This is a genomic window from Prolixibacter sp. DSM 2831, from assembly GCF_056493735.1.
The window spans coordinates 1,845,485-1,960,827 of sequence record NZ_CM151379.1; the positions used below are offsets into that span (position 1 = coordinate 1,845,485).

A 115,343-nucleotide genomic window follows, 5' to 3' on the forward strand; every position below is an offset into this window, starting at 1 on the left:
CGCGTTTGATTTATCGAAGGGGAGGATGGGGGAGATTGGCTATCGTCGCCCATCTTAGTCAGAGGATTTGAAGCAGTTTTCATTTGTTGGTCTGTTAAGTTGTTCCAATGTAATTAATTTCTTTCGAAATCGTATTTTGGGCTGCTCCAAAACAGCTGGAGATGAGGCTCCCCAATTTCCGTTCGCATACCAGATCCGACCGTTCACGGAACAGATCGGGCCGTTCATCAAAAAGATCGGGCTATTCGTCAAAAAAATTGGGATAGGTTAATTTTCTAATTTATATTGAATACACGGTTTTTAGCAGACAGATAAAATCAGCAGGAATTTAGTGGAGAATGAAGTGCAGAATGGACGAACCGTTACAACGTTCATTGACCGGCCAACCCCGGAACGGATAAGCTGCATGCCGGCACTTTGCCCGGCTACACTGCGGTTTCGCGGCGACCGAATGAAATCAAATGTCAGCTTCCGCATCGAAAAAAAGGGCTGTTGAAAATTTCAACGACATGAAATGGCGCGAAATGGACTCGTTGAAAATTTCAGCGAGGTGAAATGGCCACAAAAGAGCGAATTGAAAATTTCAACGGCGTGAAATCGTCAGAAATTACCCAATTGAAAATTTCAGCGACATGAATCGGACAGAAATGAGCCAATTGAAAATTTCAACAGCATGAAATGGCGACCCGCGGACCTCCTGAAAATTTCAACAGGAAGAAATGAAGACTAAACAAACTATATCACTTTTCTAAAACGCAAAAATTATGGATGAAAAACAGTTTTCGACATTGTACGTTGCCCGTTTGAAGATTAACGACCTGTATTCGCTCAACAACTCGACCATTGAGTATGCTAAGCCCGTAGTAGCGGGTTTTGGTGTCGTGGCAGCGGCTGCTTTTACCAACCTCGAAACCCAAAACGCGGCGATGGGCGCACAGATGAATAAATCGGGGCAGAACGATGAGAGCAAGCAACTGGCTAACCTGGATGCCGACCGCGACGACCGGTTTGCCGAAATCAAGCGGAACATTTCTACCGACCTGAAGGGCCGCGATGAAGCGAAGAAGACGGCGGCTCAGAACCTGAAGAGCTTTTTTAAACCTTACTGGAATGTCGATACAAAGCCGATGAACACCGAAACGGGTGTATTCAAGGAGATGCTGGAGAAATACAACGCCAACGAAAGCCTCAAAGCCGATGCAGCAACCATTGGGGTAGCCAATATGCTCACCGGGCTGGAAACAGCCAATAACGAGTTCGATACGCTATACAAGGCCCGCGACAGTGAGGATGCCCAGGACGGGCCGTCGGCTACCAGCCTGAAAGCTGCTGCCGTTAAGAGCTACGAACAATTTTGTACGGCCATCGAGCAGGCGGTGAACTTCGCCCCTTCGGATGTGCTGACGACGTTGTTTGGACAAATGGACGAGCTCCGGAAAACCTATGCCGCCCTGAACGGCCGTAAGAGCCAGGAGGAAGAGGCTCCTGAAGAAGCGACCGAAACGGAATAAACGAATAAGGCAATCCAATTGGGAATATGGAAAATGGGCCGCAGGCGAACCTGTCGGGGATAATAAACCTGGCAGGTTTTTTTTGTGATTGCGACTCCGGAGGAGTCGCATATTGTTAGCACCATGTTGGTCCAATGAGATAATCGACCCCGGCCGGGGTCGCACGTATACATCGTATGCTTTTATTCTAACAACATGTCATCCCTCCGGGATGAGGCTTGTATGAATTAATTATTCTCTTCCGGCTTCAGACAAAAAATGATATCTTTAATTCACAACCAATCTAACGCACCATGCCTGATACCTTTTCGCAAATTCATATTCAAATCATTTTTGCCGTTAAAAATCGTAATTCCCTGATTCAGCCTTCATGGGAAAACGAGCTATACAAATACATTACCGGAATTGTCCAAAATAAAGGGCAAAAGATGCTGGCGATAAATGGGACTAATAACCATATCCATTTTCTGATTGGCATGAAGCCATCGTGTTGTTTGTCTGAATTGGTCCGGGAAATCAAGAAATCTTCCAATCATTTTATATCAGAAAAGAAATTCTCAAATGCTCGTTTTGAATGGCAGGAGGGATTTGCTGCATTCTCATATAGCTTCTCAGCGTTGGACAATGTTATCAGGTATATTTCGAATCAGAAGGAACATCATCGCCGCAAAACATTCCGAGAAGAATACGAAGCATTTTTGCGTCGATTTAGAATTGAATATAAGGATGAATATTTGTTTAATTGGTTATGATATGCGACTCCGGAGGAGTCATATATTGTTAGAATCATATCGATGCTATGAAGGTATTCGACCCCATCCGGGGTCGCACATTCTAATTTGGTATTCCCTTTCTAACAACATGTCATCCCTCCGGGATGAAAGCTTCTGGTACGGGGACCGTAGAAAATCATTTATATCAGATCCTTTATCGTCCCCGCGACTGATGCGATTGAATGACTTTCCATTCGCCATGGATTTTTTCATACACAAACGACCAGTAGAAGTCTCCCGTGAATTCGCGGCCATCGTACAGGTTAACCTGTGAGGTTCCGGAGGCGGTCAACAGCGCCACTTGCTCGTTAAGCACGGTTATCTTCTTATCCTTCAGCACCAGTTTTTGTTTACTGACACCCTGTGCGCCCTGCTTCACTGCTGCAATCAGGGTCGCATAATCGGTATAGTAATTTCCGTTTACCAGGAAGCCTGCTTTGTGGTAATCATCCACTCCCTGGTTCAACGCATCATAGTCAAGTTTTTCCGCCAAAGCAACCATCTTCTGAAAAGTTGCATCAATCTCATGTTCGATGGAGGTAATTAAATCGGGCGACAAGGGCTGGCTATGGGTTTGGACGTTAAAACCCAGGATGGCCAGGATGAAAATGACCGCTGTTTTTTTCATGGTAGTTGAGTTTGGTTAGGTTAAAGGTAATAAAAACCAATGGTCAAATGCATGTTGCCGGACGGCAGAGTTCTATTAGCTGCCATTCAGACTTCCGTTGGATAATGATATTTTTTATCTGAAAATGCTTAAGTTTATACGTCTCGAATATAGCCTGACAGCTTGACAAACACTACAGTCGATTAACAAGACACATAAAACTACAAATGCTATGAAGAAAATACTATTGATTTTGGCCGTGGCGATGATGGCCGGGTGCACCTCTAATCGTTACTTGCTCACCGATAACAACCAAAACAATAAATACCTGGTGAATCATATCAATAAATTGAAGAAAGAAGGGAAGATAACGGGACAGCCATTGCTTATGGTAGATGATTCAGTGATAACCCCGGAAAGCTTAAAGACCAAGCGACTTTCGTTCAGCAGTACCGACATTGCGCAGATTGATTTTTTGCCAAAGAATAGTGAAAAGGCGATAAATGTTTTTGGAGAAAAAGGCAAGAATGGCGTTGTTACTATATTGACTAAGAAACACCAGGCATATCTTCAGTCAAAAGTGATTCAACCACAACCGAAAGGCAAGGTACTGTACCTGGTCGATGGTCTGAAAATGACACTGGACAATGTGAAGAAGATTGATAAAAACAGCATTGAATCAATCGACGTGCTAAACGATAAAAATAGCATCAGGAAATACGCGTCCGGTGATTACAGCCAGGCGGTATTGATTAAGCTGAAAAAAGGCAGCACTAACTAGAAATGGATATCGCAAGAAAAGAGCATTAGCATCAAAGTGAAGAAAATGCTGATGTTGAATAATATTACGAAGCCCTTCCGTATTTCCGGAGGGGCTTCGTATTTGAAAGCTGTCGCTAATCTTTCAGTAACTTATCGAGTAACCGTTCAAAACCTTCTCCATTGCTCATTTTCATGTCTTCTTTGCCAGAGGTGTATGGGATGGGTCCTTCAATGTTCCGGATAATTCCGTTTTTATCGATGAAGATGTTCTTGGGAAAAGTCTGGATACCCAGATTATCAATGTATGCCTCTGCATCTACAATTTTTGTGAAGTGAAATGGATGGGTGCTGAAGAAATCTTCGGCTGTTTGCTTATTTTCAAACGTGATAGATATGAAGTTCACTTTGCCGGCATATTTCGCTTTTAATTGATTCAAAACGGGCATCTCATCAATGCACGGCTGACATTTGGCAAACCAGAAGTTGACTAACGTCGGTTTATTCTTCAGGGTGCTAAAATCAAAATCTTTTCCTTCGATGCTACGGAGTGCTGCGGTTGGAAGCGGGTGATCCAGGTAGCTGTATATTTTCTCTTTCTCCGTAGTCTGACCAATTTTTACTTTAAACCGGAAGGTTTGTATAATGGAATCATGTGACACAATGCTATCCATCAGCACCTCCTCAACGTGCACGTTGGAGAGCTTTTGAACCTTCGTATAAAGTGCATTTTTCAAAGTGTCGTGCTGAGCCTGGGACAGTATATTGCCTGTTTCAGCATTCCGGTAGTACCTCGTTTTAGGCGTTTCATTTTTACAACTGATGATCAGCACCAGCATAATAAAGGCTAGAAATAATTTTTGCATGTCGGTTAGTTTAAAAAAGAATAAGGTCGAATTTATAAATATTTATTGGATGGCTAGCTACTTTTACTATTAATGATTTTCAACGTTATTCACTGTTTACTACGAACCGGCTCCCGCAGCGGCAGGCGACGCGACTACCGCCCCGATAACAGCTGCCTGCACCTGCCGGATGGTTTGCTGGACCGTGCCGGCAATCGGACTTTCTTTGATTAGTTCTTTTAATGCTTTTCGGAGCTTTTTCAGTTCTGTGCGGTCCGTTGTCAGGGTACGGTGGAGTTTACACGCTTCGATGAGGCCTAGCACGGCCATATCCTCGTTACTGGTAGCCGTGTCACGGTGCCGGGAGAGAATCTGCTTTTTGAGTTCTTTGAGCAGTTGGTCGCGGGTCCGGCTATCGGTCAGGTAACTCTTCCGGTACGGAATAATTCCCAGGAATTTCCGGCGTTCAATGCGCATCAATCGTTTTTCTTTTAGATTTTCCAGAACCTCCCACCGGTACCGGTTCGCTTTTCGCGAAAGCCGTTTGAGCCACAATCTGATGGTCCGGTTTTTCCCGGAGCCTTTAACGAGGAAGTAAATTTCGCGGCTTGTGGGATTTTCCGGTGTAGCCGATTTATCCATAAAGACCCGGTTGTTCTCTATGTGAAGTTGGCTGTTTATTGACATTTCCAGCAGGAAAGCGCCAACCAGTGCAAAGTTCAGTTGCGGCTCCGACGTCAGGAAGCGTCCCTTCCGGGGATGATGTGCGATAAGCAGAAATTTTTCAGCAATCGATAGTTCCATGATTTTCCGTTAGGTGAAGTGAAGTTGATGTTGAATTTACAAAATATCTCAAACACACATCAATAATAAACAATGAAAAAATGGGTGATGAGAAATGAAGAGGTCAAAAGTAAAAAAGCAAAAGTAAGACGTCGGAGGTTGAGCAATGCGGAATCCCGACCGTAGCATCGGTGTCGAATGTTCAAGGTCTATATCCACATCTGGCATCTTCGTTCTTAAAACTTAACACTTAAATCTTAAAACTTTTTTTCAGCCTGAAATCTGCAACTCTTCTAGCGATAGAAACAACAGTAACAAGAGTAACAAGAGTAACAACAGAAACCATTCTAACCGCGAAGCACAACTTGAAACATGGAACCTGTAACCTATCAAAGCCTGTCCAGCCAATTCTCCAACAGGTCGACCGCTTTCATCATCTTGCTGCAGTAAATACGGAGGAAAGCTTCGTCCAGTTCTTTGTCGTGGTATTCTATCATGGCATTGTTGAGCACCAGTTCGCCGTCAAAATCAACGTAAGCCATGCGGCAGGTGAGTTCTTCTGTCTGTCGCCCGAAGTCGATTCCCGGCAGGATAGCGATGCCGGTTTCCTGTAACAGGGCTTCGCATAGTTCGAACGAGGTGAGGATTCCCTTTGCCGCCAGTTTTTCACGATAGTAATTAAAATTAGGAAACAGGTAAAAAGCCCCTTTCGGCGATGGCATGGTAATGTGTTTGGCTTTCAGTCGGTCGGCGATGTGGTTGCCCAGGGTTTTCAGAATCCGGCGTGAGTGATGGAGGTATTCATCAATTTCCGGATGGTCCTGGAAAGCGGTAATCGCGGCGTATTGAATCGGTGCACTGGTGGACGTGAAGGTTTCGCTGGCGACAATAGCCATGGCATCCTGCAACCATCGGAGGTTCTCGGGAAAGGTAAAAGTTCCCAGTCGCCACCCGCCGGCTCCGGCCCATTTACTCAGCCCGCTGCTGACAATGGTTCCTTCCGGATAGAATTGGGCAATGGAAACATGATTGCCGGAGTGGTCGAGCAAGCCGTAAATTTCGTCCGAAACGAGGATGATGTTGTATTTGCGGGCTACTTCGGCCAGTTTTTTTAAACGCGTAACCGGATAGGTTGAACCGGTCGGATTGGAAGGATAATTCAGGATAACGACGCGCGGACGGTCGGGATCGTTCCTACAAATCAGATCGAGCTTTTCGGGACTTAATCGCCATTCGGACTCTTCGTTGGTCGGAACCCAGCTTACGTGACGTCCGACAATCCGTGCTTGCGGCGAATAGGAAACCCAGCTGGGAGTTGGGATAATTAGTTCGCCGTAGTAAACTAATTGCAGGATGAAAATCAATTCTTTTGAGCCCGGCCCGACGATTATATCTTCCGGCGAGCATTGGATGCGCTGGTGTTTGAAATTGAATTCAGCAACGGCCTCGCGCAGTTTCATCAGTCCTCTTACGGGCAGGTAATCCTTCTGATGGGCATTTCGCCGCAAGGCTTCCTGAACTCTTTCGGGAACAGGGAAGGGCGATTGGCCCAATCCCAGCTTGTAAACGGTGGAACCCTGTTTGATGAGTTCGTTACTGCGCTCGTTGATGAGCAGCGTAGCAGACTGATTTAATCCCCGAACATTCAGATTCAGGTTGACGAAATGATTGCTTTTACGGACGCCGGACATAACTGTTGGATTTTAATTCTCTTAGGTTGTGAAACCAAACAGTTAAGTTACAATGCTTCCGGCGAAATTGCACGCGAAGAAGCAATGAATTCGAAAAGCGGGAAAAACAAACGGCTATACTCGTCAGTGCATGATAAACTGCACCAAATCTTTCATCAATTCTGCTTTCAGCGGGAAATCCGGGCTTCGGTAGGTAGCCAGGTTGTGCTGCTGGTCGTTGTCCGATTCTTTCAGCACATGGTTCATGTTGTCGATGATATCCAGTTGGGCATCCGGTTTGGCCTCCTTCAATAACCGGGCATCGCTCACCGGAACCTGCAGGTCGGTTGTTCCCTGGATAATCAGCACTGGAATTTTTAGTTTCGCGATCTCTTTGGCCGGATTGTATTTCATGTGGGAAATCATGTACGGTTGAACTGACGGCCTGTAAAGTGCATTCAGCGCCGGGGGAACATTGGCAACGGTTTTGCCTGCTTTCAGACTGTCGAGGATATTATCCGATTCGCGGAGCAACTGAGGAGGTAACTTGTTGGACAGTTGTTCGCGCAGAATTTCGTCCATTGGGCGGCCCGGTCCCGAAACAGAGATGTACCCGGCGACTTTGTTTTTTTCGGCGGCCAGCATGCCAATCAACGAACCCTCGCTGTGTCCCAGCAAATAAATCTTCGAGAAACGTTTGTCTGCTTTTAGTTTCGTTATCCAATCGACAACATCCTGTACATAGGTGTCGAACCGAATGGAATTCTCATCAGGCATGGCGGCTTTGCTTTCGTCAATTCCCCGTTTGTCGTAACGCAGCGAAGCAATCTTATTTTTTGCCAGTCCTTCAGCCAACATTTTGTAGACATCCGTATGAAGGCCAATTGGCGAGTTGCCATTTCGATCGGTAGGGCCGGAGCCGGGAATGATAATAACGACCGGCATAGGTTTCTCCTGTTGGGGTACGGTCAGCGTTCCGACAATATTCCCGGTAGATGTTTTTAATACCATTTCCAATTCGGAGGCATCAGCTTTGCTTTTCGCAAAAGAACCTGTATATAATAAGGTTAGAATAAGCAGAGGTAGTAGTGTTTTCATGGCGTTCGATTATTTTAGATAGCTTGCTGCCACCATAATCAGGATGACGGCGATAATGATGATATAGGCGTAGGGACTGGCAAAATTGAACGTGTATCCTCGTGCGGGATTGTACTTGGGAACAACAAGTCGCGGGTCTTTTCGATTGACATAAAAGGGACCTCTCCAGTTGGTCGGGTCTTTGCTCATGGTGTTGAGGTATTCTTCTTCTCGTTTTTTCTTTTTCATGATAATGTATGTTTTAAGGGCTATCGGTTTGTATCGTGTGTTACCCGGTGACCAGGCTGAGATAATATCTCGAAAGAAATAAGGTTGCCACCATTGAAATGATGAAAGCAGTTATAAAAAGTGTGATGGCTTTTCCTCCTTTCACATTGGCTGAAACCCTGAAGGCATTGTACATGAGGATAATTGTCCAAATGGAAAGAAAAAGAGATAGTATCATTAGGAATACAACCAAAACGACATCGGTGGAGGTTAAATCTACGGGCTCTCCCTGGTGAAAACGGGTGTATAAGATGTAGCGGCCAAATTTGTGCATGACACTAAAAAAGCCGGTGACAGCAGCAAGAAAGTATGGAATGCGCGCTAATGCTTGGGTTCCAAAGATATCGATTATCCGCACGGAGGATGACGAGAAAATAAGCGCCAGCCCATACAACACAATCGAAATGACCAGCCAGTTGGTGAAAACCTGCACAACGAAATACCAAAGGGGAAATGCAGGGGAGAGTTTAATGGAAATAAGGTCCGGAAAATGCGTATGGCTGAAATATCCTGTGATGGCCGTCAGCAAAAGAACAACTATTCCTGCCAGTAACGACTTGCCACCGGCGATGTATCGAAACGGATTAAAGAATTTGTTCATGATTGTGGCGTGTTTTGAAGTTTCTCAATCTTACCAATCAGGTCATCCAGCATATTGCGGACCGTGGGGTAACTCAGACCCAATTTTCCCGCCATGATTTTCAGGCTTCCGCTGGCTTTCACAAAGTCGAGAATAAAATCCTGTTCTTTCCGGCTTAGTTTCAGCAACAGGGGGAGCTCGAACATCCCGCTGATGGTGGTCGAACAGGATTCGCAGTGCATGCTGTTTACCTTTAACTCCGATTCACAACTCGGACAAACAATGGGTAGCTTTTTCTCCATTTGTAATAAAGTATTTAAACAAATATATGAAAATAATTAATTGAATAATTAATAATATTAATTTCATTTTTAATTTTATTTAAATGTAAGCAAGGGAGTCTGTGCATTAGTTCTTGCGGGAACAACGTCTGAAATGCTACGAAAATAAAAAAACAAGGTCCCGAAAATGATTCGAAACCTTGTTTTCAAGTGGAAAGAAGTTAGTTGTTATTCAGCGGGTAGAGTGGGATCGAATTCCCAAACGTCGTTCTTTGTCTGACTTCCATTGGTTCCTCCAACGATATATGCCTTTCCATCGATAACAAAAACGGAGGCACTACGACGGCCATCTTCCGGATCAATAGGACGTTTGGTTGCGGTTCCACTAATGGGGTTGTACTCCCATATCAATGTAGAATTAGTAGATCCCATTCCAAAATAGAGATTTCCGTTGAGTGAGAATCCAATATTGTCCCAGCTTTGCAGGACCGGAGCATTTAACTTGCCCCACTCCGATTCTGTGTATACAAACAGGCTATCGGTGTCATATATGTAACCGGAATTCCCGTCATTTATTCCTATTGCTGAGTTGGTAGCTCGGGGAAATTTTCCAATTTCGGTCCAGTTGTTATTGACCGGGTCGTAGCGCCACATATCATCTGCTACCTGCCATGCACCATCGGGTTTGTCATTTCCCCAATAGCCCGTTCCTACATATCCCATGTCATTGTACGAAAAGGCGGCAGCTGAATGACGTCCTATTCCGGCAAAATCAGCGATGCGAGTCCAGCTGTCAGTCGTGGCATCGTATCGGTAGAAATCTTTGAAATGATTTGTATCTTCAATTTGACTCGAAAAATACATATGATCAGAACCAGTTCCTACATATCCTTGATTATTTATGACAAAGGAAACGGCTCCGGCCCTTGGATTTCCCGGGACATCTGTTTTCCGTGTCCATGAATCGGTCGTTGGGTCGTATTCCCAAAAGTCACTATAATAAGTGTAGTCGTTTAAGACATTGGAAATGCCGGTACCATAATAGCCTTTCCCATTGCTGGTAAATGCAATTCCTTTATATCTCGCTGCTCCGGGAAAGTCTTTTTTTCGCGTCCAGGTACTGTGCCACGCAATGGGCAGACTATCTGTGGCCGTAATGTTTTGGTCGGCTATCGACAACGATACGGACAAATTGGCAAAGCGCGAAATCTGGTAAAAAGGAATGGCTTCATCTGGTAAAATTACTTTAAGTGTGGTATCTGTTGCATCTGTTATGCTGGCTTGATAACCGTCGATGAAAACCGTATTGTATTGCGTTGCCGGATTGAAATTTTTACCTGTTATGGTAATTTCCTGGTTCGGTTTGGTGGCGGAAGCAGGATTGTAACTCTCAACAACCGGTGCATCCAAACGGAACTGCGTACCATAAACCAGCTGGTGGCCTGTTGATTCCAGTTTAATGGAAGAAAGCGTTTGGTTTAATGCGCCAGGAACGATCACTTTGATTTCTTTGTTACTAAACGAAGTGATGATAGCGGAAACGTCTCCAAAGAATACTTTGTTGTAGCGGATGTCGTTGGTGAAATTGTTTCCGCTGATGGTAATGGTATCTCCAAAGCTGCCATTGAGAGGTTCAATCTTCGTGATTTCTGGAACGAGATAGTTGAACATATTAGGCGCTATTGAAGTATTTCCGAATATGGAAACACTCACGTTGACTTTGTCTTCAATCAGTTTTTCCGGTACCCGAATGGTAAGCAATGTATCGCTGGCTGAAGTTACGAGTGCCTGTATTGTTCCAAGCTTTACTGTATTTTCGTAGCCCACATAGCTGAAGTTTTTACCTCTGATGGTAATTGTATCTCCCCAACTACCGGTTTCCGGTGAAAAGGAAGTTACTACCGGCCCTTTACTTCCCAGACTTTTGAATTGAATAGACTTTCCGAAAACTGCATATTCTCCGGTTTTGGCAAACGCATAAACTGCATAGGTTTCTCCTTCTTTCAGCGTCGATGATATGGTTGCCGAAAATTTTCCGGATTCGATGTTGTCCGATAAAATGACTTTGTCCATGATGGTTGTGTCCAAATGTTCTATAGCCGACCAGACGAAACCGTATCGTTCGATGGGAGATTGTCCACGCATTTTGATTTCTGCATTGAAAGTGGCGCCTTCGGAGGAAACATTGGTAATGTCTAATGTATTGACCTCCGGAAACGGTTGAGAACCTGAATTATCTTTTTCGCAGCTGGCCAACTGAAGAACGATAAGTGCCAGCCACAGGTTTTTCGCAAGTTGTTTCATTTCGAATAAATAATTACGGTGAAGGTTATTTTGTCGCTGTTCATATCAATGCCAGCTGTCTGGCTTAGTTTCAGCATATGGAAATACCGGACATTTATACTGCCATCGAAATGGCTAAAAGCTTTCAGGAATCCGATACCACCCCAAAAACCACCTTGCTTCTTGTTGACATCGAATGCTTTGCTCTCGGTCGTGGTTACGGTATTGTACAGCCACGCTTTTTCGGTTCGCAGGTTGGTTGCTGCTTTGATATGATAGTCAAAATTGAAGCCACCCTGAATATATCCGGAGTATTCCCGTTTTGGGAGTGAGTACTTTAATGAGATAGGAACGGAGATGGTCGTCAGGTCGATTTGGGTGTCATGATAATCAGTAGAAGCTGTCGTGTTTAAAACCACAAAACCGGTATAACTGGATTTAGTGAAATATACTTCTGGTTGCAGCGATAGCTTTTCCATTATCCGTGGCGATGAAAAATCCAATACGACGCCTACCGTTGGATCAATGGACGTGTACCTATCTTTCATATAGGAATACATATCCATATGATACGTGGTTTTAAGGGTGGTGTAAGTTGCTCCAACCGCGGCACCGATAACGAGTTTTGTCCACGGTTTGTCCTCTTTGTAAACGGTGAGGTTAGTTCCCTGGCATTTATTATACTTGACAACCAGTTGCGTTAAGTCACGTTCGGTGACATGCATGTTGGTCAGTAAGTTCGTGGCATTTTTCAAACAATCCGATGTCAGATAGATCATAATCCCCTTCCAGGCATCAGATTCTCTTTGGTACGTTTTGTTATCCTTTATTATTGTTTCAACCTTACGTTCGAGTACTTGTAGCTTTTCGCCTTTTTTCTGAACATAGAATTTTGGTCCTTGTCTGTAGAGACTTATTTTTCCTTCAATTAAAATCTCTACGAATGAGCCGTCTATTATAACGGAGGAGTATGCTTCGTCATTTGAAAAGCCGTATCCTTTTATTTGTTGTGGTGAGTACTCTGTTATTTGGTCTTCTTTTTTAAAACGGCATTGCTGGTATCGCCTACTATCCTGCCGGTAGTCAACTTTTCCCCAAACAGTATCGTTTTGTTGATTGATAATGTAGCCACTGCGGAAATCACTTTGGGCCATTCCCCGAGTCATTGTTAATCCAAATACAAAAAGACTGAGGATAAATATCTTTTTCATATTTATAAAAGGTTTAGATAAGGTAATTGATTGGTTGTTAGTTGTTGTTTTATAGGGTAAAAAGCAACTGGATCAAATTTTAACTAATAATAGTTGTCTGGTTTAGTTGTGTCTAAAGTAATTTATTTTTTGTTTTTTATACAACTTAAATACCTGTTTTACGATATAAGTTGAACTCGGGCTGGCATAATTAGTGTTTGGCGGAGACGATTCTGTCGAGAATAGTAAACATCAGTTCATTATTCTGTGGAATGAGCTGGCGGTTAGTCAGAATTTCTTCTGCACTTTGGATATACTTTCCGTCAATCAATTCCTCTTTTCCGTGTCTTACCATTTCGTTTAGGCTTTCCGGAGTTACTTCGAAGTGAAACTGCAGTCCCAGAACGTTATTGCGGATGAATCCCTGGTTTTCGCACCCTTCGGAATGAAAAAGATGGGATGCACCGATAGGTAGCTCGAAAGTATCGCCGTGCCAGTGAAAAACAGGAAACGTTTCATCAAAACCGTTCAGTAACTTGGATTGACGGCCATCATCGGTTAAAGAGATATCGAACCAACCAATTTCTTTTTCCCGGTTAGGATAGACTTTGGCACCCATTGCGTCGGCAATGAGTTGAGAACCGAGACAGATGCCCAGAACTGTTTTATTCGCATTGATGGCCTGTCGGATGAACTGTCTTTCTTCAGTTAACCAAGGATATTTTTCATCGTCGTAAATCCCCATCGGGCCACCCATGATGATGAGCATATCGAAATCGGAAGCGAAGGGAAGCTCATCGTTTTCGAAGAAACGGGTGACTGTTAATGTATGGTGGTTTTGGATTATCCATTGTTCGATGCAACCCAGGCCTTCGAACGGAACATGTTGCAGGTAGTGAATGCGAACTGGTTTCATGGTATGCTGAAATTAAAGTCATCAATTGGGTTAAATAACGATTTTAAAGATAGCAGATAATGAATACAACGCTTGGAGCTGATTATGAGTATTGACAAAAAAGATTGGGAAGAGTGCTTCTGCCTGTCGGACAACATTGCGTTTGGTCGTTCTTTGGATTAATTTTAAATAACAGTTGTGTAACGTCATTAAAGCAACTGATTTCTTCTTCTGATTTATTGAACAAAGAAGGAGCAAATCTCACCACCTATAGTTGGGTACTAACCGGATTACTGAAAGACAAGACATTGTCAACTGGTATTTAAAAATGGTGAAATGAAAACTAAGGAACTGACAACTGCGGATGTGGCAGTTATTAAGCATGATGTGACCCGTTTGATGGAGAATTTCCATGCAGAGTTGATGGCCAGGAACATAAAGGCCATGATGAAATTGATGGCAGAAGATGGACTTTACTGTGGTACGGACCCTGGCGAGTTTATGGGCAAGAAGGAATTTGGCGATATGGTGAATCAGACCGTTGAAGAAATGAATATTCTTGAATACCCGATTCAGAGGCGGGAAGTAAGAATAGGACACGATGGTCAGTCTGCTCTGGTACTAGAGCAGTTTGTTATTAAACAATTCAGTGCACACATGCAGTTGAGGCTGATTTCACAGTGCACCCACTCTCATCATGGCTGGTTAATTGATTTTATGAGCTGGAACTTCATTCCGGCCAACGAAGATGTGGAAAAAATAAATAAAGCTCTGGAGCAATAGGTTGGCATTGAAGGCACTCATTCTCTGGAATTTTTTTGCTGATGTTCACTGGCAAGTTGAGATGAATCAATGAATAACGTGGGTTAAATGTCATATTTCTGGGCTGATTAGCGTATCTTCGCACATTAAATCATTTGTTGTGATCAGCTTCCGTCAACGGAACTTGCCTTCCGAAAGAGCCGAGTTCTATTACATTCCATCGGAAAAACCTTCATGATTTATCCCTTCAGGAATTTATTTATTTAAACAAGAACATATAATGAGTAAAGATTTTGACATCAATAAGTGGAATAGTATTCAGATGGATCTGAAAAGGAAATATCCTCAATTGACCAATGCAGACTTAATGTGGAGGCATGAGACCAAAGAGGACTTTTTCAAGATTCTGGCGGTGAAGTTGAAACTTACCCGCAAAGAGCTGGAGAAAATGATTGCCTCGCTTTGAAGTTTTTTTGATTGATAATGGGTGTAAATTAATTTGTGACCCAGTTGGTTGTATGATGCTGAGAAAATAAGTTTCGAGATTGATATCCAAATTGGGCGTGGGCTCAACTATTAGCCGTAACTTACACCGAATTAATTTAATTATCATGAACAAAGGAACAGTAAAATTTTTTAATGAAGCCAAAGGTTTTGGGTTCATTAAGGACGAAAATTCGTCAAAAGAATATTTCGTGCATTCAACCGGATTGATTGACCAGATTCACGAGGATGATGAAGTGACGTTTGAATTGCAGGAGGGCAAAAAAGGTTTAAATGCAGTCAATGTGAAACTAGCATAGTCTGTAATATACAGACATTGAAAAAATTTAAAGTCCCGCTTTTGGCGGGACTTTTTTATGCTTTGTTGTCAGAATTTTTGCCTATTCCGGATCGGAAAGGGAAGGAGGTAAATGCTCTTTTCCAAAGTCTGAAGGTTTCGGGCCCATCACAAACCGGATTCTTCCCCCGTTCGCAATTTCGCTGTGGCGGAACCAAGCGCGGTTCAACGGTTTGCCGTTCAGTGTAGCCGATTGGATATATCTATTCTTCTCCGAAAGATTGGACGCAATGACTTCCAGTTGTTTGCCATCGCCTAAATCAAGTACAGCGCGATGAAAATGAGGGGCTGTGATGAGATAGACATCCTGACCAGCATTGGGGTAAAAACCAACGGTATTGAACACTAACCAGGCTGACATAGAGCCGGAATCGTCGTTGCCGGGAATCCCGTCGCGAGCAGATGTATAATGCTTCTGGATGATATCGCGAATGCGGTCGCTGCTTTTGTATTGGTAACCGGCATAGGTATACAGACAAGGCGTAAAGAAACTTGGCTCATTGTCGACCCTGTAGTTTGGGCCGGTAAAGAAGGTATCCAGCCTTTTGACGAACGTCTTCGGGCCACCGCAGCTGTCAATCAGTGCCTGTGCGTCTTGCGGGACGTAAAAAGAATATTCCCATGCATCGGCTTCATAGAAGAAGTTTCCCCAGCTGCCGGCTTTCGTTGTAGAAAAATCGTCGCCCCATGAACCGTCCCTGCGTTTGGGCCAGATGAAACCGCTTACGCCGCTATCGTTCACCTGTTTTCGCCACAAGTTGGCCCAGTTAGATGCTCTTTTCCGGTATTTCTCATAGTCGGCTTTTTTGCCAAGTCCTTTAGCAACTTGGGCAATGGCCCAATCGTTAGCAGAATATTCTACAGTACGCGTTCCGGCCCGATCATAGAGTTTGGGCGTATGCAGTGTCGGAGATTTCCCTTTCGGTTCGTATTCGGCGGGTACATACCCCAACTTGATGTATTCGTTAATGCCACCGCGACCATCGGTTTGCTGGTTGCCGCCCGGTGGTATTTCAGCATCTTTCACCATCGCTTCATATCCGGTTTTATAGTCGATGCCTTTTAGGCCTTTCAGGAACGCGTCGGCAACGACCATGTCACAGTTGCTGCCTCCTTGGGTGCGTCCGGTTTGGTTGCCGCTTCGCGAATCGGGCATGTAGCCTTCGTAGCGGTAAATGTCAATCAGCGAGCGAACGATATCTCTCTCCCGGTTGGGTTGGATGAGTGTCAGCAATGGATTCGTTGCTCTGAAGGTATCCCAGATAGCGTAGAAGTCGTCGTAATACGGTTCATCGGAGTGCCATTTCGGATTCTCTCCGGTCCGGTCAACCGGCATCAACATCGCATGATACATCGCGGTATAGAATACTTTCTTCATGTCATCCGAAGCGCCTTCCACATGAATCGTATTCAAAACCTTATTCCAGGTTTGAACAGCATCCTGATGTACTTTTTCAAAATCCCATCCCGGAACTTCTTGTCGCAGATTGGCCAGTGCTTTTCCGCAACTGATGAAAGAGATGCCTACTTTCACCTGAATGGCTTTTTTACTTCCATTCCCAAAAAAGAACCAGGCCCCCGTTTTTTTTCCGCTATCGTATTCCGACGCTTTTTCGGGTGACGCTACCTCCCCTTTCCATGTCCCGTATGATTTGGCTGGTGTATCGAAAACGGCGGAAAAGAAAACGGTGTATTCACCTCCTTTGTTCCATCCACCTCTTACGCGCGCGTAACCTTGAATCAGTGTGTCGGAAACAATGTTGATTTCTGAGCCAATTAGCTGTTGCGCTTCACCACAACAATGATGCTCACCAAGCATGCTACCGGCATCGATGAGAATGCCCCGCTCTTTATTATCACCGAAAGTGTACCGGTGAAAACCGACGCGCCGGCTGACGGTCATTTCGGCCTTGATGTTATAGTTGGTCAAATCGACGGCAAAATAACCCGGGCTAGCCTTTTCATTGGCTGGTTGTGATTGAATTTCTCCTGGTTGAAAAGGTCCGGTGAACGGCATTACCAGAATGTTTCCGTATTTCGGACCTCCGCCGGTTCCACTTACGTGAACATGGCTGAAACCATGAATCACGCCTCCGGGAACATAACCGGAATTGGAACTTTTGTCGCCGCAATCGGGGCCCAGCTTGACCATTCCGAAAGGCAGCGAAGCGCCCGGGAATACATTACCCGCACCTTCCGTTCCAATAAACGGATCGACAAATGACGTGAGTTGTTCTGTTGGAGGTTGTCCTTTTAAGGTCAATACGATGCCTGCAATCAGCATCGGGAGAAGCAAGATTTTTTTCATTACCTGTGGCTTTCTTGTTTATGATGTTTATTAGTTTTTGTAAAACATGGATTTAAGCTTGACAGGTTTTGGTTTGGATTGGCGTAAAGGTAACGAATGGAATGAAAAGATTGTTTAGATGAATTGGTCCCATAGGCCGCACAGATTCGTTTCGGATATTGGTTGTCTTCCGGATGAATTTTCAATTTTCCATTCTCAACTCTCCATTACAAATTAGAATCCTTTTTTCGGAGTTCGGTCAATCTTTTCCGTTTCCCGTTGAATGGTGTGGACCTTTTTCCCGGAACTAAACTGATAGCGGATGGTAAACCAAACCGGAACCGACGGAAGAATAACACTTCCTACAGAACGTTGATAGAAATTTGGTCCCTGGGTTTTCTCTCCGTGATAGGCGAAGGAGCGTTTGAAGGGCAAACCACTAACGATACCTAACTTAATCTTCTTTTTGATGGTTTTCTCAACCGAAATAAAGTAGAGAGCATCGGACATGTTACGAATTGTCTGGATATCGGTGGTGGGATGGTAATACTGCATCCGGAAAGCTGCAGTCCAGTCGTGTTTGAAGGATGCGATGGCTGATAACCCCACCTCATAGCTAAGTTCCTGTTTGGCTACAGTTTGGTATTGCCTGGCAATTACATTGGGGTGCGTCCAATTACTGAATACCTTCAGGTAAGGATTGAATGCGAAGGTCTTGCCCAGCTTTAGTGCGCTGCTGATTTGTAGCCCGAGTTGTTCGACTTCTCCCGCGTTGTAAATGTTTGTTTCAAACAGATTCGAATCATTCACGAAAGTAAGTGAATTGATGACACGAGTTGATTGGGTGTAAAACAGGCGGGTCGAAAGGAAATTATTTCCCAACCTCATCGAATAATCGAGGAAGAGATCCTGACTGAATTGCGGTTTCAACCCGGGATTTCCACTCTGTAAACTAAACGGATCGTTTTGTGACACATATGGATTCAGCTGATAGATATTGGGGCGATAAATGGAGCGCCGGTAAGAGATTTTGAGACTCTTTGTTTTTGTGAGTTGATAGTTCAATGAAGCTGAAGGCAACCACGCCCAGGAGTGACGCGTGAAGTGGTCGATGAAATCATTGGTCGAGTGTTCGGCACGCAACCCGGCGTTAAGTTGGACGTTATTTTTCGCGAAAGAAAGCGAGCCGTATCCTGCCAGAATGTTTTCGCGGTAGCGGAAAGATTCGGATTGACGGTCTGCCATTGATTTTAATATGCCTTTTACTCCGTACTGCAGCTTGAAATATTCGGTAAGCGGAGTGGTGAAATCTATTTTTATGCTGGCGTTCTGCTGCCGGGGCCTGACGATATTGGTTTGCTTTGAGGCACCACCTTCGGAAGATGAATCATAAGCGTAGGTCGTGGCGTTGTGTGCCGTGAGGTAGTAATAGCTGGCATCAACAGTCAGTTCCTGGTTGGGCTGATGGAACAGGTGTTTGTAATAAAGGGAGCCAAACAGCTTATGATTCCGGTCGTTGTCGGTTTTCTTCGCTTGCCAGTAACGATCCTGTGTTTGGTTTATCTGCGACTGTAAGGTCATTGTGCCGTTGTGCTCACTGGAATACGGGTTGTAAAAGGTGTAGAGGTTGAACTGGTTTTGTTTGTTCATGAAATAGTCGACTCCGAAATTAAACCGGTGCGACCAGTTGTTTTGCATTACGTCCTGCTGCGAGGTAATGGTAGTAGTTTGCTGAGGCTTACTAATTTCACGGTAATTGTTCTCAATAATCGGGAAATCACTGATTTGTCCACTGTATGAAGTCTGAAAACTGAACTTCTTCCCTCCATAATTCAATCCATATCCCGGGAAGATATAGACGACATTTTGGGAAGTCGGTATTTCGCCGTGCACGTAACCATTAATGCCGGTTTCCCTGTGTTTCAAAATGATGTTGATGACGCCGGAGACGCTGGCATCATACTTCGAGCCGGGCATGGTGGTTACTTCAACTTTATCGATCTGACTGGCGTCGAGTTGCCGGATGAAACCGGTGTCTCGTTCTTTCCCGTCTACCAGCAATAGGATATTTTGATTTCCTTCGAGAGAGAGATGTTGACTGAAATCGAGTTGGACACCGGGAACGTACTTCAACACATCGAGACCGGTATTCGATGCATCTTCTATTTTCTGATTGATGAAATAGGTTGTTTTATCAGGTTCGGCTTTGGCTTTGATACGTTCACCGATGGCCACTGCTTCTCCTAATTTGACCGACGCTGCCTGCAATAGAATGGTACCGGTGTGATAATTTTCCTGACTGGTTAGATCAATCTTACGGGTTGCGGTTTGATACCCCATAAAGCTGACGCGAAGATCGTATTCACCAGACGCTATTTTTGTGATTGTAAAATGTCCGTCGGTTCCACTGACTGTTCCGGTTATTAATGAAGAATCGTTCGCGTTGTAAAGCGAAATGGTGGCATACGGGATGGATTGCTCGCTTTTACCATCTTTCACCTGACCGGTGATGGAATGTGCGAAAAGGCTTTGAAAGCTCACCAATCCGGTGAGTAAAAAGAAGAGGAATTTTGAGGTTTTTGAAGAGATGAAAAATCGTGTCATTGTTTCCTGAAATTTTAAGTTTTGCGTGATGTCTTTCATGCAAATTGAGGAAACTCCTTTTCACCTTCCAAAGAGTTGGGGTACACAGCAAGAATTTGTGACAAGTGGTCGGAAAGGCCGGTTAAATCAGTTGAAATGTGTGATGAGTGACAAAATTTTGTGACCAATGGAAACAGTTGAATTAGCTTTTGAACGGGTAAAGTTCATCGAATTTGGCCACATTCTGACGCGATACCGGGATTTCAGTGGAAAGGCCTTCGACAGTTAAGCGGTAGCCCGAAGCGTTTCCATCCTTCCCGGTAACTTTTTCCAGGTTGACAATGAACGAGCGGTGTGTCCGAAAGAAATGAGATTGACCGGTGAGCTGTTGTTCGACCTGGCTGATAGAGTTGCGAATGGTATTCTTCTTTATCTCATTTTCTTGCTGTAGGTAAAACACTACGTAATTACCATCCGATTCGGCATACAAGAATTGGCCGGGATAAAATTCAAGCGTTTCTTTTTTCAGTTTTGATTCGATTTGAATCATCTCTTCCTCCACTTTCATTTGGCGGGCATCTGGGATAGAGGTAGAAATCCTTCTGTCACCATTGTGATGGCGGTTGTGCGAAATGTTAATAATGAAAGAAAACAGAAAGGGAAGACTGCCAATGAGATAGACGTTTTTGACTGAGCTTAGAAAATTACTGAATGTCCACTGCGGAATGTGAGGATCAATAAAAAACTGAATAACGAAAATCCCAATGCTGACGCCCAGTAAGATGAATACGACCGCGGTAAACTCCTTGATGAGTGTCCATTCCTGTTCATTACTAAAATAGGGAAACAATCGAATCAGTCTGACAAACGAGAAATCGGCAAAACCAGCTGTAGCACAGTAGAGTCCCATTAATTGAGGATATGTATAGAGTTGTGTGCCGTGGAATTCAAGTGGATCATACATCAGGGTAAAAAGGAAGGAGAAGCTCGCAAGGATAATGGCTCCACTGAGTGGATATTTTATGAGGTAATTCTTCGGAAATTTTCCAGTGAGCCAATGATAAAAGCGCCTTTCCATTCAAACAGGGATTCGTCGGATTTCTTCTGCTCCCAAAGATATTGAATTTTGTTTTAGACCAAAGATGGCTCACTCATTCGGGCTTTTCCAGACTTCATCAAACCGGGCCGTGTTTTGTCTGGATACAGGGATTTCATCTTTTACGCCATGAAACTTTAGTCGGTAACCCGAAGCATTTCCCTGCTTCTGGAATACTTTATCCAGATGAACAATGAACGAGCGATGTGTACGGAAGAAACGAGGTTGATTGGCCAACTGTTCTTCTATCTGGCCAATAGAATTACGGATGATCTTTTTCCGAATTTCCTTTTCATCCTGAAGATAGAAAACTACATAATTACCATCTGCTTCGGCATACAAAAACTGACTGGGATAAAAAGCCAGTTTTTCCTTTTTCAGTTTCGAATCGATTTTAATTTGCTCCTCAAATGTCTGAGGTTCGGAGGCTTCGGCTGGGGAGCCGTAAAGCGAAGTTTCCTTTCCGGGAAGCTGGTTCAGGTGAATGATCGTGAAAAAGGAGAAGGGTAGAATGCCCACCAGGAACGCATTTTTACAGGAATCCCACAGGGTGGCAAAATTCCATCGGGGAGCGGCCGGTTCGATGATGAAAGCAAAGAGGTAAATGCCTATTCCCATTCCAAGCAAAACAAGAAAGACGGAAAGGAGCTCCTTGGAAAGCGTCCACTCTTCGATACCCGAAAAATATCGGAAAAGTTTTAAGGCCCGGATGATGATGGTGGCCGATAGGGCGGCTACCACACTGTATATGGCCATGGTCTCCCCATAGGTCAAATTTCCTGTGCCGTGGGAGCGAAGTGGCTGATAAATGAGTGCAAAAAGGAACGTAAATAAAACGAGTATCAAAAATCCTCTGAGAGGATATTTCAGAATATAATTTTGCGGAAATCTTCGGTTTAGCCAGATGTAAATACGACGCTCCATGGTCTGTTTTTTCAGTAATACCAAAGGTATTCATTTTTATGTTTTGCTAAAACGAATGTTTTTGGTGTCCTGTTTCTATTGTCATACCCTGAAACACCGAATTAGCTGTAAATAAGTGATAAATTGAACCCGTCATGATGATATTGCTTACATTAATTCAGCTTTTTGCAGACTCTATTTTCAATTTGTATTGAACTGTTCATTATTTCGGATGTTTAGTTCGGTAGAAAATTGCGATGACTATGAAAACTGTATTCACCGAAGTGAGGAACGCGCTGGGAAGGCCGTATGAAGATTTGGATTTTTTGTTGACTTGCTTTCGCGAAGTGCTCGAAGAAAGCGGCAAACAGGACATAGTTCCTTACATTCCCTGGATTAGTTCCGATGAACAACCTCCCGAAGAAGTACTTCTGAGTAACGATTATATTCACATGCTTTCAATGAGCTTTCAACTGGTTAACCTGGTTGAAGTGAATGGAGCTGTTCAAAGCCGGCGAGCCAGGGAAGATCGGGATATGAGTTCGGTTAACGGATTATGGTCGGCGAATTTCAAATTGCTGAAGGAAAAAGGAGTCACGGAAGACCAAATTCTGGAAGTATTGCCCAATGTGCTGGTCGAGCCTGTATTGACAGCACATCCTACTGAGGCAAAACGGACCGTAGTGTTACAGGAATACCGCCGGTTGTACCTGTTGTTGGTTCGTCGTGAAAACAAGATGTACACCCACATCGAACGGGAGGATATCCGCGATGAGATCAAACAAATTCTGCACCGGTTGTGGAACATCGATGAGATTTACATCGAAAAGCCTCGTTTGGAATCGGAGCTCGATAATATTCTGCACTACTTCACCAATGTCTTCCCCGATGTCGTGGTCTTCCTCGACAAGCGGTTGCGGCAGGCCTGGCGAGAATCCGGATTTGATGTAGCTAAGCTGAATGATACTGATTTGTTTCCGGGATTATCGTTTGGAAACTGGGTCGGTGGTGACCGTGACGGCCATCCGCTGGTAACGCCGGAAATTACCCGCATGACGCTGAATAAACTACGCATTCATGCTTTTGTGATTGTCAAGAAAGAGCTGCTCACTCTGGCTCAGAAACTGAGTATTTACATTAGTTTGCATGGAGCCGGCGAAGATTTTGCTACGCGGTTAGGACAACTGGTTTCTGATTTGGGGGCGTCAGGAGAAAAAGTGCTGAAAGAAAATCAAAACGAAATATTCAAAGCCTACGTCATGTTGTTGCTGCACAAGTTGCCCATCGATGTGACGCAGGAATACAACATGGCACTTGAAGATGCTGAAAACCGGTATCGCTCCTCCGAACAACTGGTAGCGGATTTAGACATTCTCTCACAGGAACTGGAAAGTTTCGGTATTCCGGAGATTGCACACGTCGATGTGGGACGCTGCAAGCGACTGCTCAATGTATTCGGTTTTCACCTGGCGCAGCTCGACATTCGTCAGAATAGTCAGTTCCACGAGAAAGCGCTGGAACAGTTAGTTGCTGCGTCTTTAGGGGTAGATGCCGGCGCTGATTCGCTTGCCGAACAAAAAGACAAGCGTCAGTTTTTGGATGCCGAATTGAAGATGAACCGGCCTTTCTTGCTGGAACATTCAGGAACCGGCAACGAAGCCCGCAATGTTGTCGAGACGCTACAGGTCGTGAAGAATCACATTAGTCGTTATAGTTCACGCTCCATTGGTAAGCTCATCATCAGTATGACCCGAAACGCCGAAGATTTGCTCACGGTTTATCTCTTCATGCGCGAGGCAGGACTCACGATTGAATACAACAATGCGTTGGCAGCCAAATTGCCGGTGGTACCGCTTTTCGAGACCATCGGTGACCTGAAGGCGAGCCCGCAGATTCTGGATGACTATCTGAGCCATCCTGTGGTGAAGAACAGTTTGGAATTGCAACGCGAACGTACCAAAGCCAATGCCCTCTACCAGGATGTAATGGTCGGGTACAGCGACAGCAACAAGGATGGTGGTATTTTGGCGAGCTCGTGGTTTTTGAACGAAGCCCAGCGCCACCTCACCGAAGTGGGGAAGAAGCACGGGGTTATCGTTCGTTTTTTCCACGGTAAAGGAGGAAGTATCAGTCGTGGCTCGGGACCGCTGCACTGGTTCATCAAAACGCTGCCTTACGGTTCCATCAATGGACAATTCCGGGTAACCGAGCAGGGGGAAACCATCGAGCGGAAATATGCCAACCTGGTTAACGCGGCTTATAATCTGGAGTTGATGTTGGCGAGTGTCACGGCACAAACAGCGTTGCACAAGTTTCTTCCTTCCGGGAATGGAGATGTGGCAGGTTTGTTCCGCAAGCTGGGAGAGCGGGGACAATATTACTACCATGAATTGATTTCGGATCCTGATTTCATCCAATTCTTCTCGCAGGCTACTCCCATTGATGTGATTGAATCGAGCAAGATTGGTTCCCGTCCGGCCCGTCGTACGGGTAAGCGTTCCATCGAGGATTTGCGGGCCATCCCGTGGGTATTCAGCTGGGCGCAGTCGCGATTCAATATCACCAGCTGGTATGGCGTGGGCTCTACGTTGAAAGAGATGCAGACCAACGACAAGGAGGAATATGCGAAACTTTGTCAATTAGTAAAATACGATCCGTTTGTGCGGTATGTGATGACCAACCTCGACTCGAGCCTGGCGTCTACCGATGAGCGCATCATGGCAAAATATGCTGCCTTGGTGGAGGATGTCGATGTTCGGGAACGGATGATGACTAAAATGGTAACCGAGTTCGAGTTGACCCAAAATATGCTTTCCGATCTGTTGAAGATACCCATTCATGAACGTCGGAAGAATCATTATTATTCCACCATGCTTCGCGCGGAAGCGCTGGCACATCTTCACGATGCACAGATTGAACTGCTCAGTAAATGGCGGACTGCTAAAAAGGACAATCTTCCGGATGAAGACCAGTACCTGTTTGCGCTCTTGCAGTGCGTGAACGCCATTGCTAATGCGCTGGGAACGACTGGATAATGACTCTGAAATAGTGACGTTTTTAAGAAATAAAAAGGCAGCCCAATCAGGCTGCCTTCGTTGTTAGAATGCAATTTATTCTTTTGCTCATTCTTTGATGGCCTGACAAAAGGTAACATTCTCACCGCTCCATGGATCGTTTCTGGGCAGCACATCTTCATGGAAACTAATGGAACTAAAACCATGTTTGCTCAGCATTCCGCTCAAATCACCATGTGAGAACAGGTGTGTCCAGAAACGGTAAACATCGCTTTTATCCTGCTCGTCGACGACGATATGCTGATAGAGAATCACCTTTTCTTCCGGATAGAGAAATGATTCAGAAAGTACCAGGTAGGGATCCGGTTTCCAGAATCCTCCGGCAGATGCTTCCCACGTTCTAGGCGTGGTTTTCTTTTCTGGTTCGTTGTCGTTGAGCACATCGAAGATGAATTTACCACCAGGCTTCAATACCCGATGAACCAGTTTGAGGAGTTTTTCCCTGTCATCCGGTATCAACACACCAAAGTCGGTGTAAATCAGGATAACCAAATCAAATTGATTGGCCTCCAGTTCCAGCGCGGTGTAATCAGCCTGCAGGTAGCTAATATCGAGCTGTTTGCGTTGCGCTTCTTCGCGGGCGTACGCTATGGAATTCTCCGAAAAGTCAACACCGGTGACCTCGTGGCCTTTGTTGGCCAATTGCTCTGCATACAAGCCGGGACCACATCCCAAATCCAGGATGTTCAGTGACTTCTTTTCGGATTGTTTGAGCATCCAGTCAACAGTTTGCAGAATTGTCGACTTTTTTCGGCTTCCCAGGTCAATTTCCTCGTTGAGGTGAATTTGTAACACTTGCTTTGAAATGTACGGATCCGTCCACATCACGGCGGAACCTTTCTCATATAACGATGGCATCTGAGCTTTCGCCAGTATATCTGTGATTGTCATAACTTTTTATTTAATGTGTGATGGTTTATGTGCGAATAGCCACACACAACCTGAATCATAAATTGTAAAATAATGGAGTCTGAAGAGCATGCAAGATAAAGACAGCAACTAAAAGCTGCTATTCGGCTCTTCCTGGTTCTCCCGGAAGGGAGTTGGGTGATATCGTTATTTTGTTTTCAAAGCGTTTCAAAGATAGAGCTTTCTGTTCATTTTCACCAGAAATCGGTGGTTTTTGATTTTCGGTCAACGATGTTTAGTCGGTAGTTCCGGCCAATTTAAGCGCATATTCCATTACTGCATCCCGCCCGTCGATAATGTCCTGCTGAGTTAATTCTACAGGATAATCAGGGATAATTCCCCGCTTCGGGTCCATATTTTTAACCGCGGCGGTATATCGTCTCACACGCGCCGTCCCGACCATGATCCGGGTATGCTTCAATGGAGGGTAAGTCGCATTGCCGGTACAGGTGTAAGTGGCCCCCATCTCGGTACCGATAAACTTGCCCACCTGATGATATTTCAGTAGTCCGCAAAAATGGCCGGTGGTGGAAAAGCCGTTTCCGTCGATAAGGGTAAATAACTTGCCTTGATAGGGAAAGGCTGGTTGAGGGACTGGATTCGCCAGCGTATCATATTTACCGTAGTGGTCCTCGAAATAAGGTACTGGCTCAGGTTCCAGATAAGCCCAGAGGTACGAGGAACAAAAGGGATCGCCGCCGCCGTTTCTCCGTAGGTCAAGTATCAGGTTCCCGATTGCATTTTTCTCGATTACCTGAAAAACACTATCGACAAAACTCCGGAACATACCTACCCGGCTGTAATAGCCAAAAGTATTGATGGTTAAAACGCCCGCGTTGGTTCCTTCGATTTCTTTAAATGATAGTTCCGTATGTTTCGTTTTGCTTTTATCGATGGCCTCTTTGGAAACTGGCTGAAGGAACGCCACTTGCTTTTGTCGCTTTCCCGGAACTAAATATTCTATCTGAAAAGTATCCTGAAAGCCATAGGCATGGGCATATTTAATGGCGAAATTCTGGGTGGCTTTGGTGAGCCGGTATGAGTGGTTGAAACCATCAGCTGAAGTGAGAGCAGCCAACTGGCTGATAATATTGGATATCGGCAATTGGTTGACTGTGAGTAGTTCGCTGCCGACCGGAATTTCTTCCTTGTTATCGTAGCTGCCGGTTACGTAGGTTTTCCCTTCCGCTGCTTGCAACTTCAGAGGAAACAATCTTTCGGGCGCCACATTCCAGTAGGCGTTTGGAATCCAAAGACTGGAATGACCACAGCCCACCTGCGAAATTACTTCGGTCATCAACATCAGGAATGTCCGGAAGTCAAGTGCTGTATCAATCCGGGAGTAGCTTAGGTCAAAGAGTGAATCAAGTACTTCTTTGGTTGTATAGTCATACAGTGCCGGGTGGGTAGTCTCAAGTATTTGGCGGAATTGCCGGAAGTCTTCCTGCAACTTCTGCTTGCTAAAGACGGCTGGGTAGCTGAAATATTCATCGTAACGAAAGTGAGCAATCGGTAGGACTATTTTTTCTTTTTCAAGAATGAACTGCCTGTTCCCACGATCGGGATTAGTTGGATCCGGGTTTCGTTCCCAGAAGAAATGGCCTTGTTTTTTCTCAATCACAAATTTGTAGGAAATGGTGTCTCCTGCTTCCTCCATTATATCAAAAGTACCCTGATAAATGCGCTGCTCTGGTAACCTCTTTAGCTCATAGGCAGTTCCTTTCCACTTGTTAAATGAACCTCTGACAAATACCTTGTTGCCATCGGCAGGAGAAAATAACCCTGCACTTATCAGGTCCTCAAGATCGATCCGGAAGGTTACCAGTACTTGTCCGTAGGCGGGGGCGAGGAGGAAGAAAAGGGTTGAAAGCAGCAGGATGTTTTTCATGGCTTTCCGGTATTTCGTTAATCGTTTGGTTTGATGTAACTCTAATTTAATGAATTTGTGTCTTTTGTTGAGGTTCTTTGGTCTGTTTTGAAAAACAAAAAAACGGATGAAAAGCAGTAGCCTTCCATCCGTAGCATGAATAATCGCCAAGTATTAACCTGTGCGGTTGATTTTATGTTGCGAGATAATCTGTTTAGTTCAGCTCAATGAAAAACTTGTCTTTTGGCGTACGTACCTTTTTCATATTCACCAGCCAGTCGTTGTTTCCGTCGCGGTAGCCCAGCGGCAGAATTGTTACACTGCGCAATCCTTTTTCCTTCAGGTTGAGCAACTCATCCATGGCAGCAGCGTCGAAACCTTCCATCGGGGTGGCATCTACTTTTTGTTCAGCGGCAGCAGCAATGGCCAATCCAAAGGCGATATATGCCTGCTTGGCAGCGTGGTGGAAGTGCCACTCTTCCGGCATTTGTGAGTACATGCCCCACAGTCTTTCCCGGTAGGCATCCATCGCTGTTTCGGGCAAACCACGTTCTTTAATCGTACGGCTGAATACCTCTTTGATTTTCTCTTCGGTATAATTTTCCCATGCGGCAAAAACCAAAACATGCGATGCATCGGTGAGTTGACTTTGGTCCCAGGCAATCGGTTTCATCTTCTCTTTCAGTTCTTTATTGCTAATCACCAAAACCGAGTAGGGTTGCAGCCCTGAGGAAGACGGCGCCAACTGGGCGGCTTCCAGGATATATTGTAGTTTTTCTTCAGGAACGGCTTTGCCATTCATTTTCTTGGTGGCATAACGCCATTTCAGGTTATCATTTAAATTCATGGTAATTTTTTTTAGACCAATTAAAAACAATGGCAAAAATACACTATGTTTGCTATTGAAAAGTAACTACTATACTAAAGTATACCGGTATACCGAAGTATAGTATCAATAAATTCAATGGTTATGGCGTGTGATGCAACGGTACTGGCCGAAGTGAAGATGTGTTCCAGTAACTACGTGATGGCGGTGAATGACACGATGAACGTCATCAGTGGCAAATGGAAACTGCCGATTATTGGCTCATTGCTTTATGGAAAAAAACGATTCAAAGAGTTGGAGCGTGATATCGCGAAAATAACGCCTCGCATGCTTTCGAAAGAGTTAAAGGATCTGGAGATGAACAGCATCGTGAAACGCACAGTCCACAACACGATCCCGGTAACGGTGGAATATGAATTGACTGATTCAGGCCGCCGCTTTAAAAATGTGCTGGACGTGATGGTAGAGTGGGGACTGGAACACCGCCAGGATGTGATGAGTGAAATTACTGGCGGGAAATGAGTTTCAAACTGAACTAACACTTGATAGCGTACTCAAGAAACTCCTGTCCATCCGAAGCAAATCCGTTTTTAACCCTCTTCATTCCACATTTCTCGGAAACGAGAACCGAAGCGTGATTCGCTGCATACATCCGGGCGATGAGTTGTTCTGTTTTTAGGGTACTGAAAGCATAATCGATTAAGGCCTGACAAATCTCCGTCCCGTAACCTTGTTGCCAAAAAGCGGAGTCGATGATGTAACCGAGCTCCAGCACCGATAAATCGTCGAAGGAATTGAAAAGGCCAGCTTCACCAATGATTTGGTTGGTATCTTTCAATTCTACCGCGAATATCCCGTAACCATCTTTTATGTGCTGGTTGAATTTCCGGTATTTTGCGACAAGTTCTTTTTTTGCCCAGCGATAGTTTCCATCGGACACATACTGCATGTTTTTCTTTCGGTTGTAGATACGAAGAAGCTCATCGAAGTCACTTTCTTCCACATTGCGAATGTTTAATCGGGCCGTTTTAAATCGAAGCATCAGTCAACTTTTAGTAGGATATAAAAGTATAAAGGATAAGTGAATATCGCTCGTTTCTTTTGTATTGCATTGGCATCGTGGACGATAAATTGTATATTTACTATTAATCCCACATTTTTCCCATTCTCTCAACCTTTTACCAGAGGACTGCCTGAGTTTTTTCAGGCTGTTTATATCCACCCTATTTTTAACCAGATAAGAGGAGGAAGGAAAAATGTATGCAACCTATAAACAAGTGAAGTTAATTGAATGCAATCAGTTGGTTGGGACCGGATGGCTGCCGCCATTGCCCGATCTGCGGGACTATACCGAAAAGAAACCGGAAATTGCCACGATAGCTAAAAAGCTGAAACTGCCGAAAGGAAAGGAGTTGAAAGCGCTTCCGGCTAAAATGGACCTGCGGGAATGGTGCTCTCCGGTAGAAAACCAGAAAAATCTGGGTGCCTGTACGGCGCATGCGGCAGCTGGAATTATTGAATATTTCGAGAAAAAAGCGAACAACAAATATATTGACGCATCGCGCTTGTTTATTTATAAAACCACGCGAAACCTGATGCAAGTTACGGGCGATACCGGAGCCTGGTTGCGAAACACAATGGGGGCACTGGTTCTTTGCGGTGTCCCGGACGAGAAATTCTGGCCTTACACGGATGCTAAACCGGAGTTCGACAAAGAGCCGGGTAGTTTTGTGTACGCCATTGCCGATGATTACAAAGCGATGAAATATTTCTGCCATGATCCGCAGGGGGCCAATGTTCCGGGTGATGATGTCTTGCTTGGTGTGAAGAAATTCCTGGCAGCAGGAATTCCTTCGATGTTTGGCTTCTGGGGATTTGCCTCGTTTGATTCGTGTGATGTCGTTGGTGGAATTCCATACCCGTGTCCGGGAGAACAGGCACAATGGGGACATGCCATTGTAGCGGTTGGTTACGACGACAGCAAGAAACTGAAGAATACGAAATGCAATAAAACCACGACGGGTGCGCTACTCATCCGGAACTCGTGGGGAGCAAACTGGGGTGAGCAGGGCTACGGCTGGATGCCCTATGATTATGTGACGAATAAACTGGCCACCGATTTCTGGTCGTTACTGAATATGGCCTGGGTCGAAACCGGTCAGTTTGGGATTTGAATGGATTAACTGAGCATGTCCTTACTCCGGAACCATTGGACCGCTTCTTCAATTGCCTGCTTAACCGGATGAAAGGTCATGCCCAGTTGTTTGCTCGCTTTCTCGTTGCTGTAGTAGTTGTGTACGCACAAGCTCCGCATGTTGACCGACGAGAAACTGACCGGGTAGTTGATAAAACGAAGCAGATCGCCAAGATATCCAACGGCAATTAAAATGAATTTGGGAATCGGTATCAGCACGGGTCTGCGTTCGGTAACTTCTGCCAGTCGGCGGAAGAATTCCCGGTAGGAGAGGTTTTCATTGGCCATGAGATACGCTTCGCCTGCGATTCCATTTTCCAGGGCCAGCACCGTTCCTTTGGCGACGTCGGCTACATGTACAAAGTTCTTTCCTCCCGGCGGATAAAAAATAACCGGTTTGTGGTAGCCCATGAAGATGATTTGTCCGGAGCTGGGTTTTCCGTCGTAGGCTCCCAGCATAAACGTGGGATTGACGACCACGACTTCCATTTGCTCCCGGTGGGCCAAGACCCGATTTTGTGCTTGCTGTTTGCTTCGGGCATAGAAAGAGGAGGTGAATGGCGCTTTCATGGCGGTCGTTTCGTTTCCGGGATTTTCCTTGCTTCCGTAACCAAATGCATTGGCTGAACTGACGTAAACGAACCGTTTGATTTTGGCATCGATTGCCAGCTTGATGAGCTCTTCGGAAGCCTGGACATTCACCTTTTCATAAGCATCATAACGGAGGAGGTTTTGAGCCGTTAGCGCTGCCACATGAATGACGGATTCGCATCCTGCTAAAGCATTTTTTACGGAAGGAAAGTCGGTGATATCGCTCTCGATGAGCTCGAGATTCGGGTGTGCGGGGTATTGAAACTTCCGGCGGTCACGCAACAAGCCTTTTACGTGATACCCGTTATCAAGTAATTCGATGATAATATGGGTGGCCAACAGACCATTGGCACCGGTGACTAATATGGTTGGCATACACCTTCTTATTCAATTTGAAATTTAGATTCGCGCCGGAAAGCCCGGTTCAGCATAGGAAACTTGATCCACGTCGGGACAAATCGCATGAAAAGCCAGCTCAGACGATTGCTCCAGCCCAACAGAATAAACGATTTCTTCTTCAGCAACTGATGAATGCTTCTTCTGGCAACTTCTTCCGGCGAAAGCAAACCGATCTTTCCCAACATTCCCTGCTGTTTGATGCGCTGCGTGACGTCGTCGTTGGTTTTCATCGGGCCGGGGTGAACCACGCTGACAAATACATGACTGTGTTTTAGTTCCTGGTGCAAACTGCGGGAAAAGTGCTGAATGAAACGTTTGGATGCTGAATAAACCGCTTTGTAAGCCATCGGACAAAACGAAGCCATACTGGAGACATTGAGGATGTAAGCTTGCTTTTGCTGCATCATATTGGGCAACAACTGGTGGGTAATCATCGCGGTAGCCCGAATGTTTAACTGAATGATGCGGTCGACAAAATCGACGTTGGTTTCATGGAAACTTTCCGTTCCGCCCAAGCCCGCATTGTTAATGAGAATGCTGATGTTGAAATTTTCATTGAGCCAGTGCGTAAGCGCCAAAAGATTCTCCTTCTTCGTCAGGTCTGTTTCATAGTAATAAGCTTTCACCCCAAGAGCTCTGCACTGTTTGGCAATGCTTTGGATATCTTCGTTGGGCAATGCTACCAGAATGGTATTGAATTGTCTTCTGGCCAGCTCTAAAGCCATGTGTTTCCCCAATCCTTGACTGGCACCGGTCAAAAGGGCAAATGATTCACCCGTTTCTGTTGTCATATGTGGAAGTTAAATTTGTTCATTATCAGATGGTCGATACAAAACAGTAAATGGAGCGGCATGCCCTTTCCATTTATACATGTTTCACATAAACTTTGAAGTTACCAATTATTGATGCGGGGAACAAATTGAGCTGACATCTTCGTTGTTTCTCCGGGAGGGATAAAAATAATGTTCTTTGCTTAGGGCAGGTTGAATCTTAAATCAATGTTTAATTAATCTTATCTTACTCATTTAAGTGTTAAATTCGGCGGTTGGATGACTTTGAATAGGAAGGAAATATTCTATTTTTGCGCCGTTAAAATGAAAAGCAGGCTCATTCGACATAGTATTGTTTTCATCATGTTTACCTGTGTCTTGCAGGTGACAGTTAAAATGTATGTTCAATTTTCAGGACAATCTGACGGAAAAAAAGAGTCTGCGAAATCTGCTATGGTTTGGGCGCTGTTGGGTGATACCGCAGACAATCCAACTCAAGTGACTCCGGAAGTGGAGCAGCAGGCCCTTACTTTTGCACTTCCCGTCGGGGCAGAGCGAAGGTTGGCGTCCGATAGCGCATTTTGTTTCGCCTCTTCTCACGCCCTGAAAGATCATCATATCCCTTTGCATTTATCCGATTCGTCGCCTCCTGCTTGTTAAAAACAGGTGAGGTAAGCTTTTTTGACTCAATTTTGTTTTAACCTGAGTAGAAGTCGCTCTTAATAGTGTGTGCAACTACCGCAAGCATTTGAATGAAGGATATAAATTTTAAACTGGTTACCAATACACTGGGCATTGCTTTGATTTTTGAAAGCTTGTTCATGCTCGTCGATATTCCCATCTCGCTTTTGTATGGAGGTACCGATGTGTATGCTATTGCCTGGTCATTTGTGATTACGATGGCAGCCGGCGGTACAATGGTGCTGTCGACCTATCGTAACCTGGTGAAAGAGCCCGGTTTGCGGGACAGCTTCCTGGTGGTGGTGCTGGTTTGGATTTTCATTGCATTGTTTGGGACATTGCCCTACCTGTTGAGTCAATCCATTCCGCGTTTTGTGGATGCTTTCTTCGAAACGGTTTCAGGATTTACCACGACCGGGTCCTCTATTCTGGTCGACATCGAAGGATTGTCGAAAGGCATTCTGTTCTGGCGTGCCGAAACGCACTGGATTGGTGGTATGGGAATTATTGTGCTGGTAATTGCCATCATGCCGTATTTCAGGGTGGGAGGACAGCATTTGATGATTGCCGAAGGTTCCTTTTTCGGTGTCGACAAAATCAAGCCCCGCTTCATCGATGTGGCCAAGCGTTTGTGGTTTATCTACCTCGTGCTGACGGTGGCCGAAACCATTTTACTAATGGCCGGCGGCATGGATTGGTTCGATTCGGTGTGCCACTCTTTTGCGACGGTGGCTACCGGTGGTTTTTCTACGAAGAACACCAGTGCCATGCAGTTTTCGCCGTACATTCAGTATGTGCTGATTGTTTTTATGGCCCTTTCGGGAATGAATTTCTCACTGCACTATTTCTTCTTCCATAAAAAGTGGAAAGCCGTGTTTAAAAACGAAGAGTTCCGCTTGTACTGGGGAATTCTCATCCTGGTTTCTCTTTTTCTGGCGAATGAAGTACGTCATTTTTACCATGGCGACCTGGAAGAAGCTTTCCGGCAATCGCTCTTCCAGGTGGTTTCCATCATTACCGCAACCGGATTTTCGTCGGCTGATTACAGTCAGTGGCCGCCAATGGCCATTCTGGTGATCTTCTTTATCATGTTTATCGGGGCCAGTGTGGGGTCGACCGGTGGAGGAATTAAGGTTGCGCGACATTTGATCATGTTCAAAAATGCCCGGCGGATTTTTCATAAGATGATTAGTCGTCATTCGGTCGTGCAGGTTCGGTACAACAAACAGGTGGTTAGCGAGCGCGTGATCCTGAGTATCTATTCCTTTGTCTTTATTTATTTCCTGACTTTCCTGATTGGTTCCATCATCATGATGAGCACCGGTCTCGATTATAAATCGGCGTTCAGTAGTGTGATTACCACGCTGGGCGGAATTGGTCCGGGACTAGGCAAAGTGGGACCTGCCAACAACTTTTCCGGAATAACCGATTTTGGGAAATACTACCTATCGTTTAATATGATTCTGGGCCGTCTGGAGATCCTTTCGGTACTGGCCATTTTTACACCGTCTTTTTACAAAACCTGATTCTTCCCGTTAGGAGATTATTCCATATCCTGAATCTCGTTCGATTCCAGAATGTGTAATCCCGGACTGGCTGTTAGTGCCATGTGATACATGCTTCCGGCTACTTTTCCGGCCGATACGGCACGGTATTTCTTCGGAATGAGAGGACGAAGGATTTTCATCATTACAGCACTGAACTCTTCGCCAAATCGTTTCTCTTTGCGGTCGCCCAACAAAAGCGATGGACGCACGATAATCGTGGTTTCCATTCCGATTTTCCGAATGGCCTTCTCCATTTTCCCTTTAATGCGATTGTAGAAAAACATCGATTTGGGATCGGCTCCCATCGAACTGACGACCAGGAAGCGATGGGCACCCAGTTCTTTGGCGCGTTTGGCCAGCGTGACGACGTATTCGAGGTCCACTCTCCGAAAAGCGTCTTTGCTGCCGGCTTTTTTCATGGTCGTGCCCAATGCACAATACACGTCGTCGATGCGCTCTTCCAGCGAAAAATCCACCAGCTGGTCAAAATCAATCAGGTGTTCGATGATTTTATCGCCCGGATTTTCCATTTGGCGACGAACCAATAAATGGATGCGGCTATATTCCGGCGAACCGGAAAGATAATAAACAAGTTCTTTACCTACCAGGCCGGATGCTCCGGCAATAACTGCTGTTCTCATGATGGTTTGAACGTTAACTTTTTGTGATAAAGAATTCGATAACGGAAAATATTTTTGGTGCTTCCCATTAACAGGGAACGTCTCCGGAGGTTCATTGCCAACTCCCCGATGACTTATTGAAATAGGCGAAGTGCGGATATTATCCTATTTTTACGGCCACTTTGCTGTACATAAACTTAAGCTTATGTTGCTCCTGAAACAAATTCTGTTGGTTATCTTTTATTTATTTTCTCCGTTGCTGGTTCTGCACCTGAATCACCGATACAAGTTTGTCAATAAGCTTGGTGCGGTGGTCGTAGCTTACCTCGTCGGATTGTTACTGGGTAACCTGCCGATTTTGCCGGAAGGAAGCCATGCGATTCAGGATACCATCACAGCTATCGTTATTCCGCTGGCCATTCCGCTGATGCTTTTCTCCTCTAATCTACGCGATGCAATGCATTTGGCCCGGCGTACCATGCTTGCCATGATAATCGGCATTTTCAGCGTGACGGTGGTTGTGGTCATAGGTTACCTGACGTTACGGGGACAAGAGGACGATTTGTGGAAGATTGCCGGCATGTTGATTGGCGTTTATACCGGGGGCACGCCGAACCTCGCTTCCCTGAAGTTTATGTTGGGAGTAGACGATACGCATTATCTTATCACGCACACCAGCGACTTAATTATTTCGGGAGCCTATTTCTTTTTCCTGATTTCGGTTGGGCAGCGGGTTTTCAACTGGGTGTTGCCGGTTACCCCGAAAGGAACGCATCAGGCGGATGATTTCACTGATTTGGATGGAAGTGATCCGTATTGGGGCATGCTGAAACGAGACAAATACATTCCGTTGCTGAAGGCGTTTGCTTTGGCTGTCGCTATTTTCGCGGTAGCAGGGGGTGCATCTTTCCTGTTTCCCGAGAGTTACCAGGTGCCGGTGGTGATGTTGCTGATCACGACGCTGGGACTGGCCGCTTCGTTTGTGCCGGCGTTTAACCACATCGAAAAGTCGTTTGAACTAGGCATGTACCTGGTGCTCGTGTTCAGTGTGGTGGTCGCTTCCATGGTAAATATTCCGGACCTGATTAACGGCGCGCCAACCCTTTTCTATTACGTCTCGATGGTGATTTTCGGTTCGCTTGTGTTGCAGGTCATCTTGTCTCGCATTTTCAAAATTGACACCGATACGGTTATCATTACCAGCACGGCATTGATTTGCAGTCCGCCCTTTGTGCCGGTCGTCGCCGGAGCGCTTCACAACCGCCGCATTGTGGTTCCCGGCCTGACCGTTGGTATTATCGGCTATGCCATTGGCAACTACCTCGGCTTTGTAATTGCCGAGCTGCTGAAGAACTGGTAAGCTATTTTTCAGTTTACCTTATTTGTTGGTCTTCAGCGGATGTTCCCGCTTAATGGCACAACGGGTCAGGTAAATGGTTCCATTGATAATTAGTACCACAGAAATTCCCTCTAAAAATCCCAGCAGAAAATCATTCAGGTTGTCACTAAATATTCTGCTAAAAATCAGAAGCAGGTTGCCAATACCAAATGATAGGAAGCTCAGGAAACGTAACGGTTTTTTCATCAATTTTCTTTTAAAATTATGTTTTCTGATCGATTAGACTTACAATTGGCGAATCGTTACATTTTTCTGAAAAAAAAGAGGAAATAAATTACATTTTGTTGATAATCAGTAGCTGAAAAATCTCTACCTTTACCCCGTCTAAAACCATTGGATGTTTAAATTGAATTCGGATTTGGTGAAGTAAATAACCTTAGGCGTTCTGCCGGGGTTATCCCTTAAGCAACTCAGGCACATTCCTGCCGGAGTTATTTTCATGTCTGTATAATAAATCACTTTCTGATGCCCTGCAGATGAGCACTGTGCCATTGTGCGGAGGTTTCAGGTATCTTAAATTTAAACGTCATGAGTAACGAAAATAAATCCATTCACGAATTCGATGTGAATTTAATCTGCGAGTATTTTGCCACCGTTGAACGACAAGGTCCCGGCAGTCCTGAAATAACAATGAAGGCATTGAGCTTTGTCGACAATCTGACGGACAAGTCCCGCATTGTGGACCTTGGTTGTGGAACAGGCGGCCAAACGATGGTGTTGGCACAGCATGCTCCCGGACAAATTACCGGTATCGACCTGTTTCCAGGGTTTGTGGACTTGTTCAATGCCAATGCACGTAAGCTGAATCTTCAGAATCGGGTGAAAGGTATCGTTGGTTCCATGGATGATCTTCCTTTTCAGGAAGAAGAACTGGATCTGATTTGGTCGGAAGGCGCGATCTACAACATAGGCTTTGAGCGTGGACTGAACGAATGGCGGCAATTTCTGAAACGAGGAGGTTACCTCGCCGTTTCCGAGGCGTCGTGGTTTACCGACGAACGTCCGGCTGAGATTGATGAATTTTGGCAGGATGCTTACCCGGAGATTGACACGATTCCCCGCAAGGTAGCCCAAATGCAACAAGCCGGGTACGTTCCGGTAGCAACCTTCATCCTTCCGGAAAGCTGTTGGACCGAAGATTTTTATTCACCGCAGGAGGCAGCACATGAAGCTTTTCTGAAGAAAAATGCCGGAAATAAAATGGCTGAAGAGTTCATTGCGAACCAACGGCATGAGGTTCAGCTGTACCACAAATACAAGGATTATTACGGTTACGTTTTCTATATCGGAAGAAAGCTTTAATTTATTGATTGAGAGGGATTATTTCTGCTTCGTCAGGATAATTCCTCTTATTAAATAATCTCTTGGTATACAAATTCCCTGTGTAAAGATGGCTGCACTGCAATATTGGACAGGGAAAACCGTTTAATTCAACACGTTTAATTTTTAACTTTAGCGCAAATTTTGAGCATCGTATGAACAGGAAACTGTCGTATTTCACTATATACATTCTGGTATTTGCATTCAGTTCGCAACTTTACGGGCAAACCATCTCGTCCGGTGAATTGAAAAAACTTGATTCGCTGCCCAAGCTGGATCAGGTGAAAATGCTTTCGGCATGGTGTTGGAAAAACCGGGAAAAGAACACTGATGAGGCTATTCAGTATGGACTGAAAGCGATAAAGATTGCCAAAGCGGAAGGCTACGATAAAGAGCTGGCCACGCTCTACAATTACGTCGGTGTCCTGTATCAGCATTACAAGTACGAGATTCAGAAAGGGATATCGTATTACGACCTGGGATTGCCTCTTAGTTTGCAGGTAAAGGATTCGGTGGAAATTGCTTATGTGTACAATAACCTGGGGGACGCTTTCTATAAGATTGGGAATATTCCGCTGGCGTTCGAGTATGCTAAAAAATCGATGGCTATATTCGAGCGTTTGCATAATGCACCCGGTATTGCGTACAGTTACATCAACATGGGGGAGTTGAGCCGTATTAACGAGAAATACAATACGGCGCTTGATTACTTCCGGAAGGCAATCGCCCTTCGCCAAACCTTTAACGATTCCACCGGGATTGCTTCAGCCAACCTGGAGATTGCGCGGACATTGTTCCTGAAAGGGCAGACCGATTCGGCCATGTATTATTTCCGCCGGTCGCTGGAAAAGCACGAGCAAATTAAGAACAAGAACTACATGGCTTATTCCATGCAGGGAATGGGCGATGTTTTTCTGCGCAAAGCTCAGTACGATTCGGCCTATGTTTACTTCAAGGGCGCATTGAGGTTATGCCGGGAAAGGAAAAATCCAACGGGTGAGATTGATAGCCAATTGGGAATGGCGAAGGTGTTGGCGAAAACCGGAAAAGAGAAAGAAGGGGAACAAATCCTGGATGAGGCCCTGGTCAATGCCCGGAAATCGAAACTTACCCCGAATATCCTGAAGGTTTACAAAGCCAAGGGCGAATTCTATCATCAGTTAAAAGAGTTCCGCAAGTCATCCGGGAACTATCAAAACTATGTTGCCACGTACGATTCGTTGTTTTCGGCTTTGCAATATCAAACTTTGTCCGAAATTAAGGACCGCTTTCAGATGACAGAGCAGCTAAATCGTGTTCATCAGGACTTAAAGGCAAAACAGAAGGACCAGATTTATGCCATAATAATCATCGTATTGCTGTTGGTACTTTCGCTTGTTCTGGTTCTGCGGCACCGGACTGTTTCCCGGTTAAGCGCCGAACTGTTGCAGTCGAATCGATCGAAAGATAAAATCCTCTCCATCGTTTCGCACGATTTGGTCAGTTCGTTCAATGCGCTGTTGGGAACAAGTGAACTGTTGATGGAGGACCTGGACGAAGGTGATATGGCTGGGGCCAAAAGTAACGGCCGTTTGATTCAGCAAACCTCGGAAGAGACCTATCGTTTCATCTCCAATTTGCTGACCTGGGCCCGCTCGCAGCAGCATACCATTCGATTGTACAAGGAAGAGTTCGATTTGAGCGGATTGCTGACCGATGTGAAATCGATGTTCGACAACCAGGCCCGGATGAAGGAAATTCAATTCCGCGTTAACGCCGGTGCAGAGGTGATGGTGAATGCCGATAAGAATCTGCTCCAGATCGTGCTGGTCAATTTGCTGAACAATGCATTGAAGTTTACCAACCCCAACGGAACCATCGATCTGTCAATCGAAATGAAGGAGAATCAGGTGAAAGTTTCGGTGAAAGACAACGGCGTTGGCATTTCTCCGGAACGAATGGCCGAGCTCTTCAAAAGCCGGACCATCGATAGCCTTCCTGGTACTGGTAACGAAAAAGGAACCGGCCTGGGACTGTTCCTGTGCAAAGAGTTCGTGGAAATGCATGGTGGCAAAATTCATGTGCACAGCGTGGAAGGAGAGGGCTCGGAGTTCTGGTTTACGCTGCCACTTGCCTGATAATATTGGGAACCATTTTTTTAGGGAAACACTTTTTTTGTTTAGAGTAAGGTTCACTATTCCATTCTGAAGCCTAAAATTTTATGTATTTCGGTTAACAAACCTGTAAGTTGGGGAGTATGTGCTGTGCTTAAAAACATTTTTGCTTAAAATCGGCATCTTATTTAGAAACAATCTACGAGCTTTTTTATATTTGTACCCTGATTTTTTGAGTTGACAATTGTTATAACAAATACCGGAATCGGATGATTCTATAATTGTAAAATAACCAGATTAAAGAACCATAAAATGTCGCATACAGATCTTATTGACTTAACCATTATCTCCGTCATGACGCTCGGATTTTTTGCGTTTTTGCTGAGTGAAAAAGTGCATATTTCCTCTATTCCGATACTGATTGTTCTGGGCTTCTTATTTGGACCTGTTTTCGGATTGATTCCGAACGATCAGGGACACACCATTTTTAACTATGCCCGTGTGCTGGGACTGGTCCTCATCCTATATACAGAGGGGCATAATCTGAAATGGTCCATGATTAAAAAGCACATTGCAACCATCGGGATAATGGCTACCGTCGGGATGATTTTAACAGCCGCTGTCAGTGGCTTCCTGTTCTCTTATCTGTTCGACCTTCCTTTTGGAGCCGGAATGCTTTTCGGAACCGTTGTGGCGGCCACCGACCCGGCTACGTTGATTCCCCTGTTCAAGCAGAACAAGGTGGATGAGAACATCAAAACCGTCATTGTCACCGAATCTATTTTCAACGATCCGCTGGCGATTGTGTTGAGTACCCTGGCCATTGCCATGGTGGCTCCGCATGCCGACCAGGCGCATCTCATCGAAAATATCGCTCAATACACATCCATTTACCCGGCCGGAGTGATTTACTTCCTCTATGTGATTGTTTCATCCCTGGCGCTGGGACTGGGAATGGGAGTGCTCGGTTACTGGACCATCCGTTGGCTGAAACCGGGACTGTTTCCTCAGATTTTTGGTATTTCCATCGCATTCGGAGGTTTCCTGGTCGGTGAAGCTGCTCAGTCATCGGGATACCTGGTGGCGACCATCATCGGGATTGTCTTCGGAAACCACGCCATCCTGTTTAAGAAATGGAACGAACACGAAGGGTTCAATAAATTCGTTGATGAGGAGATGCACTTTAACGAAATCATCTCTGATTTGGCCAGTGTGTTCATCTTTATTTTGTTCGGTGCCACTGTTAATATTTCTGTTCTCAACGAAACCTTGTTAAAAGGTGCTATCATTGCTTTAGGGGTTGTTTTTATTGCCCGTCCCATTGCTGCGTTAGCCATCGTGCCGTTGAAAAAATGGAACTGGAAAGAATACTTGTTTATTTCACTGGAAGGGCCAAGAGGAGTGGTTCCGGCAGCTTTGGCGGCTATTCCTCTCAATATCGGATTTATGAGTCATGACCAAACCCTGATTTATTGGGGTGAGATTATTCTCTCGGCCACGATTATGACCGTGTTGATTTCCGTATTACTCGAAACACTCTGGGTAAAACCTCTTTCGAAGAAATTGCTGACGCCCAAAAAATAATAGGCAACGTCAGTTGCGGGAAAAGCACCAAAAGGGTTTTCAAAGAGCCTCTTTGGTGCTTTTTTAATTACTCAGTAAAAGTTCTTACTTCAATATCCTCTTCAGCACCCAAAAGTATTTAAACGGTACATATTTGAAGGGCAAATCAATCCACGTGGGGGAAGTGACGATGGAGCGCTGGTTGCTGAACGCCAGAAAGCTCTCCCGGCCGTGGTAGTTGCCGGTACCGCTGTTGCCAACGCCGCCAAAGGGCATATGATGATTGGCAATGTGCAGTAGGGTGTCGTTGATGCAGCCTCCGCCGGAAGTAGTTTTGGCTAAGACTTCTTTTGCCTGTTTATTCTTGCCGAAATAGTAGAAGGCGAGGGGCTTTTCGTTTTTGTTCACGTATCCAATGGCTTCGTCGATGTGTTCGAAGGTCATCACCGGAAGGATGGGGCCGAAGATTTCATCCTGCATGACCATGAAATCAGGTGACACATTGTCGATGATGGTGGGAGCGATGTACTTTTCGCCGGCATCCACTTCGCCGCCGGAATGGATGGTTCCCTGGTTTAACAATCCGGTCAGTCGTTCCATGGCCCGTTCACTGACGATGCGGGGATAGAACCGGCTTTGTTGGATGTCGGGGCCGTACATCGACCGGATGTTTTCAGCGATTTTATCCAGCAGCTGGTCTTTCACCGATTGGTGGGCCAGCAGGTAATCGGGAGCGATACAGGTTTGCCCGGCATTGATCAACTTTCCCCAGGCGATACGTTTGGCAGCGATATCGAGGTTGGCATCTGCATCGACGATGCAGGGACTTTTGCCACCCAGTTCCAGCACCACCGGTGTCAAATGTTTGGCCGCTGCTTCCATCACTACTTTCCCGACTTTCGGACTGCCGGTGAAAAAGATGATGTCGAAACGCTGGGCAAACAGGCGGGTGTTGGTTTCTCTTCCTCCCTGAACAACACTCACATATTCCGGGGCAAAGTGTTCGTGAATCATCTCTTCCATTACCCGGGCAATGGTTGGCGCATCGGGTGAAGGCTTCAAGATGCTGCAGCAGCCGGCTGAAATGGCGCCCACCAGCGAATTGATCAACAACTGAAACGGGTAGTTCCACGGGGCCACGATTAAGGCGACTCCCAGCGGCTCGTAGATGATTTTACTCGATGACGGTAACAGCTGAATGGGCGTGGAAACACGTTTCGGTTTGGCCCACTTCTTCAGGTGCTTGATGTGGTTATCGATTTCGCCGGTCACAATGCTGATTTCGGTCAGAAAGGCTTCCTCGGGCGACTTGTGCAAATCGACCCACAATGCCTGTTCTATTTTCTCACGGTATTGGTCGATGGCTTGCCTGAGCTTGCGCAACTGCGTTAACCGGAAGCCGACATCCCGGGTTTGATGGGTGGAGAAATAAGCCCGCTGGCTCTCCAGTTTCTCAACAATGATCTGTTCAGCTGTATCGTTCATCGTGGTGTGTTCCAAACGTTATGATTTGCGTCCCTTAAAATGTTCCATTGTTTTATAAATTCCAAATATATTGCTGGCCAGCCAGTCAAAGCCGTTGGTCGAAAACAGCCCCTGACTGATGCGGGTGAGCGGGTAAATGTACCGCGGGAAGGTAACCATCTTTTTTCCTTTTCTCATGGCTTTGATAATCCGGCGGGCCGTTGGTTCGGGCTTCAGAATCGGGATGCGTGATTGTACTCCGTCGAACATGCCGGTGTTGATGTAGTAGGGCATAATGGTAGTCACACCGACATCTTTCTTGAGCTGTTTCATTTCCAGGCGCAGGCTGTCCGACCAGCCGGTAACGGCCCATTTACTGGCGGCATACACGGCCATTTTCGGGTTGGAGACAATCCCGGCCGATGAGGCAATGTTGCAGATGTGCCCCGAGTTTTGCTCCATCATGTCGCCCAGGAATTCACGGGTAACCAGCATCGGCGCATGAGTGTTGACCTCCATGGTTTTCAGAATGTCGTTCGTGGTATGTTCATGAAAATACTTCCCAACCACGATACCGGCATTGTTGATGAGCACATCTACCACACCGTGTTCTGTCTTCACTTTCTGAGCAGTCTCCTTTACCTGCTCCACATTGGCTACATCCACTCGGTAGCCGGCAATGGAACCGCGGGCCGACAACTCCCCAATGGTTTCATCAATTCCTTGCTGGTTGAGGTCCCAGATGATGACCTTGGCTTTTTGTTCCAACAGGATGCCGGCCATCAGTTTCCCGATGCCGGAAGCCCCGCCGGTGATTAGGGCTGTTTTTCCTTCGAAGTTTTTCATATGTGTAAAGATTCAGTTGTCGAACGTAAATGGCAGCTTGCCATATTACAATATGTTGTGAGGCGTATTTTAATTGTAATTTACCTTTTTACTATCAATTTTATTAGTGTGCTTTTTTGATTTATCTTCGATATTATACTTCAATAATCCAGTGTTTATAGTGTCCTTGGTAGATATACTTGGCAATATGTCGTCTGCTGTTTTAGGCTTGCCGTCTGGTCCAATTCCAAGTAGGTAATATTTATTTGAATCAGTCTTTTCATAATAGAAGTGTGCAAATATCACGTTTTTATTTTTACTTTCAACCACATATGACAAGTCATAAAAGTCCATGTAACCATTTTGAATATCAGTTAATTTGTCAGGTAAAAATCCATGTTTCTTTTTAAACTCGATAATCTTTTTGTTGTAATAATTAAGTTTATTAATAGTTATCTCTTTCCAATTAGGACTATATCCAGTATTATAGAATTGCTTTTCTTGTTTGTCAAATGATGGTTTTAAAAAAACCAAGAATACGATGTTGACAAGTATGGCAATATTAAAAAAGACCCAGGTTGCGCGAATATGTTTTTTAAAGAATAAAAAATTTAAAATAAAAAAGCCAATTGATAAGTACGATAAATTTGGGAAAAATGAAATTAGAGAGAATATTGCTAATAACATTTCAATAACCATTCCCTTCAGTTTCTTAAATAAAATCATCAACCTGTTCTTATTTTTAACCTAATGACTTATTTGAATTGAGTCGATGTGACGCACAACGGACAAGTATATGCAAATATGGGCGATTACGGGCTTCAAACTTATCAATTCGAGACAATTTAAAGCGGGCTACTGCCCTTTAATTTACTACAATCTCACCCATTTTGAATATACAGTGTTACCAGTTGGCATTGATTAATTTCCTTTTATTTCTCCAGTCATAATTCCATACATTGACTGAATTTTCTTTTCAAGCTCATCAAAAGTTACAATAGTCACATCTTTACTACTATTTCTAACTAATTCGAATGATTTGCTTTGTTCTTTATTTAAATCTGCATATTTTCCAACAAGCAGCAAACAATGAGGATTGAATGCCTCAAAGTCATCCTTGCTTTTATATCTAAGTCCATGAAACTCTTTCAAAAGGTTATCACGTTGATTTAAAACTTGACTTAATCCTCCGTTTACATCTTTTGACATAGCAAATACATCGGTTCCTCTATATGCAGAAGTCTCCATCAGTGGTGTCAAATGAGTTTTTATCTCAATCAAAGCAACATTATCAAATTCATTCTTGTATAAAAAGTCAGCTAGTTTTCCATTCTTATTTGTTACTTCTTTACCACCAACGTAAGCCTCATCTTCAAATAAAGTCACTGGCGAATAAAACAATTGAGCCAACAGCCAAGAATTCTGTTTAAAGAACTTTTGCCACTGTTTTTCAAGCCTATCAATAGCATCTTTTGTTGTTACATTTTTTCCCATTAACTCAGAAAACTTTTCAATTATATTTTCTAAGTAAATCTTATCAACTGTTTCTCGTGTAGTAACAATCGTTTTTGAGGAAATTTTTACAGGAACATGCTTTATGATTTTCTCTATTGTTTTAAAATCATTTTCTGTCAAATTATCAAACGAATCATATGGAAGATATCTATTATAAATATCGTCGCCAACATATCCAGGTTCTTTGTAATCAAAAAGGTCAGTGAAGTAACCGAAAAACTCAGCTCCAATATTTTCTTCTACTTCTTTTTTGTGAAAGTCTTTTGTCCCATAGAGTGTACTTATGATATTATTAAAGGCTACCAACGTAAAATATATTGTATCGTCTTTAACATCACTTTCTTTTAAATTACTTGAGATTACAAGATGTTTGACTTTCGGAAATTTTTTTTGAATATATGTTGGAATTTCTCTAGCCTTTGATGTAAAACCTAAACCGTATTTTATGTTTTGATATAGTCCCTTCTCAATTTTTGTTTTCTTCTCAATTTTTATGGAAACAATATTTTCATATCGAGCCGAAATTGTCCCTTTATCCTCATCGTATCTAAAAGGATACACAATCCAACTTCCATCGGCGAGAACTTCTTTCACCGTCATAAAGTCATCATTTTCAGGATAGACTCTAATAGCTGTCTTATTTTTAAATTTTATCTCCTTAGTTTCCATGATGCTCTATTTTGCTTGCTGGTAACGTGCCGGCCATGCGCATTGTGCTTGTGTTGCGCCCGCGGCAAGCATATTGCGTATTAGCCATTGTTGTGTGTTGGGGTTTCTCAATTTATCAATATTTTTTCACGATAATACTTTCTAAAACAGTAGCTTGTCCATTCTCGAACATTACCAGTATACACACCAACACAATTACCATTAATATTCAATGTGTGAAATCCATAATCTTTTACTCCTGATGCAGTTGATTTGTCAATTGTAGGTTTAATATTGGTATTTAAATTAGAACTGGAATTTTCTCCCATATGCAAATACTTAGACCTATTATTATAAAGCTTCTTAATTACTTTACTTAAATCTTCAGTAAGATTCTCTCTTACGAAATCAGCTACTCTTTGACCTATTTTATATTGAATTTGATGACATGATTCACAAGTTTCTTGTTTAGAACCATAATAAGACAGTACTTCAAGTGATGATAGATAAAATGTCGTTGCATTATTAATTATTGCCTGCTGATTAAATATGCCTATGGGTGCAATAGATAAAGTTTGAGTTTCAAACATAAGAGCAGTAGGTCTAATAATTGGTGTTTCGACAGCTAACCCTTTTTGAAAATGAATACAAGCTTGAAAAAAGTTTCGAACAATTTTTGGGTTCAAATATTCTCTCTCAACAAATACATAATTATTTAGAAAGCTAATACCTTTTGCAGAAATAAGAAGCTTAGATTCATGTATTGGATAATCATCTATAAAATTGATTCCTTTTTCATTTGTATGAGTCAATAAAACTTCTTCTTGAAACGTTACAATCTTCTCCTTTTGTTTTTCTATATTAACATCGGTATTGATTGTTACATTGTCATAATCAAAATGAATATTGGTTTCTATTGCAAGAAAGGCAGTCAAGGTTCTAAGCCGTTTTTCAGTTAATTGAGTAGCCTCAAATTCATCAATTGAGCTTAACTGGAATTTGATTTTAGTCTTTTTCTTTTCAATATAAAATTCAAAATTTTTTCCTGAATAATTCTCAAAATATAAATTTTCAAACATACTGTTTAATTCAGCAGTAACATTGTATATTTTTGTATTACCGACATTATTAATTGCTTTCTTTATGAGACCTTTTATTATTGGCTTATAATCTTCTTTAGCATTAAGGGAATAAAAATGAATAGAGTCAACATCCCCTTTTCTTTTATAAGTAATGCCTACATAAAAATGACCTATAGAAGTATCAACAATACCAAATATTGTTAATAAATTTTTCTTCAATTTGTGTCTTTTAGGAAAATATGCCCAAGGACATCTACCATTTTCATTTCCTAATTCATTATCAAGTTGATGCCATAAACTTAACAAAAATTGATTTGAATCTATTTCACCTTTTGTATGTACACTAAAAGATTCAAATAGAGAAAAATCAATTTCAGTAGTTGTATTTAATACTTCATAATGAGGTACAATAATTTTCATTTCAATTTACAAATATTTAATTTCTTGGAGCTCGTTATTCCCTTACACACAACGTGCCCGGCTATGAGCAGTGCGGGTTTTGAAAACTTTCACTGCGTAACTACCGGCATGCTTTATTATTGATTTCATTTTGTATTTAACTGTTTCAGCCCGCATTGCTTATGAGCTTGTGTGTGTGCCCAGCATGAGCATGTGCACACTTACTTGTAAGTTCCGGATAAAATTGAAAAATACAAATTTTCCGGATTAAACAATAAGTGTAGCGTGAGATTATTCCAGAGGGTGTAAGTCCCGTACGGGCGGGGGTAACGCCCCGAACCGTTAGCAAGTGGCAAGCTGGTTTACCGTGAGGTATGCAGTGAAGGAAGCCAACCGGCAAAACCCGGTACTGACGAACAGGAACCTGATATGAGGCTATGAGGACGGATGAGCAGGCACATCACTGTGACGTCCAAAAGCTCCTGCAAAGGAGGAGTTCCAAAGTAGTAGATCAGGCAGCGATTGGGTGAAGGAAGATGCTCTTACCTGGGGAGATCTCACCGTCCACGGGTTGGGCAGGGTGAGAAGTCAGCAGAAGCCATAGTAGCTGCAGGAAACGAGCCACGAACAGAGACCGTGGAGGCCTCACAAAGTAGCGAAGGGCTGAACATTAAGATGTTCCCAATTCGTTTAGGAACGGCCGTATAAGCTGTAGCCTCTACTTAGCCGGAACAGGGTAACCGAAAAATGAACAGGATGATTGAAGAGGTTTTAAACCGTCGGAACATGATGCGCGCCTACCGACAGGTGGTATCCAATAAAGGAGCCGCCGGAGTCGATGGTATGGATGTGAAGGAGCTCTACGGACATCTTGAAAAAAACAGGGTCCGTCTGGAAGCGAATATCCGGCAGGGGGAATATCTTCCGCAAGCCATCCTGGGAGCAAAAATCCCGAAGAGTAATGGGAAGAAACGGGTGTTAGGCATACCTACGGTAACTGACCGCCTGCTGCAACAGGCTGTAGGACAAGTGTTGGCTGTTAAGTTTGAAACGGAGTTCGCCGATCAGAGCTATGGCTTCCGGCCTAACCGGAATGCACAACAAGCGGTACTGAAAGCACAGGAGCATATCAACTCCGGTTTTCAATACATTGTTGATATTGATCTGAGAAGCTTCTTCGACGAAGTCGATCATTGCATCTTGTTGCAGTTACTCTATCGCAAGGTGAGATGTCCGCTTACGCTAAGGCTCATCCGCAAATGGCTCCGGGCACCGATATTAGTTGACGGAAAACTAAAGAAACGGCGCAAAGGTGTACCCCAGGGAAGCCCGCTCAGTCCGTTATTGTCCAACATCATGCTGCATGAACTGGACAAGGAACTGAAAAGGCAGAACCTGCGTTTCGTTCGCTACGCCGATGACTTTAGCATCTACCTGAAGACGAAGACGACTGCCCGAAAAGTTGGCAACGATACCTTCCGTTTTTTACGGGACAGGCTCAGGCTCCCGATTAACCGGGAAAAGAGCGGCATCCGACGGCCGGTACAGTTCAATGTTCTGGGCTATGGTTTTGTGCCGACTTACCGAAAAGGCGAGAAAGGCCAATACCAACTGGTTGCATCGTATAAAAGCTGGAAGTGTCTGAAGCTAAAACTGAAAACAATCACCCGGAAAACCACCCCGATGAGCTTCGACGAGCGGATACAAAAGCTTGGCGAAGTAATGCGGGGCTGGTTGGGTTACTTTCGGTTGGCCAGTTTGCAGGTTAAACTGCAAGAGCTCGATGGGTGGATCAGAAACCGGCTTCGGTATTGTATCTGGCACCACTGGAAAAAGCCGGAACGGAAAAGGAAAAACCTGATTCGATTGGGTGTTCCACCGGAGCAGGCATACCAGTGGAGTCGTTCGAGGATGGGAGGTTGGGCAATTGCCCAGAGCCCGATTCTGGGAACTACAATAACGGTTGACCGGTTGCGAAAGCGAGGCTATGACTCCATGCTATCCTATTACGCAAAGGTTGCCCCGCATCTTAATGAACCGCTGTATACGAGGCCCGTACGTACAGTGGTGTGAGAGGTTCTCCGATAGGCATTTAGCCTATCGGCAGCCTACTCGATTAGCGGTTGTATTTTTTTATAATTGACTCATTATTAACAAGTAAATTGGTGAAAAAATTAATGAAGCGATTAAATAGTTTAAAATCACCTTTCCTAATGTTTGTTTTTGCACTCGTTTTAGATTATAGAATAATAGGATTACTGATAAAATTCCAAATATTGCAATAGTCAATTTTATGAGCAACATCAAGAAAAATAATCCTATCATGTTATTTTGGATTAATTCAGAACTGAAAAAATTTGCAATTGTAATGTGTAAAAAAATTAACGGTACCGTTACTAAATGAGGTTTAAATGAAATCATGAATGCCTTCAATATCTCTTTGAAATTCGATTCTGAATTAAAAAGTTTGCTTGTTAATTTGATTAAATAGCCAATAGATATTTTTGAAATGTTACCCCAAAAAAGCCCAATAATTATAATGGAAATTAATTTTATAATCAGATATATAAACTCATGGGCTTGTTGATTCCCTTGAGGTATTGTTAAGAATTCGTTCTGTTTCAGATAAAAAATTTCAAAAATCCCATTTAAAGTTGAGTAGAAAATGAACTGTTTCCATTTGAAAGCTTTCTCAAAATTTCTATCAGTAAAGTTTTTTATTAGTGTTTTCATGTGTTTTTTATATAACCGCCAACTAGTGTGTATCAATATTGTTGTTATTTCTATTATGTCAGTTGATGAGTTGTTGTTATACACCCATATTGGGATGTATCGTGTACCTGTTATGTTGAGTAATTGATTTTCGTATCCATTTTGTTGGTTCTTAAGTCTCACCCAAGTTAACAAAAAAATTATTCGCCATTACATGTTCTTGGTGCAACCGGGCAAGTGGTTGGGACAACTTCCGAAGCCTTCAGGAGCAGTTGGGAACTCGTCAGGACAACTGGAGAAGTCTTCAGGATAACATACGAAGGTTTAAGGACAACTAAAGAAGTGTTTGGGAGAGGAGCCGAAACCGTCAGGACAGCTTCGGAAGTTGTCAGGAAAGGTCGAGAAGTCGTCAGGAGAGGTGCCGAAGTGTTCAGGACAACATCGGAAGGCTGCTCAAGCTGTCCTTAAGGCTTCCTGAGCAGTCCTGAAGACTTCTCAGGTACTCCTGAGCGTTTCCGAAGTAGCGTTGAGCACTTCCGGAGCAGCCTTGAGGATTTCAGGAGTAGTCCTGACGGCTTCCAGAGCAGCCTTGAGCATTTCTGAAGTAGCGTTGAGCGTTTCCAGAGCAATCTTGAGGACTTCCGGAGTAGTGTTGAGCATTTCCTGACCTGTGTTGAGCGTTTCCGGGTTTGTGTTGACGACTTATCCGGTAGGCTTGAGCATTTCTGAAGTAGCGTTGATGACTTCTCCGGTAGGCTTGAGCGCTTCTGAAGTAGCGTTTTAACCCGACAAAATTACTCCCTCAGTTTATCCATATCCGAAAGGATTTCGTCCAGTTTTTTCAATACCCGGCCATACACAATCTGCAGGTCCCATTTGTAAAGCCGTCCGCCAACAGCGTAGAGTATCCCCATGATGATGAACACGCCCAATAACCAAAATACCGGGATGCCGTTCACGAAATAAATGGAAGGAAGATGTCTCGTTACCAACGGAAGGTAGTCGGAGAACCAAAAGCCCAAAACCATCGACAGGAAGAAGAACGGATAATAAAACCGGGCCATCCTGGCGTTGACGTCAATCTGCTCTTTCAACCAATGGTCAAACGATTTAACGTACTCGTAGCTGCTCACATTTGGCTCAATTTCCATAAGCCTTTTCTGTAAGGTACGGTTGACCAACACAATGGCGCCGGCAATCAAAAACACCATGATGCCCATGACGGGTATCCCGACAACAAAAGAAGCGCCCAAAATGACAACGCCCCCAATCACAATGGCCCGTAAGTTGGTTTGAAACATACGTTTGAACTTCTCGACGATGTGTATCGATTTCTGCGTGTACAGGTTATTTAATTTGGGGGCCACCAACGCATTGGCTTCTAAAAAGCCTTCTTTCCAAATGGTTTCAATTGACTTTTCCATCTAACAGTTTCTTTAATCGTTCTTTAATCCGGTTAATGCGTACGCCAATGTTGTTGGCATTCGTACCCGTGATATCTGCGATCTCCTGGTACGATTTTTCCTCCAGGTAGAGTAAAATAACACCCCGGTCCACTTCCGACAACCGCCTGATGGCATCGTACAGCACATTCAGATTTTCGTCGGCAAAAGCATGGCTGTCTTCTGTTTCTTCTTCGGGCAGATAGTCGGAGGCAAAATGCTGCGTGTTGTTTTTCTTCTTCTTCAGCAAAGTCAAACAAACATTCAGCGATATCCGGTAGACCCATGTGCTCCATTCCGACTCCCGGCGGAACTTTTCCCGCGTCCTCCAGATTTGCAGGCATACCTCCTGGTAATAATCTTCAAAATCTTCCTGCGTGTTGGTATACGCCCGGCAAATCTTGATGATCAAAGCCGAATAGGGAAGAATGTAGGCTGTATAAAAATCGCTGCTCAAATTTTCTCTTTTCTTTGTTTAGTGGCTTACATCGCGGATTATTACACCCGGTTGCATGTTTTTTCGGAATTGAATAGGGAAGGTACGAAAAAGCCGGAAGTTCGGCCGTAGAGACTTTGCATGACGTCTCTGCCCTGCACAAAAAATGCTGCTGCTACTACAATGAGGGATCATGACAGAAACATCATGCATCGCTTTTTTGGGGATGGTAAAATTGTAGCAGTTGTATTGGTCAGACTATGTTATAGGTTACCCTCCGAATCGTTATCAACCCTGTGAGCAATGGCGTAGGATAACATTTGTGATTAAAGCATGAATATATACAGGAAAGCGCCTGATAAATATCCAATAAGGGCAATCCAACTTATTTTTTTGAGATACCAGAAGAAGTCAATTTTCTCTATTCCCATGGCAGCAACACCAGCTGCTGAGCCAATAACAAGAATACTACCTCCGGTACCGGCACAGTAGGCAATCAGTTTCCAAAAATAATGGTCGGTTGGAAATGAATGTAAATCGTACATCCCCATCGATGCTGCTACCAGGGGGACGTTGTCTATCAGAGATGAAAGCATGCCAATGGAAATGGCGATGGTTTTAAGATTTCCAATTGATTTACTAAGTGCTGCAGCTAAATTGGAGAGCAAACCAGTCGATTCAAGTGCTGCAACAGCCAGCAGAATTCCCAAAAAGAATAAAACACTCGGGATGTCTATTTTGCGTAATGCATTTGTTACGGTTATTTTATGTTCATACGATCTGTCTTTGTTTAAGAGTTCTGTTACAATCCATAACACAGAAAGCCCTGTCAGCATTCCCATGAATGGTGGTAAATTGGTGATGAATTTAAAAACGGGGACAAAAATTAGAGCTGCAATTCCGGTAAAAAAGACGATTCGTTTCTCAAAGTTCAGAATACTTGATTGTTGATTTGTATTATCCATTCTTTTAAACTGCCCCTTAACCATAAGCGAGATTAAGAATAACGGGACGAGCATACTGACCAGGCTGGGGACAAATAATTCGCGCATGATATTAACGGTTGTAATCTGACCACCAATCCAAAGCATGGTTGTCGTTACATCACCGATAGGAGTCCAGGCTCCTCCGGAATTTGCCGCGACGATAATCATGACAACAAACAACAATCTGTCCTTCTGGTCGCTTAGTAGTCTTCGGATAAGGGTAACCATGACAATCGTAGTGGTCAGGTTATCAAGAACGGAAGAAAGAAAAAAGGTAAGAACGCTTAAGGTCAGAAGAAGTTGCCTCTCGTTACTTGTTTTAATTTGCTTTGTGATGACATCAAACCCGTTATAAGAGTCAATTAATTCAACGATGGTCATGGCACCAATCAGGTAAAAAATAATTTGTGATATATTCCCAATGTGTTCAACCAACTGTTGAACAATACTTTCTGAATTAGAATTAAATAGAATATACGCTGTCCAAACGAAGCCTCCTGTTAACAGGGCGATAGCTGCTTTGTTGATTTTCACCTTGTTTTCAAGGGCAATTAATGCATAACCAAAGCAAAAAGCGATTAGAATGATGGTGTCCATTGCTATTTGTTTTCTATCCGGTTAGAGTATTAAAATGCATTTATCGTTATTTAGACTTTCTGACCTTCTCACCTTTCCGGACTTTGCTCATAGGTTGGTGTTTTTATTTTCCGTTCAGTTCCATGAGCCGGCGTTCTTCCAATTCCAATAGGTTGACGAAAGAGCATCTGTTCGGTTGATTCGTCAAAAAATAATGTCGATGACTCGGCCGAATTATTTACTTGCGGCTGTTCTCTTACGTGGGTAATCGGATGATGAAGGACTGTTTTTTCTGCTTTCATTTTGTAGGCTGTTAGCAACCATTAAGTTAGCGAAAAAATTGTCAGGGATGGCGTTTCATTTGGGGCGGTTTTGCAGTTTTTAAGATGAGTATCAGATTTAGATGAATACTGCCCGGACGGCCCCGATTGCTGCGTTGGCGACAGTGGTATGTGGTAAAGATGCAATGCTTTGCGTCTTCGGCATGTTTTTGCAATGCATCGTATAAGAACCGGTTAATCTTTTTCTCCAGCCGGTTTCAGTTCATGAATAACCCGGTTCAGCAGGCTGTCGATATGCGGTTGCGGATTCTTATGCAAATACGGGTTGGTGCGATTGTCTGAGCTTAAAATGTATCGGATGGATTGACCGCCTATTTCGATTCGGCCTTCATGTTGGCTAAAGGCATTCCACTGGGCCGGTTCGTTGATGCGCAGGTTGTTGATGGAAGCCAATGAGCTGTCGAGGTGAACAATGTGGGTGTCGTGCACATTCAGCTCTTTGCTGAAAATTCCGCTGCGTTGGAAATCCGAAAGGGACTTTTCTTTCGAATCGAACAGGACCACAATGAAATCTTTGTCCGTGTGAAAGTTGATATCGACGGTTCTGTCCTGGAATGAGTAGAAGAAGAAAATGATGACTGCGAGTATGACTTCGCCAAATACAAGGCTCTTGTAGGGAAGAATCCTGGTTAATAGTCGGTCGGCCACATATAATGTCACAACCAAAAACGTTATGGCAGTGGTGACGGCAACCACGATGGCTTCGGATGGTTTGTCGATAAAATAGAGAACCCACGCCCAGGCTGTAATCACTAAGGCAGCAATGGTTATTAGCGTCATCGGGGTGACAGGCCAAACTAACCTTTTCAGGAAATTCCTGAACTTTCCCCGGGCGCCGTTTCTTTTATTGGGTTTGCCCATTGTTGTTCGTTTTTTTCGCTCCGGCTTACACTGGTTCCGTCGTTAATCCGAGGCTCAGACGTAACCGTTCCAGTTCCTTTTCCGGGTCCTCGTTTTTACCGATGCTTTTCAGTGGTAGGAGGGAATGCCCTTTGGCGTCGTACAGCTCGACAAAAGTCTGTTTTACTTCGGTATCCAGCGAGCGGTTTCCCCGGCTGTATGAGGTAAACACTTCCCGTGATGTCACAAGGTGGAGTTGCATGTCCCAGTAAATGTCGTGCCATTTTCCCAGGCGTATCAGTCCAAACAGGTTGTTGCTGAATTTTACTCTCCGATTGTAATAATCGATGGTGGTGCTGGTGTTGGTGAAGCCCAGGAAGGCGCCGATAAATACCAGTGCCAGTCCGGTGAGGGAGTAATAACTGGCCACAATTCCGGCCAGAAACACGATGATGCCGGAAGTGGAGGCTACCGGACCAAACGCTTTCTTGAATCGATACGTTTTTTTCATAAGAACAGGTTGGTGAGTAGAGTCAGTCTTTATTTGTCTGCGAGGAAAGATACAAAAAAACCCAATGTCCTGTTGTAGAGACGCAATGCTTTGCGTCTTTATGGTTGCATAAAATGTTGCTGGTATTCAGTAAACGATTCGCTACTTGCGATTATTTGTAATTTTCCCTGATTCGCTGAAACTCCTCCATGATTTGCCGGGTGATGGCTCCGGGCTGCCCGTTGCCGATGGTTTGTTCGTCAATCTGCACAATGGGCATGATTCGTTTGGTGGTGCTGGCCAGAAACACTTCGTCTGCCGTCATCAGATCTTCTATACTGATTTCAGCTTCCTGGTAACTGAGTTTGCGTTCCCGGAGAATGTCCAAAACAATGCTTCGGGTGACTCCTTTTAAAATGTTCTCTTTAGGTGTGATAACCTTTCCGTTTTTTACCGTAAAGATATTTCCACGCGAGGTTTCCTGAACCGTTGTACCATTGTGATACAGAATGTCAGCTGTTCTGGAGTCGGTCGATTCATCAGCCCAGAATTGTCCGGCCAGGTAGTTGGTTGATTTGGCTTCCGGCAGAAAACGGATGAACTCTTTCATTGTCAGGTGTGCTCCCTGCTCATAGAACGCTGGAGGGTACTGTGGCATTTCTGTTGGGAAGATGTATAAGGCAGCCTGATAAAAGTCTCCGGTACGTGGTGTGTGGGGCAGCGCAAACATTTTGATGTAACCATGTTCCATGCGGTTGTGCCGGATAATCTCCTCTATCGTCTTCGGCAGCCGGGGCAGGAAATTGATTGTCAGCTTCAACAACCGGAGAGAACGTTCGAAGCGCTCGACGTGCCGCTCTCCGTAAAACGGTTTTCCGTTAATGACTTCAAAAAAATCAAAAGCCCCATATCCCCGGTTAATGGAGATGCTGGTAACCGGAACCGAGATGACCCGTAGTTCCCTGAACAATCCGTTGTCGAAACCAATCATGGTATGTCGTAGTAGAAATGCGTTTGTCTAAAACAGGTAGTTCAAACCGATGTAAATACCCGAATCACCATCCTGTTTGTCGAGGGCAATACCATAGTCCAGCGCTGCAATGAAGTTTTGGTTCATGGCCAAACGTAGTCCGCCACCGACGCTGTAATGCATCTTCTCGGCACCAAAATTGAAATACTGGTTCATCGGCTCGTTCATGTTGGAAATCTTGTTCTGGATATCCATCTTCTTCACCACGCGGCCAAAGTCGAGGAATCCGTTCAGTCCCCAGTAGAAATGTTGTTTAAACTTCTCCATGCGGGCAAATTTCCAGCGCAGTTCGGTGTTCCCCATCACAAAGCCGTCACCCACAATGCGGTTGCGCATGATACCTCTCAGTGTTTTGGCGCCTCCTAATCCCGATGAAGAGGAACCGCGCAGTGCTGAGGCAATGATTTGTGGCTGGTAGTAAAAGGGCGCATGTCCGCCAATAGTTTGCTGCCACTGGATGCGGTAAGCAAACGACAGGTCGTTCTTCACGATAGTGAAGTATTGACGTTGGGTAATCGACAGCTTGGTAAAACTGCTTTCGGCACCCATAAACTTTTGTGCGGTGGCCAGTTCGGCTTCCGCCCAGATACCGTGCATGGGGTTCGGTTTATTGTCGCGGGTATCGTACACCACGCCGGCTTTCACAATCGGGACAAATCCTCCATTGGCTTCTTTTGCCGAAATGATGCCCCATTGCTGGTATTTTTCGTACAGTCCGGGCTGCTCGCTCACCGGCGGTAGTTTGTCGGCTTCCTTTTTCCCTTTGTTTAGTTTATCGACATCCACCGAGCTGATGTTGAAGTTCAGCAGGTTGAAGCCGACCAGCCAGCGGAAATTCGAATCGCCCCAGTCGCCCTGGATATCGGTTTTGAACCGGAAGAGTTTCTGATGGAATTTGTAAAACATCCGGGTACGGTAATCCGGCGAAGTGTCATCAATCCAGTTTTTATTGTACACCGCCTCGTAGCCGTTGAAGCCGTAAAAATCGTACGCCTGGTCGGGAAGGTAACTCAGGTCGGTGGTCAGCTCGATACCCGGAATTAACGCTTCGGAATCGTAGTAGAAACGATAGGTTCCGCTGCCTTTGGTGTAATGCGATACCTCGAAATAGAGCGAGTGGTTGTAGTCGGGGTAATTACTGCCGTCGCCGTAATTGAAGAAGTTGACGACCGCTCCGTACTGGAAGCCCAGGTCGCTGTCGAACGAAATGGCCGGCAGTGCGCCCATATTCCATCCGGTTTTTATCTCTTTTTTCTGGTTGTCTTGTTGATTGTTTTGCTGTGCGCTGCTCCAAAACGGAATAGCAGTCAGCAGGATAAGCAGGAATAGATTCTTTTTCATCTTGGTTTGCTCAAATAATCATTTGATGACGCCAAGATGGTGTTTTCCTTTTTATTTACAAAATGGAAAGTATCTCCGACCTTTACAAAGCAGACAGCGGGCGAAGACCTTAGGAGTGTTGTTGATTATTTTGTTTAACAGAAACGAACTTTTTATTTTGTTAATCCTTTACAGGATGAAAGAAAAACAAGAGTATGAAACGAGTCCCGAAACGTCGGGACGAGTTTCATCAGGCAATTGAAAGTAAATGATAAACTGATGAAATACATTGGAGCACACGTGAGTGCAGCAGGAGGCGTGGAGAATACACCGGCGAATGCGCACGCCATCGGAGCGAAAGCCTTTGCTTTGTTTACCAAAAATCAACGGCAGTGGGTGGCCAAACCGTTAACGCAGGAAAACATCGACGGTTTCAAAGCCAACTGTAAGAAGTATGGCTACGATCCGAAGCACATCCTGCCGCACGATAGTTACCTGATTAACCTGGGACACCCCGAAAAGGAAGGTTTGAAAAAGTCGCAGGATGCCTTCCTGGACGAGATGCAACGTTGTGAGCAGTTGGGCTTGTCGTTGTTGAATTTTCATCCGGGAAGCCACCTGAAAAAGATTTCGGAGAAAGAATGTTTGTCGAAGATTGCGGGTTCGGTTAACCTGGCGTTGGAAAAAACGAAAGGTGTGACGGCGGTAATCGAGAATACTGCGGGACAGGGAACCAACCTCGGATTTTCGTTCGAGCAACTGGCGGAAATCATCGACCAGGTAGAAGACAAAAGCCGTGTGGGCGTCTGCATCGATACCTGCCACGCCTTTACTGCCGGCTACGATTTGATTACCGATGAAGGATACGAAGAGACTTTCCGAAAGCTGGACGAGGCTGTCGGATTGAAATATCTGAAAGGCATTCACCTGAATGATTCGAAGAAAGAGCTGGGGAGCCGTGTTGACCGGCATGATGCTATCGGCAAAGGTTTTATCGGGAAAGAGGCTTTTCGCCGAATGATGCAAGACGACCGTTTCGACGATATTCCCATCATTCTGGAAACGCCTAACACGGAAGCCTGGGCTGAAGATATCGCGATGTTATACGAGTTTGTTAACGAGTAAACCTTTTCCGGTTACGGAAAAAGGAAGTGGCAGGGTAGTGCTCGCCCCGCCGAATTTATTAATTTTGTGTAGCCCGGTTCAGACCTGCTGTGAATCTGTAAAATGATGTTTTCTGATGTCATTTTTTCCCGGAGATTGATGGCCGGCATGTAAAGGGGTATTTGTCTCACAAACAAATCCTGCAGCTTATGATTACATTCCTGTACAAGGAAAATGGAAGAGTTCATATGGAGAAAGTCCGGGATTCGATTTCGGATTTTGGCGACAAAGAGATCATCGGAATTGACCTGGAAAGCCCGACTCCTGAGGAACGAAAACAAGTCGAAAACCAGTATAATATCAAGCTGCTGAGTTGGCAAAAAGCCGAAGAGATTGAAAGTAGTTCCCGCTACTTCGAAACGGATGATACCATTATTGCCAACTCCAATTACATGAAAATGGAAAACGGGCGATACGATTACATGCCGGTTTCTTTCATCATCAAGCACCAGATCCTCTTTTCCTATCATTACGACAAGGTCGACTCGTTCAAGAATGTGTACAGTCGTCTTCAGGCACAATCGGTCACCGATATGGACGGATACGACTTGTTTCTGCTCGTGTTGGATGTACGCATCGACTATGATGCCGACCTGCTGGAGGCCGTAGGAAGGAGCATTAATCAAATCAGTAAAAAGATTCGTATCGACCGGGATTTGGACGAAGAGAGCATCCTCCAGATTACCCAGTTGCAGGAAGCGACCATGTTGCTGCGTGAGAATATCATGGACAAGCAGCGGGTGATGTCGGCTATCCTGAAGAGCGAGCGTTTTGTGAACAAGAAGGAGGGACGTTTGCGTATTATGCTGAAGGATACGGGGTCGCTGTTGGAACACACGGCATTCAGCTTCGAACGTCTCGAGTTTTTGCAGGACACTTTGATGGGATTGATTGACATCGAGCAGAACAAAATCATCAAGATGTTCTCGGTGGTGGCTGTTGTATTTATGCCGCCAACTTTAATTGCCAGTATGTATGGTATGAACTTCCGGATTATGCCGGAACTGAGCTGGAGTTTTGGTTATCCATTTGCCATTGTGTTGATGCTGGCATCCTCTGTTTTAACCCTTTGGTATTTCCATCGTAAGGGCTGGCTGTAGTCTTACTCAAAAAAAAAATACCCCTGCCGTTTGTTGCGAACAAACAACAGGGGAATGAATGGGTATGGTTACGATTATTATCTGTTATACTCTTCCCGTTGCATAATAGTTTCCTTTAACAGGCCCTGAAATTTTTCGGGCTCTTTAACTGCGTAGTCGAAAGCCTCTTTGGTCAGGTTGTCATAGCCTTCGCGGCCGGCAATAACGATGGACGTATTCGTAATGTGATAATAACGGGCCAGTTTCCGGTTGGGCCTGCGGTTAATATTCACATCGATGAAATGTACGTTTACTGAATCGGCAAAGTATTTCATCACCGTTTCTTTCGTCGCGTTACCTACGGTCTGACAAGTTGTGCAGGGCTTGTCGCCGTGAAAGTAGTATACATTCACCGTGTGGGCCGGAATCGAAATAACGGTGTCGGTCTCCATGGCAGCTTTTCGCTGTGCTTCCTTTTTATGACCAGGCTTGCAGGCAGCAAAAACGACCAGGGTCATGATGGATATGAGAAGATAGTTTTTCATGTTATGTCAGGTTAAGTGTTTATACAATGCAATTCTGTTGCAGCTCGGTATTGTTTTACATGCTATTGTGAATCCCGCTATGAGGCCTGTTTGAAGAGAGGCCTTTTCTCTTCAAGTTACACAGAATTATATAAACTTAGAAGTGTGTAATGTCACATAATGTTCATTGTTTTATACGTTTTATAGCATGTTTTGTTTGCATAAAGAAAGATTTCAATCTGAAGTTGAAGGGGATATCTGCTTAACTTGAGGCACTTAAGGTGTGAAGGGGTATTTTATAACATAATCAATCTAAATGATGTTTTTTCCGTTGTATCAGGAGCTCAGTGTGGGACGCAGGTATGGTGATGCTGCCTGATTCTGCTAATTTTTATACTTTTATTGTTCCCCTTGCGGGGATGAAAACGTGTGTATTCGAATTTGAAACTGAAAAAATCTTTACTTGTGAAAAAATTACTTCTTTCTCTGTTTCTCGCGTGGTTTGCTGCCGGCGTATATGCTCAGCAAGAGAAGAAACCATTGACCACTGATAACTTTAATACCTGGAAGCACATTCGTGAGCCGCAAATATCGGAGAATGGGCAGTACCTGGTTTACGAACTGAACCCGGGCCACGGGGATGGCAATCTTGTTGTGAAGGATATGACAAGCGGCCGCATTGATACCATTGCCCGGGGATACGATGCTAAGCTGGCCGGAAACAGTTCCATTGTAACGTTCAAAATTAAACCTCAGCTGGCGCTCCGTCGCGAGGCGGAAGTGGAGAAGTTCAAGAAGGATAAGCAGCCGCAGGATTCCATCGGGATTTATTCGTTTAAAACCCATCAGGTGGTAAAGTATCCCAAGGCTGAATCGTTTAAAATTCCCGAAGAAGGCACCGGTTGGGTGGCATTTCTGTCGGATGGAAAGATTGAGAGTCCCGCTGATTCAACGAAAGCTGATCAACCCGACGGGGACAAAAAGAAGAAGAAGGACAAAAAGGAATCGGGCAATCTGGTGGTTGTCAAGCCGGGTCTGACTGATACGTTGGTCTTTCGCGATGTAAAAGAGTATGCCTGGTCGAAAAACGGAAATACGCTGATGTTTACGACGGGCAAAAAAGACTCGACAGCGAACATGGCGTCCGTTAATTATTTCGATACAAAAAGCGGAGAACGGCGCATTGCCTTTTCAGGGGAAGGCTTCCCGGGCAAGATTGCGGTCAGTGAAGCCGGCGACCGTGGAGCTTTCCTGTTCTCGAAAGATACGGTTGAAAATAAAACTTATAGTTTGTACCTGTCGGAAGTTGATGCGGAGCAATCGGTAATAGCCGATACGTTGACGGCTACCTTGCCGAAAGGCTGGGCTCCTTCGGAAAATGGGAAGCTCGATTTCTCGAAAGACGGAAAGCGTTTGTATTTCGGTTCGGCACCCAAACCGAAACCGGAGCCAAAGGACACGTTGATGAAAAGCGAAAAGGCCCGTCTGGATATCTGGTCATGGACTGATAAGCAATTGCAGCCCCGTCAGAAGATTAAGCTGAAGAGCGAAAAAAAACGGACCTATCTGGCCGTGTATGATGTCGAGAAAAAGACAATTACTCAGTTGGCTGACGAAAAGCTGAAAACGGTTCGGACAAAAAGAACCGGAGAAGGAGCGTATGCGGTCGGTATCGACCCGGTACCTTACGAAAGAGCGATGTCGTGGACTGGCCTGGAGCGCGCAGATTTTTACCTGGTCAATATCGCGAACGGAGAGAGGAAGTTAATGGTAAAAGGCGTTAGGCGGGGACGCCTGGGACCGGCTCAGCATTACTTTGTTTACTACAATTACCAGGATAGTACCTATTATTCAGTGAATACGAAAACGTTGGAAACACTGGCACTGACAAAGTCGATAAAGGCGCCGATGTACGATGAACTGAACGACATGCCAACACCGGCTTATCCTTATGGGATTGCCGGATGGGCCAAAGATGATAAATATGTTTTTGTGTACGATCGGTACGATATCTGGCGATTGGATCCATCGGGGAAAGAACAGCCGGTTAATCTCACCGATGGATACGGACGGAAGCATCAAATGAAATTCCGGTATGTGAAACTGAATCCGGAGGAAGAATATATTTCGACGAAGACTCCGGCATTGCTTTCGGTTTTCCAGGAAGAAACAAAGCAGGCTGGTTACGCTTCCTTACGGATGAATAAGGCGGCTGTGCCTGATATGCTGGTTTTGGATGATTATATGTTCCGGAAAACCGCTAAAGCAAAAAATGCCCCGCAAATCATATTCACGCGGGAATCGTTCACCGATTACCCGGATGTTTGGAAAACAGATGACCGGTTTGCCAATTACCAGAAAGAAACGGATGCGGAGCCACAGCAGAAGAATTATCTGTGGGGCTCCGCGGAACTGGTGAGTTGGACCAATCTGAATGGAGTGAAGTTGCAGGGAATATTGTATAAGCCCGAAAATTTCGATCCGTCGAAAAAGTATCCGATGATGATTTATTTCTATGAACGGAGTTCCGACTCGTTCCATCGTTACTGGACTCCCGGGCCGAGCCGTTCCATCATTAATAAGCCGTTTTACACCAGCAACGATTACCTTGTTTTTGTTCCCGATATCGTTTACACCGTCGGTTATCCGGGACAAAGCGCTTACAACTGCATTATGAGTGGGGTAGAAGCATTGATGGATAGATACTCGTTTGTGGATGAGAAGCATATGGCTTTGCAGGGACAAAGCTGGGGCGGTTATCAGACAGCCTACCTGGTGACGCAGACCAACCTGTTTGCTGCTGCCATGGCGGGTGCTCCGGTGGCCAACATGACCAGTGCCTACGGTGGTATTCGCTGGGGAAGCGGTTTAAGCCGAATGTTCCAGTACGAGCATACGCAGAGTCGCTTGGGAGGAACCTTGTGGGATAAACCTTGGCGCTACATCGAGAATTCGCCGTTGTTCTATGCCGACAGGGTTCAAACGCCGCTGTTAATGATGCACAATGATCACGATACAGCAGTTCCGTGGTACCAGGGAATCGAATATTTTGTGGCATTGCGTAGATTGAATAAGCCGGTTTGGATGCTGAGCTACAATGACGAGCCGCATAACCTGAAAGCCGGCAGCTGGGGCGACAGAATGGATTTGTCTATCCGGATGAAACAATTCTTCGACCATTACCTGAAAGGAGCCGCAGAACCGAAATGGATGAAAACAGGTCGTCCGGCCATTGACAAGGACACGGACGGTGCGTTGGAAATAAAATAGTTGTTTGAAGATATCAAGGAAATGGCCGCATAGATAAAAATTATGTGACCATTTTTTTCATCATTTCCTTATGTTTAATTTTATGTTAGTTATGTTTTGAAAATTCTTTGTTTAAACGAATTGTTTCACTAATTTCATAAATCCAAAAATGCGCCTGTCAAAAGCATTTCAGACACAGAAACGATTTTTCCCGCGAGAATTGAATTAGCGGAAGCGGAGAGAATCTGTACCACTGAGGATTTATATTGTGTGTATTGTAACTAACTGATTTAAATATTCTAAATGTTGTTCTATTCCTTAAGGAGAGCACTGCCTCTCTTACTGCTTTGTCTGCCGTTTACTTTAAGGGCCCAGAAGGCTTCGGTTGACACTCTGAAAAAGCAGTACGAGCATTACAACCAGATGTATGGCTTAAATGATCTGCTGGTCAACGGAGTGCTGTATGTCAATCTGCATTACAATGCTACGGGATACCCGTTCATGGGCGAAAATACCTTCCGCCGTGGTTCTGTTATGGTAAAAAACGAGAATTTCTCTCCGGTGGAATTGAAGTACGATATTGTTGATCAGCAACTCGTTTTGAGGGTAACTAATTCATTTGGCGGTGTGAGTCAGATTGTTTTACGGCGTGAGTTTATTCATAGTTTTACTCTTGAAGGTGGTTATTCTTTTGAGTGGATTGACAACGATCGGTTGCCTGCATCATTTTATCAGGTGGTCGGGAATAAAGGATTTCGCTGGTTAATCAAGTATACTAAATACCTGAAGATACCCCAGGGAACACAGACCAATCACTATGCCTATACAAAAGCTTATCGCAAATATTATTTTGAACGCGATGGAAAGGTGTTTGATATTCGGAACCGGAGAGCGATTTGGAAATATTTTCCTGCTAAGAAAAAAGAGCTGAAAAAGTATTTCCGTGCACACAGGAAATCATTCTCAGCTATTTCTAACGAAGACTTTAATAACCTGCTTAATATCCTGAAAGACGCATGAGAATTACCAGCATTATCTGGGGAATCGTAATGATGTGTATGCTGGTGCCTGAACTCAGGGCGCAAAACCAGGATAACGACATCGTATTTTCCGGAGATTACAACGGCTTAACGTTTGAACAATTTGTTTCCAAAGTGGAATCACAACAAGAGGTTCACTTCTATTACCGCAAAGATTGGGTGCAGAAAATCCAACTGGATCATGCTTCGGGGGCGGATTTGTCGATGAGGGAAGTTTTGCACCGTGCTTTTCTGGGAACGGATCTTCGTTTTTATATCGATGCCTACCGTGACATCTATGTGATGAAAGGTAGAGATATGGTTACCGCTTTACCTGAAAAGTTAGTAGAAGCTTCTGGCGGTAAAAGCCGGAAAGGAGGCATTACGGATGTTGAAAAGCGCTACCTGGAAGGCCGCAAGGAGAAAAAGAATAAGACAATTGTTTTCGGCCGGGAACACATTAAAAAGCCAAACGAGCGGGTGTATCTTACCGGACGTGTAACCAACGCTGAAAGTGGAGAACCATTGGTTGGGGCAACTTTTTACGTGGAACAATTGAAAGACGGCGTCGTCAGTGATGCACAGGGGTATTATCGTCTGGTGGTGCCACCCGGGAAATATACACTTCAGCTGGGTAGCATGGGAATGCAGAAGCAGGTTTATAACCTGCAGATTTGGCAAAATGCACATTATAATTTCCAGTTCGAGAAGGACATTATTCCTTTAAAAGAGGTGGTAATTGAAGCCAATAAATTTCACAACGTACGCGGGACCCAAATGGGATTTCAACGTTTGGATGTGAAAGCAATCAAGGAAATTCCGGTGGTGATGGGCGAAAGCGATTTGCTGGAGGTTGCTCGTATGTTGCCGGGGGTTCAATCGGTTGGTGAAGGTAGTTCCGGATTGAATGTGCGCGGAAGTCCTGCAGATCAAAACCTGTTCTACATTAACCGGGTTCCGGTGTTCAATACATCGCACCTGTTCGGTTTTTTCTCTGCGTTTAACCCGGATATTGTGCGCGATTTCTCTTTCTACAAAAGTAATATCCCTGCCCGTTTCGGCGGTCGCCTGGCTTCCATATTCGATATCTCGACCCGCGAAGGAAACAGTAAGAAATTTACGGCACGTGGCGGAATTAGCCCAATTACCGGAAGGCTTTCGGTAGAAGGACCGCTGGTTAAAAACAAAGGTTCATTTGTTATCGGTGGTCGTTCGACTTATTCGGACTGGATTCTGAGGAGGTTGAAAGATCCGGATTTGAAGAACAGCAATGCCGGTTTTTACGATATTGCTACCAACTTCAGCCTTGAGGCAAATCGGAATAATCATATCCAACTCTTCGGTTATTATAGTCACGATAGGTTTACGCTTTCTACCAACAGTCACTTCAAGTACAGTAACAAGGGAGGCTCACTACTTTGGAGACACCTTTTCAACGAACGTTTTACGGGCACATTCAGTGGTGCTTTCGGAGAATATTCCTACGCGAATACCGAGGAGCAAGACCCGTTGAATGCTTATACGAAGAACTATTCGATAGGGCACTATGAGCTGAAGAGCGATTTTGATTACAATGTGGCTCCGAACCATTTGCTTCGTTTTGGTCTTTCTGCTATTTATTACGATCTCGACAGGGGGGCATTGAATCCTTATGGAAATGAATCGCTGCGTTATTATACCAACCTTGGAAGGGAATACGGAACAGAGGATGCTCTTTACCTAAGTGACGAATGGAAAATTGGAGCAAACCTGACTGTGGATGCCGGAATCCGTTACAGCTATTACGCTTATCTGGGACCCAATAAAGTTCGTGACTATTATCCCGATGCTCCTTTGGATGAGAACACGGTTGTCGACACAGTAAGTTACAAATCAGGTGATATTATTCAATCGTATCACGGCCCGGAATGGCGACTGGCGTTGAATTATTTGGTGGGACAAAACAGCTCAGTGAAGCTGTCCTATAACCGGATGCGTCAGTATCTTTTCATGCTGAGTAATACGGTTGCATTATCTCCGAACGATCAGTGGAAACTGACTGATTCGCACATTAGTCCTCAGATTGGAGATCAGTTTAGTGCCGGTTTTTACCGGAACTTTCCCGACAAGCATCTGGAAACTTCTATCGAGGCCTATTACAAGAAGGCGAATCATTTGGTGGAATATAAAAACGGTGCCGATTTAATTGGAAACCGCTGGGTTGAAACCGACGTGGTTCAGGGAAAACAGGATGCTTACGGATTGGAGTTGATGCTGCGTAAAACAGCCGGAAAACTGAATGGCTGGATCAGCTATACCTATTCACATGCCCGTGTAAAAGTAGATAGCAAGTTTCCTGAAGATCAGATTAATTCAGGAAAAGAATATCCGGCTAATTACGACATTCCTCACTCGGTGAATGTGGTTACCAATTACCGTTTGAGTCGTCGCGTAAGTTTCTCTGGAAACATGGTGTATTACACCGGTCGGCCGATAACTTACCCAAGTGCTATTTATTACATCGACGGAAAAAAAGTGTTGAACTACTCTCTCAGGAACGAATATAGGTTGCCGGATTATTTCCGTGTTGACCTTTCGGTGAATATTGAAGGAAATCTGGTTGCTAAAAAGTTGGCTCACAGTTCCTGGATGGTCGGTGTATATAATCTTACGGGAAGAAAAAATGCCTATTCAGTGTACTTTAAGAATGTGGATGGCAATATCCAGGGGTACAAACAATCTATTTTCGGTGTGCCGATTCTGACACTTACCTGGAACTTTAAATTGGGTAACTATGCGAGTGAATAAGGTATACGTATTGTTACTGGCAGTATTGGCCGGAGGGGCTTTGTTTCAGCGGTGTGTGGAGCCGTTTACCCCTGAAATAAAAAAATACTCCGATTTGTTAGTCGTCGATGGTACATTGACTGATGAGTTGGGAACACAGGTGATTACGGTTTCCCGTACTTCCAGCTATGATGTGGGTAATTTTATTCCAGAAAATGGATGTACTGTCACGGTTCTTGATGATCAGGGGAATATTTATCCCTATGTGGGAAAAAGTAGCGGTAAGTATGAAGCTGAATTTTACCAGGGGGATTTACAATATGGAAGAGCTTACATGTTACGGGTAATTTCCAACGATGGTAGAGTCTTTGAATCGGACTATCAAACGTTGAAGCCTGCTCCGCAGATCGACAGTGTAACAGCAGTATCGGAGAATAAGGTTACAGTTGAAAACCCGGTGGGCCTGCATGGCTACCAGTTTTTTGTGAATACCAGTGACCCTAGTGGTAGTACACGTTATTATCGCTGGAGCATGGAGGAAACCTGGGAATATCACGCGCCGTTTCAGGTAGCTTATATGTGGGATGGTGCTTTACATGATTTCACTTTCCCGGATGATCGGAGCAGGTGTTGGAAAACAATGGATGTTCCCGGGATATATACCGCAACAACCCGGGATATTTCAGAGGATGTTCTGAAAAATGTAAAACTGAACTATGTTTCGACAGAAACCAACCGACTAAAAGTTAGGTATAGCTTGTTGGTTAAAGAATATAGTTTGTCAGCTGAAGCCTATGAATTTTGGAGTGGCTTGGAAAAACAAACGCAGGAAACCGGTGGTTTGTATGAGTCGCAACCCTATATGATTCAGGGAAATATTACCTGCATTTCCAATCCCGGTGAGATCGCGCTTGGATTTTTCTCTGCTTCGGGCGTAACCGAAAAGCGGGTTTTTGTATCTCCTCCGAGACATTATGTATATGATTTGCCTTGTCTGGGGGATACTATTACTCGTCGCAATCCGATTGAGGATTATCCTGCATCATCGTATCCAGTATACTTGTTCAAAATACCCCTGCCTTTTGGCAGACACCTGATGGCTGCAGCGGAAAGACGTTGTTTCGATTGTCTGGAAAGAGGAGGTACCAATATCAGACCTGATTTTTGGGTGTATTAGAAGAAATTGAACGATGAATAACAATTAGTGAATAGATAAAGCCGTGAAGCAGCCCCAAAGGAAATATGTCGTAGGAGTAATTGCCATTTTCATGGGGATAGGAGGCTTGCCTTGTTGTGTTGAACCATTTACTCCGCAGGTTAAGAAGTATTCCGATTTATTGGTGGTTGACGGCACCCTTACAGATGAGCCGGGAAGTCAGGTTGTTACTGTATCCCGAACCTCCGACTATAGCGAAGCTGAATTTTTACCAGAGAATGGATGTGTGGTTACCGTTTTGGATGACCAGGGAAACATTTATCCTTTTAACGGAAAGGGAGATGGTAAATATGTGGCCGAATTTTACCAGAGTGACCTGCAGTATGGAAGAGCCTATATGTTGCGTGTAATAGCTGGCAGCGGAGATGTTTATGAGTCGGACTATCAGGTGCTGAAGCCTGCGCCCCCAATTGACAGTGTGACCGCCCGGTATGAGACCAAAGTTACCGCAGAAAATACGAGAGGGCTGAAGGGGTACCAATTCTTTGTAAATACCAGCGATCCGACCAATAATACGCGCTATTATCGCTGGAGTGCGGAAGAAACCTGGGAATATCATGCGCCCTACGAGGTTATGTTTATGTGGGATGGTACGCTGCATTTCTTTTCTTTTCCTGATGACAGGAGCACCTGTTGGAAGACTTCAGATATCCCTGCCATTTATACCGCGACGACACGAGATATGTCTGAGGATAGGTTGAGAAATGTAAAACTCAGTTTTGTTTCCACCGGGAGTGAGCGATTGAAGTGGAGATACAGTTTATTGGTCACCCAGTATGCGTTATCTGCCGAATCATATGAGTTTTGGAATGGACTGGAAAAGCAAACTCAGAAAACCGGAGGTTTGTATGAAGCGCAACCTTATATGATCGAGGGAAATATTTCCTGTGTTTCCACGCCTGATGAAGTGGTCCTGGGATTTTTCTGCGTAAGTGGAGTGAGTAAAAAAAGAATTTTTGTTGGCCCAGCTCCCGATCCAGTTTATGAAATGGTTTGCAATCTGGATAAAATCGGCCCGAGAAATCCAATAGAGGATTATCCAGAGTCTGCTTACCCGGTGTATCTCACCGGAACGTTATTGCCTGGAGGAGGATATGCGATGGCGGCTTCCGAAAGGCGCTGTTTCGATTGTCTTGAAAGAGGAGGAGCGAATGTTAAACCTGATTTCTGGGAGGATTAGATTAAACACAAGAATGAATAATAATTAGATATAGTAAGTGAAGCAATCCCAAAGAAAATATGTCGTAGGAGCGATTGCCATTTTCATGGTAATAGGAGGATTGCATCGTTGTGTCGAACCGTTTAATCCTTCTGTGGAGAAGTACAGCGATATAATCGTCATTGATGGAACGCTGACAAATGAACCCGGAGTTCAAAAAGTGACGGTTTCCCGAACGTCGAGCCTTAATGATTCGTCGGCCTTTATACCTGAAATTGGTTGTGCGGTAACCATTTTGGATGATGCAGGAAATGTTTATGAGTTGAGTGATGCCGGTAAAGGAAGATATACAACCGACTTTAACAGTGAACAACTTCAAACCGGCACTTCCTATATGCTGAGAGTCATCGATAATAGCGGAGACGTATTCGAATCAGATTATCAAAAGTTGTTGCCTCCACCCAAAATTGACAGTGTGACCTATCGTTATGGACCCAAGTATACGCCTGAATTTCCTGAAGGACTACTCGGCTGTCAGTTTTATGTGAATGCGAGTGCCCCTGGTGGTGAAATGAAGTTCTATCGGTGGAGTATGCAGGAGACCTGGGAGTATCACTCAATTTATCAAGTCGGAGCGATGTGGGATGGTGCCTTGCATGATAATTATTATTTCAAGGAAAACAGGACGATTTGTTGGATGACCAAGGAAGTTCCCGGCATTTATACTGCAACGACCCGCGACATGGCGGGAAATGTTTTGAAAAATATCAAACTGAATTATGTTTCTGTCGGAAGCGATCGGTTAAAATTCAGGTATAGTCTTTTAGTCCGGGAATATTCACTTTCGCCCGAAGCCTATGAGTTTTGGAGTGGGTTGGAAAAACAAACGCAACAAACAGGAGGATTGTACGAAACGCAGCCTTATATGCTAACCGGAAACATTTCCTGCGTTTCAAATCCCGGAAAAATTGCGTTAGGTTTTTTTTCAGCGAGTGGTGTTAGTAAAAAACGAATTTTTGTTAAACGTTCACCTTATCCTGTCAGAGATATTGTTTGTTCTTCCGATACAATAAGAGGAACCGGAGATTTGATGCTGTATCCGCCATCAGCTTATCCGGTTTACATGTACTATTTCATCTTGCCTTCGGGCGCATTAATGAGAGTGGCTTCGAATCAGCGTTGCTTCGATTGTTTAATACGCGGAGGTACGAATGTGAAACCTGATTTCTGGGAGGATTAAAATGATAAACAATACAGATATACGATTGTGAGTGTGACATTGTTTGTGAATAGTTGTGATTGCACGTTTCAAATGAAGAGATAATGATTGTGAAGAAAAGATATTTGATGTTGATGGTTATTACGATTGTTGGTTTTGGAATTCAACGTTGTGTGGAGCCATTTAATCCACCGGTAACCAATTACACTGTTTTATTGGTTATCAGTGGGACGTTGACGGATGAGCCGGGAACACAAACAATTACTGTTTCCAGGACGACTCCCTACACCGACTCTACCTACGTTCCCGAGAATGGATGCTCAGTGACTGTTGTCGATGATAAGGGTAACATAATTAGTTACACAGGAAAAGGAGAAGGCAAATATGTCGCCAATATAACCAGTGGTGATTTGGAATATGGAACCAGTTATATGTTGCGGGTGATCGATAACAACGGCGATGTATATGAGTCAGATTACCAGACGCTGCAACCGGCTCCTCCTATTGATAGTTTGACAGCCAGTTATCAGCCGAAGAGTACGGCGGAAAATCCGGACGGCTTAAAAGGGTATCAATTTTATGTGAATACCAGCGATCCCAGTGGCAAAACTCAGTACTATCGATGGAGTATGCAGGAAACCTGGGAATATCACTCTCCCTACACCGTCGCAGCCATGTGGGATGGTACATTACATTTGAATTATCATTTTGAGAACAACCGGACCATTTGTTGGATGACAAAGGAAGTACCGGGAATATACACTGCTACGACACGCGATTTGGCTGAAGATGTATTGAAAAATTATAAGTTGAACTATGTCTCGACGCAATCGGATCGGTTGATGTGGAGATATAGTCTGCTGGTCAGAGAATACTCTCTATCCGCAGAGGCTTATGAGTTTTGGAATGGTTTGGAAAAACAAACGCAGCAAACAGGTGGTCTCTTTGAAAGTCAACCATATATGATTCGGGGAAATCTAACCTGCGTGTCGAAGCCGGGTAAGGTGGTACTAGGATATTTTTCAGCCAGTGGAGTCAGCAAGAAACGAATTTTCGTAGGGCCAGCACCTGATCCGGTAAGAGAAATATTTTGTAGTTCCGATACCATTAAATCAATCAGGGATGACTTAATGCCCTATCCACCTTCTTCTTATCCGGTATATATGTACAATTTTATTCTTCCTTCGGGAGCAATCGTTAAAGTGGCCTCGAATCAGCAATGTTTTGATTGTTTAAAACGCGGGGGCACCAATGTCAGACCTTCTTATTGGCAATAAAATACAGGGAATATGAATACAAAAACAAAGACTTTTATAAAACAGTTGGTAATATCCGTTGCACTTTTGGTTATTGCTCTTCCCGGGTATCTTCGCGCAGCTGACGAACCTGTCCTGAATGAAAAGGTTGCTTTCGTCACGGATCGCGATTTCTACGTGGCCGGTGAGGACCTGTATTTCAAAGCGTGCAATTTGTCGAATCCGGAGATGGCGGCATTGGAATGGAGTAAGGTTTTGTACGTTGAATTAATAGATGGTAACGCCAATCCCGTTGTTCGTGAGAAATTCACGTTAGGAGAGAATGGAGCAGATGGTCGGATAACCATTCCCGAGGTAATTCCTTCAGGGTACTATTACGTAATGGCTTATACTCGCTGGATGCGTAATTTTCCTGCTTCCGGATTTGCCTGGAAGATGGTGAAAATTCTGAATCCCTATTCAGAAGAAGTGGTTTCGGGAAACGATTCCCTGAAGATCGATGCCAGTGGAAATTGGGAGGTGGAAAGAGATTCGACCGCCCATCAAACATTTAAAAGGAGGCAAAATGTTTCGCTTGATTTGTCGCTTCCTGATGTTAATGATCCAACTTGTACAACAACCGTTTCAGTCGTGCGTAAGGGCAGTCATGTGGCTTACCATCAGCAGATGGACGTTCGCGATCCGGATTATGATAAAGTAACCGGGGATACGATTGTTTTCATTCCGGAAACACGAGGTGTGAGTGTTAACGGCAGGGTTGTAAATCGAAATACCGGAAAACCTGTGGCGTATGCCCGGATTAACCTCTCAGTTTTGGGTGGCGAAGGCAATTTTCATGGAACCTATAGCCGTTCAGATGGAACCTTCCACTTCGCTATTTTGGATGAGTATGGTAACCGGGAATTATTTATGTCGGTCGAAAAAGATAGTGTTCCCTGCAAATTATTGGTTGATAATGATTTTATTCAGAGGGGGTTGGCAGTTCCTAACATAAAATTTCGGTTGACGCCGGCTGAGAGAAAGATGGCGGAGCGGATGATGATCAGTCAGCAGTTGGCCAGTAATTTTAGGTTAAGAACAAAGCCTGATTCAATGAAAACCGACCGGAATCAAGAATATTTCTTTGGAAAGCCGGTTTTCCATACTGATCTGGATAAATACATCAGGCTGCCAACGCTTGAAGAGGTTTTTTACGAGTTGGTTCCCAGCGTTGTAGTGGTTCGTCATCACGGGGTGCCCCGGTTCTTTGTTGCGGGCGACCATTCCGATTTGCGCCTCTATCCGCCATTGGTACTGCTCGATAGAGTGCCGTTGTCGGATATGAATAATATTCTCTCCATTCCTCCCGAGCGAATCAAATCCATTGATGTGGTTAATGCTACCTACCAGCGTGGCGATTTGATTTACGGCGGAATTATCAGCATGAAATCGCGACAAGATGATTTGGCGGGGATTGATTTGCCCGAAAGTTCTTTCTTCCTTGAGTTTCAAACGCTCGATAAAGCTGATAGTTCACATGTGCTAACGGATGTGAAAGGGGCCGGTTCGCCGAATATCCCGATGATGGGAAATACGTTGTACTGGAATTCGGATGCAGTGCCTGATAAAAATAACAAGGTTCACGTTTCGTTCGATACAGGGGATGAAACCGGCGATTTTGAAGTATGGCTGACTTCCGTGACGACGGAAGGGAAAGTGTCTGAGCGATGTGTGCCGATTACGATTACCCGATAGAGAAAGCATATAGCAAATAAAAAAAAGCGGAGCCATTTTGTGGTTCCGCTTTTTGCATCATATAGTGGTTGCAATATTTACAAGTCCAGCAGTAATTCTTCGGGCGAGCTTCCGCCGAAGAGCAATTTCTCCGGATTCTCGATGAATTCCTTCAGATGGACAAGAAAGCCCACAGAGTCTTTCCCATCGATAACACGGTGGTCATACGAAAGGGCGGTGTACATCATTGGGCGGATTTCCACTTTGCCATTCACAGCGACAGGCCGCTCTTTGATGGCATGCATTCCCAGAATTCCGCTTTGCGGCGGATTGATAATGGGAGTTGACATCAGTGAGCCAAATACACCTCCATTGGTAATGGTAAACGTTCCACCGGTCATTTCTTCGATGGTCAATTTCCGGTTACGAGCCTTGGCAGCCAACTCTTTAATCTCCAGTTCAATTTCCGGAATCGACTTGGTTTCCACATTGCGGACAATTGGAACCATGAGTCCCTTCGGAGTCATCACAGCAATACCGACATCGTGGTAACGCGGCGTGACAATTTCGTCGCCTTCGATCATGGAATTGACGCCTGGATGCTGCTTCAGTGCTTCGCTGACCGCTTTGGTGAAGAAGGACATGAATCCCAGCTTGAAACCGTGCTTCTCAACAAATCTTTCCTGGTAAGTCTTACGCAATTGCATCACGTTGGTCATGTCCAACTCGTTGAACGTGGTCAACATGGCTGTTTCGTTTTTCACGGAAACGAGACGCTGACTGAGCTTTTTACGCAGTGAACTCATTGTTTGCCGGTCCTCGTCACGACTTACTTCTTGCTTCTGCAAAGCCGGATGGTTTTTCAGTGCATCGGCGGCGGTTTCCACGTCTTTACGGGAAAGACGACGCAAACCTTCGAGAACTTCTTCGACAGATAAGCTTTCGGCCTCCATCACAGCTTTGGCTGCCGGAGTTGTTTTTACATGAGATACATCCTCCCCTGAAGACTTTGGCGTTTCAGGCTTTTTCTCAGCTTTGGGTGGTTCCGGTTTCTTCGTTTTTACTTCGGGTTTCTTCTCCTCCACAGGAGCTTCTTTCTTCTCTTCAGCCTTAGGTTCTTCTTTTGGCTTAGCCGGAGCTTCTCCCGCTTTGTCCGTATCGATGGTACAAGCAACGGCGCCGACTTCGATGGAATCGCCCTCTTCTGCTTTAATATTCACTGCTCCCGCTTCGCTTGCAATGAGAGACAGGGTGGCTTTATCTGATTCAATCTCTGCTATTTCCTGGTCCTTCTCAACTATATCACCGTCAGAAACAAGCCAACTTCCTATTTCCACTTCGGTGATGGATTCACCCGGACTCGGTACTTTTATTTCGATGATCATCTTTTTGGTACTTTTTTGATGAATTGTGATTGTTTTGGGGTTTTATTTAAAAACGGCTTCCAGGATTCGTTCGAGGCGTCGTTTATGTTGTTCCATCAATCCGCCGGCCGGACTGGCACTCTCGGGTCGGGAAATCACGTCAAGATTCAGGCCCGGATATTTGCGGGCAATGTATGGCCAGGCTCCCATGTTTTCAGGTTCATCCTGAACCCAAAGTTTGCCTTTGGCATTTTTATTTTCATAGATGATACTCCTGACGGCTTCGGCCGGAAACGGGTACAGTTGTTCGATGCGGATAATCGCCACATCATTTTTCTTCAGTTCTTCCCGTCGTTCCAGCAACTCGTAATAAATCTTTCCGGAAGTAAATACCAGCTTGGAAGCTTTTCCGGGCTTAACCGTATCATCCGGGATAAGCGGCTGGAATCTTCCGTTTGCCAAATCTTCGAAAGAAGATATGACTTTGGGATGACGTAACAGGCTTTTCGGCGTGAAAATTACCATTGGTATACGGAAATCCCACTTGACATGGCGTCGTAACATATGGAATAAACTGGCAGGAGTGGTTGGGACCATCACCTGCATGTTATTACCGGCAGCCTGCGCTAGCATACGCTCAATACGACCGCTGGAGTGTTCCGGGCCCTGACCTTCGTAACCGTGTGGTAACATGAGTACCAAACCATTCATCATTCCCCATTTTTCACCGGCAGAGCTGATGTATTGGTCGATGATTACTTGTGCTACGTTGCTGAAATCACCAAATTGCGCTTCCCAAATGGTTAATCCTTTTGGACAGGCGAGAGCATAGCCATATTCGAATCCCATGGCTGCATATTCGTTTAGCGGGGAATTATAAATATGGAATGGAGCCTGATTTTCACCAATGTGTTTAAGTGGGAAGTATTTTTCGTCTGTCGCTTCCATCACCAAAGCTGCGTGCCGGTGTGCAAATGTACCGCGTTCGCTGTCTTGTCCGCCCATGCGAACTGGATGTCCTTCCAGCAACAACGATGCGTAGGCGAGCAATTCACCCATGGCCCAGTCGAGCCGGTTCTCGGATGCTGCTTTCTTCCGGTCATTGAGTAGCTTGATAATTTTCCTGAAAAAGCTCTTGTCGTCTGGAAGGGTATTCATCTTTTCGGCAACCGCCTTCAGTTGGTCAATATCGTAACCGGTGTCGGTATCGTGATCCGATTCGGACGGTTCCGGTAAACGGTAATTCTTGTATTCATCGAGCAGGAATCGCTCGATACGAAGTTTTTGTATGTGCTGACTCTCTTCGTACTTTACCTCCAGCGCCTGGTTGAAATCATCAATTTCCTTCTTGATCTCTTCTTTGGTCATGATACCTTTCTGTACCAGTTTTTCAGCGTAGAGATCACGTGGATTGGGATGACTGGCAATGGCTTTGTACAGTGTAGGCTGTGTAAAACGTGGTTCGTCACCTTCGTTGTGTCCGTATTTCCGGTAGGAAAGTATATCGATGAAAATATCGGATTCGAATTGTTGCCGGAACTCCATGGCCAGTTTAATGGTAAAGATGAGGGCTTCCACATCGTCGCCATTGACGTGGAATACCGGAGAACGGGTAACCTTGGCTACGTCGGTGCTGTATGTGCTTGAACGGGCATCGAGGTAGTTGGTAGTAAAACCAACCTGGTTGTTGAGTACCATATGAATCGTACCTCCGGTTTTGTAGCCTTTGAGCTGTGACATCTGCACCGTTTCGTAAACAACTCCCTGACCGGCAATAGCAGCATCACCATGAATGACGATAGGGGCCAGTTTCTTGAAGTCTTTACCATATTCATGGTCCAGTTTGGCACGTGCTACTCCCTCGACCAGCGGCGCTACCGCTTCCAGGTGCGACGGATTGGGAAGAAGATTCAGTTTTACTTTATGCCCCTGGTCAGTGGTAACCTCGTTTTCGTAACCCAGGTGATATTTTACATCGCCAAGGGCAATTCCTTCTTCGAATTCGGTCCCGTAGAATTCCTTGAAGATATTCTTGTAAGGTTTTTCAACGATATTGGCCAGCACGTTTAACCGGCCGCGGTGCGACATTCCAATCACAAACTCCTCGATTCCCAGCTCTGCGCCGCGCTCGATGATGGCGTCCATGGCCGGAATCAGAGTTTCGGTTCCCTCAAGAGAGAAGCGCTTCTGACCGACAAACTTTTTGTGAATGAAGTTCTCGAAACCAACTGCCAATTTTAGGTGGTAGAAAATGTGTTTCCGGTTCTCGTCGGTAAACTCCTGCTGATTTTTGGTCCCTTCCATGCGTTCGCGAAGCCACTTAACCACTTCTGGTTTTCGCATAAAAAGGTACTCCACGCCGATTGATTCACAGTACGTTGTTTCGAGATGTGCTACAATATCACGCAATGATGCCGGCCCAATACCGATCTCATTTCCCGCCTGGAAAACAATGTCCAGATCAGCTTCACTTAACCCAAAATTTTCAATATCTAATGTTGGTGAGTAAGTCCGGCGTGTCCGTACGGGGTTGGTTCGTGTAAACAGGTGTCCTCGTTGTCGGTAATTGTGAATAAGGTTCAGAATCTTAAACTCTTTGTCCAGGTGTTTGCAATCCTCAGGTGTTTCGGCTTCTGCCCAAGATTGCCGGGCGAACTCGAAACCTTTGAAAAATGCTTTCCAGCTTGCATCCACATTCCCCGGATCTTCAAGGTACGCTTTGTATAGGTCCTCTATCGCTCCAATCTCTTGGTTGCCAACCTGTGAGAATTTGTCCATGTTAGTGTTATTCATAAGTTGATGATAAAAATAATACAAAGATGTACCGACATATGTTCAGTAAAATTTTAAACTTTCGTTGATGATTTTTCAAAGATATGTGAGGATTGATAAAAAAGTATCAACTTTACACTTTCACATCTTTTTTCCCAGTGAAAACCAATAAAGATTTAAATAGTTCTGAATTAATTGATAAAAATTTTATGCAGGGATTTTTAGCGCGTTTGGCTGCCCATTTATATGAGGTTTACGGAGACAAAATTTCGGAGCAAACAATCATTTTTCCGAACCGAAGAGCCGGAATTTTTTTCAATAGTTACCTGAATCGGTTGGTCTCCGAGCCGATTTTTAGTCCGGAGATTATTACCATCAGCGATTTTTTCGCCAGTCAGACCGATTGGCACGTGGCCGATCCGCTTACACTCGTGTTTCATCTGTATGAAATTTACCGCGAAGTTACAGGTTCCAGTGAATCATTCGATGACTTTTATTTCTGGGGCGATATGCTCGTGAACGATTTCGACGATATCGACAAGTACAATGTCGATGCGGCCGGTCTTTTTCAGAACATTTCCGATTTGAAGGAGATTGACCTGCTTTTTCAGGACTTTGATGACGAGAGCCGGGAACACATCACAGGATTTTGGCAGAGCTTGAGCAACCGCGACAAGACGCCGAATCAAGAGGAGTTTTTGCAAATCTGGCAATCGCTTTTCCCGATTTATGAGAAATTCAGAGAGCGGCTTTTGAACGAGGGAATTGCTTACGAAGGCATGGTTTACCGTGAAACGGCCAGGCAGATTCAGGAGAAAGAGTTGCAGATTAAGCAAGATGGAGACATTATTCTAGCCGGTTTCAACGCGCTGAACCGATGCGAGGAGATCTTGTTTTCCTTCTTCCGGGAAACCGGGAAAGCAAAATTTTTTTGGGACTACGACCGCTATTATCTTGATGATCCGCAGCAGGAGGCAGGTTTGTTTATGCGGAAAAACCTGAAGAAGTTCCCGCAGGCGGCCTCGTTAGGCGGCGAGTCTGATTTCATGCAACATCCGCCAAAAATAGAAATCATCAATGTTCCTTCTCAGGTGGGGCAGGCACAGGTAGCATCGAACCAGTTAATGAAAATGCCGACACCTGACCGGCAGTTCGATGATGCAGCAGTTGTGTTGTGTGACGAAGGTTTGCTTCTGCCGGTTCTGGGAGCACTGCCGGAACAAATAGGTAAAGTGAACGTGACGATGGGGTTTCCTGTGAATGCCAGTCCGGCCTATAGTTTGGTAAATCAGTTGATCGAACTGCAGCGAAATATCCGGCGTCACGAAGAGTCGGTTTTCTATTATAAAAATGTATTGGCGCTTTTGGGCCACCAGTTGGTTTCGGGGATTGAGCCGGAATTAAGCCGAAAGTTGACAGAGGAGATTATTTCGCAAAACATGGTTTACCTTACGGCGAAGAGGTTACAGCAATCCCCGTTCTTGCGATTGATATTTCAAATTCCGCGAACGATTGATGACTATTCAGATTATTTTCTGGAAATTCTTCGTTCTGTCTTTACGAAGATGCCGTCCGATGAAAGTGAAAACCGGCATCAGTTACATAAAGAATATTTGTTCCAGCTCTATTTGGCTGTCAACCGCCTGAAGGATGTGCTGGAAACCAGTGGTAAGAAAATTCTCGGGGATGAGAACTTTTTAACAAGAGAAACCTATTTCCGTTTTCTGGGACAATACCTGGGAGGCATTACGGTGCCTTTCGAGGGGGAACCGCTTCAGGGACTTCAGGTTATGGGAATCCTGGAAACGCGAACGCTGGACTTTCGCAACCTGGTCATTCTGTCGATGAATGACGGCGTTATGCCCAAAACTTCAGCGAAAGCTTCTTTTATTCCCTACAATTTGAGGCGTGGTTTTGGTTTGCCTTCCGTTGAAGAAATGAATGCCATGTATGCTTATTACTTTTATCGATTGCTTCAGCGGGCCGAGAGTGTAACGTTTGTTTATCATTCAGGTACCGAAGGACTTTTTGTAGGCGAAAAAAGTCGTTACTTGTACCAGTTGCAAATGGAAACGCCGCTAAACATTAAAGAAACAAGCGTTTCGATGGAGGTGTCCTCGCTTTCGCCTGTGCCGATTAGTGTTCAGAAAACAGAAGACGTGATGGCTCCGTTAATACCTTATCTTAAAGGTGAACGGGCGCTTTCGCCCAGTGCTATCGATAAGTATCTGACGTGTTCATTGCAGTTCTATTTTCGCTACAGTGCAGGTTTGGAAGAACCGGATGAAGTAACCGAAGAGGTTGATGCCCGGATTTTCGGAAATCTGTTTCATGATACGATGGAGGCCTTGTATACTCTATTTCTCGGAAAGGAATTGAGTGCCGATGATATTCAGGGCTTGATAGACGATGAACTGAGAATTCAGGATTTACTGCTTCAGTCGTTTCGGAAAAACTATTTCAAAGGAGGGGACAATACCGAGGCCGTTGTTCTTCGCGGACGCAACTGGCTGGTAGGAGAAATTGTAAAGAAATATGTGAGGCAGGTGCTTGCGTTGGATAAAGAGAGAGCACCATTTACCATTGAAGGTCTGGAGAACAAGGTCAAAGCTGATTTCCCTTTAACTGATGGAGAGAGAACGGTTCTCGTCGGTGGAAAAGTCGACCGGATGGATAAACGGGATGGTGTTCTGGAAATACTGGATTACAAAACAGGAAAGGCCGAACTCAGTTTCACGATGCTGGATGATTTATTCGATAGGGAGAAGTCGAACCGGAACAAAGCTGCCCTGCAGACTTTGATTTATGCGTCTGTTGTTCATGCCAATCGTAAATCGGAGGGGATTATTCAAGCCGGTATTTATGCTTTGCGCAGAATATTCGAAAAAGATTTCCAGCCAACGGTGACGAGCAAAGAGTTGGGGAATTTGCCGGTTAACTATGTCGAGCACCAGGATGTATTTAAAGAAAAGTTAGTTGCTCTTCTGGAAGAAATCTTCGATACAAATGTCCCGTTTGTCCAGACAGAGAAGGAAGAAACCTGCCGTTATTGTCCGTATAAAAATATTTGCCGGCGTGGATAAAAAATCCCGGTTCAATTTTTCTAAACCGGGATGCTGTAGAGAATATCTTTATTCGTCGTCGTGTTTCCCGAGTAGATCGGGCCGGAGCTTTTTCGTTCTCTCGTAAGCCTGCTCCATTTTCCAATCTTCAATCAACTGGTCGTTTCCTGACAAGAGCACATCCGGAACTTTCCAACCTTTGTAATCGGCTGGTCGGGTATAAACCGGCGGGCTGAGTAATCCGTCCTGGAAAGAATCCGTTAAGGCAGAAGTTTCGTCGGAAAGTACGCCGGGAATCAGTCGAACAACGGCATCGGCAATAATCGCGGCGGCCAGTTCGCCTCCCGTAAGGACAAAATCACCAACCGATATTTCACGGGTAATCAAGTTGTCTCGCACTCGTTGATCGACACCTTTGTAGTGCCCGCAAAGAATGATGATATTCTTTTTCAGCGAAAGCTGGTTGGCATCGTTTTGCTCAAAGCGTTTGCCATCCGGCGAAGTGAAGATGACCTCATCGTACTCGCGCTGGCTCTTTAATTCGTTAATCGCCTTTTCGATGGGCTCTACCATCATGACCATGCCGGCTTCTTTGCTAAAGGCGTAATCGTCAACCCGTCGGTGTTTATCGGTCGACCAATCTCTCAGGTTGTGAATATGAATTTCAGCTAAGCCTTTGTCCTGAGCCCGCTTGAGAATAGAGTGGCCGAACGGGCTTTCCAGCAATTCGGGCAAAACGGTGATGATATCTATGCGCATTGTCTCAAAAATTTCTACAAATGTAGAATTTCCCCTTTGAGTATCTCAATACTCCTTTTCAATTACCCTTTTTGTCTGCTTGATTTTGTGTGGTTATGCCATAATGGCGCAATGAATTCGACAGAGATGTCAATGTGGCATTGTTTGTTTTGAAATTGATAAGATTTATGGAATGGTATATCGTTTGAATAAAGTAGGTCAGAAATTGAAAAAACATTCAAGAAATTAACGTAATAAGGAGGAAAATATCATGTTAAACTTAATGACTTACCCGAACGCACATCCGAAAATGAAATCAAACAATGATTTGTTGGACAGATTGTTTAACGATTCAGTTTGGAACGACAGCTTTGCTTCAAGTCGTCCGAAAGCAAATGTGAAAGAAGAAAAAGATCAGTTTGTCATCGAATTGGTGGCTCCTGGTTTTACCAAAGAACAAATCAATATAAATCTTGAGAAAGAAATTCTCACCATTAAAGGCGAATCTGCAAAAAAAGAACAGGAAGCGGCACGTTATACCACCCGCGAGTTTGTAGCCGGAGACTTCGTCCGTCGTTTCTCGATGCCTGATTCGGTTGATACTGAAAACATCACTGCAGGCTTTAGCAACGGTATTCTCGAAATCAGGTTGCCGAAACGCGAAGAGAATATTGATAAGGGACCTCGGACAATTAAGATTGGTTAACAGTAATATAGCAAGTTAGGTTTTGAATTATGGGGGCTGCGAAATAATCACGCAGCCCCCTTCTTTTTGCTAAATTCAAAATATATGTTTATTTTCTTTGAGGATTAACCCTCAATTCTATATTTTCGTAAGAATAACAAAGGCTTAAGTGCTTTTGTGTTTTGGGTCAAATTCGATTATTGATGGAGTCCAACGAACTAAAAAACTCGGCTATGCCAGAGCACAACGACGAATCTCGTAATTTGAACGAGAGGGTAGAAAATGAAGAAGTCTCGAAAGAGGGACAAACGCCGGTTGACAATGAGCAACACGCAAATGAACAGCAACCCGAAAAGAAGAAGCAGGTAGACGATCCGGAAGAACAACTTGCACAGGAGGAAGCTGTGTCTTCATCGGAGACTGCAGATGAAAAATCTGCTGATAAGGAGTCTGTTGCAGATGCTTCGAAAGTAGAAGCTTCCAATGAGGAAGAAGCTCCCGAAAAGTCGGCGGATAGTTCAGAGGATGAATCCATTATTGATTCGGAGAAGGAGCCGAAAGAAGTTGACGAAAATAAAGAGGAGAGCGAGGCGATCAAAAAAGGTGAAGAGCCTGTTGTAGAAACCTCGGAAGAAAATACTTCAAAAGAAGAAGAGAGTACTGAAAAACCGGAAGGTAGTTCAGAGGATGAGTCCATGGATCTGGAGAAAGACCCTGACGACGTTGATGAAGACGAAGAGGAGACTGAAAGTGACGAAGAGGCTGTCGATAAGGCCTCGGTCGATTATTCGGGATATAACAAGGTTCAGTTGATCAATACTTTCCGAAAAATTCTTCCCAATGGCATCAGCGAAGATATTCGCCCACAGATAGAAGCCATCAAAGCCAATTTTTACAAGCTACATAATACAGAGCTGGAAGAGCAGAAGAAAGCTTTTATTGATGAAGGAGGAAATGAGGCGGATTTTCATCCCGAGCCCGACCCGTATGAGAATGACCTGAAAGATCTTCTGAAAGAATTTAAAAATCTTAGGACCGAATATCATCGCAGACAAGAGGTTCAGAAAGAGGAAAATTATCAGAAGAAGCTGGAGGTTATAGAAGAGCTGAAAGCGTTGATTAATAAGGAAGAGTCGATAAATGCGACTTTTCAGGAATTTAATGCACTGCAGGCCCGCTGGCGTGATCTGGGACAGGTTCCACAGGGAAGAGTGAAAGACCTGTGGGAGAATTACCACCATCATGTAGAGAATTTTTACGACTACATTAAGATAAACCGCGAACTCCGTGATCTTGACCTGAAAAAGAACATGGATAAGAAGATTGGGTTGTGTGAAAAGGCTGAAGTGTTGGCTGAGGACGAATCCAATGCGGTGAAAACGTTCCGTCAGCTTCAGAAGCTGCACGAGATGTGGCGTGAGATTGGACCTGTGCCAAGGGAAAATAAGCAAGAGTTGTGGGAGCGTTTCAAAGCAGCAACGACTATTATCAATAAACGATACCAGCAATATTTTGAAGAGGAGCGAAGTAAGCAAAAAGAGAATCTTGAGAAAAAGGTTGAGCTCTGCGAAAGAGCAGAGGAGTTTGCAATTTTCGATTCAACCAATCCACGTGAGTGGAATGAGATGACTGAGAAAATTATCGCTCTGCAGAAAGAATGGAAAACCATTGGATTTGCGCCAAGAAAAGATAACACCCTCGTTTGGGAACGTTTCCGTGCTGCCAACGATACTTTTTTCAGAAAAAAACGTGAATTCTGGGCCAAGAGCAAGGAAAAGCTTCACGAGAACCTGGCGAAGAAAATAGAGATATGTGAGCAGGCTGAGGAAATAAAGGACAGTACCGATTGGAAAGGTACAACCGATAAGCTGATTGCTTTGCAGAAAAAGTGGAAGGCAATCGGGCCGGTACCAAGAAAACAGAGTGACATTGTTTGGAAACGGTTTCGTGCTGCCTGTGATGAATTTTTCAACAAAAAAGGTTCGCATTTCTCCGGTATGACGGATGAACAGGAAGAGCACCTCAAAGCCAAAAAAGCGTTGATTGAGGAGGTCGGCAATTTCAAACCTTCCGGAGATGTTGAGGCAGATGTTGCTACGTTGGCTGAATTCCAGGAACGCTGGAAGGAAACCGGCCGCGTACCTTTCCGGAGAAAAGACGATGTGGAATCGAAATTCCGGGATGGCATCAACGAGCAATTCGATAAAATTGAAATGGACGAACAGGAACGTAACCTGTACAAGTTCCGGAACAAGATGGTACACTGGATGACCATTCCGCGCGGATGGAGTCGCATCAATAACGAACGCGACCGTAACGTTTCGCGCATCAAGCAGTTGGAAAGTGATCTGGGAACACTGCAGAATAACATTGGTTTCTTTGGCGATTCGGAAGGCGCTCAGTCGTTAGCTGACAATGTTCAGTCGAAGATTGATCGGATAACCTCTCAAATCAACTACCTGAAATCAAAAATTGAAATCATTGATGGACTGGAAGAAGAGTCCCGGTAGATTTACATAAAGTATAAGAGAGCCCGTTACTGAATGGCAACGGGCTTTTTCATGCTCAGATTTACCCTAAATTTAATTTTAGACTTCACCTCTTCAGATTTTATTCGTTACTTTGCATACTTTCAAAAAGCTCAAAAAATCATAGGAACGTGGCAGCAACGAAGTATATTTTTGTGACCGGCGGTGTAACCTCTTCGCTGGGGAAAGGGATCATAGCTTCTTCTTTGGCTAAGTTATTGCAATCCAGAGGATACAAGGTGACCATTCAAAAGCTTGATCCATACATTAACGTCGATCCCGGAACATTGAATCCGTACGAGCATGGAGAGTGTTTTGTAACAGAAGACGGTGCAGAAACCGACTTGGATCTGGGACATTATGAACGTTTTCTGAATACACCCACTTCGCAAGCCAATAACGTTACTACCGGCCGTATTTACCAATCGGTTATCAACAAAGAGCGCCGGGGCGATTATTTGGGTAAGACTGTTCAGATTATTCCTCATATTACAGACGAAATTAAGCGCTACATCAAATATCTCGGCTCGAAGCGGAAATTTGATGTTGTAATTTCAGAGATTGGTGGAACGGTTGGTGACATCGAATCATTGCCCTATATCGAAGCAGTTCGGCAGTTGAAGTGGGAGTTGGGTGAGAATGCGCTTTTTGTTCATCTTACGTTGGTTCCCTATTTGTCTGCTTCCGGAGAGCTAAAAACAAAGCCTACACAACATTCCGTGAAGACATTGCTTGAAAATGGAGTACAGCCCGATGTGTTGGTATTGCGTACCGAGCATCAGTTAACTCCGGATATCAAGCGTAAAGTGGCACTGTTCTGTAACGTCGAAAAAGAGGCTGTTATTGAATCGATTGATGTACCCACTATTTATGAGGTGCCGATAAAGATGAAGGAAGAGCAGCTCGATGAAATCGTGTTGAAAAAACTCGGACTGCCTCTTGGCGTCTCTCCTCAGCTGGAAGCCTGGAATGATTTTCTGTATCGGTGCAAGAATCCGAAGCAAAAAATAAAGATTGGCCTCGTCGGAAAATACGTGGAGTTGCATGACGCGTATAAATCCATTTCCGAAGCATTAATACACGCAGGCGCGGCCAATGAAGCTGAAGTTGATATAGCCTGGATTCACTCTGAGCGTGTTACGCAGGAGAACCTGGAGCGTAAACTAAAAGGATGCGACGGAATTTTGGTGGCACCGGGATTCGGACATCGTGGTATTGAAGGAAAAATACTGGCCACACAGTATGCACGGGAAAACAAAATTCCATTCTTCGGTATTTGTTTAGGAATGCAAATCGCGGTCATTGAGTTTGCACAGAATGTACTCAATATGTGTGGTGCCGATTCAAGTGAAATGAACCCTTCCACAAAGTATCCGGTTATAGACTTGATGGAAGAGCAGAAAGGCATTATCGAGAAAGGCGGAACCATGCGACTCGGTGCTTACTCCTGTCAACTGAAAAAAGATTCGAAAGCTTTTGCTGCGTATAATAAAGGAAAAGTTCATGAACGTCATCGTCACCGCTATGAGTTCAATGATAAATATTTGAAAGATTTTGAAAGTGCCGGTATGAAGGCTGTTGGAACCAATCCGGAAACCCGTTTGGTTGAGGTTATGGAAATCCCGGAACATCCATGGTTTGTTGGTGTACAGTTCCATCCTGAATACAGCAGTACGGTTCTGAAACCGCACCCGTTGTTTGTAGCGTTTGTTTCAGCTGTATTGAAAAGTAAGAAGTAAATAATTAAATAGTTGTAAAAGACTCCTATGGATAGAAATACCATTAGCGGACTTGTTCTCATTTTTGTCATACTGATTACATTCAGTTATTTTAATAAACCTTCGAAGGAAGAAGTCGAGGCTGCCAAGCGCAAGCGCGACTCAATTGAGCAGGTTCAGGCCGAACAACAACGTATTGCTGAGAAAAAAGCTCAGGAAGCTACGACTACTCAACAGCCACAGGAAAAAGCTGATTCGACAACAGCAGCAAAGACTGCACCGGCAAGTGAAAACCGGAAAGACGAGTATGGCGCCTTTGGCGATGCAGCTGTCGGAACTGAGAAGTTCGTTACGCTGGAAAATAACCTGATGAAAGTAAAGGTCTCCACGAAAGGGGGACGGATTTATTCGGTAGAATTAAAAAATTATAAAAGATACGACGGCAAACCATTGGTATTGTTTAGTGGTGATGCCAACCGTTTCGGTTTGAATTTCTTCTCACAAAACAGAAGCATTGAAACGGACAAACTGTATTTTACTCCTTCAGTAAGCTCTGATAGCCTTGTTGCAACCGGACCGAAAGTTCCGAAAGGAAAAGAAGGGCGTATCAATTTTAACGAAGACCATCCGGGAGGTTCGAAAACATTGACGATGCGAGTAAATGCCGGAAATGGCAAATTCATCGAATATGTTTATACCATCAAGTACAACTCGTACATGATGGATTTCAATATTCGCTCGCAGGGACTTAGTCAATTGATTGGCGGTAATGCTTATATGAGCTTTAACTGGGCCATCGATGTTCCTCGTCAGGAGAAGAAATCGAAATACGGCGAGGATCGTTACACGACTATCTATTACAAGTATCATCAGGATGAGGTGAACAGCCTGAGCTCTTCAAAATCCGATAGCAAGGATTTGACAACCAGCGTGAAGTGGATCGGATTTAAGCAGCTGTTTTTCTCTTCCATTCTGATTGCCGATAACAGCTTCACCAGTGCAAAAATTAAAAGCAACAAAACTGAAGATAATCCGAACTACCTGGCAGATTTCTCGGCCGATGTAACCATTCCGGTTGACAATGCCAAGACGCAGAACGTTCCGATGAAGATGTTCTTTGGTCCGAACCAGTATAATGTCCTTAAACAATACAAGCTTCAGCTTGATCAGGAGATGAATCTGGGATGGACAATTATTGGTTGGGTAAACAAGTTTATTGTGATTCCGGCGTTTGATTTCCTTCGCAGGTACATCAACAATTTTGGAATTATCATTCTGTTGCTGACTATTTACATCAAGCTCATTATTTCACCGTTTACTTACAAGTCGTATTTGTCGCAGGCGAAAATGCGTGCGTTGAAACCGGAAATTGACGAGATCAAGGCCAAGTATGGCAAAGATAAGGCGATGGAATCTCAGCAGGCTACGATGGCACTTTACAAGAAAGCCGGGGTGAATCCCATGGGAGGTTGTTTGCCCATGCTATTTCAGTTCCCGATTCTGATTGCGATGTTCCGGTTCTTCCCGGTATCCATCGAGTTGCGTCAACAGAGTTTCTTGTGGGCACACGACTTGTCGTCGTATGACTCGATTCTGCATTTGCCGTTTACCATTCCGTTTTATGGTGATCACGTTAGTTTGTTCTGTTTGTTGATGACCGTTACCAATGTCTTCTACATTAAGATGAATAACGAAATGAATGCGGCCGGAACACAACAGATGCCGGGAATGAAGACGATGATGTATTTGATGCCGGTGATGTTCCTGTTCATCTTCAATAACTATGCAGCAGGTTTGAGTTTGTATTACTTCCTGTCGCTGTTGCTGACCTTCCTGCAGATGTTCATCTTCAAGAAAGCTATCGATGAAGATAAGATTCGCAAGCAGATTACAGCTAAGCAGAAGAAGCCAGCGAAGAAGTCGAAATTCCAGAAACGTTTGGAAGATATGGCTCGCCAGCGTGGCATGGAAGCCCCAAAGAAATAATCGAAAAAGATATTCTCAATAAAATAAAAAGAGCAGTCCCATAATCGGGCTGCTCTTTTTTTATGCTTAAGCAGAATTTATGTCACAAAAAAAGCTGCTCAATCTGAACAGCTTGAATGCAATATCTTGTGTAGTTCTGTTATTCGCCATTTTCGAAATCACGCTGCAGGGCAACCATTTTGATGGCGGTAATGGCTGCTTCGTCGCCTTTGTTGCCATGTTTGCCGCCGGCACGGTCGAGTGCCTGTTGCTGATTATCGGTCGTTAAAACGCCGAAAATTATAGGCAAATTGAATTTCATGTTCAAATGAGTTGCTCCTTGCGAAACACCTTCACAAATAAAATCGAAGTGCCGGGTTTCTCCCTGTATCACACAACCGAGTAACAGAACAGCATCTACGTCGGTATTTTCAGCAAAAAGCTGACCGCCCAGGGTTAGTTCAAAACTTCCGGGTACGTGTTTTACCCGAATGTTATCGTCTTTTGCTCCATGCTTTTTCAATGTTTCAACAGCACCACGAGCCAATGCCCCAGTTACTTCATAGTTCCATTCCGATACCACAATACCGAATTTCATGTTTTCGGCCGATGGAACTTTTTCCATGTCGTATGCAGATAAATCTTTTGTAGCCATTTTTTCAGGATTTTTGCAAAGATAAAAAATCCCCTCCGTTCCGAAACGAAGGGGATTGCTTTATCGAAAACTAATTCGTTTTATTTTTTTGCCAGGATTTCAACGCGGGCAATGTATTTGTCAATTTGACGTCCCTCGTTGCTTTCCGGGTACTTTTCTTTTACTGTTTTGTAAACTTTCAATGCATCATCATATTTACCCATCGTTTCGTACAGGTTGCCTGCCTTCATCAGGTAAATAGGCGTGGTGAATTGATTGTCGTTCATATTGGCAGCGTCCATGTAGCGGCTAACTGCTTTGTCGTTATTACCCAGTTCGGCATATGCATCACCGGTAGCTCCTTTGGCAATCGGGCCAATCAGCGGATCGTCGGTGCTGAAATCATCAAGATATTCAATGGCCTGCTCGTATTTACCAAGATGTAGGTAAGAGATTCCGGTATAATAACGTGCCAGATGACCTGAAGAGGTACTTCCATATTCATCTAAAATGTCGAGAAATCCGGGATAGTTACCATCGCCGTTAAGAGCCAGGTTGAACGAATCTTTCTGGAAATATTGTTCGGCAACAAACATCTGAGACTGTGCCTTTTTCTCACGCGGAATTTTATAATACCGGTGGAAAGCCAGAAAGAGAATGGCTACAACTACGCCCGCACCAAAAATGTAAGTGATGATTTTCTGATTCTTTTCAAAAAATTGTTCAGTTGAGGTCAACGCGTGTTCAACTTCCTGCAGGTTTTCGCCGGTGTGTTTGTTTTTTCCTTTACTCATCTTATTTATTATGTCTTTATTATCAGGTCGTGTAAACGTGAAGGCAAAAATAAATTTTTTTCAGGAACCATTGGTATTTTTGATCATAAAAATATAATGTCGGTGCCAAAAGAAATTTATTGGGACATTTCTGATTAAGTAATTGAAAAACAGATTGAATATTAAATCGGAATCGGCAAACAACTGTTCCGGACGATTATTTATTAGTTTTGTAGCCGGATTATTTCCCTCAATCACACTCATTCATGTACATAAAGGAATTATCTGTCATCAATTTTAAGAACCTCGAGCAGGTCGAGTTAGAGTTTTCGCACAAACTGAATTGTTTCATCGGGAATAACGGTGTTGGGAAAACCAACCTGTTGGACGGGATCTATTATCTTTCTTTCTGCAAAAGCTATTTCAACTCGGTTGATTCGCAGAATATCCGTCACGAGGAAGAGTTTTTTGTGTTGCAGGGACAGTATAGCCGGCTGGATGAGGATGAAAACATTTATTGTGGATTTCAGAAGGGGCAGAAGAAGAAATTCCGCCGTAATAAGAAAGAGTATAAGCGACTGTCAGAGCACATTGGCTTGTTGCCGTTGGTAATGATTTCTCCATCGGACACGAGTTTGATTATGGGCGGAAGCGACGAACGTCGTAAGTTCATGGACAGTGTGATTTCGCAAAACGATCGCCAATATCTCGATCAGTTGATTAGGTACAACCGGGCATTGTTGCAGCGTAATAACTTGCTAAAATACTTTGCTGCCAATCGCGTATTCGAGCCTGATAACCTCGAAGTGTGGGATGCACAACTGGTGATGTTAGGGGAGAAAATTAACAAGCGCAGACAAGAATTTCTGGGAGAGTTGCAACCTATTTTCCAGAAATATTATGACTTCATATCGGACGGGCATGAGCAGGTGACTTTAGAATATCAATCGCAGTTGAATGACGGCGATTTTGAAGGGCAACTGAAGGAAGCGCTTCAGCGCGATAGAGTGTTGCAATTCACTTCCGTGGGAATTCATAAAGACGATTTGGAGCTAAAGTTGGGCGATTTTCCTATGAAGAAAATGGGATCACAAGGCCAGAAAAAAACGTATCTGGTCGCTTTGAAGCTCGCACAATTCGACTTTATTCGTTCAGTGAATCAAGCGATGCCGATTCTTCTTCTCGATGATATTTTTGACAAACTCGATGGCGAACGAGTGGAGAAGATCGTCAAACTGGTTTCGGGAAACACATTTGGACAGATTTTCATTACCGATACCAACCGCGAACATCTCGACCAGATTATTCCCCGGGTAGGGGCTGATTACCGCATATTCCGGGTAACCGATGGTGCCGTTACCGAGAATGGAAATAATGGCGGTGAACCAAAAGTTGTTGAAAACAATTAGCGACCGACGGCGCTATTGTGGTTTTCCCTTTATACTTTTGAAATAAAGAATACCTTCAAAAAAAAAGCAATAGAGATGCGCAGAAGTGAGACACAGTCGTTAGGTAGTGTGATTAAGGAATACCTGAAGGAATCGCGGATGGACGGAAAACTTGCCGAAGTGGAAGCGATCAATTCATGGGAGGCCATTATCGGGAAAACGATTGCGCGTGCTACCACCAACATTTATATCAAAAATGGCGTGTTGTATGTGCATCTCCGTTCCTCTATCGTGCGTAACGAGTTGTTTATGATGCGGCACCAGATTGTGGATGCGATGAACAACCACGTAGGTCGTAAGGTTATCCGCGAAATTATTCTTCGCTAAATACTTACCATTTTATATTTTCTATAGGAATTGTGGGCGATTCTTCCAACGAAATCATTGCGTTGATAATGCGTGTTTCGTCGAATTCTGATAACATTTCCGGCTGAATAGGAATCGCTTCAATTTTACTTTCTTTTAGGTAACAGGCCCTACGAGTGCCTGGAAGCAGCGGCGTATCAGGAGTGAACCATTTGTCTCCTTTCCGGAAAACGATATTGGCATATGATGTGTCGGTAATGAAGCCATTTTTGACCAACAGCACGCCGTCGGCATCACCGCGCTGAGAAAACAAATCCTGCAGGTTTTCTCGATTGGCATATTTGTATCGGTAGTCAACATCATCGGCATTCACCAAGCGAAGAGAATGAACCGCTCGCATTGAATAAGGCTCGCACTCTACTTTATCGATAGTTTCCCGGTAGGTAACGCGGCATTTGAACAGGCCATTTTTTGCTTCCGCAGGAATATTCAGATTGTTGGTTAAATCGATTTCCGCGTCCAGGTTGAATACCTCCTTGCGAGTTCGGTTCAACCGGGTGTTGTGCCACGAAAGTCTTTCGGGCTCGCCGTTTCGGATACATATGGTTTCAATGAATCGGCACATATACTTTGTCAATCATTTCCTGGTATTCTTTCTCAGGCTCACTGAATACAGTGATGCCTCCGCCACTGCGGAATATCGTTTGACTGTTTTTTTGTTCAATATAACGAATCATGACGGCAGAGTCGATATTTTGACCATCGAAAAAACCGAATACACCGGTGTAATATCCACGCTCATCGATTTCCGATTCCTTAATGATTTCGATTGTTTTTTGTTTCGGTGCCCCGGAAATAGAACCGGCTGGTAGCAATGTGGCTATAATGGTTCCAATGTTGGAATGATAATATGAAGGGAGTTTACCTGAAATTTCCGAACTAACCTGGAGCAGCGTTTTTTCGTGGGTCTTTACCTCTTCAATGTACCGAAAACGGGAAACGTGGACATCTTTTGCCACCATTGATAAATCGTTCCGTATCAAATCGACGATGGTGTTGTGCTCGGCAGTTTCTTTCCGATCATTTAATATTCTGTTAGCAGCATCTGGAATAGCTGCATCGATGGTTCCTTTCATTGGGTAAGAGGAAATCTTTCCGTCGGTGACTTTGACAAAAATCTCTGGTGAAAACACCACACATTTTCCGGGAAGTAGCAATTTGTAAGGCGCTTTACTCTGGTGAAAGATTTCTTCAAATGTTAAGTTGGTTTCCACTGTTGTGGGAAAGGTCAGGTTGGTGAGAAACGAATTACCATGCCGGATATGACGCATTACATTATCAAAGCCTTTTCGATAATTCGAAAACGGAATTGGCTGTTTTTCGAACTGTACTGCTTTTTTCACGGGAAAAACTGGCTGAAAATTGCGTTGTCCATTAATTTCGAACAAAATACCCTGCCTTTCAGCTTCAGTAAGTGTGAGTATCAGTGGAGCTTCGAGGTCGAAGTCGAGGACAAACAAAAACGGCTTATGTTGTACAGCCAGCCGGTTCATTTTTTCTGTGAAGTGTTCACTCATGCCAAAGAATGGTGTAGTTTTGCGCATCAAAACTAATACTTTTCCCGATGCGGGTGCTGATTTTAGACAACTACGATTCGTTTACCTACAATCTGGTGCAGCTGGTTGAGCAGTGGCAAGGGGCCGATGTGGTTATCCGAAAAAATGATGAAATTTCCCTTAGCGAGGTCGCTGACTTCGATGGTATTATCTTTTCGCCCGGTCCTGGATTGCCTGGGGATGCGCCGTTGATGGGCAAAATTATTTGTGAGCTGGGACCGCAAATTCCGATATTAGGTGTGTGTTTGGGCCATCAGGCTATTGCCGAAGCCCTTGGCGGAAAGCTAAAACACCTTGATGCTATTTATCATGGAACGGTTATCCGAACAGAAACTTTGGTTCCGGATGTCCTTTTCGAAAATATACCAGTAGTCTTTGAAGCAGGTCTTTATCATTCTTGGGCGGTAGATGATGCCAGTTTTCCGGAAGAGCTGGAAATAACAGCCCGGGGCGAAACCGGAAATATTATGGCTTTGCGGCACCGAAGCTGGCCTATCAGGGGAATACAATTCCATCCTGAATCAATTATGACGCCGAATGGCCAGCAGATGATTGAGAATTGGTTAAACGAGTTGGTGTGAAGTGCTAAAAGTAGCCGACCATTACCCCCATTAAAATAGCGATTCCAAAACTCAATAAGGTTCCGACTAATACATACTCTGTCTTTTGAGCATCGCTAAAACGCAGAATAGATTTAGCGGCAATGATGAAACCAACCACCGAATATTGCTGCAATAAGACTAGTGTGAGTACAAGAAGACGTTCGGTGATACCGATTAGTTTGCCAGCATTGGGTAAGCCGCCTCCGTTTTCTTCTTCTGTTTCAACAGGTGCTTTCACCGAGAAATACCGAAAAATGTATCGGATGATGATGTTGGATGGTTTAACACAGAGAGTGTAAGCAAATATAATGGCAGCTATCCGAGGAGTGATGAAAACTGGTAGTTGATTCATACCCGAATCAACATATAACCAAACGATTGCTGTAATGATTATAATGTGAGCAAACTGGTCGATAAAGAACCAATCTTTGTTCCATTTCACTCTGATTAGACTCTTAATAACATCTGTCAGAAAGTGCAAAATAGTCAGGCCGAGTGCAACTGACCAAAACGCTAATTGCAGTGAAAAGAGCCATGATGAGGCAAAGACAATGATAATGTGGAAAATATGAATTTTGCTGATTATTTTCTTTTCCTTTTGCAAGCTCCAGTGTTCGCTCTGAAGAAGGAAATCGGCTACCAGGTGTGCCGTTAGCTGAAGGAATAGGAGGGTAATCATCATGTCAGTGTATGTTTTCTTCGAAGTACGAAACAGCTCTGTATATAGCATTCCAGCCGGCGGCCGTCGAATGCTGATTGATAGTTGATTGATTTTTTTTGAGAATTTTGGCGATCTCGACTTCTGATTTATTCAATAATTTATGAAATACTACTTCACACTGTTTGGCCGAACAACGCGCGAGAATTACGTCCAGCATTTCGAGTATTGTTTCGTATAAATCTTCAAGTGCCTGGTCGGACGAGAGGAAGTATAGTGTTTTTTTGATAATGACTTTTTGCTTGTCGTAGGTGTCTTTGCGGTTTAGCGCTCTTCCCGAAAGGTAAATGGCTTCTCCATCCATTACGCCTTTTACGGGCTGGTAATTCTCTAACGGAGCTACTGCAATGGCTATTCGTACGCCGTGTTCTTTAAAGTATTTAAGCCGTTTGTTTTCGTATTTGGGTTTTGGAAGTTCAAGTGAGCGGACAAAGGTTTTGATAAGAAGGGCTACACGCAATGCAACATCCGGTTCTTCCAGAGCGCATTCGATGTAATCTCCTTTCAGGATACGACCATAAAAGCCTTCTTTTTCAAAATGTTTCGTAAGTTTCTTTACCAAGCCTCTTAGCTTAGTTGTTAGAATATCCCGGCTTTCTGCCGATAGAGCTGTTGAGGAAACGATATCGCACGAAATGGTTGCCCTGTTTTTCATTGCAGAAATGAATTCATCTGTTTAGGAAAATAATTTATTAGTAAAAATACTAATAAATAATAAATATCGGTAAATATGCTAATGTGTTTTTATCGGTAAAAATACTTATAAATGGTGTTTATCGGTAAATTTACTAATAATTAGTAGGGGTTTCATTGCAATAGATTTTTTAGTGCATCAGCATTTTTTACCTCTACCTCGCCACGCCGCCACTCCAGTATTCCTTCTCGTTGCAATTCGCTTATTGTTCGTGCCAACGAGGGGCGGGCTACTCCAAACATCTCGGCGAGGCTTTGCTGATTTTGTTTTAATAAAATATTTCGAAATCCTGGTTTATAATGTTGTAACAGGAAGAAGGCGATTTTCTCACGAATGGTCTTAAAATTAAGGAAACTGATTTTCCTCGAAAGAAACTGTGCTTTATCGCTGATAATATTCAGGAAGTTATTCAATACTCGATTGTCGAGACTTAACAGTCGCGTGAAATTAGGTTTCAGTATGATGAGCATTTTGCCATCAGCCATGGCTGACAGGTTAACCGGGAAGCGGCTGTTTTTCCCGAAAAGGAAACCGGCTGCAACCATTTGTGGAGGGAGTAGTTCTTCTATTTTCAAACTGTTTCCACTAAAGTCAACCATTTCACCCTGAAGTTTTCCTTCCAAAAGAATCATTGCTGCTCTTACTTCTTCTCCGGCTACGGCCAGTAAATCATCTTTGTGGAAGTGTCGTATCTGATGTGGAACCTCGCCCAGCAGATTTTCTACTTCTGTTGGTTGAAGTCCTTTAAATATGGGCGATAGCGTTAGAATAGTATTCATCTCAGAGAATTTTTATACAAATATACCATTTTGTAACAGCTGTTACACTTTTCCGGTAGGTGGCACTCTACATTTGTAGTGTAAAATTTAAACAACAGCAATAAAGAAAACGAAATTATGAAACGTGACATCATCCATATAGACGAAGAGAAATGCACTGGTTGTGGTCTTTGTGTTCCTAATTGCCACGAAGGTGCATTGCAGATTATTGACGGGAAGGCAGTTCTAATCAGCGATTTGATGTGCGATGGTTTGGGAGCTTGTATCGGACACTGTCCGGAAGGAGCTATTACGATTGAAAAACGCGAAGCGCAACCGTATGATGAGGTGAAGGTGATAGAGATTATGGTGAGCAAAGGTTTCAATACGGTGGTGGCTCATCTGAAGCATTTGCGTGAACATAACGAGACAGGATTTCTGAAGCAGGGAATGGGGTATTTGGTGGAAAACGAGGAGAATTTACCTTTTTCTGTTCAGGCGGTGAAGGATGCTGTTCACGCTGAGCCGAAGCCGGTAAACGGAAACAGTTGTGGAGGAGGATGTCCGAGCTCTCAGACCGTTGTTTTTAATCCGGAAGAGTTGAAATTGGCACCTAAAGGCGAGAATGGTTCATTGGCTTCTCAACTTCGTCAATGGCCAGTGCAGATGCATCTTATCAACCCGGTAGCTCCTTATTTCCGCGGTGCCGATTTGCTGGTGGCAGCCGATTGTACAGCTTTTACATTGGGGGATTTCCATCAAAATTATTTGAAAGATAAATCGCTGGTTATTGCTTGTCCTAAACTTGATTCCGGCAAAGAAATTTATCTCGAAAAGTTAATTACACTCATCAACGAAGCAAAGGTGAACACGATAACGGTTCTAATGATGGAGGTTCCTTGCTGCGGTGGCTTACAGCAGCTGGTTCAAATGGCTACGCTTCGAGCCAGCCGGAAGGTTCCGGTAAAAGCCATTACGGTAAGTATTCGGGGCGAAGTTCTCGAAGAAGAGTGGGTATAGAAAAGTGCAAAAGTGATTTTAAATCAACAGTTAATCATAAAACTTAATCTTTAAAACGAATTATCATGAGTATGTTTTGTTTTCAATGTCAGGAAGCCGCTAGAGGCGAAGGTTGTACCATCAAGGGAGTTTGCGGAAAAACCGATGATGTAGCCAACTTGCAGGACTTACTGGTCTTTGTTACCAAAGGATTATCGATATACGCTCAGGAAGCACGCCAGATGGGAATTGAATGGGAACCGGTGAATCGATTTGTATTTGATGCCCTATTCATGACGATTACCAACGCTAATTTCGACAAGAAGAAGATTGAAGAGAAAATTCGGGAAGGGTTGAAATTGCGTGCCGAATTGAAAAACCGCTTTGAAGCGGAAGGTGGAAAGCTTTCTTCAAATCATGAATCATTAACATGGGAAGCTGACACACTGGAGGCTTTCGAGGAAAAAGCTGTTTCAATTGGTGTTCTATCGACTGCCAACCCTGATGTTCGTTCGTTGCGTGAGTTGATTGTTTATGGTGTGAAAGGAATGGCTGCTTATGCTGAGCACGCTTTTAATCTTGGCTACGAAAAGAAAGAGTTGTATGCTTTCATGCAAAAGGCTTTGGCAGCAACTACCGACGATACTCTTTCGGCTGACGATTTGGTTGCCCTGACGCTGGAGACCGGAAAGTATGGCGTGGACGTGATGGCATTGCTCGATCAAGCGAATACTGAAAGCTATGGTAACCCCGAAATTACAGAGGTAAATCTTGGCGTAAAAAAGAATCCCGGCATTTTGGTCAGCGGTCATGATTTGAAAGATTTTGAAGAATTGTTGAAGCAAACTGAAGGAACCGGCGTGGATATTTATACGCACAGCGAAATGTTGCCTGCTAACTATTATCCGGCTTTCAAGAAGTATGAACACTTTGTCGGTAACTACGGTAACGCATGGTGGAAGCAAAAAGAGGAATTTGAAGCGTTCAACGGACCGGTGTTGCTGACAACTAACTGTTTGGTTCCTCCTGCTGATTCGTACAAAGACCGGGTTTATACTACCGGAGCTGCTGGTTTCGACGGAGTAAAACATATTGCACCCCGGAAAGATGGTGAACCGAAAGATTTTTCTGAAATTATCGAACATGCGAAAAAATGTGCTGCACCGACAGAGTTGGAAACCGGAACGATTGTAGGCGGATTTGCGCATAACCAGGTGATGCAACTGGCTGATAAAGTAGTTGATGCAGTTAAGACCGGTGCTATTAAGAAATTCTTTGTAATGGCTGGTTGCGACGGTCGCATGAAAAGCCGCGATTACTATACCGAATTTGCTGATAAACTTCCGGAAGGAACCGTCATTCTGACTGCTGGTTGTGCCAAATATCGTTATAACAAGCTGCCTCTGGGTGATATCGGTGGTATTCCTCGTGTATTGGATGCAGGACAGTGTAACGACTCTTATTCATTGGCAGTAATCGCGTTGAAACTGAAAGAAGTTTTTGAACTGAATGACATCAATGAGTTGCCGATTGCATACAACATTGCGTGGTACGAACAGAAGGCTGTGATTGTGTTGCTGGCGCTGCTCTATCTCGGTGTAAAAAATATTCATCTCGGACCGACACTTCCGGCATTCCTCTCACCAAACGTGGCAAATGTATTGGTAGAAAACTTTGGAATTGCAGGAATTAAAACAGTCGACGAAGATATTGAGGTTTTCATGGGTTAAGTTTAGGTTGATTGGCTAATAAAAGCCGGTCGGAGTATTTTTTCTCCGGCCGGCCAATAAAAAGCAAGGCCCTATAAAGAATTATTCAATTTTTGATTGGTTTAGCATAACAAAGCAGGTTGGACTGCAGTTTTTGGATTGAAAAGTGAAGATGATGACTCAATCGGTTTCCCGGAATGGATAGTGAGTTGGATAGAGGAGAAATCGGGGCCGGTCGGGCTCATCAAAAAAAGAGCAAGCAAGTTATGGAGAAAGGAAAACAGTTTAGCGTTGCTTCCGGCATTGAGTATGCTGAAGGAGCGGTGGTCAGTAAAACCATCATCAAAGAACCGACCGGTACCATTACGCTATTTGCTTTTGACAAGGGGCAGGGCCTGAGTCCTCATACTGCACCTTTCGATGCACTGGTACAGGTTGTGGAAGGGAAAGCTACAATTACTGTTGGTGATAAGCGTGCGGAGCTAGGAACGGGGGAAGCCATCATTCTTCCTTCCAATATTACTCATGCCGTTGAAGCGACTGAATCATTTAAAATGCTGTTGACCATGATCAAAGCCAATTTATAAGCACACGAAGTAGTTAATAGGTTAATTCGTTTTTTATTCCCGCCGGACATGGTTCAGTGGGAATTTACTTTTCAGCTAATAGTGTTGTCAATGATCGGAAAATGCGTTAAAGAAAAGCAGGTTGTGACCCTCATGGTTGAGTTGTATTGCCGACAAAATCATTGAGTGGGAGGAATTTGTTCTGATTGTCAAGAGCTGCTTGATTATGCAGCGAAACGATTGGACAATTGTGTGTTTGGTGACGAAAAGCCCGCTTGCAAACAATGTCCGGTTCATTGCTACAAACCTGCAATGCGCGAAAGAATTCGTGAAGTAATGCGTTGGTCGGGACCCAGGATGATGTTTTATCGTCCCGGAGTGGCGATACGTCACCTTTTATCGAAACCGTTTAAGAGCATTGGACAAAGGAAGTAGTTGGCTGCTAACGTGCTGTTTATTGAGAAGGCAGTGAATGGGCGCATATTACCCCGTAACTGAAACGTATTCAGTAGATGTAAGCACAAAAAAAGCCGGAAAATTCCGGCCTATGATAAGAAGATCTCTTTGAAAATCATTTCAATCTCAGCGTCGACTGACGGTGGAATCTTATAATGATCCGTGTAGTCGAAAGTTATTCCCTCATCCAGTTCATGGACAATCAGAATTTCGGTTAATGCCTTCGGGCTCTTTCCCCAGAAATCTCTGATTTCCGTCAATCTTTCATCTTTACTGATGATCTCTTTCACAATCCTGTTCTTAAATCTTCTCTTTTGTTCCTGAAAAGATTTAACTGTCTGTAATTCTGTAGTTCTATTCATTCTAGTTGGGTTTGAATTTGTTGTTTGGTGGTTTACTTTATTTGTAATATCATCATGTTATTTTGTATTCTGTAATGCCAATTTACATGTTACACCGAACAGAAAAAAGCAAACAGGTTATACAGCATACGGCTCCAGTTATCAATATATGTTGATGTAACGGGTGTTGTTTCCGATTTAGTGCCTTCAAATGACAGTTTTTCAAAACGATATGTGTTTAACTGGTTATAAGTGAATAGTATAGATGTTTTTTAACATTTCTGTTTTACGGCAGTATAAAAGTCTGATTTTAATCATGCATTAGGCTGTGTATTATTCTCTTACTGTTATTTTGACTATATCCTTCCTGTATTTTCTTCTACAAACCCTTTGTAACTCCACAAGCTGTGTACTCAAACTGTGGAATTGATTCTACATGTTGATTTGATTCTGTTTTATCATAATTGTTTATTTGGAAAAAATATTTGTCGTAAACGGCAAGTATAATGTGTTTTACAGGAAATGTGGTTCCTGTCTCCCCGGTTTTGGCACAACCTTTTCTATAAGTAGTACCGAAGACAAGCAGATACTTTGAATTAATAAATGAATTAACATGAAAAATTACTCTTCCATAGAGTTTCTTTTGCTCCCGGTTTCCTCAGCAGGTATTACCGGACAAATAGAAAATGAGCATTCGATGAATGACTCTTCTGTGGAACAAGTGGTTTTTGAGGTTATCCAGTTGAGTGATTTGCCAATGGCTGTGAAGGAATCGGTTGCTGAAGAGTTGACAGGATGTCGCTTATCAAATCAAGTAATTGCAGGGACGATAAGTGGTATGTTGGTTTACCGATTGACTTTCAGGTCGACGTCAGGCATAAGCAATGTAGTGTACAAAGCCGATGGCGAAAGGTATGTTGCTCAATTGCAGAATTAGATTAAAAATGAGGAATATGCGATTGTTGTCCGCCATAGGATTGATTGCTGTTTTTTCACTGATGCCTGGTAAGCCGGTTTTTGCGCAGGATGATTCTGCGGGAAGGCAAATGGCGATGGAGTTCAAAATTGATTTTGACCGTATTGAATTATCAGATGTTCCGGCGTTTGTCAGTCTGGCTGTTAAGAGTGAATATCGCCAGGTGTCGATATCACAGGCATACAAAAGTCGTCTTCCCTGCGGAATGGTTCTTTACAAGCTGTTCCTGAATGTAGAAGGAAGCGTTAGGATTGCTTATTATGAAGCGGATGGAAGTAAATATATTCCAGGTAGGGACGATTGATTTTTGATGAGGCTAATAGAAAATAATTTTTGAGGAGGAGATTGATTTTAAAAAGGGGATATGAAGAAGTTATTTTTTACGGTAGCCATACTTTTTTCGATGGCCACCATATATGCAGTAAATGCCAGCCCGGTTTTTTCGGGTCGTTTGGAGATAATGAATGTCTGGGCAAAGCCCGACTTCAGACAAGTTAGCGTCAACGAACTGCCTCAGGCAATTAGAGAATCGGTAAGTGACCAGTTTAAAGATGCAACGATTACCGGGGCTTATGTGGCTAATTTGAGTGATGGAACAAAATTGTACAAAGTGATTTTGAACGTGGAAGGCCGGGAAGAATCGATCATGTTTAAAGCAGATGGCTCACGTTATCAAATCAATTAAATAAAAAGACTCAAATCACCAGCAAATTTCTAAATATTAACAATTGTATTAAAACGAGTTAGTTATGAAGAAAGTATTAATCCCATTGGTTTTAGTTTTTGCTCTTGGCACAGGCTATGTCGCTAATGCTGCCAATTCAGTTTCTAAAACAACGAATTCATCTGTTGTGATGGAATCGGAACTGAAATTCATTTCGGTTGATGTGGCTGATTTGCCGGAAGCGGTAACCAAATCTGTTGCCAACGACTACAAAGATGCCATAATCAGCCAGGCTTCAGTTGCGACCACAGAAGATGGATCAAAAGTATATAAAGTAGTTCTCCAGTTAAATGGACAGAACATGACTGCCACCTACAATGAAGATGGTAGTAAATACGAGCCGGAATCATAATCCGGTAAGCTTTGGAGCAGTAAATTCCAGTAATAAATAAAAAACCAATTGTGAAGACACTACGGACATTTACTGTTCACGAACAAACTTTAAATCGTAGATTTCTAAATACCGTTCATACTTGTATTGTTTAGTCAAAGCTGTTCCCGGGTGGTTTTCCTGGCACGGTTGGCCGCTATGGGGCAGCTTCAATTGACGACACATTCAGAATTTAGGTTTAGGTTTATTATCGCAAGATGTGTCGGAAATAACAGGAATATAAAAACTTCCGGTGTAATGGTGGGATATTACCCGGTTGTTCATCCTGGTACAAACGGCACAAAATTTTTATTGACTGCTCATGAAAGACCGGGAAAAGATGAAGGCAGCCATAAAAAAGGGGGATGGCTGCCGATTCTGCTCCCATTGTTTAAACAGAGTAACGTCAAGCGTTCTTATAAATTAGGTTTTGAGAGAATTCACTAAGGTAGGTCAGAAATCCTACCGATTTAAAGTTTTTCACATAAAAGCGGGTTGTTTGAACAATCCGCTTTTTTATTTTTTAATTGTATAATATCATTTACCTTTTGCGCGTTGAATAAAAGGGTTTCGACCTAAAAATTTTATCTTTATTCGCGAACCGATTTTTTTACCGATAATCTTTGCCTGATATTAATGGACATGCCCCGATTACTGATTGTTGATGACGATACCTCCTTCTGCATGTTATTGCAGGGGTTTTTAAAACGAAAAGGCTTTGATGCCGATACGGCACATGATTATGAGAAAGCCAGTCAATCATTGGCAAAGAATTCCTATGACTTAATTTTAACCGATTACCGCTTGCCTGATGGAACCGGTATTGATGTGTTAAAAGAGAGTAAGAAAATTACGCCTGCGACAGTTGTCATCCTTATTACCGCCTATTCTGATATTAGGGTAGCTGTTGAAGCTGTTAAGTTGGGGGCATTTGAATATGTGACCAAGCCTGTTAATTCCGATGAACTTTTTCACGTTATTAAAGAGGGACTGAAAAAGCGTGAAACACAGGAAAAGAAGACAAAAGAACCAGTGCAAAATGGTCGAAAATTTCTGGTAGGGAGCAGTGAGGAATCCAAAAGAACAGAAGAGCATATCCGCGTAGTTGCGCCGACTGACATTTCGGTTTTGATTATAGGTGACAGCGGTACAGGAAAAGAATATGTTGCCCGCCGGATTCACGAGTTGAGTAAACGGAAAAAGGCACCGTTTGTAGCGGTCGATTGTGGCGCGTTGCACCCCGATATTGCTGCCAGTGAGTTGTTTGGTCATGTAAAAGGTTCGTTTACAGGAGCAGTGAACGATAAGACGGGTCACTTCGAAGCAGTGGGGGAGGGAACTATTTTTCTCGATGAGATTGGCAATCTATCTTACGATGTACAGATGAAACTTTTGCGGGCTATTCAGGAGCGAATGGGGCGCAAAGTGGGCGGAAATAGTGAATTCCCGATTAAAGCGAGGATAATTGCAGCAACGAATGAGAATCTGAAACAAGCCGTCGACGAAGGTCGCTTTCGCGAAGATTTATACCATCGTTTGAATGAGTTTACGTTGACTTTAGCTCCCTTGCATGAGAGAGACGGTGACCTGATGATGTTTGCAGAGTTTTTCCTCGAAGATGCCGTGGCTGAATTCGGGAAGTCAATAATTGGATTTGACGATGAAGTTAAACGCATTTTTACTCAATACGATTGGCCGGGCAACTTGCGAGAAATGAGGAATGTTATTCGGCGAGCTGTTCTGCTTTGCAAACATGAGAAAATCAACCGCGAAGTACTTCCTGAAGAAATCTACCGCAACAACTCTGTGAAAAGCCAGCCGGAAAATGCTCAACCGGTCAACGACCTGAAAGAGATTAAGAATATTTCCGAGAAAGAGGCGATTTTGCAGGCGTTAGAGAAAACACGTTACAACAAAACCAAGACGGCCAAATTGCTGGGTATCGACAGAAAAACGCTGTACAATAAACTTCATTTGTACGACATCGAGCTCTAAGACAATACTTCTTCGTTGATAAGTGCCCTGACATCATTCCATAACTGACTCAGTGCAATAATGGATGCGCGTATGGTATCCCGCTTGGAGGGATCATCTTCTACTGTTTCCAAATGCTTCAGAATAACGACTCCATCCGAAATGGCAAATTGCCGGAAGCCGGTCAACATCTTATGAGCGGTTTTTCTTATTCCCGGCACATCATTTTCTTTCTCCATTTTTTTCAGCGATGCAATACTTTCGTCTGCGTTGAGGATGAATGTTTCTGTTACAGTGCGTAGCAGGCCATCGTCATCGCCTGAAAAGGTTTTGATCTCATCGAGGCTGAAACTTGCCTGTGTCCTCTCTTTTCGCTCGAGGTCTTCGATATCTTTTCCGTTGAGAATGGCATGGAACTTTTGGGCCAAAGAAATACGGGTAAATGGTTTCGGCATGGCCCACACATTTTCGATCTGAGAAATCTCTTCCATGCGGCTTTCACTCAGATTGGCAGTGAGAATCAATACCGGTGTGTACGAACTGAATTCTTTGCGGATGGTTCTGGCTAACGAAATCCCGTCGGTATCCGGCATTTGTACGTCGGAAACAATCAAATCGAAAGTTTCTTTTTTAAGATAATTCAGGGCTTCAACAGGTGTGTAGGCCGAAGTTTTTTCACCGTTCATATCACGAATGAGCGCTTCCAGCAACTGGTGTACCAATGGGTCATCATCAATACAAAGTACCTTTTTTCCAGCAAGGAAATCGGGCGTTATGACTTCATCCTTCAGTTGATTGCCGGTAGCTTCTTTCAGCGGAATGGTAAAGTGGAAGGTACTTCCTTTGCCTTCTTCGCCTTCCAGCCAAATAGCGCCTCCCATTAATTTAATTAGTCTGCGGCTAATCGAGAGTCCTAAACCTGTTCCGCCGGTCTGTTTCGTTTTCGAGTTATCGACTTGGGAGAATTCTTCAAAAATTTCCTCTTTTTGGTCTTCCGGAATACCAATACCTGTATCGGTAACGGCAAAGGCCAGTTTATGATCCTCCCGTTTGACGGTGAATTTAACGTATCCTTCCTGTGTAAACTTAATCGCGTTTCCAACCAGGTTGATGAGCACTTGTTTCAATCGCATCCGGTCGGTGCTGAAATCGGGCAGTCCTTCTTCGACTTCGAAACTGAAACCAATTTTTTTGTTCTGGGCAGCCAGCTTCATCTCTTCGAAGACTTCTTTCATCAACTCGTTCGCTTCAATCTCATCTTCGCTCAGGTTGACCATGTTTGCTTCTATTCTCGAAAAGTCGAGAATCTCATTCACCATCCGGTGAAGGTGACGGGCTGAGCTAAGTAGCGTTTTAGCCATGTTTGCCTGGGGTTTGTCGGCCAATCCTTCAGAAAGCAATTCCGCGAAGCCAATGACAGAGGTAAGCGGTGTCCGAATCTCGTGGCTCATATTGGCAAGGAATTGCTCTTTTACTTTCAGCAATTCATCTACCTTGTCCTTCGACGAGCGTAACTGATCGTTCAATCGGCGGCTGCGCAAAATGTCACGGTTAACCCAAAGAATGAATAAGGCAAAGATGATTAACGCTGAAATTCCCAGATAAATCAGTTGGTTGAAGGTTTTTCCCCGCATTTGCTCCATCTCCTGACTCTTTACGGCGGACATGTGGAAAGCTTCGTCTTCGAGCGATTGTACAACTTCCCGAATTTTGTTCATAATCTGGTTGTCGAGCTTAACCAACTGTTGCTCTTGAGTACTCAGCGCTCTGTTAAATCTGGCTTGCTGCGCCTGGAATTGTGATAGTTCCCGCTTGATTTGAATTAACGTGGAATCTTTCCGGACGTGACTCGTTTTTGATGAATCGACCCGTTGTTCGATGACCGGAACTTTGTATTTTGTTGGTTCCGGTTTTTTTCCTGTAAGGAAATCAGAAAGTTTTTGAAGCGTATTGCGTTTTATCGGAGCTCCTTTTTTCTCCATGGAGTCGACAAACGTGGAGGTGTATTTGGTGGTGGTGATTTCGTATTCCAGCGTGTCGGGAATAACACTGATTAGCTCTCCGTATTGTTTCCGGTATTTATTGATGATGTTGATTTGAATCAGACTTTCCATCAATTGTTCTTTCTCTGCGAACAATCCCTGGATGGTATCAATCTGACTTAGCGCCAGCGAATCGTTAAAATACTGGTGCAAATCGTTTACCAATATTTCGATAGAGTCGCGCTTATTATGATAGAGTTCCTTGAATTTCGGATCTTCGGTGATACCGTAAATCCGGCCATATCCTTCCGCTTCAATCATTTGCGAAAGCACCCTGTTGAGAAGTACCATTTTCTGGGGGAAGCTGTCGTTATATGACTGGTTTTTGATTACCCGAACAACGCTTACATAGCTGATACCGAAAAACAAAAGAGCAATCACAAACACAATCAGGAATCCTGCCGTCAGTTTGGCCTTTATCCACTTTTCCGGGGCATTCTTCTTCATCACAAATCGTTGTATTACAATATGCAATATGCCAAATATCTTCAGTAACTGAAAGAAAGTAGATTAAAAAATAAGCATCGTGATGCTTTTAGTCATTACAACCATCGACTTTTAACGGAATGGTTGTTATTAACTTATTGCATTGTTAACGAAAAGAGAGCGTTTGGACAGGCGCAAATTCGTACTTTGCAGCTGTTAAAACTGTAAAAGCCGGAAGCAATGAAAAAGCTGGTCACCTATTTTCTACAGGGCCTTTTGATGGTCGCACCGCTGGCCTTGACCATTTACTTTGTTTTTGAGATTTTCGATATCACCGACGGCCTGTTGAGCACTTATCTCGATGACTGGATTGGTTTCCGTGTGCCCGGACTAGGAATCCTCATCATATTTGTTTTGCTGGTTATTCTCGGTTTCGTTGGTGAAAGCATTGTTGCAACACCTTTCCGTAATTTTTTCAATGGAATTTTAGAGAGAACACCTTTTCTGAACCTGATTTACTCGTCGCTGAAAGATCTGTTTTCGGCATTTGTTGGCAAAGAAAAGAAGTTCAATTCGCCGGTGATGGTTTTAATGAGCGAGTCTGAAGATATCTGGAAAGTTGGGTTTATTACACAGGAATCATTGGAAGAAATTGGCCTGGAGGAAAAAGTCGCTGTGTATTTTCCGCTAGCCTATAGCTTTGCCGGCGAGTTATTTTTCGTTCCGGTAAAACGGGTGAAAAGATTGGAAATTCCTCCGGCCGAAGCCATGAAGTTCATTGTCTCAGGCGGTGTTACACGAATTGATTCCAATGCCCGGAATAATCATGAATAAAGGAGTTTCGCTTTAATCTTCTTGCATTTCGTCAACAATCCAGCCACCTCCTAAAACTTTATCATTCAGGTAAAACGTAGCTGTTTGTCCGGCTGCTTCCCTGACAATGGATTCGGAAAGTCTTACTTCAAGGTAGTTCTGGTTCAGAATATGAAGAGTTGCGGGAGTGGCTTGTTTTCGGTATCGAATCCTGGTTATTAATTCATTATTGAGCGCTACTTCTGAATCTACCAGATGGTAGTCCTTCAGCAAAATCCGATTGGTCATTAAATCCTTTCGGCTTCCGATGACAACCTCATTTGTTTCCGGCCGAATCGCAGTCACATACAACGGCTTGTTCAGATGAATGCCCAAACCCCGCCGTTGCCCGATGGTGTAATAAACGTATCCTTTGTGACGACCGATTATTTCTCCTGCCGTTGAAACAAAATTTCCGGGCCCGGGAAGAAGTTGTTTGTTCGTTAATCTTTGTGTTAGAAAAGGCCGGTAGTCGCCCGGAACAAAACAGATACCCATGCTGTCCTTTTTTCCAGCCACCTTTTTAAAACCTCTGCCGGCTGCTATATCGCGTACTTCTGTTTTATTCAATTCTCCTAACGGGAAAACAATGCGCTGAAGGTATTTTTGAGGCAAATCCCAAAGAAAGAAGGATTGTTCCTTATCAGGATCTTTCCCGCGAGAAATAAAGAATTTATTTCCGGTCTGAATGATGCAGGCATAGTGACCGGTTGCTAAATGGTTGATGCCAAGTTCATCTGCTTTTTGCGCAAGGTATTCCCATTTAATGTGATTATTGCAAAATACACAAGGGTGCGGTGTTCTTCCCGCCAGGTATTCATTTTCGAAATAATGAATAACGGTTTGCTCAAACGCTTCCCGGATGTCCATCACATAGTGGGAAATCTGAAGGTTTTCGGCTAATGCTTTTGCTTCCGCGATGAATTCAGGTTCCTGCTCATCATTGTCAAACATACGGAAGGTTACTCCCGTCACTTCATATCCTTGCTCTTTCAATAGCATGGCTGCTACCGAACTGTCCGTTCCGCCGCTCATCCCCAGAAGTACGCTCTTGCTATTCATCTTTGCAAAAGTAGGAATTGACGGGAGAAATCAGGAAGAAGTGGTTGCCGGTTTTCTTTTCGGCATATTTACTTTCGGTGCCCGCTTAAATTCCTTTGTCCGGTCGAAAAGGTAGCGGTAGGTCACGTGTGTTTTGTATATTTTGCCACCGATGAATTCAGCGACCTTCATCATCACCGGGTTGAAATCGCCAATCCAGTTTAATTCCAGTGTTTTGTATGGAAATGATGGTTTCATGGCTTCCTTCTCGAAGGCAATCACCATCGCACCTTCTACACCTTTCCCCTGAAATTCGGGAACGACACCAAAGATGCGTCCAATGACGCGGTCAATTGATTTGGCCATTCTCAGATGGTAGAAGAATCTCAGCTTATTCCACCAATTCCATTTGCCTTTGAAGCGGCGAATAATCTGCCCAATATCCGGCATCATGATGAAAAAACCGATGGGCTGCTCGTTGTGATAGGCGAAATACACCAATCGTTCGTCCATTATCGGTGCCATGGATTTCAACAACTCCATGGCTTCCTTGTCCGTCAGTCCTTTGATTCCGTTGAATTCTGCCCAGGCTTTATTATAAATTTCCCTGAAATCGTAGGCAAATTGCTTGTTGCCTTTTTCTATCATTTTTACCTGATATTCAGGTTGACTGAGTAGGTAATCGGCGCGCCTTCGGATGGCCGGGTGCAACCCTCCCGGCTCAAATTTCCTCCAATAGGTATGTTGCTGGAAATAGTCCTGAAAGCCGTACGCTTCAAATAATTCACGGTAGTAGGGGAGATTATAAGGCATGTTATACACAGGCTCATGAAATCCATCAACCAGACAACCCCAGAAGGAATCGCGCATGCCCAAACTAACCGGGCCGTCCATTGCTTCCATTCCCCGTTCTTTTAGCCACTCTTTTCCGGCGTTGAACAAAATAAAAGCAGCGTCTTTATTATCGATGCACTCGAAAAAACCTACGCCTCCGGTCGGTTGCTCATTCTGGTCGGACGATTCTTTTTCATAAAAGGCAGCAATGCGACCAACCGTTTCTCCGGTGTCATCCTTCAAAATCCAGCATTGACTTTCGCCGTGAGCTAACAACCTGTTCCGGTTCGGGTCCAATATTTCCCTGATGTCGTTATCAAGCGGGTGCGACCAGTTTTTGTCTTGAGCATAAAGCTTCACCGGAAGTGTCAGAAATTCTTTACGGGTTGGTGCGTCGGTAACTTCAGTTAAATGGAAGGTTTGTGCCTTTTTCATGTAATCTTTGGTTTGCCTGGCAATTTGAAATTCAAAATTAAAAAAAAATCGATAGTAAGAATATTGGGATGCATTTGTTGTGTGATGACTCATTAAGCGGTCACGGATTTATCATTATCTTTGGTTTGAAACATAAAATTTTGACATATGAAGTTGAAACGGATTGTTCCTGTTGTGATTGTTCTTGCCTTGGTAGCATTGGTTGCCTGGCAGTATCCACGATTTTATATCGCGACGGGATACGGAGCTAAATGTTTGGCCTCCGGAGTTTTTGTCGCTCACAGAAATGCAGATCAGGTGATTGCACAGGATTTGGACTATTCGATAGTGAAATACACACATAGCAAGATTGATTACAAGAAGAAGACCGTAACGACTTCCTTCCTGGGAATGGCCCATCAAACTGCCGTTTATCGTGAGGGGCTGGGGTGTACGCTGGTTGGCGATATGCCGGAAAGTAAAGTGAGAGCAGAATCGCATCAGCAATTAGCTCCGCAACCAGCCGATCCGTTTGAAGTAGCCTGGCCGAACGGAGACCAGCTGAAGGATACCATATTTCCGGAGATTAATTACACCAAACTGAAGAAAGCAATGGATGATGCTTTCGATCACGGTGATGAAGATTTGAAACGGACCGCCGCTGTGGTTGTGGTTTATAAGAATCAATTGGTTGGGGAGGAATACTGGACCAAAGAAGGCATTACCCCGGAAACCCGGATGTGGGGCTGGTCGATGGACAAAAGTATTATTAATACGATGTTGGGAGTGTTAAGTCGCGAAGATAAACTGGATGTGAATGAACCGGCACCCATCCCTGAGTGGCAAAATGACGAGCGGAAAAATATCACCGTCAGCAACCTGATGCACATGAGCAGCGGCTTGAAGTGGGACGAAGACTACGGGAATGTATCGGACGTAACCGTGATGCTTTACCGAAAAGGAGATGTATACAAAGCCGCAGTAAAAGCACCTTACGGTGTGAAACCGGGAACGCAGTGGTATTATTCTTCCGGTACGACTAATATCCTTTCGGGAATGATTCGTCACATTATTGGCAACGACGACAAATATTTGGATTTTCCCCGCAAGGAAATATTTAACAAAATTGGGATGCGCAGTATGCTCATGGAAACCGATGCGACCGGGAACTTTGTTGGTTCATCGTACGGTTACGCTACGGCTCGCGACTGGGCCCGTTTTGGTCTGTTGTACCTGAATAACGGCGTTTGGCAGGGCGATACCATTGTTTCGCCGGAGTGGGTAAAATACACCCGGACACCGGCTCCTGCTTCCACAGGGAACTACGGCGCTCAGTTCTGGCTTAATCGTGATAAGTCAATCCCGGATGCCCCGGAAGACATGTTTTACTGCGATGGTCACCGGGGACAACGTATTTTCATCATGCCATCGAAAAAGCTAGTGGTGGTTCGGCTGGGATTCTCATTGGAGCATTTCAGTGATGATACGTTCCTGAAAGAGGTATTATCCGCTTTTCAGAGCGATAAGCAATAACCGAAAAATTCTACATTTGCGCCATGATGAAAGCAAGTGCAAATACCTTCTTACCGGCCGAGTGGTATCCACAGAGTGGTGTGATGCTAACGTGGCCTCACGCCGGAACAGATTGGTCGGAAATGCTGGACGAAGTAGAGGAGAGCTTTATAACTATAGCAGAAGAAATTGCAGCACGTGAAAAACTGTTGATTGTTTGTCCGGATGCCAGTGAATTAAAAGAAAAGCTGGCAGCCATTAATCTTGCCAACGTGCATTTCTATGAAGTGCCGTCGAATGATACGTGGGCACGAGATCATGGTCCCATTACGGTTTTTCGTGATGGTGCCCCAATATTATATGATTTCCGTTTTAACGGCTGGGGCCAGAAATTTCCGTCGAATCATGATAATCAAATTACCCGTCGTTTGTTTAGCAAAGAAGCTTTTTCGGCAAATGCCGGATACGCAAACTTTCTGGAATTTGTGCTGGAAGGTGGTGCCATCGAATCGGATGGAGAAGGAACCGTATTGACAACGGCTGAATGTTTGTTGTCGCCCAACCGGAACGAACACATGAACAAAAAGGAAATTGAGCACTTGCTGAAAGAGATTTTCGGTTTGAAACGGGTTTTGTGGCTGAACAATGGTTATCTGGCCGGCGACGACACCGACAGTCATGTGGACACGCTGGCCCGTTTTTGTGATGCAGAAACCATTGCTTATGTAAAATGTACCGATCCGGAAGATGAGCATTTTGGTGCTTTGCAGCGAATGGAGGATGAATTGAAATCATTCACGAAGTTAGATGGAAAACCATATCGTTTGCTGGCACTGCCAATGGCTGATGCTGTTTACGATGACGAAGGCAGGTTACCCGCGACGTACGCCAATTTTCTGATCATGAACAATGCGGTTCTCCTTCCGTTTTACGGATCAAAGAAGGATGAGGAAGCCCAAAAAATACTGCAGGACGCTTTCCCCGACAGGGAGATTATCGGCATCAATTGTTTACCGCTAATCAAACAACATGGTTCGCTGCACTGTGTCACCATGCAGTTCCCGGAAGGTGTGCTTTAAGAATTAGAAAATACTGAGAGTTATGAGCAAGACGATAAAAGCCGGACTGATTCAGCAGAAGAATTCTGAAAACATTCAAAGCAACATCGATAAATTGACGGAAAATATTGCCATTTGCGCGAAAGAAGGCGCTGAATTGGTCGTATTACAGGAGTTACACAACAGTCTTTATTTCTGTCAAACGGAAGAAACCTGTCAGTTTGATTTGGCGGAGCCGATTCCGGGTCCGTCGACGGAACATTACAGTAAATTGGCGAAAAAGCATGGCATTGTGCTCGTCACTTCGCTGTTTGAAAAGCGGGCGCCCGGTTTGTATCATAACACGGCGGTAGTTTTCGAGAAAGATGGTTCCGTTGCCGGGAAATACCGGAAAATGCATATTCCCGATGACCCGGCTTACTACGAAAAGTTTTATTTCACGCCGGGCGATATGGGTTTTGAGCCGATTGATACATCGGTTGGACGTTTAGGTGTGTTGGTTTGCTGGGACCAATGGTATCCTGAAGCGGCCCGTTTGATGGCTTTGGCTGGTGCCGAAGTGCTGATTTATCCTACGGCCATTGGATGGGAATCATCCGATCCGAAAGATGAACAACAACGTCAACTTGATGCGTGGATGATTTCACAGCGCGGGCATGCCGTGGCAAACGGACTTCCGGTAATTTCGGTGAACAGGGTAGGGCATGAGCCTGATCATTCCGGTCAAACCAAGGGAATTCAGTTCTGGGGAAACAGCTTTGTGGCCGGTCCACAGGGCGAACTGTTGACAACCGCTCCAAACGACTCGGAAGCCAATTTGTTGGTGGATATTGACCTGGAACGTTCAGAAAATGTGCGTCGTTGGTGGCCGTTCCTGCGCGATCGCCGCATTGACGCTTATGACGATTTGCTGAAACGTTTTCGTGATTGAAAAAAATAGCTTCCGCGCTTTCGCAGGAAATAGCTGTTTAGCTACTCAAAAAAAGGATTACGGAGTCCATTGATTTTCCTCCGCGATCCTTTTTTATTTTGATCGGGATGCAGAAATATTTTCATCCCGATCAAAATATTTCTGCATCCCGGTCGATTAATTGTTTACCGGCTGGCTCATTTGTTTCTCTGCTTTGTTAAGCTGCAGCTGAAGCGGGGCGATTTCCTCTCCCCAATAGATAGTGGTATGGGGGAACGGGATTTCGATGTTGACCTTATCGAAAGCTATTTTCAGCCTGCGACGGTATTCGCGGCCAACGGCCCACTGCTGAATCGGTTGTGTTTTCAGCCGGGCTTTAATTACCAGCGCGCTGTCGCCAAATTGGTCGAGCCCGACAACCTCAATCGGTTCCAGAATTTTATCCTTGAATTCATTGTCCTGTTGCATATCGGCACCTACTTCCTTCATAATATCCATCACCTGGTCGATATCTTCTTTATAAGCAACGCCGATGTCGAAAACCATGGCCGACCACTCTTTGGTCATGTTCGAAAGCGAGTTGATTTTTCCGTTTTGGAAGATGTGCACCACACCCGAAAAGTCGCGCAGGGTAATGGTACGCAGCTCTATCTTTTCGACGACACCGCCGGTTCCGTTGATAATGGCTACGTCGCCGATGCGAATTTGATCTTCGAGCAAGATGAAAAAACCGGAAATGAAGTCGCGAACCAATTCCTGGGCACCAAAACCCACAGCCAGTCCGACAATTCCGGCACTAGCCAGAATGGGACCGATATCGACTCCGAATTTGCCCAGTAAGATCATCAGGAAGATGATCCAGATAATAATCTTCCCGGCGCCGCGAACAATCCCCATCAGGGTGTTGGTCCTTTTTTCGGCTTCTAAATTACTTTGGTTATCACCTTTCATGGCTCTTCTTAGGATAAGCCCGTGTAGCTTGTTAACCAAAAAATGCAGCAATCGCATGCTTATCAAAAAGAGTAGGATAATGATGATAATGGACGGAACATTATTAATCGCCCAGTCGACAAGAGTGGTGGCGGCTTTGGTCCAAAAGTCACTGCTGAATATTTCCTGCATAAGCTAATGTTTTTAATGTTTAGGAATGAAAATGGTTGGTCTGGAAGTATTTCATCCTATTAAAGAACAGGATGAAGAGATTTAGTGTTCAATTTGAAGCATAAAAATCCATTGAGTTGGGAGTTATCGGCTAAGAGTAGCAAGATGATGTTCATGTGTTTCACCCGAGCTAACTTTGGGGATTCATCGCTGATTTTTTAATTTTATGCAAAACAAAATTAGCTATGAAGAAAACCTGGAAATGGGGAATTCTTGCTCCCGGACGGATTGCCCGAAAATTTGCTACGGAATTACAAACC

General features: G+C 44.1%; 103 protein-coding genes (1 of these 103 cut by a window edge). 49 read left to right on the forward strand and 54 right to left on the reverse strand.

The window, feature by feature from the left end; translation table 11 throughout:
* Positions 1–764 precede the first annotated feature (764 nt).
* On the forward strand, positions 765–1,511 hold the full coding sequence (locus AC060N_RS07355) for a DUF6261 family protein (protein WP_479526519.1): 747 nt from the start codon (positions 765–767) through the stop codon (positions 1,509–1,511).
* Between the two features lie 293 nt (positions 1,512–1,804).
* On the forward strand, positions 1,805–2,263 hold the full coding sequence (gene tnpA / locus AC060N_RS07360) for an IS200/IS605 family transposase (protein WP_479526520.1): 459 nt from the start codon (positions 1,805–1,807) through the stop codon (positions 2,261–2,263).
* 175 nt (positions 2,264–2,438) lie between these two features.
* Here tnpA and AC060N_RS07365 read toward each other — a convergent pair whose 3' ends face one another.
* Entirely contained in the window at positions 2,439–2,912 is a 474-nt protein-coding gene (locus tag AC060N_RS07365) for a nuclear transport factor 2 family protein (protein WP_479526521.1), read from the reverse strand.
* Between the two features lie 211 nt (positions 2,913–3,123).
* Here AC060N_RS07365 and AC060N_RS07370 point away from each other — a divergent pair, with 211 nt between their 5' ends.
* The gene (locus AC060N_RS07370) at positions 3,124–3,672 is read left to right on the forward strand and encodes a hypothetical protein (RefSeq protein WP_479526522.1); all 549 of its coding nucleotides are present in this window, start codon (positions 3,124–3,126) and stop codon (positions 3,670–3,672) included.
* A 115-nt stretch (positions 3,673–3,787) separates the two neighbouring features.
* Here AC060N_RS07370 and AC060N_RS07375 read toward each other — a convergent pair whose 3' ends face one another.
* From AC060N_RS07375 to AC060N_RS07420, 10 genes are all read right to left on the reverse strand, one after another.
* Entirely contained in the window at positions 3,788–4,516 is a 729-nt protein-coding gene (locus AC060N_RS07375) for a TlpA family protein disulfide reductase (RefSeq protein ID WP_479526523.1), read from the reverse strand.
* Positions 4,517–4,615: 99 nt separating this feature from the next.
* Positions 4,616–5,299 (reverse strand): GOLPH3/VPS74 family protein, encoded by a 684-nt coding sequence (locus AC060N_RS07380; RefSeq protein ID WP_479526524.1) that lies wholly within the window; start codon positions 5,297–5,299, stop codon positions 4,616–4,618.
* 368 nt (positions 5,300–5,667) lie between these two features.
* Positions 5,668–6,969: a pyridoxal phosphate-dependent aminotransferase gene (locus AC060N_RS07385; RefSeq protein WP_479526525.1), complete on the reverse strand. Its 1,302-nt coding sequence runs from the start codon at positions 6,967–6,969 to the stop codon at positions 5,668–5,670.
* 123 nt (positions 6,970–7,092) lie between these two features.
* The gene (locus AC060N_RS07390) at positions 7,093–8,046 is read right to left on the reverse strand and encodes an alpha/beta hydrolase (RefSeq protein WP_479526526.1); all 954 of its coding nucleotides are present in this window, start codon (positions 8,044–8,046) and stop codon (positions 7,093–7,095) included.
* A 9-nt stretch (positions 8,047–8,055) separates the two neighbouring features.
* Positions 8,056–8,274, reverse strand: coding sequence for a hypothetical protein (locus tag AC060N_RS07395; protein WP_479526527.1), 219 nt, complete (start codon positions 8,272–8,274; stop codon positions 8,056–8,058).
* 40 nt (positions 8,275–8,314) lie between these two features.
* Positions 8,315–8,914, reverse strand: a complete 600-nt coding sequence (locus tag AC060N_RS07400; RefSeq protein WP_479526528.1) for a YIP1 family protein — start codon at positions 8,912–8,914, stop codon at positions 8,315–8,317.
* On the reverse strand, positions 8,911–9,195 hold the full coding sequence (locus tag AC060N_RS07405; protein WP_153638647.1) for a DUF2089 family protein: 285 nt from the start codon (positions 9,193–9,195) through the stop codon (positions 8,911–8,913). Before AC060N_RS07405 ends, AC060N_RS07400 begins: the two co-directional genes overlap by 4 nt.
* Before the next feature lie 207 nt (positions 9,196–9,402).
* Positions 9,403–11,478, reverse strand: coding sequence for an IPT/TIG domain-containing protein (locus AC060N_RS07410; protein WP_479526529.1), 2,076 nt, complete (start codon positions 11,476–11,478; stop codon positions 9,403–9,405).
* Entirely contained in the window at positions 11,475–12,668 is a 1,194-nt protein-coding gene (locus AC060N_RS07415; protein ID WP_479526530.1) for an outer membrane beta-barrel protein, read from the reverse strand. Before AC060N_RS07415 ends, AC060N_RS07410 begins: the two co-directional genes overlap by 4 nt.
* 190 nt (positions 12,669–12,858) lie before the next feature.
* On the reverse strand, positions 12,859–13,563 hold the full coding sequence (locus tag AC060N_RS07420) for a type 1 glutamine amidotransferase (RefSeq protein WP_479526531.1): 705 nt from the start codon (positions 13,561–13,563) through the stop codon (positions 12,859–12,861).
* A gap of 315 nt (positions 13,564–13,878) precedes the next feature.
* Between AC060N_RS07420 and AC060N_RS07425 the strand changes: the two genes are divergently transcribed.
* The 3 genes from AC060N_RS07425 to AC060N_RS07435 all read left to right on the forward strand — a co-directional run bounded on the left by AC060N_RS07425 (position 13,879) and on the right by AC060N_RS07435 (position 15,107).
* A complete protein-coding gene (locus AC060N_RS07425; RefSeq protein ID WP_479526532.1) occupies positions 13,879–14,325 on the forward strand; it encodes a nuclear transport factor 2 family protein in 447 nt (148 codons plus the stop codon).
* A gap of 259 nt (positions 14,326–14,584) precedes the next feature.
* Complete coding sequence (locus tag AC060N_RS07430; protein ID WP_463230187.1) at positions 14,585–14,770, forward strand: hypothetical protein; 186 nt, start codon at positions 14,585–14,587, stop codon at positions 14,768–14,770.
* A 145-nt stretch (positions 14,771–14,915) separates the two neighbouring features.
* On the forward strand, positions 14,916–15,107 hold the full coding sequence (locus AC060N_RS07435) for a cold-shock protein (RefSeq protein ID WP_463230189.1): 192 nt from the start codon (positions 14,916–14,918) through the stop codon (positions 15,105–15,107).
* An 81-nt stretch (positions 15,108–15,188) separates the two neighbouring features.
* Here the strand turns inward: AC060N_RS07435 and AC060N_RS07440 are convergent, their stop codons facing one another.
* The 4 genes from AC060N_RS07440 to AC060N_RS07455 all read right to left on the reverse strand — a co-directional run bounded on the left by AC060N_RS07440 (position 15,189) and on the right by AC060N_RS07455 (position 22,059).
* On the reverse strand, positions 15,189–17,453 hold the full coding sequence (locus AC060N_RS07440; RefSeq protein WP_479526533.1) for a GH92 family glycosyl hydrolase: 2,265 nt from the start codon (positions 17,451–17,453) through the stop codon (positions 15,189–15,191).
* 213 nt (positions 17,454–17,666) lie between these two features.
* Positions 17,667–20,036, reverse strand: coding sequence for a TonB-dependent receptor domain-containing protein (locus tag AC060N_RS07445; protein ID WP_479526534.1), 2,370 nt, complete (start codon positions 20,034–20,036; stop codon positions 17,667–17,669).
* Between the two features lie 181 nt (positions 20,037–20,217).
* Positions 20,218–21,093: a LytR/AlgR family response regulator transcription factor gene (locus tag AC060N_RS07450; RefSeq protein WP_479526535.1), complete on the reverse strand. Its 876-nt coding sequence runs from the start codon at positions 21,091–21,093 to the stop codon at positions 20,218–20,220.
* Between the two features lie 69 nt (positions 21,094–21,162).
* Positions 21,163–22,059 carry a LytR/AlgR family response regulator transcription factor gene (locus AC060N_RS07455; RefSeq protein ID WP_479526536.1) on the reverse strand — a complete coding sequence of 299 codons (897 nt, stop codon included), beginning with the start codon at positions 22,057–22,059 and terminating at the stop codon, positions 21,163–21,165.
* A gap of 218 nt (positions 22,060–22,277) precedes the next feature.
* Between AC060N_RS07455 and AC060N_RS07460 the strand changes: the two genes are divergently transcribed.
* Positions 22,278–25,049: a phosphoenolpyruvate carboxylase gene (locus AC060N_RS07460; RefSeq protein WP_479526537.1), complete on the forward strand. Its 2,772-nt coding sequence runs from the start codon at positions 22,278–22,280 to the stop codon at positions 25,047–25,049.
* An 87-nt stretch (positions 25,050–25,136) separates the two neighbouring features.
* Here AC060N_RS07460 and AC060N_RS07465 read toward each other — a convergent pair whose 3' ends face one another.
* The 3 genes from AC060N_RS07465 to AC060N_RS07475 form a co-directional block, all read right to left on the reverse strand.
* Positions 25,137–25,979, reverse strand: coding sequence for a class I SAM-dependent methyltransferase (locus AC060N_RS07465; RefSeq protein WP_479526538.1), 843 nt, complete (start codon positions 25,977–25,979; stop codon positions 25,137–25,139).
* 253 nt (positions 25,980–26,232) lie between these two features.
* Positions 26,233–27,885 carry a S41 family peptidase gene (locus AC060N_RS07470; protein WP_479526539.1) on the reverse strand — a complete coding sequence of 551 codons (1,653 nt, stop codon included), beginning with the start codon at positions 27,883–27,885 and terminating at the stop codon, positions 26,233–26,235.
* A 193-nt stretch (positions 27,886–28,078) separates the two neighbouring features.
* The gene (locus tag AC060N_RS07475) at positions 28,079–28,711 is read right to left on the reverse strand and encodes an NAD(P)H-dependent oxidoreductase (RefSeq protein WP_479526540.1); all 633 of its coding nucleotides are present in this window, start codon (positions 28,709–28,711) and stop codon (positions 28,079–28,081) included.
* Between the two features lie 123 nt (positions 28,712–28,834).
* On the opposite strand from AC060N_RS07475, the gene AC060N_RS07480 reads away from it, so the two are divergent.
* Positions 28,835–29,212 (forward strand): winged helix-turn-helix transcriptional regulator, encoded by a 378-nt coding sequence (locus tag AC060N_RS07480; protein ID WP_211297908.1) that lies wholly within the window; start codon positions 28,835–28,837, stop codon positions 29,210–29,212.
* A 13-nt stretch (positions 29,213–29,225) separates the two neighbouring features.
* Here AC060N_RS07480 and AC060N_RS07485 read toward each other — a convergent pair whose 3' ends face one another.
* Positions 29,226–29,732: a GNAT family N-acetyltransferase gene (locus AC060N_RS07485; protein ID WP_479526541.1), complete on the reverse strand. Its 507-nt coding sequence runs from the start codon at positions 29,730–29,732 to the stop codon at positions 29,226–29,228.
* A 235-nt stretch (positions 29,733–29,967) separates the two neighbouring features.
* Between AC060N_RS07485 and AC060N_RS07490 the strand changes: the two genes are divergently transcribed.
* The gene (locus AC060N_RS07490) at positions 29,968–30,864 is read left to right on the forward strand and encodes a C1 family peptidase (protein ID WP_479526542.1); all 897 of its coding nucleotides are present in this window, start codon (positions 29,968–29,970) and stop codon (positions 30,862–30,864) included.
* Between the two features lie 5 nt (positions 30,865–30,869).
* Here the strand turns inward: AC060N_RS07490 and AC060N_RS07495 are convergent, their stop codons facing one another.
* A complete protein-coding gene (locus AC060N_RS07495; protein ID WP_479526543.1) occupies positions 30,870–31,850 on the reverse strand; it encodes an NAD-dependent epimerase/dehydratase family protein in 981 nt (326 codons plus the stop codon).
* A gap of 8 nt (positions 31,851–31,858) precedes the next feature.
* Positions 31,859–32,665 carry an SDR family NAD(P)-dependent oxidoreductase gene (locus AC060N_RS07500; RefSeq protein ID WP_463230210.1) on the reverse strand — a complete coding sequence of 269 codons (807 nt, stop codon included), beginning with the start codon at positions 32,663–32,665 and terminating at the stop codon, positions 31,859–31,861.
* A gap of 342 nt (positions 32,666–33,007) precedes the next feature.
* On the opposite strand from AC060N_RS07500, the gene AC060N_RS07505 reads away from it, so the two are divergent.
* Positions 33,008–33,304 carry a hypothetical protein gene (locus AC060N_RS07505; RefSeq protein ID WP_479526544.1) on the forward strand — a complete coding sequence of 99 codons (297 nt, stop codon included), beginning with the start codon at positions 33,008–33,010 and terminating at the stop codon, positions 33,302–33,304.
* Between the two features lie 92 nt (positions 33,305–33,396).
* Complete coding sequence (locus AC060N_RS07510; RefSeq protein WP_463230214.1) at positions 33,397–34,851, forward strand: TrkH family potassium uptake protein; 1,455 nt, start codon at positions 33,397–33,399, stop codon at positions 34,849–34,851.
* Positions 34,852–34,868: 17 nt separating this feature from the next.
* Here AC060N_RS07510 and AC060N_RS07515 read toward each other — a convergent pair whose 3' ends face one another.
* Positions 34,869–35,513 carry an oxidoreductase gene (locus AC060N_RS07515; protein WP_479526545.1) on the reverse strand — a complete coding sequence of 215 codons (645 nt, stop codon included), beginning with the start codon at positions 35,511–35,513 and terminating at the stop codon, positions 34,869–34,871.
* Between the two features lie 184 nt (positions 35,514–35,697).
* On the opposite strand from AC060N_RS07515, the gene AC060N_RS07520 reads away from it, so the two are divergent.
* Positions 35,698–36,852, forward strand: a complete 1,155-nt coding sequence (locus AC060N_RS07520) for a DUF819 family protein (protein ID WP_479526546.1) — start codon at positions 35,698–35,700, stop codon at positions 36,850–36,852.
* An 18-nt stretch (positions 36,853–36,870) separates the two neighbouring features.
* On the opposite strand, the gene AC060N_RS07525 is transcribed toward AC060N_RS07520, so the two are convergent.
* Positions 36,871–37,077: a hypothetical protein gene (locus AC060N_RS07525; RefSeq protein WP_479526547.1), complete on the reverse strand. Its 207-nt coding sequence runs from the start codon at positions 37,075–37,077 to the stop codon at positions 36,871–36,873.
* 342 nt (positions 37,078–37,419) lie between these two features.
* Between AC060N_RS07525 and AC060N_RS07530 the strand changes: the two genes are divergently transcribed.
* The 3 genes from AC060N_RS07530 (at position 37,420) to AC060N_RS07540 (ending at position 41,888) form a co-directional block, all read left to right on the forward strand.
* Entirely contained in the window at positions 37,420–38,193 is a 774-nt protein-coding gene (locus tag AC060N_RS07530) for a class I SAM-dependent methyltransferase (protein ID WP_479526548.1), read from the forward strand.
* A 173-nt stretch (positions 38,194–38,366) separates the two neighbouring features.
* The gene (locus AC060N_RS07535; protein WP_479526549.1) at positions 38,367–40,328 is read left to right on the forward strand and encodes a tetratricopeptide repeat-containing sensor histidine kinase; all 1,962 of its coding nucleotides are present in this window, start codon (positions 38,367–38,369) and stop codon (positions 40,326–40,328) included.
* 288 nt (positions 40,329–40,616) lie between these two features.
* Positions 40,617–41,888: a cation:proton antiporter gene (locus AC060N_RS07540; protein WP_479526550.1), complete on the forward strand. Its 1,272-nt coding sequence runs from the start codon at positions 40,617–40,619 to the stop codon at positions 41,886–41,888.
* Positions 41,889–41,972: 84 nt separating this feature from the next.
* On the opposite strand, the gene AC060N_RS07545 is transcribed toward AC060N_RS07540, so the two are convergent.
* The 5 genes from AC060N_RS07545 to AC060N_RS07565 form a co-directional block, all read right to left on the reverse strand.
* A complete protein-coding gene (locus AC060N_RS07545) occupies positions 41,973–43,352 on the reverse strand; it encodes an aldehyde dehydrogenase (RefSeq protein WP_479526551.1) in 1,380 nt (459 codons plus the stop codon).
* Positions 43,353–43,370: 18 nt separating this feature from the next.
* The gene (locus AC060N_RS07550; protein ID WP_479526552.1) at positions 43,371–44,177 is read right to left on the reverse strand and encodes an SDR family oxidoreductase; all 807 of its coding nucleotides are present in this window, start codon (positions 44,175–44,177) and stop codon (positions 43,371–43,373) included.
* 69 nt (positions 44,178–44,246) lie between these two features.
* The gene (locus AC060N_RS07555; RefSeq protein WP_479526553.1) at positions 44,247–44,855 is read right to left on the reverse strand and encodes a hypothetical protein; all 609 of its coding nucleotides are present in this window, start codon (positions 44,853–44,855) and stop codon (positions 44,247–44,249) included.
* Between the two features lie 222 nt (positions 44,856–45,077).
* A complete protein-coding gene (locus AC060N_RS07560) occupies positions 45,078–46,340 on the reverse strand; it encodes a Shedu immune nuclease family protein (protein ID WP_479526554.1) in 1,263 nt (420 codons plus the stop codon).
* Between the two features lie 107 nt (positions 46,341–46,447).
* Positions 46,448–47,821: a hypothetical protein gene (locus tag AC060N_RS07565; RefSeq protein WP_479526555.1), complete on the reverse strand. Its 1,374-nt coding sequence runs from the start codon at positions 47,819–47,821 to the stop codon at positions 46,448–46,450.
* 735 nt (positions 47,822–48,556) lie between these two features.
* On the opposite strand from AC060N_RS07565, the gene ltrA reads away from it, so the two are divergent.
* Positions 48,557–49,873 (forward strand): group II intron reverse transcriptase/maturase, encoded by a 1,317-nt coding sequence (gene ltrA, locus AC060N_RS07570; RefSeq protein WP_479526556.1) that lies wholly within the window; start codon positions 48,557–48,559, stop codon positions 49,871–49,873.
* A gap of 60 nt (positions 49,874–49,933) precedes the next feature.
* Here ltrA and AC060N_RS07575 read toward each other — a convergent pair whose 3' ends face one another.
* The 10 genes from AC060N_RS07575 to omp85 all read right to left on the reverse strand — a co-directional run bounded on the left by AC060N_RS07575 (position 49,934) and on the right by omp85 (position 57,994).
* Positions 49,934–50,533: a hypothetical protein gene (locus AC060N_RS07575; protein ID WP_479526557.1), complete on the reverse strand. Its 600-nt coding sequence runs from the start codon at positions 50,531–50,533 to the stop codon at positions 49,934–49,936.
* A 474-nt stretch (positions 50,534–51,007) separates the two neighbouring features.
* A complete protein-coding gene (locus AC060N_RS07580) occupies positions 51,008–51,172 on the reverse strand; it encodes a hypothetical protein (protein ID WP_479526558.1) in 165 nt (54 codons plus the stop codon).
* 134 nt (positions 51,173–51,306) lie between these two features.
* Positions 51,307–51,936, reverse strand: coding sequence for a hypothetical protein (locus AC060N_RS07585; protein ID WP_479526559.1), 630 nt, complete (start codon positions 51,934–51,936; stop codon positions 51,307–51,309).
* A complete protein-coding gene (locus AC060N_RS07590) occupies positions 51,920–52,411 on the reverse strand; it encodes an RNA polymerase sigma factor (RefSeq protein ID WP_106543347.1) in 492 nt (163 codons plus the stop codon). The genes AC060N_RS07585 and AC060N_RS07590 overlap by 17 nt, the downstream gene beginning before the upstream one ends.
* Before the next feature lie 305 nt (positions 52,412–52,716).
* Entirely contained in the window at positions 52,717–53,973 is a 1,257-nt protein-coding gene (nhaD, locus tag AC060N_RS07595) for a sodium:proton antiporter NhaD (RefSeq protein ID WP_479526560.1), read from the reverse strand.
* A gap of 68 nt (positions 53,974–54,041) precedes the next feature.
* Positions 54,042–54,254 (reverse strand): hypothetical protein, encoded by a 213-nt coding sequence (locus AC060N_RS07600; RefSeq protein ID WP_479526561.1) that lies wholly within the window; start codon positions 54,252–54,254, stop codon positions 54,042–54,044.
* 213 nt (positions 54,255–54,467) lie between these two features.
* On the reverse strand, positions 54,468–55,154 hold the full coding sequence (locus AC060N_RS07605) for a hypothetical protein (protein ID WP_479526562.1): 687 nt from the start codon (positions 55,152–55,154) through the stop codon (positions 54,468–54,470).
* Between the two features lie 25 nt (positions 55,155–55,179).
* A complete protein-coding gene (locus AC060N_RS07610) occupies positions 55,180–55,644 on the reverse strand; it encodes a hypothetical protein (protein WP_479526563.1) in 465 nt (154 codons plus the stop codon).
* A 151-nt stretch (positions 55,645–55,795) separates the two neighbouring features.
* Entirely contained in the window at positions 55,796–56,614 is an 819-nt protein-coding gene (locus AC060N_RS07615) for an aminotransferase class IV (RefSeq protein WP_479526564.1), read from the reverse strand.
* A gap of 27 nt (positions 56,615–56,641) precedes the next feature.
* Positions 56,642–57,994 carry an Omp85 family outer membrane protein gene (gene omp85, locus AC060N_RS07620; RefSeq protein ID WP_479526565.1) on the reverse strand — a complete coding sequence of 451 codons (1,353 nt, stop codon included), beginning with the start codon at positions 57,992–57,994 and terminating at the stop codon, positions 56,642–56,644.
* A gap of 258 nt (positions 57,995–58,252) precedes the next feature.
* Between omp85 and nfo the strand changes: the two genes are divergently transcribed.
* On the forward strand, positions 58,253–59,098 hold the full coding sequence (nfo, locus tag AC060N_RS07625) for a deoxyribonuclease IV (protein ID WP_479526566.1): 846 nt from the start codon (positions 58,253–58,255) through the stop codon (positions 59,096–59,098).
* Between the two features lie 188 nt (positions 59,099–59,286).
* A complete protein-coding gene (corA, locus tag AC060N_RS07630; RefSeq protein WP_463231244.1) occupies positions 59,287–60,237 on the forward strand; it encodes a magnesium/cobalt transporter CorA in 951 nt (316 codons plus the stop codon).
* A 77-nt stretch (positions 60,238–60,314) separates the two neighbouring features.
* Here corA and AC060N_RS07635 read toward each other — a convergent pair whose 3' ends face one another.
* Positions 60,315–60,761 (reverse strand): nitrophenyl compound nitroreductase subunit ArsF family protein, encoded by a 447-nt coding sequence (locus AC060N_RS07635; protein ID WP_146142049.1) that lies wholly within the window; start codon positions 60,759–60,761, stop codon positions 60,315–60,317.
* A 444-nt stretch (positions 60,762–61,205) separates the two neighbouring features.
* Here AC060N_RS07635 and AC060N_RS07640 point away from each other — a divergent pair, with 444 nt between their 5' ends.
* The 8 genes from AC060N_RS07640 (at position 61,206) to AC060N_RS07675 (ending at position 74,358) form a co-directional block, all read left to right on the forward strand.
* Positions 61,206–64,010, forward strand: coding sequence for an alpha/beta hydrolase family protein (locus AC060N_RS07640; protein ID WP_479526567.1), 2,805 nt, complete (start codon positions 61,206–61,208; stop codon positions 64,008–64,010).
* 282 nt (positions 64,011–64,292) lie between these two features.
* A complete protein-coding gene (locus AC060N_RS07645) occupies positions 64,293–65,009 on the forward strand; it encodes a hypothetical protein (RefSeq protein ID WP_479526568.1) in 717 nt (238 codons plus the stop codon).
* Positions 65,006–67,795: a TonB-dependent receptor gene (locus AC060N_RS07650; RefSeq protein ID WP_479526569.1), complete on the forward strand. Its 2,790-nt coding sequence runs from the start codon at positions 65,006–65,008 to the stop codon at positions 67,793–67,795. Before AC060N_RS07645 ends, AC060N_RS07650 begins: the two co-directional genes overlap by 4 nt.
* Positions 67,782–68,951: a DUF4249 domain-containing protein gene (locus AC060N_RS07655; RefSeq protein WP_479526570.1), complete on the forward strand. Its 1,170-nt coding sequence runs from the start codon at positions 67,782–67,784 to the stop codon at positions 68,949–68,951. The genes AC060N_RS07650 and AC060N_RS07655 overlap by 14 nt, the downstream gene beginning before the upstream one ends.
* Before the next feature lie 43 nt (positions 68,952–68,994).
* Positions 68,995–70,170, forward strand: a complete 1,176-nt coding sequence (locus AC060N_RS07660) for a DUF4249 domain-containing protein (protein ID WP_479526571.1) — start codon at positions 68,995–68,997, stop codon at positions 70,168–70,170.
* Between the two features lie 37 nt (positions 70,171–70,207).
* Positions 70,208–71,389, forward strand: coding sequence for a DUF4249 domain-containing protein (locus AC060N_RS07665; RefSeq protein ID WP_479526572.1), 1,182 nt, complete (start codon positions 70,208–70,210; stop codon positions 71,387–71,389).
* 83 nt (positions 71,390–71,472) lie between these two features.
* On the forward strand, positions 71,473–72,645 hold the full coding sequence (locus AC060N_RS07670; RefSeq protein ID WP_479526573.1) for a DUF4249 domain-containing protein: 1,173 nt from the start codon (positions 71,473–71,475) through the stop codon (positions 72,643–72,645).
* Between the two features lie 12 nt (positions 72,646–72,657).
* Positions 72,658–74,358, forward strand: coding sequence for a hypothetical protein (locus AC060N_RS07675; protein ID WP_479526574.1), 1,701 nt, complete (start codon positions 72,658–72,660; stop codon positions 74,356–74,358).
* Positions 74,359–74,435: 77 nt separating this feature from the next.
* Here AC060N_RS07675 and odhB read toward each other — a convergent pair whose 3' ends face one another.
* Both odhB and AC060N_RS07685 read right to left on the reverse strand, forming a co-directional pair.
* Complete coding sequence (gene odhB / locus AC060N_RS07680) at positions 74,436–75,722, reverse strand: 2-oxoglutarate dehydrogenase complex dihydrolipoyllysine-residue succinyltransferase (RefSeq protein ID WP_479526575.1); 1,287 nt, start codon at positions 75,720–75,722, stop codon at positions 74,436–74,438.
* Between the two features lie 42 nt (positions 75,723–75,764).
* Positions 75,765–78,479: a 2-oxoglutarate dehydrogenase E1 component gene (locus AC060N_RS07685; RefSeq protein WP_479526576.1), complete on the reverse strand. Its 2,715-nt coding sequence runs from the start codon at positions 78,477–78,479 to the stop codon at positions 75,765–75,767.
* A gap of 203 nt (positions 78,480–78,682) precedes the next feature.
* Between AC060N_RS07685 and AC060N_RS07690 the strand changes: the two genes are divergently transcribed.
* The gene (locus AC060N_RS07690; protein ID WP_479526577.1) at positions 78,683–81,556 is read left to right on the forward strand and encodes a PD-(D/E)XK nuclease family protein; all 2,874 of its coding nucleotides are present in this window, start codon (positions 78,683–78,685) and stop codon (positions 81,554–81,556) included.
* A 48-nt stretch (positions 81,557–81,604) separates the two neighbouring features.
* Here AC060N_RS07690 and trmD read toward each other — a convergent pair whose 3' ends face one another.
* On the reverse strand, positions 81,605–82,294 hold the full coding sequence (gene trmD / locus AC060N_RS07695; protein WP_479526578.1) for a tRNA (guanosine(37)-N1)-methyltransferase TrmD: 690 nt from the start codon (positions 82,292–82,294) through the stop codon (positions 81,605–81,607).
* A gap of 289 nt (positions 82,295–82,583) precedes the next feature.
* Here trmD and AC060N_RS07700 point away from each other — a divergent pair, with 289 nt between their 5' ends.
* The 4 genes from AC060N_RS07700 (at position 82,584) to yidC (ending at position 89,190) form a co-directional block, all read left to right on the forward strand.
* Positions 82,584–82,979, forward strand: a complete 396-nt coding sequence (locus AC060N_RS07700) for an Hsp20/alpha crystallin family protein (protein ID WP_479526579.1) — start codon at positions 82,584–82,586, stop codon at positions 82,977–82,979.
* A 212-nt stretch (positions 82,980–83,191) separates the two neighbouring features.
* Positions 83,192–85,468 carry a DUF349 domain-containing protein gene (locus AC060N_RS07705; RefSeq protein ID WP_479526580.1) on the forward strand — a complete coding sequence of 759 codons (2,277 nt, stop codon included), beginning with the start codon at positions 83,192–83,194 and terminating at the stop codon, positions 85,466–85,468.
* Positions 85,469–85,617: 149 nt separating this feature from the next.
* Positions 85,618–87,225 (forward strand): CTP synthase, encoded by a 1,608-nt coding sequence (locus tag AC060N_RS07710; protein ID WP_479526581.1) that lies wholly within the window; start codon positions 85,618–85,620, stop codon positions 87,223–87,225.
* Between the two features lie 27 nt (positions 87,226–87,252).
* Positions 87,253–89,190 (forward strand): membrane protein insertase YidC, encoded by a 1,938-nt coding sequence (gene yidC, locus AC060N_RS07715; protein WP_479526582.1) that lies wholly within the window; start codon positions 87,253–87,255, stop codon positions 89,188–89,190.
* A 139-nt stretch (positions 89,191–89,329) separates the two neighbouring features.
* Here the strand turns inward: yidC and ribH are convergent, their stop codons facing one another.
* Together ribH and AC060N_RS07725 are read right to left on the reverse strand one after the other, a co-directional pair.
* Positions 89,330–89,824 carry a 6,7-dimethyl-8-ribityllumazine synthase gene (gene ribH / locus AC060N_RS07720; protein WP_479526583.1) on the reverse strand — a complete coding sequence of 165 codons (495 nt, stop codon included), beginning with the start codon at positions 89,822–89,824 and terminating at the stop codon, positions 89,330–89,332.
* Between the two features lie 80 nt (positions 89,825–89,904).
* Complete coding sequence (locus AC060N_RS07725) at positions 89,905–90,597, reverse strand: tetratricopeptide repeat protein (RefSeq protein ID WP_479526584.1); 693 nt, start codon at positions 90,595–90,597, stop codon at positions 89,905–89,907.
* A 245-nt stretch (positions 90,598–90,842) separates the two neighbouring features.
* On the opposite strand from AC060N_RS07725, the gene recF reads away from it, so the two are divergent.
* Positions 90,843–91,985, forward strand: a complete 1,143-nt coding sequence (gene recF / locus AC060N_RS07730; RefSeq protein ID WP_463237504.1) for a DNA replication/repair protein RecF — start codon at positions 90,843–90,845, stop codon at positions 91,983–91,985.
* Positions 91,986–92,060: 75 nt separating this feature from the next.
* Positions 92,061–92,351, forward strand: a complete 291-nt coding sequence (locus AC060N_RS07735; protein ID WP_463237506.1) for a DciA family protein — start codon at positions 92,061–92,063, stop codon at positions 92,349–92,351.
* Positions 92,352–92,355: 4 nt separating this feature from the next.
* On the opposite strand, the gene AC060N_RS07740 is transcribed toward AC060N_RS07735, so the two are convergent.
* Both AC060N_RS07740 and AC060N_RS07745 read right to left on the reverse strand, forming a co-directional pair.
* The gene (locus tag AC060N_RS07740) at positions 92,356–92,955 is read right to left on the reverse strand and encodes an aminotransferase class IV (RefSeq protein WP_479526585.1); all 600 of its coding nucleotides are present in this window, start codon (positions 92,953–92,955) and stop codon (positions 92,356–92,358) included.
* Positions 92,939–93,934, reverse strand: coding sequence for an aminodeoxychorismate synthase component I (locus tag AC060N_RS07745; RefSeq protein ID WP_479526586.1), 996 nt, complete (start codon positions 93,932–93,934; stop codon positions 92,939–92,941). The genes AC060N_RS07740 and AC060N_RS07745 overlap by 17 nt, the downstream gene beginning before the upstream one ends.
* Before the next feature lie 20 nt (positions 93,935–93,954).
* Between AC060N_RS07745 and AC060N_RS07750 the strand changes: the two genes are divergently transcribed.
* The gene (locus tag AC060N_RS07750) at positions 93,955–94,527 is read left to right on the forward strand and encodes an anthranilate synthase component II (protein ID WP_479526587.1); all 573 of its coding nucleotides are present in this window, start codon (positions 93,955–93,957) and stop codon (positions 94,525–94,527) included.
* A gap of 4 nt (positions 94,528–94,531) precedes the next feature.
* On the opposite strand, the gene AC060N_RS07755 is transcribed toward AC060N_RS07750, so the two are convergent.
* From AC060N_RS07755 to AC060N_RS07765, 3 genes are all read right to left on the reverse strand, one after another.
* Positions 94,532–95,230, reverse strand: a complete 699-nt coding sequence (locus AC060N_RS07755) for a DUF3307 domain-containing protein (RefSeq protein WP_479526588.1) — start codon at positions 95,228–95,230, stop codon at positions 94,532–94,534.
* A gap of 1 nt (position 95,231) precedes the next feature.
* Positions 95,232–95,921: a hypothetical protein gene (locus AC060N_RS07760; RefSeq protein ID WP_463234965.1), complete on the reverse strand. Its 690-nt coding sequence runs from the start codon at positions 95,919–95,921 to the stop codon at positions 95,232–95,234.
* 152 nt (positions 95,922–96,073) lie between these two features.
* Positions 96,074–96,739, reverse strand: a complete 666-nt coding sequence (locus tag AC060N_RS07765) for a Crp/Fnr family transcriptional regulator (RefSeq protein WP_463234963.1) — start codon at positions 96,737–96,739, stop codon at positions 96,074–96,076.
* A gap of 117 nt (positions 96,740–96,856) precedes the next feature.
* On the opposite strand from AC060N_RS07765, the gene AC060N_RS07770 reads away from it, so the two are divergent.
* The 4 genes from AC060N_RS07770 (at position 96,857) to AC060N_RS07785 (ending at position 100,427) form a co-directional block, all read left to right on the forward strand.
* Positions 96,857–97,738, forward strand: coding sequence for an ATP-binding protein (locus AC060N_RS07770; protein ID WP_479526589.1), 882 nt, complete (start codon positions 96,857–96,859; stop codon positions 97,736–97,738).
* A 65-nt stretch (positions 97,739–97,803) separates the two neighbouring features.
* Entirely contained in the window at positions 97,804–99,447 is a 1,644-nt protein-coding gene (gene hcp / locus AC060N_RS07775; protein WP_479526590.1) for a hydroxylamine reductase, read from the forward strand.
* A gap of 245 nt (positions 99,448–99,692) precedes the next feature.
* The gene (locus AC060N_RS07780; RefSeq protein WP_479526591.1) at positions 99,693–100,013 is read left to right on the forward strand and encodes a cupin domain-containing protein; all 321 of its coding nucleotides are present in this window, start codon (positions 99,693–99,695) and stop codon (positions 100,011–100,013) included.
* Positions 100,014–100,178: 165 nt separating this feature from the next.
* Positions 100,179–100,427, forward strand: coding sequence for a nitrous oxide-stimulated promoter family protein (locus tag AC060N_RS07785; protein ID WP_479526592.1), 249 nt, complete (start codon positions 100,179–100,181; stop codon positions 100,425–100,427).
* A 110-nt stretch (positions 100,428–100,537) separates the two neighbouring features.
* Here AC060N_RS07785 and AC060N_RS07790 read toward each other — a convergent pair whose 3' ends face one another.
* Positions 100,538–100,810, reverse strand: coding sequence for a hypothetical protein (locus AC060N_RS07790; RefSeq protein WP_479526593.1), 273 nt, complete (start codon positions 100,808–100,810; stop codon positions 100,538–100,540).
* A gap of 592 nt (positions 100,811–101,402) precedes the next feature.
* On the opposite strand from AC060N_RS07790, the gene AC060N_RS07795 reads away from it, so the two are divergent.
* The 6 genes from AC060N_RS07795 (at position 101,403) to AC060N_RS07820 (ending at position 104,854) form a co-directional block, all read left to right on the forward strand.
* Entirely contained in the window at positions 101,403–101,726 is a 324-nt protein-coding gene (locus AC060N_RS07795; protein WP_479526594.1) for a hypothetical protein, read from the forward strand.
* Positions 101,727–101,742: 16 nt separating this feature from the next.
* A complete protein-coding gene (locus tag AC060N_RS07800; RefSeq protein ID WP_479526595.1) occupies positions 101,743–102,069 on the forward strand; it encodes a hypothetical protein in 327 nt (108 codons plus the stop codon).
* A 60-nt stretch (positions 102,070–102,129) separates the two neighbouring features.
* Complete coding sequence (locus tag AC060N_RS07805; RefSeq protein WP_479526596.1) at positions 102,130–102,450, forward strand: hypothetical protein; 321 nt, start codon at positions 102,130–102,132, stop codon at positions 102,448–102,450.
* A 64-nt stretch (positions 102,451–102,514) separates the two neighbouring features.
* The gene (locus tag AC060N_RS07810; protein ID WP_479526597.1) at positions 102,515–102,841 is read left to right on the forward strand and encodes a hypothetical protein; all 327 of its coding nucleotides are present in this window, start codon (positions 102,515–102,517) and stop codon (positions 102,839–102,841) included.
* Between the two features lie 276 nt (positions 102,842–103,117).
* On the forward strand, positions 103,118–103,306 hold the full coding sequence (locus AC060N_RS07815; RefSeq protein ID WP_479526598.1) for a hypothetical protein: 189 nt from the start codon (positions 103,118–103,120) through the stop codon (positions 103,304–103,306).
* Positions 103,307–103,501: 195 nt separating this feature from the next.
* The gene (locus AC060N_RS07820) at positions 103,502–104,854 is read left to right on the forward strand and encodes a sigma-54-dependent transcriptional regulator (protein WP_479526599.1); all 1,353 of its coding nucleotides are present in this window, start codon (positions 103,502–103,504) and stop codon (positions 104,852–104,854) included.
* Here the strand turns inward: AC060N_RS07820 and AC060N_RS07825 are convergent.
* The gene (locus tag AC060N_RS07825) at positions 104,851–107,322 is read right to left on the reverse strand and encodes an ATP-binding protein (RefSeq protein ID WP_479526600.1); all 2,472 of its coding nucleotides are present in this window, start codon (positions 107,320–107,322) and stop codon (positions 104,851–104,853) included. The two genes, AC060N_RS07820 and AC060N_RS07825, sit on opposite strands and share 4 nt — an antisense overlap.
* Positions 107,323–107,541: 219 nt before the next feature.
* Here AC060N_RS07825 and AC060N_RS07830 point away from each other — a divergent pair, with 219 nt between their 5' ends.
* Entirely contained in the window at positions 107,542–108,135 is a 594-nt protein-coding gene (locus AC060N_RS07830; RefSeq protein WP_479526601.1) for a DUF502 domain-containing protein, read from the forward strand.
* 12 nt (positions 108,136–108,147) lie between these two features.
* Here AC060N_RS07830 and mnmA read toward each other — a convergent pair whose 3' ends face one another.
* The gene (gene mnmA, locus AC060N_RS07835; protein WP_479526602.1) at positions 108,148–109,215 is read right to left on the reverse strand and encodes a tRNA 2-thiouridine(34) synthase MnmA; all 1,068 of its coding nucleotides are present in this window, start codon (positions 109,213–109,215) and stop codon (positions 108,148–108,150) included.
* Between the two features lie 30 nt (positions 109,216–109,245).
* Positions 109,246–110,463, reverse strand: coding sequence for a hypothetical protein (locus AC060N_RS07840; protein WP_479526603.1), 1,218 nt, complete (start codon positions 110,461–110,463; stop codon positions 109,246–109,248).
* 147 nt (positions 110,464–110,610) lie between these two features.
* On the opposite strand from AC060N_RS07840, the gene AC060N_RS07845 reads away from it, so the two are divergent.
* The 3 genes from AC060N_RS07845 to AC060N_RS07855 are packed head-to-tail and all read left to right on the forward strand — an operon-like array spanning position 110,611 to position 113,943.
* Positions 110,611–111,975: a serine hydrolase domain-containing protein gene (locus AC060N_RS07845; RefSeq protein ID WP_479526604.1), complete on the forward strand. Its 1,365-nt coding sequence runs from the start codon at positions 110,611–110,613 to the stop codon at positions 111,973–111,975.
* 23 nt (positions 111,976–111,998) lie between these two features.
* Positions 111,999–113,033, forward strand: a complete 1,035-nt coding sequence (locus AC060N_RS07850) for an agmatine deiminase family protein (protein WP_479526605.1) — start codon at positions 111,999–112,001, stop codon at positions 113,031–113,033.
* 22 nt (positions 113,034–113,055) lie between these two features.
* Positions 113,056–113,943: a carbon-nitrogen hydrolase gene (locus AC060N_RS07855; RefSeq protein ID WP_479526606.1), complete on the forward strand. Its 888-nt coding sequence runs from the start codon at positions 113,056–113,058 to the stop codon at positions 113,941–113,943.
* Positions 113,944–114,099: 156 nt separating this feature from the next.
* Here AC060N_RS07855 and AC060N_RS07860 read toward each other — a convergent pair whose 3' ends face one another.
* On the reverse strand, positions 114,100–115,044 hold the full coding sequence (locus AC060N_RS07860) for a mechanosensitive ion channel family protein (RefSeq protein ID WP_479526607.1): 945 nt from the start codon (positions 115,042–115,044) through the stop codon (positions 114,100–114,102).
* Positions 115,045–115,268: 224 nt separating this feature from the next.
* Here AC060N_RS07860 and AC060N_RS07865 point away from each other — a divergent pair, with 224 nt between their 5' ends.
* On the forward strand, positions 115,269–115,343 hold the beginning of the coding sequence (locus AC060N_RS07865) for a Gfo/Idh/MocA family protein (protein WP_479526608.1). Its footprint extends 915 nt past the window's final position; the window shows 75 of its 990 coding nt (coding positions 1–75); the start codon lies at positions 115,269–115,271; its stop codon lies beyond the right edge, outside the window.

What these genes read in the sequence shown, in the direction of transcription:
- AC060N_RS07355 (WP_479526519.1), top strand. Translation starts at nt 765, where the DNA reads ATGGATGAAAAACAGTTTTCGACATTGTACGTTGCCCGTTTGAAGATT.
- tnpA (WP_479526520.1), top strand. Translation starts at nt 1,805, where the DNA reads ATGCCTGATACCTTTTCGCAAATTCATATTCAAATCATTTTTGCCGTT.
- AC060N_RS07365 (WP_479526521.1), bottom strand. Translation starts at nt 2,912, where the DNA reads ATGAAAAAAACAGCGGTCATTTTCATCCTGGCCATCCTGGGTTTTAAC.
- AC060N_RS07370 (WP_479526522.1), top strand. Translation starts at nt 3,124, where the DNA reads ATGAAGAAAATACTATTGATTTTGGCCGTGGCGATGATGGCCGGGTGC.
- AC060N_RS07375 (WP_479526523.1), bottom strand. Translation starts at nt 4,516, where the DNA reads ATGCAAAAATTATTTCTAGCCTTTATTATGCTGGTGCTGATCATCAGT.
- AC060N_RS07380 (WP_479526524.1), bottom strand. Translation starts at nt 5,299, where the DNA reads ATGGAACTATCGATTGCTGAAAAATTTCTGCTTATCGCACATCATCCC.
- AC060N_RS07385 (WP_479526525.1), bottom strand. Translation starts at nt 6,969, where the DNA reads ATGTCCGGCGTCCGTAAAAGCAATCATTTCGTCAACCTGAATCTGAAT.
- AC060N_RS07390 (WP_479526526.1), bottom strand. Translation starts at nt 8,046, where the DNA reads ATGAAAACACTACTACCTCTGCTTATTCTAACCTTATTATATACAGGT.
- AC060N_RS07395 (WP_479526527.1), bottom strand. Translation starts at nt 8,274, where the DNA reads ATGAAAAAGAAAAAACGAGAAGAAGAATACCTCAACACCATGAGCAAA.
- AC060N_RS07400 (WP_479526528.1), bottom strand. Translation starts at nt 8,914, where the DNA reads ATGAACAAATTCTTTAATCCGTTTCGATACATCGCCGGTGGCAAGTCG.
- AC060N_RS07405 (WP_153638647.1), bottom strand. Translation starts at nt 9,195, where the DNA reads ATGGAGAAAAAGCTACCCATTGTTTGTCCGAGTTGTGAATCGGAGTTA.
- AC060N_RS07410 (WP_479526529.1), bottom strand. Translation starts at nt 11,478, where the DNA reads ATGAAACAACTTGCGAAAAACCTGTGGCTGGCACTTATCGTTCTTCAG.
- AC060N_RS07415 (WP_479526530.1), bottom strand. Translation starts at nt 12,668, where the DNA reads ATGAAAAAGATATTTATCCTCAGTCTTTTTGTATTTGGATTAACAATG.
- AC060N_RS07420 (WP_479526531.1), bottom strand. Translation starts at nt 13,563, where the DNA reads ATGAAACCAGTTCGCATTCACTACCTGCAACATGTTCCGTTCGAAGGC.
- AC060N_RS07425 (WP_479526532.1), top strand. Translation starts at nt 13,879, where the DNA reads ATGAAAACTAAGGAACTGACAACTGCGGATGTGGCAGTTATTAAGCAT.
- AC060N_RS07430 (WP_463230187.1), top strand. Translation starts at nt 14,585, where the DNA reads ATGAGTAAAGATTTTGACATCAATAAGTGGAATAGTATTCAGATGGAT.
- AC060N_RS07435 (WP_463230189.1), top strand. Translation starts at nt 14,916, where the DNA reads ATGAACAAAGGAACAGTAAAATTTTTTAATGAAGCCAAAGGTTTTGGG.
- AC060N_RS07440 (WP_479526533.1), bottom strand. Translation starts at nt 17,453, where the DNA reads ATGAAAAAAATCTTGCTTCTCCCGATGCTGATTGCAGGCATCGTATTG.
- AC060N_RS07445 (WP_479526534.1), bottom strand. Translation starts at nt 20,036, where the DNA reads ATGACACGATTTTTCATCTCTTCAAAAACCTCAAAATTCCTCTTCTTT.
- AC060N_RS07450 (WP_479526535.1), bottom strand. Translation starts at nt 21,093, where the DNA reads ATGGAAAGGCGCTTTTATCATTGGCTCACTGGAAAATTTCCGAAGAAT.
- AC060N_RS07460 (WP_479526537.1), top strand. Translation starts at nt 22,278, where the DNA reads ATGAAAACTGTATTCACCGAAGTGAGGAACGCGCTGGGAAGGCCGTAT.
- AC060N_RS07465 (WP_479526538.1), bottom strand. Translation starts at nt 25,979, where the DNA reads ATGACAATCACAGATATACTGGCGAAAGCTCAGATGCCATCGTTATAT.
- AC060N_RS07470 (WP_479526539.1), bottom strand. Translation starts at nt 27,885, where the DNA reads ATGAAAAACATCCTGCTGCTTTCAACCCTTTTCTTCCTCCTCGCCCCC.
- AC060N_RS07475 (WP_479526540.1), bottom strand. Translation starts at nt 28,711, where the DNA reads ATGAATTTAAATGATAACCTGAAATGGCGTTATGCCACCAAGAAAATG.
- AC060N_RS07480 (WP_211297908.1), top strand. Translation starts at nt 28,835, where the DNA reads ATGGCGTGTGATGCAACGGTACTGGCCGAAGTGAAGATGTGTTCCAGT.
- AC060N_RS07485 (WP_479526541.1), bottom strand. Translation starts at nt 29,732, where the DNA reads ATGCTTCGATTTAAAACGGCCCGATTAAACATTCGCAATGTGGAAGAA.
- AC060N_RS07495 (WP_479526543.1), bottom strand. Translation starts at nt 31,850, where the DNA reads ATGCCAACCATATTAGTCACCGGTGCCAATGGTCTGTTGGCCACCCAT.
- AC060N_RS07500 (WP_463230210.1), bottom strand. Translation starts at nt 32,665, where the DNA reads ATGACAACAGAAACGGGTGAATCATTTGCCCTTTTGACCGGTGCCAGT.
- AC060N_RS07505 (WP_479526544.1), top strand. Translation starts at nt 33,008, where the DNA reads ATGTTTACCTGTGTCTTGCAGGTGACAGTTAAAATGTATGTTCAATTT.
- AC060N_RS07510 (WP_463230214.1), top strand. Translation starts at nt 33,397, where the DNA reads ATGAAGGATATAAATTTTAAACTGGTTACCAATACACTGGGCATTGCT.
- AC060N_RS07515 (WP_479526545.1), bottom strand. Translation starts at nt 35,513, where the DNA reads ATGAGAACAGCAGTTATTGCCGGAGCATCCGGCCTGGTAGGTAAAGAA.
- AC060N_RS07520 (WP_479526546.1), top strand. Translation starts at nt 35,698, where the DNA reads ATGTTGCTCCTGAAACAAATTCTGTTGGTTATCTTTTATTTATTTTCT.
- AC060N_RS07525 (WP_479526547.1), bottom strand. Translation starts at nt 37,077, where the DNA reads ATGAAAAAACCGTTACGTTTCCTGAGCTTCCTATCATTTGGTATTGGC.
- AC060N_RS07530 (WP_479526548.1), top strand. Translation starts at nt 37,420, where the DNA reads ATGAGTAACGAAAATAAATCCATTCACGAATTCGATGTGAATTTAATC.
- AC060N_RS07535 (WP_479526549.1), top strand. Translation starts at nt 38,367, where the DNA reads ATGAACAGGAAACTGTCGTATTTCACTATATACATTCTGGTATTTGCA.
- AC060N_RS07540 (WP_479526550.1), top strand. Translation starts at nt 40,617, where the DNA reads ATGTCGCATACAGATCTTATTGACTTAACCATTATCTCCGTCATGACG.
- AC060N_RS07545 (WP_479526551.1), bottom strand. Translation starts at nt 43,352, where the DNA reads ATGAACGATACAGCTGAACAGATCATTGTTGAGAAACTGGAGAGCCAG.
- AC060N_RS07550 (WP_479526552.1), bottom strand. Translation starts at nt 44,177, where the DNA reads ATGAAAAACTTCGAAGGAAAAACAGCCCTAATCACCGGCGGGGCTTCC.
- AC060N_RS07555 (WP_479526553.1), bottom strand. Translation starts at nt 44,855, where the DNA reads ATGGTTATTGAAATGTTATTAGCAATATTCTCTCTAATTTCATTTTTC.
- AC060N_RS07560 (WP_479526554.1), bottom strand. Translation starts at nt 46,340, where the DNA reads ATGGAAACTAAGGAGATAAAATTTAAAAATAAGACAGCTATTAGAGTC.
- AC060N_RS07565 (WP_479526555.1), bottom strand. Translation starts at nt 47,821, where the DNA reads ATGAAAATTATTGTACCTCATTATGAAGTATTAAATACAACTACTGAA.
- ltrA (WP_479526556.1), top strand. Translation starts at nt 48,557, where the DNA reads ATGATTGAAGAGGTTTTAAACCGTCGGAACATGATGCGCGCCTACCGA.
- AC060N_RS07575 (WP_479526557.1), bottom strand. Translation starts at nt 50,533, where the DNA reads ATGAAAACACTAATAAAAAACTTTACTGATAGAAATTTTGAGAAAGCT.
- AC060N_RS07580 (WP_479526558.1), bottom strand. Translation starts at nt 51,172, where the DNA reads ATGCTCAACACTACTCCGGAAGTCCTCAAGATTGCTCTGGAAACGCTC.
- AC060N_RS07585 (WP_479526559.1), bottom strand. Translation starts at nt 51,936, where the DNA reads ATGGAAAAGTCAATTGAAACCATTTGGAAAGAAGGCTTTTTAGAAGCC.
- nhaD (WP_479526560.1), bottom strand. Translation starts at nt 53,973, where the DNA reads ATGGACACCATCATTCTAATCGCTTTTTGCTTTGGTTATGCATTAATT.
- AC060N_RS07600 (WP_479526561.1), bottom strand. Translation starts at nt 54,254, where the DNA reads ATGAAAGCAGAAAAAACAGTCCTTCATCATCCGATTACCCACGTAAGA.
- AC060N_RS07605 (WP_479526562.1), bottom strand. Translation starts at nt 55,154, where the DNA reads ATGGGCAAACCCAATAAAAGAAACGGCGCCCGGGGAAAGTTCAGGAAT.
- AC060N_RS07610 (WP_479526563.1), bottom strand. Translation starts at nt 55,644, where the DNA reads ATGAAAAAAACGTATCGATTCAAGAAAGCGTTTGGTCCGGTAGCCTCC.
- AC060N_RS07615 (WP_479526564.1), bottom strand. Translation starts at nt 56,614, where the DNA reads ATGATTGGTTTCGACAACGGATTGTTCAGGGAACTACGGGTCATCTCG.
- omp85 (WP_479526565.1), bottom strand. Translation starts at nt 57,994, where the DNA reads ATGAAAAAGAATCTATTCCTGCTTATCCTGCTGACTGCTATTCCGTTT.
- nfo (WP_479526566.1), top strand. Translation starts at nt 58,253, where the DNA reads ATGAAATACATTGGAGCACACGTGAGTGCAGCAGGAGGCGTGGAGAAT.
- corA (WP_463231244.1), top strand. Translation starts at nt 59,287, where the DNA reads ATGATTACATTCCTGTACAAGGAAAATGGAAGAGTTCATATGGAGAAA.
- AC060N_RS07635 (WP_146142049.1), bottom strand. Translation starts at nt 60,761, where the DNA reads ATGAAAAACTATCTTCTCATATCCATCATGACCCTGGTCGTTTTTGCT.
- AC060N_RS07645 (WP_479526568.1), top strand. Translation starts at nt 64,293, where the DNA reads ATGTTGTTCTATTCCTTAAGGAGAGCACTGCCTCTCTTACTGCTTTGT.
- AC060N_RS07650 (WP_479526569.1), top strand. Translation starts at nt 65,006, where the DNA reads ATGAGAATTACCAGCATTATCTGGGGAATCGTAATGATGTGTATGCTG.
- AC060N_RS07655 (WP_479526570.1), top strand. Translation starts at nt 67,782, where the DNA reads ATGCGAGTGAATAAGGTATACGTATTGTTACTGGCAGTATTGGCCGGA.
- AC060N_RS07670 (WP_479526573.1), top strand. Translation starts at nt 71,473, where the DNA reads ATGATTGTGAAGAAAAGATATTTGATGTTGATGGTTATTACGATTGTT.
- AC060N_RS07675 (WP_479526574.1), top strand. Translation starts at nt 72,658, where the DNA reads ATGAATACAAAAACAAAGACTTTTATAAAACAGTTGGTAATATCCGTT.
- odhB (WP_479526575.1), bottom strand. Translation starts at nt 75,722, where the DNA reads ATGATCATCGAAATAAAAGTACCGAGTCCGGGTGAATCCATCACCGAA.
- AC060N_RS07685 (WP_479526576.1), bottom strand. Translation starts at nt 78,479, where the DNA reads ATGGACAAATTCTCACAGGTTGGCAACCAAGAGATTGGAGCGATAGAG.
- AC060N_RS07690 (WP_479526577.1), top strand. Translation starts at nt 78,683, where the DNA reads ATGCAGGGATTTTTAGCGCGTTTGGCTGCCCATTTATATGAGGTTTAC.
- trmD (WP_479526578.1), bottom strand. Translation starts at nt 82,294, where the DNA reads ATGCGCATAGATATCATCACCGTTTTGCCCGAATTGCTGGAAAGCCCG.
- AC060N_RS07700 (WP_479526579.1), top strand. Translation starts at nt 82,584, where the DNA reads ATGAAATCAAACAATGATTTGTTGGACAGATTGTTTAACGATTCAGTT.
- AC060N_RS07705 (WP_479526580.1), top strand. Translation starts at nt 83,192, where the DNA reads ATGCCAGAGCACAACGACGAATCTCGTAATTTGAACGAGAGGGTAGAA.
- yidC (WP_479526582.1), top strand. Translation starts at nt 87,253, where the DNA reads ATGGATAGAAATACCATTAGCGGACTTGTTCTCATTTTTGTCATACTG.
- ribH (WP_479526583.1), bottom strand. Translation starts at nt 89,824, where the DNA reads ATGGCTACAAAAGATTTATCTGCATACGACATGGAAAAAGTTCCATCG.
- AC060N_RS07725 (WP_479526584.1), bottom strand. Translation starts at nt 90,597, where the DNA reads ATGAGTAAAGGAAAAAACAAACACACCGGCGAAAACCTGCAGGAAGTT.
- recF (WP_463237504.1), top strand. Translation starts at nt 90,843, where the DNA reads ATGTACATAAAGGAATTATCTGTCATCAATTTTAAGAACCTCGAGCAG.
- AC060N_RS07735 (WP_463237506.1), top strand. Translation starts at nt 92,061, where the DNA reads ATGCGCAGAAGTGAGACACAGTCGTTAGGTAGTGTGATTAAGGAATAC.
- AC060N_RS07740 (WP_479526585.1), bottom strand. Translation starts at nt 92,955, where the DNA reads ATGTGCCGATTCATTGAAACCATATGTATCCGAAACGGCGAGCCCGAA.
- AC060N_RS07745 (WP_479526586.1), bottom strand. Translation starts at nt 93,934, where the DNA reads ATGCGCAAAACTACACCATTCTTTGGCATGAGTGAACACTTCACAGAA.
- AC060N_RS07750 (WP_479526587.1), top strand. Translation starts at nt 93,955, where the DNA reads ATGCGGGTGCTGATTTTAGACAACTACGATTCGTTTACCTACAATCTG.
- AC060N_RS07755 (WP_479526588.1), bottom strand. Translation starts at nt 95,230, where the DNA reads ATGATGATTACCCTCCTATTCCTTCAGCTAACGGCACACCTGGTAGCC.
- AC060N_RS07760 (WP_463234965.1), bottom strand. Translation starts at nt 95,921, where the DNA reads ATGAAAAACAGGGCAACCATTTCGTGCGATATCGTTTCCTCAACAGCT.
- AC060N_RS07765 (WP_463234963.1), bottom strand. Translation starts at nt 96,739, where the DNA reads ATGAATACTATTCTAACGCTATCGCCCATATTTAAAGGACTTCAACCA.
- AC060N_RS07770 (WP_479526589.1), top strand. Translation starts at nt 96,857, where the DNA reads ATGAAACGTGACATCATCCATATAGACGAAGAGAAATGCACTGGTTGT.
- hcp (WP_479526590.1), top strand. Translation starts at nt 97,804, where the DNA reads ATGAGTATGTTTTGTTTTCAATGTCAGGAAGCCGCTAGAGGCGAAGGT.
- AC060N_RS07780 (WP_479526591.1), top strand. Translation starts at nt 99,693, where the DNA reads ATGGAGAAAGGAAAACAGTTTAGCGTTGCTTCCGGCATTGAGTATGCT.
- AC060N_RS07790 (WP_479526593.1), bottom strand. Translation starts at nt 100,810, where the DNA reads ATGAATAGAACTACAGAATTACAGACAGTTAAATCTTTTCAGGAACAA.
- AC060N_RS07795 (WP_479526594.1), top strand. Translation starts at nt 101,403, where the DNA reads ATGAAAAATTACTCTTCCATAGAGTTTCTTTTGCTCCCGGTTTCCTCA.
- AC060N_RS07800 (WP_479526595.1), top strand. Translation starts at nt 101,743, where the DNA reads ATGCGATTGTTGTCCGCCATAGGATTGATTGCTGTTTTTTCACTGATG.
- AC060N_RS07805 (WP_479526596.1), top strand. Translation starts at nt 102,130, where the DNA reads ATGAAGAAGTTATTTTTTACGGTAGCCATACTTTTTTCGATGGCCACC.
- AC060N_RS07810 (WP_479526597.1), top strand. Translation starts at nt 102,515, where the DNA reads ATGAAGAAAGTATTAATCCCATTGGTTTTAGTTTTTGCTCTTGGCACA.
- AC060N_RS07815 (WP_479526598.1), top strand. Translation starts at nt 103,118, where the DNA reads ATGGTGGGATATTACCCGGTTGTTCATCCTGGTACAAACGGCACAAAA.
- AC060N_RS07820 (WP_479526599.1), top strand. Translation starts at nt 103,502, where the DNA reads ATGCCCCGATTACTGATTGTTGATGACGATACCTCCTTCTGCATGTTA.
- AC060N_RS07825 (WP_479526600.1), bottom strand. Translation starts at nt 107,322, where the DNA reads ATGAAGAAGAATGCCCCGGAAAAGTGGATAAAGGCCAAACTGACGGCA.
- AC060N_RS07830 (WP_479526601.1), top strand. Translation starts at nt 107,542, where the DNA reads ATGAAAAAGCTGGTCACCTATTTTCTACAGGGCCTTTTGATGGTCGCA.
- mnmA (WP_479526602.1), bottom strand. Translation starts at nt 109,215, where the DNA reads ATGAATAGCAAGAGCGTACTTCTGGGGATGAGCGGCGGAACGGACAGT.
- AC060N_RS07840 (WP_479526603.1), bottom strand. Translation starts at nt 110,463, where the DNA reads ATGAAAAAGGCACAAACCTTCCATTTAACTGAAGTTACCGACGCACCA.
- AC060N_RS07845 (WP_479526604.1), top strand. Translation starts at nt 110,611, where the DNA reads ATGAAGTTGAAACGGATTGTTCCTGTTGTGATTGTTCTTGCCTTGGTA.
- AC060N_RS07850 (WP_479526605.1), top strand. Translation starts at nt 111,999, where the DNA reads ATGATGAAAGCAAGTGCAAATACCTTCTTACCGGCCGAGTGGTATCCA.
- AC060N_RS07855 (WP_479526606.1), top strand. Translation starts at nt 113,056, where the DNA reads ATGAGCAAGACGATAAAAGCCGGACTGATTCAGCAGAAGAATTCTGAA.
- AC060N_RS07860 (WP_479526607.1), bottom strand. Translation starts at nt 115,044, where the DNA reads ATGCAGGAAATATTCAGCAGTGACTTTTGGACCAAAGCCGCCACCACT.